The sequence below is a fragment of the Halobacteriovorax sp. RZ-2 genome (genome assembly GCF_043196685.1).
Taxonomy (GTDB): domain Bacteria; phylum Bdellovibrionota; class Bacteriovoracia; order Bacteriovoracales; family Bacteriovoracaceae; genus Halobacteriovorax_A.
This window is the reverse complement of the sequence record NZ_JBEBMR010000003.1, coordinates 230,686-346,028: the sequence shown is the minus strand read 5'-3', so window position 1 is coordinate 346,028 and position 115,343 is coordinate 230,686. Positions and strand designations below refer to the sequence as shown.

Here is a 115,343-nt window from a genome sequence, read left to right as displayed (position 1 = left end):
TCATGACATGCAATAAGGGCAAAAGCATCTTTTGTAAGCTTGTTTTTGCGAACAAACTCCCCGTGAAAACTAAAGCGCACAGATTCAGAGTGTCTCTTATAACCAACTGATGCATTTAGGGTTTTGGATTCCCAATTAATATCGACTTGGCGATTCTTCCCCTGTGGTAAATGCTGGTCGTAGATATTTAGGACACTCTCGATGACCTCACGAAACTCTCCCTCTGAAGTGATCACACTAGAGGCAAGTAAATTAGTTGAAATTAGTGAAGTAAGTGCAAGTAGGATTGTTTTCATTTTATTTATATAGCAGATAATCTGAACGCAATGAGTAATGTTGAAATCTATATATAGTGGTGTACAGATTTTGTTGATCTTAAATAGTGCCTAAAATCCCCTATTTTGCCCCTTATATTGACTCAAATTTAACAATATTCGCTATTCCTAAGTCATATTCTTTCCCCTATAATGTGTCTAATTACTTAAAAATGCGAGGAAATATGTCAGTAAACGGCGTACCATTTATTACTTTAAATCGCTTTGAAGACGGGTTTCGTGAAGAATTCCTTTCAGGCGTTGAAACTTTATTTGATAACACACAATTTATCGGTGGACCTCAAGTTAACAAGCTTGAAGAGAAGCTAGCAGCTAAGACTGGAGCTAAGTATTCAGTTGGTTGTGCCAATGGAACAGATGCGATCCAAATTGCTCTAAGAGCAAGTGGAGTTGAAAAGAACGATGTTGTTCTTGTTCCAGATATGACGTTTTGGGCGACTTTTGAGGCCGTTGTAAACGTAGGTGCAAACCCTGCAACAGTAGACGTTAGTCGCGAAACTCTTCACTGGGATAAGGAAACTTTCAAGGAAGCAGTTGAGAAATTTAAGCCAAAGGCCGCTATTCTTGTTCACCTATACGGTTGGGCATGTCCAGATACGATGGAAATCAGACAAATTGCTGAAGAAAATGGCGTAATGCTAATTGAAGACGGTGCTCAGTGCTATGGGACGACAATCAATGGAGAGTCGATTCTAGGAACTGCTAAGATCTCAACGACAAGCTTCTACCCTGCAAAGGTTCTTGGGGCCTCTGGAGATGCTGGAGCAATCTTTTCAAACGATGAAACTCTAATTAATACTTGTCGCACGCTTATTAACCATGGGCGTACAAGTCACTATAGCCACGGCCTAATTGGTTGGAACTCAAGAATTGGTGCTTATGAAGCATTATTTCTAAACCTATCGCTTGAGCATATCGATGCTAGACTTGACTCTCGTCGTAAGGCAGTTAAGTACTACCAAGAAAATCTTCAGGGCCTACCTCTTAAGATGCAATCAGTTCCTTCTCACGTGGGTGAAAACGGTTACTGTAGTGTTGCCCTTATCGAGCCTGAGCTTAGAGATGGACTTACAGCTGCTCTTAAAGAAGCAAATGTAGGATTTGGGACAATTTATCCAGGTGCCATGAGCAAGCAAGAAGGTGCTCCTGCACACAGTGTTGGATCAATTGATCACGGTAATGCCGATTATATTAGTAAAGCAGTTTTAAACCTGCCATGTTTCGCCTATATCACGGAAGAAGAATGCGAGTACGTTTGCCAAGTTGTAAAAAATTATTTTTCAAAATAATCATACTAGGGGCCGTTATTGCGGCCCCTGCTTTTTCTAATGGGAGAACCGAAAGGATCAACGAATTAGAAAGGCAAAGAAGTAAGAGGCCAGCACCTACCAATCAAGTAGGTCTTGGAACAAGTTTCTCTTCTTCACTCTATAAAGTTGGAGATAAATTCGACATTCCTGTCGTTCCTTCAATTAATTACAATTATAAGAGATTTTCATTTCGCGGAATCGCCGCAAGCTTTCGTTTATTTCCCCTGACAAGCCTAACCCTAACTCCAGACTTCAACAAAGTCGAGGCCGAGGCCGGAACATATAACGATGGACTAAAAGAGCGTGATCGTTCTCTTGATCTAGGTCTAACATTCATTCTGCCATCTAAGTGGTTTATGACAAGATTTAGCTATACTCACGATATCAGTGGGCGCTCAGAGGCCAGCAAGTACTACGTATCAGTCTCTAAGGCATTTCCAATTGAGCCTTGGAAAGGTGAAAAGATTGTCCTTATTCCAGGTGTCACATACTCTCTGTACAGTGACAATTGGAGCCGTTACTATTTTGGTGTCTCGAGTGCTGAAGCACGCGCAGATCGCCCTGAATATACTCCAGGGGCCTCTCATCAGCTAAGTGCTAGGCTTATCCTAAATTACCCTATTGGCAAGAAATACGTGCTTAATAGCTTCTATTCGTACACGAAGTATTCTTCTGCGGTAGAAGATAGCCCCTTAACGAAAAGAGGCTATCGTGAAAGTATTTTTCTCGGTCTAAATTATATTCTTGGAGAGTCTACTCGCTAGATACTTAAATCTAGTCAAGAAACTCAAAGGCCTTCTGTGCAAAGAGTGCATCAGGTAGGATATAAAGCGTCCAGTCTGTGATATCACCATTAATAATCTTAAGGTTATTCTTCTTATAACGATTATTATATAAGCGGTAATATGGCCCAATAAAGCGCTCATCAAGTTCAGCTAAAACCCTGTGTGCATTATCTGCATAAGAGCTAACGCTACTTGGATGCTTAAGATCACTTATTCTCGTTAAGGCGTCTCTTAAGACCTTTGCAGCAGTTGCAATTTGCATAAGCTCGGCACCTGTTGTTGAGTAATTATCTGCATGAGTGTCCTCGTCATTTAAGACTGAAAGTGCATTGTAGCTATTAATAACCTTCATAAGACGATGCTTTAGTGAAAGCTTTGTGATGTCACTATTATAAAAGAGACGATCATATGCCATTAAGAAATCAGCTGGCGTCTTAAGCTTTCCATCTTTCACAGATTGAGAGATCTCATTTGCCTCTTTCATGATCAGGTAAAGCTCATGCTTATCAACTGTTGATGGATTAAAGACCATCTTAAAGTCAAAGTTTATTGTCTCACTTGGGTAATCGATCCCAATACCAATCTTGCGTCCTTTAAAGTCTTGATCTTGCACAAGAAGAAGATCCCATACAGGGCCTGCAAGGCGTGGGTTTAGTTGTAGTAAGATATCTTTTTTCGTCGTAAAGACTTTTAGATAATTATTAAGAGCGAAACCTGCAAGAGTTGCATTTCCATTTCTTTCATCTGTAGGGTTTAGCATTGGACCTGCAATCTTTAGAACAAGCTTTTTAAGGTTTGAGCCTACGATACCATTCTTTAGATTCACATCCCCTATCATGGCATTTAAAATTGATCCAAATAGTCCAGCATTCTTGGCCGTGCGACCAATTGATTCAAGCTCAATCTTAAGGAGTGTATTTCCTAAAAAGATCTCATCTTCATTCTTTTCAAGAAGATCCTTCTTATAATCCTTTAAGGCCACAGCATGAAGCTTGATTCTGGCACTAATTGATGAGCGGTTATTTTCAATAACAAAATTCTTGTCTTCGTTGCCAAAGATATTATTAAAGACTCTTGCACCAAACCAGCGCTTCTTCTTTTCAACTTGATTAAGGGCGATTGATAAGTATAGCTGATTATCTCCCTGTGATCTTACCGTTAGATCCTCAAGGATATTTACGCTTCCTTCTTCAAGGCCAGAAAGTTGCGCCTTTGCATCCTTCACCTGTGGCGCAATAGAGGCCGTAAGAATTGAGTTAACCATTGATTCAAATTCTCTAAGATTGATCTTAAATGAGTAATCAGTAGGGCCTTCGTTATTTAGGTCACCTGTCGTTCCCACAAAGTTTAGGCTATCTTTCTTTTCTGGACGACTATAGATATGAGATAAGAAATCCTTTGTTCTCACACCGTGTCCAATGGCCAGATCAATATAGGTCTTATCCATTAATTTATCGAAGATCGGCTCAATATTCCAAACTTGAACATTATTTTGAGCATAGAGAATCTTTTCACTTAGAATTGTTGGGTCTAAGTTAATCTGAAGTCTTCCTGTGCGACGATCGATTCCTAAAATATTATTAAAGAACTCCACAAGATTCTCTTCAGTCATCTCTTCAGGAATCGAATTAAATGGACTTTGAAGATCAAGCTTTTTAACAGCAATGATTTGTTCTTCAGTCTTTACTGTCTGAGTACGCTGAAAGTTCACTTTGAAGCTTTCTAACTTTTCAATAAGCTTTCTTTTTACTTCGGCCTCATCAACAACCACTTCGTCTTCTTTAGTCGCAAGTGGATCACTAATCAGGTAAGTCTTTAGGATATTTGCTGTGGCAAGCTTCGTAAACTCTTCAAGAAAGTATCCCTTATCTGTCTTAGGTGTTAGATGGATACGCCCTTGGCCGCTACCAAGAGTTGCATCCTTAATATCAAGCTCTAGAACACCTTTATCTCTCATATACGTATAAAGAGAAATCTCAAATGGAACAGAGTCTCCATAAGTTTTGCTATCTAGGCGAATATCTGGATTATTAAAGTCAATTCCTTCACCTTCAAGTCCCATTTCAAATAATGAATTAAGTTCAAGATTGACACGTCCTCTTAAGATTACGCCAGGTAAATGAGGAGCAAGAACGACATCTAATTCTTTAAATAGTGGCTCCTTATCAATCAGTTTGAAGTCGCGGAAGAAATTAGTAAATTGTGAGACAGCATTTTGTGAGATACGAGAGTTCACAAATGGCATCTCTGGGCCTTTGCGTCCTCCATTTCGAGTTTCCATATCCACAACGTGTCTAAGCTTTAGATCCGCAATAGAAACCCTTAGAAACTCATCTGCTTGCTCAAAGAATTTAATATTAGCAAGCTGTGGCTCATCAATAAAATAGAGATCCTTAAGGCTTAATGCTTTTCTCGCCTTTGAAATAGATGTTTTTAGTATCTCATTAATGATCATTCTTTCGCGATCATTCCAATTATAGATTCCTGTTGCCTCTAAAAATCTTGAATGCATTTTGGAGAGTCTAAGCTCTGTCTCTGCATTAAAACCATATGTCTTATATTCTTGTTCACGGAGTTTTTTAAGCTCATCAGCAGCAACTTTTCCTTCTGCCTTAACGCCTTTAATATAACTTAGCGAAGGGTTACCAATTCCACCTTCAATTAAGAAAGATGCCCCTTGCTTTGTTCCTTTTAATTTCTTTGGCCCAATATACCAAACCTGAAGATTCTCAAGGTCGCGGTAACGAGTCAGGCCGGAGAGTTTCATGAAGTTAAAACGCAGGCGTACTCGGTTATCTTTTAAAACGATTTCTTCGTTATCAAATAAATCTTTAATGACTTTAGAAAGATCTTCATCAGAATAATCTGTTGGAGCCTTATCGTCGGCCATAAAGTAATTTAGCAGGCTTCGGTTTCTTAAAAGTGCCGCCGTCACATTTGTTACAATATGCATACCATTTGTATAATCAACATCATCTAAGACAAATTTTTCAATACTGAGCTCAACATATTGGCCACGTACATATGGAGGAAATCCTAGAACGAGTGAGATTGAATGTTCATTTAAGAGCTTATCACCGGCCTTGTCTTCCATTGATAAGAGCATTGAGTCTGGAATAATCACAGTGGCATCAAGGTGAAATGTGCGATTAATTGGATCGAGATCGATCGTCGTAATTTCTTTAAAGCTTCCTTTTCCATCACCAACAAGCAGATCTTGTAAATCATAGCGCAGAAACTTAAGAGGCCACTTAAGTGAAACCAGTGCTTCTTCATTTCCCCATTCTTCATCGGCGCGGGAACTGATCGGTCCACTGTGCATTGGCCTGGCCAGCACTTGTGTCGAAAAAATAGTCACTGTCAAAAGAATTGCTAGTAGAAATTTAGATTTAAACACCTTATACCTCTCTCAATGATTTCTTAGGGGTATATGATGCAACTAGAATGCCAACTTTATTAATTTAGGTCATTGAGAAAATAAGCTGGAACTTCACGTATTGGCATACCACCAGCAAAGCCGCCCTTACTCATGCATTGAGGGTCCTGTGAGTCTTGTGAGCAGCGATTATAGCGTATACAATTATTTTCATTATCTCTTGTAAGAGACCAGCCTGAACCGAATGTGTGAACTCCAATAACAGCATTTTGCTCAACACTATAAATGGCAGAGCCTGAGTTTCCACCAAAGACATCGAGATTATACTCTAAGGTTTGGCCGTTATCGTATTCAACTTGCCCTTGATCGACTAATTTTAAAGGAGCACCAAGAGGACTGCCAGCAGTTAAAAGCTTTTCCCCTTCTTGGAAATGATTTGAAAGCTTTAAGGGATTCACATCCTCTACGGCCTCTTTTAATTTAATAATAGCGACATCCGCTTCTTCTTCCACATCAAAGAGAATATGAGTTACCTTTTCACACTCATAAACCTTCTTGTAATTCGAGTTTCCATTTGTGTAGTCAAAAACGAAAACAAAGTTTTCGCAAAAATTATACTGATCACCTTCGTTTAGAAAAACACAGTGGCCAGCGGTCATCATCTTATCTTTAGAAATTAGAAAGGAGCTACATTCTCCAATTGAGTTTTGTTTGGCAAATCTTTCATAGGCACATAAGTTTGAGCGCTCTTGAATGCTCTCAAAGCGTCCCAAGTTATCTTTATGAATTATGGCCGCTGTGGCATCTGAGACTATACTCTTACTTACTTCACGGCGATTATCTTCACCGTAAATCATCTTATTTGACGTTATGGTAACAAGATCGCGATCTTGATTATGACAAGATAAGAATATGGTTAAAAAGCATAAGCTTAGGATTAATCTCATATCGCTCAATATAGATTCCTTTGCCTTAATTATGGTTAATTTTGTAAACTCGTAATGGGCCGTAAAGTAATTGGCCATTTATGTCATTTTGTGGAAAAATTTTAAATAAGTTTTATTACTCAATTATCATAGGGAATTATATGGATATTTCTGTATTTCTTGCGCAAACTGTAGATATCCTCTGGGGCCTACCATTAGTGATGTTGCTTGTTGGTGGTGGTTTATATCTTGTGGCCATCTCTCGCTTTAAAATGCTTGCCGGCTTCATGCATGCGCTAAAGCTTATTGCAGGAAAGTATCACCACGCTCATGATGATGAGAGTAAAGGACAGATTTCACACTTTAAGGCCCTGACAAATGCCCTGGCCTCTACGGTAGGTATGGGAAATGTTGCAGGTGTTGCTGTGGCCATTTCTCAAGGTGGACCTGGAGCGATCTTTTGGATGTGGGTTGGTGCACTTATTGGGATGAATACGAAATTCTTTGAGTGTACCCTATCAGTTATGTATCGAAAAAATGACCACCACGGTGAAATCCAAGGTGGACCGATGTATACTATTATAGAGGCCCTTCCAAAGTATATGCACTTTTTGGCCTACTTCTTTGCCCTGGCCGGCCTAATTGGTACCCTTGGTATTTTTAACACCAATCAAATGGCAACCTTCATTGAAAGCAATTACAGTATCCCAACTTATATAACTGGGATTGCAGCTGCACTCTTGATCATCTACATCCTTATGGGTGGTGTTCGAAGAATTGGAGGGGCGACTTCTAAAATTGTTCCCGCGATGTGCTTGCTCTATGTTGGTTGTGCTGTTGCCATTATTTTCATGAATCTTTCAAGTGTTATGGATGTATTCTATCTCATATTTAATGAGGCCATCAATGGACGAGCTGCCGCTGGAGGAGTTTCAGGACTGGCCGTTGTACACATCTTTAAGACAGGTATTAAAAGAGCAACTTACTCAAATGAGGCCGGTGTAGGTTCAGCACCTTTGGCCCACGGAAATGCTAAAACAAGCGAGCCAGTGGCCGAAGGACTCGTGGCAATGATTGGCCCATTTATCGATACCATTATCGTTTGTACGATGACTTCAATCGTAATCTTAAGCTCACTTACTCCACAAGAATTGCAAGAATCAAATGGCGTTCTTATCACTCAAATGGCCTTTGTGAAGAATTTTGGTGTCATGGGATCTCACTTACTAGGTTTATCAATTATCCTCTTTGCCCTTTCGACTATTATCGGATGCTCAAATTATTGTGAGAAGTGTTGGGATTTCCTCTTTGGTGGAGTGCCTCTCTTAGGTGCAAGATTAACCTTCGCAATCTTTTACGCTTCAACAGTACTTCTAGGTGCAATCTCTGCTCCAGATGATATGGTCAATGCGATGGATATTGGCTTTGCCCTTATGGCCATTCCAAATATGATTGCCACAATTTGGTTGGCACCAAAGGTTAAGCATAAGATGGATGATTATTTTGCCAAGTATATTGGAAAGAAAGCTTAATTACCTTCTAAGAGTGTGTTGTTCGCCGTAAACCTCAGCACACTCTCCAGTGGCCTCAATACTTCGAATTGTTCGACTCCACTTGTTTTCAAATGGAATATCACGGCAGTCATTATGACTAACAGTTCTTCGCATAATGGCCCTGATTGTTCCCTTACAATTATCCGCTTCGATAAAGAAGCCAGTGGAAAAGAATGTATCGATTTCTTCAATGACATTGATATTAACTATTTTCTTGATACGCTTTTCAAGAAAATCATTCACCTCTTCTAAGCAAAGATTATCATTCTTAAGTGGAATTCTTTCTTTATCAAAACCTAGTTCAACGATTTCTTGCCCTTGTGGGTCCTCAGGCATCTTCTTAGAAATTTCATACTTATCCTGTGTTGAAAGATCGTGATAGCCTCTAATATGGTTCCAGCCATAGCCCCAAGCGTAGCCTGTGTGAAATGATGGATTACCACCAATATAGACTGCAACCTGCATGGCCTTACCAAAAATACTCGAGAATACATCTGAAACACATTGCTTGAGCTCTTCGTCGGCCTTTATTTTTTCCATTAGAGTTCCACCCATCCAGTAACTAACATCATGCTCGACACAGCAGTGTTGCCACAGTTTAGGAGCATTAAATGTTCCCTGAGGTGAAATTGATGAGCAACCATCTGTTTGAAATGGCCTTAGGTAATTATCAACGTTTCTCTTTGACAACACTCCATTATCAAAATCAAGCAGGCCATAATCCTGAGCATAGGAATAATTCACACTGAATATTGAGAATAGAATAAGTAGTAATAAGAAACGCATAGGCCAAATATAACAAAACCTAGCGTTCTTCTTGAAGATTCTAACATTTCTACATAGGTGTAAAAAAATGAGTCACTAGTTACGATAGAGGCTATGAGGCTTGGGCTTTCGCTTCTCTTGTTGTTTTTCTGAAGCCGACGCAGGTTCACGATCGAGCTTATCGCGCTCTACAATCATATAAGTAATCATGGCCACCCATAAGATGATGGCCACGACTGATAGGATAGTATTTCTGATCTTAAAAAAGTTCTTATAAACCATAACACCACCTACTTCATTGAGATCACTTTTGGTTCAACTGCCTCTATGCCTGGAACCTTCCATTTTAAATCGAGGATCTCTTTTGATGGAATATATAATCTCATAATGACATAGAAATTCCCTTTTGGAGTTGCCAGCCAATTGGCCTTCTGCTTTTCATCCATAGGCATACGATTTGAAAGATATAAGTCAAACGAGCCATCAGATTTCTTAGTTAGATTACTGCTATTATTTAATGAATAACGTTCGAGATCATTCTTAATGAGCATTTTGCTAACGCTATCATATACTGTGACAGACCAGAATGCTCCAACCTTAGGTTCACTCTTAAAGCGAATTCGATACATTTTAGAGCCAGCAAGCTTATTACCCTTTATATCGACCTCTGCCAGCGGATATAAGGCCTCCTTCTCGCCTTGCCCTCCTAGGTATGGATGGGAAACCATCGAGCGTAACGCATAATCATCCCCAAAATTATCGAGACCAAAGACATAGCTCCAACCATTGGCAAATTTCGTATTAGCAGGGTTTCTGATTTGTGCGGCCGCGACTTGAGGGCCATCATTTAACACTTGCACTAGGACATCTTGAACGGCCTGTGACAGCATCTCTTTCTTAAAACCGTCCTTAGTAAGGCCAATCTTTTTAAATTGTCCAAATAGGGCCTTCTCTTTATCACTAACAGGATTTACCTTTATATACTCTCCAAGCTCTTGAAAGAATCTTAGTGGATCACTATCACTTCCAATACGCTTTTCCAGCGGATAAATACGCACTCGCTTTTTATTTCCCAAGTATTCATCTAGTTCAGTAAGCTTATAATTATCTTGAATCTTATGAACCTCTGCAAGTTCCTTATCCATATCATCTGACTTCAAAATCTGTGTGCGTCCCCAAAGCCAAACTTTAGATGTTGGTGACTCAATGATTGTGAGCCCTGAAAGGCCTTTGTTGTTCTTGTACATCTCACTGGTATTTGGCGCTACAATTAAGTACTTCTGTGCATTCGTCCCGGTTGTTCTCGTCCCTACATACTTTATTAAGTTATGCCACATATCGAAGACATCAATCACATAGTAGCGGTCCTTGATTGCTGGAACAGAAAGAACCATTGGCGACTGATTTAAGTCTAGGACAGCACTTGAATAAAGTGTGTCTTGATTGGCCGTTGGCATATCTGTATCATTTGGCCCAGGCAAGCGTCTCGAGTGGCCGAATTCGTTTAATGGAGCACGGTAACTTGTCTCTGACTGCTTCTGAGTGACGTCTGTATAAGTGCGCGCGATATTTTCCATTCTCACAAGTGTTGAACCCCAAAGATAAGCATTTAAACCAAGTGAATAGGCCTCTTTTAAAAGTGGGTCATCTTTAACCGGAACAGAAGCAATTGATCTCTCGCCACCACCACGTTCCTTTCCGTAGTAGATTTTATCGATGGCCGCTTGAGAAAGATGCGTTCGATAACTTTCAGGAGTATTTGTTTGTACAAGATAAGTAACAGTCGATATCCAAGAGATAGCAAGGACTACCCCTAAGGCAGGAAAAAGATACTTTTGATAACTTGATTTGCTCATCGCTATTTCCTCGTTTTATTGTGTGCTTAGTCACAATATAGCGCAAGGAAGATAGCGATGAACTTAATAATCGTGAATTAAAGTTAAAAACTTAAAGTGTAAGACGCCTTCCATAACCAGCTCCAGGATACTCTCTCTTATTGGCACCTGGTTGTGCATAACCATTAATTAAAACTCTTCGAGGTGAATCTGTTTTATTAAGTGATGATGAGTGAAATGTATATGGCCCAAAGAAGGCAACATCTCCGGCCTTAAGTTTAAGATCAATAGCTGGAAGTTTTTCAAGAAGTTCATCAATAATACTTGGGTTTTCTTTGTAATTAAGATGACCTTGAAGATGTGATTTTGGGATGAACTTAAGAGGCCCATTAAGAGAATTCATATCATCAATGGCCATAACAGTTTGAACATAGCTTCCACGCCCATCGACATCCTCCCACATCTCCGTACCATAACGACGATGTTCACTATCTTGATGCCACTTGAATTCGACAATTTGTCCAGGTAGCTTAAAGTGTGCCTGATTAATAAGCTGAACCATTTCGTTTGATTCTAAAATCCTACTCACAACACTTAAGATTTTCTTGTCAGCACCAATATCAAGAAGATGTTCATCATAGCCACCACACCAAACGATACGGTTTAGTGCAGTCTTGTCAAAAACGAATTGTGCTAACTTTAGCATCTGCGTTTCATCAATCGTTTGAGATGCCTCGTATAGATTATCAAAAGAGCGCTTGATGCGTTTTATCTCAGAGTAATCAAAAAGGCCTTCGACAATGCAAAAGCCATTTTCATAAAAATCTTTAACTAATTTATTATAATCTAATTCCATAAAACTATTATAGCACGATATTAAGCATTCTTCTTAATGGCTCTGCTGCTCCCCAAAGAAGTTGGTCACCACTTGTAAAGATATTTAGGTACTCATCCCCCATGTGCATCTTACGAACTCGGCCAACCGTCGTTTTAAGCGTTCCTGAAACATAGCGTGGATTAAGCTTTTCACGAGTGGCCTCAGGTGTGTTTTCAACAAACTCAGTATACTCAGAAAAGTTCTTAATCATATCCTCAATTGTTTTTAGATCAACAGACTTATTGAGTTTAACTGTTAGAGCTTGAGAATGTGATCTCAATGCACCAACTCTTACACATGTTCCATCAATAGCAATTGGGTTCTCTGATCGTCCAAGAATTTTATTTGTTTCGCTAAATGCTTTCCATTCTTCGCGTGTCTGGCCATCTTCGACAGCACTGTCAATCCAAGGGATTAAGTTAAGTGCTAGAGGCACACCAAAGCAATCACTATCAAGTTCATTGCTTTTTAAGAGATTTGAGATATTTTGATCGAGTTGTAGAATTGGCCCATCCATTAGAGGCTTGGCCATATTTCCAATGACTTCCATTTGAGTTAGAAGCTCTTTCATGTGGCGAGCGCCACCACCTGAAGCTGCTTGATAAGACATTGCACTCATCCATTCAACAAGGCCTTCCTGGAAGAGACTTCCAATTCCCATAAGCATTAAACTAACGGTACAGTTTCCGCCTACGAAGTTTTTAATTCCATCGTTAAGGGCCTTATCAATTATATCGCGGTTTACAGGATCAAGAATGATGAGAGAGTCATCATCCATTCTCTTTGCCGAAGCGGCATCAATCCAAAAGCCTGGCCAATTTACCTTTTCTAGCTCTGGGCGTACTTGCTTTGTATAATCACCACCTTGGCAAGAGATGATAATATCCATATCTGCAAGCTCAGAGATATTATTTGCATCCTTAAGAGTATGGGTCGCATTGTAAAGAAGTGGCCCAGCTTGTCCTGCTTGAGAAGTTGAAAAGAAATAAGGATCAATCTTGGCAAAGTCTCCTTCGCTCTCCATTCGTTCTAAAAGAACTGAACCTACCATTCCACGCCAACCAATAATTCCTACTTTTTTCATATGTATCTCCACAGGCTACGGCCTTTTTTATTTAATTATGGCCAAAATTATAAATGTATAGACATCAATGTGTCTATCCACTACAATTAATTTCAATTGAAGAGGCGCAGTGTTCAGAGCGTGTTGATAAGGGTGCACAACTATTTTAGTCCGTTATCAGTCAACACAATGGGAATATTGCCGAAATAAGGCCAGAGTGTGCAGCTCGTCTTATTGGTCACTAAGGGAGAAGCCTTAGGACTGTCATATAGTAAATTTTAATTAACGAAATTAGGATTTAGTTATGTGGAGAGCTTCAAATGCAAATGTTAGCTTATTTCTTTTAGCTAGATGTTTTTTGCATTTCTTTATTCTCCTACATACAATTATCTTAATTTTAAAACTTTAAACGTTTTTACTTTGGAGACTTATGTCAACTCAAACAAATGAAGTTATTGTTGCGAAATTTGGTGGATCATCCATGGCAAATCTAGAGGCCATGACTCGTAGTGCACAGATTAGTGTCAATAAGGGCGCCAACATGGTCGTCGTTTCGGCCGTCTACGGTGTTACGAACCTGCTTGTGGAGATCTCAAAGAAAGCACCTGCTGGTGACGAGGCCCGAGTTAATGAGTTGATTCACGAAATTGAAAATAAGCATCGTGATATCCTCCAAGAAATGCAAGCTTCAGAAGACCTAAGAGATGACGTTACCCAACTTCTTTCAGAAGTGAATATGATCGCCAAGGGAATGCTTCTTCTAAGAGAATGCTCAGATCGTGCTTATGACTCACTTGTTAGTCTTGGTGAGCGACTTTCTTCCCTTGTCTTCAGCGAAGTTCTCGCTCGTATTAATGAACAGTCAGCTTCAAATAAGAAAGTTGAATTATTTGATATTCGCCAAGTCCTTGTAACGGATGATAGCTTTACAAAGGCCTCTCCTGATATTGAGGCGACAAGGGCCCGTGCAGACCAGTTATTGGTAAACGCAAAATATGGCGATATTGTCTATGTTTCACAGGGTTTCATTGGCGCAACTAGTGAAGGTCTAACAACAACATTAGGACGTGGTGGTTCTGATTATTCAGCGGCCCTCGTTGCAGAGGCCATGGGTGCTGACACTCTTCAAATTTGGACAGATGTTGCAGGTATTGCAACAACAGATCCACGAATTGTTAAAGAAGCAAAACTTTTAAACGAAATAACATTTTCTGAAGCGGCCGAGCTGGCAACTTTTGGTGCAAAAATACTTCATCCAACGACCTTAACTCCGGCCTTACGTGCTGGGATTAAGGTCTTTGTTGGATCGAGCTATGAACCTAATGAACCAGGTACATGGATTAAAGCTCAGACTCAGTCTGCGCCGTTAATTCGTGCCATGGCCTTAAGGCGTGAGCAAAGCCTGGTCACATTATCAACGCCAAAAATGCTTCAAGCACATGGCTTCTTATTTGAAATTTTTAAGATCTTTAACGAGTTTAAAGTCAGTATTGATTCAATCACAACTTCAGAAATTTCAGTTGCACTTACTTTAGATGATAGTGCTTTATTAAATAAGAAGATTATTGATCGTTTATCCCAGCTTTGTAGCGTAAAAGTAGAAAAGGACTTAACATTAGTAAGTCTTATTGGAAATGAAATCAATCACACACCAAATATTGCAGCACGAATTTTTAACGCAATTGATGGAATTAATGTTCGTATGATTTGCTTAGGTGCCAGTAAGCATAATTTTTGTTTCTTAGTAGGTAAGAATGATGCTGACGGAACAATTCAAAGATTACACAAGGAATTCATTTAATGAAAATTGCACTTTTAGGAAAAGGAAAAACTGGCTCAAAAGTTATTGAACTATGTAAATCGCCAGAATATTCGCATATTGAATTAGAAGTTTTTGACTCAAAAAATCCTTTAAAGAATGAAGATCTTAATAGATTTGATATGGTCCTCTCTTTTTTGAATGGTGATGTATTTTTAGAGCACTATTTCAAATTATTAAGCGAGTCAGGAATCTGCGTAGTAACTGGTTCTACTGGTTTTGCATGGACTACTGAGTTAGTTAGCAAGATAAAAGCTCCTTGGATTAAGGCCACAAACTTTAGCCTAGGCATGAATTTAGCAAAAGAGATGATTCGTATTGCGGCCAAGGCACAAGCTCTCTTTCCTGCTAGTGATCTCAAGTATGAAATCCATGAAGTTCATCATACAAAGAAATTAGATGCTCCTAGTGGTACTGCCCTTTCATGGCAAGAATGGTTAGAAAAAGACTCAACTATTACCAGTGAAAGAACTGGAGATATTATTGGAATTCACGAATTAAAGATTGATACTCCAAATGAATATATTACAATTAAACACGAAGCTAAGGATCGTAAAATTTTTGCAGCAGGAGCTCTTTGGGCCTGTGAACACGTAAAAAATCTTAGTCCAGGACTACACGACTTTAGTGACATTGCACTACAAGTAATTAGAAAGAGTTAAAAAGATAACGAAATTAAGGAGCTATTTTAATGGCAAATCATGACTATATTAATTCAACACCTCTGTGGACAGCGGTCATCACTCCCCTAAACTCAGATCTTACAATTGATCTTGACTCGTTAGAGTCGATTTTAAGGGAACAAGAAGCTGCAGGAAATGGGATCCTAATTCTTGGATCAACTGGAGAGGCCTTAAACCTAAACCTTGAAGAAAGAAAGAATATCTTAAACTTCGTTATTGATCTTGATCTTAAGGTGCCATTAATGTGCGGTGTTGGTGGTATTAACCTTACTGAAACATGTGAGTGGGTTTCGTACTTAGATGGACTAAGTATTGACGCCTATCTTATGGTGACTCCTCTTTATGCTAAACCTGGAGCAGAAGGCCAGTATGAGTGGTTTAAAACCCTCATGGACGTCTCAAATAAACCAGTAATGCTCTACAATGTTCCTTCTCGCGCAGGGATTGAATTATCATTTGAGGCCGTTAAACGCCTAAATAAACACAAGCAATTTTGGGCCATTAAAGAAGCGAGTGGAAGCCCAGAGAAATTTGCAAAGTATATTGAAGCAGCTGGTGAGCTAGGGCGAGTTTATAGTGGTGATGATGGAATGTTACCTGAATTTGCACCTCTAGGGGCCAAAGGACTCGTTTCTGTCGCTTCAAATCCATGGCCTGCCCAAACACATGCATACACGGTTGCTTGCTTAGGCGGCGAACTAAGTGAAGAAGAAACTAAAATGTGGGTCGAATCAAGCAACGCTATGTTTGTTGCTTCAAATCCAGTACCTGCTAAATGGTTAATGAAAGAAAATGGACAAATCAAAGACGCAAGTCTTCGCCCACCACTTTCAATCAAAGATATGAAATTAGAAACTAATGTTTTAAACGCAAATAAAAATATTCAAAGTTGGAGAAAGTAATAATGACTGTAGACGAAATTTTAGCAGGACTTGAAAGTGGAACTTTAAGATCAGCATCTAAAGTTGATGGCAAATGGGTTGCTAACACTGAAGTAAAACAAATGATCCTTGAGGTTTTTAAGGCCGGAAAAAATGTTGAGCAATCAGAATTTGGTTGGCCAGGATTTGTCGACAAACACAATATCCCTGCTCAAAAATTTAGCGAAGATCGCGGTGTTCGCATGGTTCCAGGTGGATCAAGTGTTCGTCGTGGTGCCTATGTTTCAAGTGGTGTGATTATTATGCCTCCTGCTTATATCAATATTGGTGCATACGTTGATGAAGGGACAATGGTCGACTCTCACGCACTTGTGGGCTCATGTGCACAGATTGGTAAGAATGTTCACCTAAGTGCCGGTGTACAAATTGGTGGTGTTTTAGAACCTATTGGACTTGCTCCAGTAATCATTGAAGATGACGCTTTTATTGGTGCTGGTGCCGTTATCGTTGAAGGAATCCAAGTTCTTAAACGCGCTGTTATTGCTCCAGGAGTAATTCTTTCTAAAGGCGTTCCAGTATATGACTGTGTTAATGAAAGAAGATTAGAACCGGGAGAGCCTATTCCAGAAGGTGCTATCGTTGTTCCAGGAACTCGTCCTGTTAATGAGAAGCTTTCATGGGCAAGGGATATGGGACTATCAATGAATTGTGCCATGATTGTAAAGTACCGTGATGAAAAATCAGATGCCTCACTTGAGCTAGAAGCATTTTTAAGATAAGGCAAAATTTTAATGGAAAAAGTTTTAACGAAGTTAACAAAGAGATTGGATTCATCATTTTACTTTTATGATTTAGATGCCCTAGAAGAGCATCTTCGCTATATCACAAATAATAAGGATGAAAGCATTAAGCTTTACTATGCTTGTAAGGCAAACCCTTTGTCTTCGATTTTAAAACTTATTAGAAACCTTGGAATCGGCGTCGACGTTGCTTCCAAGGGAGAGCTTACCCAAGTTGTGGCCAGTGGTGTGAAGTCATGTGACATCATTTCAACTGGCCCAAGTAAGTCACGTGGCTATATTCGTACGTTACTAGAGCATGAAATTAATTGTGTGGTTGTGGAAAGTATCTATCAACTAAAGTGGTTAAACGAACAGGCCAAAGAGCTTGGGATTAAGGCACGTGCACTTTTAAGGGTACAACTAGAGTGGGATTCACAAGAAAAGTCTGTCCTTGGTGGCGATGAAGTTACGGCCTTTGGCCTAGATGAGGCCACATGGTCGACGATTAATCTTTCAGAGTATGAAAATATTGAGGCCATCGGCTTTCATGTATTTCAGTGGGGAAATATTCTTGATCCTAAAAGACTTGAAGAAGTCTGGGATAAGACCTGTGAGCGCATTAATACGCTAGCAGAGACGATGAATATCACACCAGAAGTCATTGACCTTGGCGGAGGCCTTGGTATTCCCTACCAAAATCAAGATGAAAGAATCGACTTTAAAGAAATCAATGCGGCCCTTATGCGCTTAAAGGCCAAGCATGGTTTAAAGAAGATTTGGATGGAGCTAGGACGTTTTGCAGTTGGAGAATGCGGGCTCTACTTAAGTCAAGTTATTGATCGTAAGAATGTGCGAGGACAAGAAATCCTTGTTCTTGACGGCGGTATCAATCATATTGCTCGTCCGGCACTTACTGATCAGGCCTTTCCTTGTCGTGTTTTAAACCAAGAAAAGAAATCAACACAGATGAGAGAATTTCATGTTCATGGGCCTTTATGTACATCACTAGATAAGCTAGGTATTTTTGAACTTCCTAAAGATTGTGATTATGGAGACTGGTTAGTCTTCACTCAATGTGGCGCTTATGGCTTTACAGAAAGTATGCCATTTTTCTTATGTCATAACCTGCCAGCTGAAGTCGTCTCATACAAAGGAGACGTTATGATTCCTCGAACGATTAAAACAAGTGCTGATTGGGTGGAGTAATTCCACTCTTAGAGTGTGTTTAGAATTGGAATATTCTCTAGCTGAATATTTGGCGGTGACATTTGTCTTAGTTGCGCAGGAGTAAGTCTTGGAACTCCACGGCCAGGACCTGTTGAGTCTTCTGAAGCACAATTATCACCATCACACTTACCTACAACGTACTCGGCCTTACCGTCACTTAATCCAGAAATACTAATTCCAGAGTCTGAAAAGCTACCAGTCTCAACTAATTTAAATTCACCATCAGCAACCTTACACTCAACAGAGACAATGTAATCATAATCATATGAAGATAGCTCATACTCTTTTGCACTTTCAAGAGATGAGTTAAGAGTGCTTACCTTTTCTTTACGGTTTCCATCTTCATCTTCTTCAAAGTATGTCTTTTTAATCTTACAGGCCTTTACCTTTTCTTTTACGAAAGTGACAGTAATGGCCGGTTTTGAACCATTGAAGTCAATGGCCAGATCAGCTTCTGTTTCATCACCCGGCACATCAGTATTTCCAGGATCAGGATTTACTGTCGGTAGAGGCTCAACAACATCAGGATCATGGACGACAACTTCTTCAGTTCCAATTTCATCCACAACAGTATTAACCACTTCAGTTATAGCAGCTGAGGCATTTGATGTGTGAACCACAGCTTGTGTAGCACCAGGATTTCTTAAGATGGCAGGTGTTGTCGATCCAGTCTCATTCGAAGTAAGACGAGGTCCACTTAACTTAGGAGCATTTACCTGATTTGTAATATTAGTATACTCACCTTCAATTGTAATTCCATCATTAACAGCTGTCTTAGTATCACTAGCTGTCTTTGCATCACTTGCTTTCTTATTAGCGGCCTTAATAAGCTCTACCTTATCATCAGTTCTGGCAATTGTATGGGCCAGTTGTCTGGCCTTATCAACAATACGTTGTCCTGTTGCCTTTATAAGACTTCCTGGATTTGATGGAACAGGAAGATTAGCTTGAGTAGGAGCAGGTAGTCCAACGGCCTTCTCACCAGCAATTGCACCTTGTGGTGTCCCATGCGGTGCACGAGCTGGTCTCGTAATAAGAGCATTTGAATTAGTTGATGCAATTTGCGGTGTCGTAGGCTTACCTGAACTTACGGCCTGTCTTAGGACTTCACGACGAGCAGTTGAGGCAGCACTTGAGCCACTAATTAATTTATCAACGATAGAAGGATCTCTTGAGGTAACAAGATCAAGAATCCCCTGTGCTCTTTGCTCACCACCTTTAGCAACATCCTTACGATAGGCCAATGCAAGTAAGTCCATATCACTTAAGCGCTCTCCGCGAGTAATCTTACTTTCAATATTTTGGTAAGTCGTGGCCTTTTGAAGGTCACTTAAACCAGAAAAATCATAGATTCTATCCTTAACATCATCAAGACTACGAACAGCTCCATTCATTTGCGGAAGCTGAGTTTCTTTAAAAACAAAGTGTCTCTCTGCTCTCATGGCCTGGCCTTGAGCAGTCTTAGCATCAGAAAGAATTTTAATATTATCAATATCAATACCAAACTTAAGGACAACACCTTTATCAGTTACTGTTCCTAGTCCTGAATCAATGATGGCCTGATAATTATCAGAACCTTTATTGATAATTAGGCCACTTCCATCCTCAAGTAGTTTTCCTTCTTTTAATGTTTCCATACGCTTTCCTAAACGCGTATAGAAAACAACATTTGGGTTAGCGGCTTCATCAAATCCATTAATATAGCTTCTCACCTCTGGAATAACCTTATCAGATAAGAATCTTGCATTAGTTAATTTACCACCAGATTGGTTTTCCAGTCTTCTTAGCATCGCTGGAACTTGTGACTGATCATCAACAACAGCAACGGCCTTACTCGTCGTCGTTGGTGCCGGAAGTCCAAGAACCTTAGGTGGAGGTAGTGCTATAACAGATTGAGGCTTTGGTGCGTTCAGCGATGTTCTAGTATTTAAGATTCCAATTGGTGAAGGAGATGCATTTGTCGTTGTTGTCGCGACCTGTGTACCTTTAGCTGTTTTAGCGACAGCTGCACCAGTCGTCGAACCTGCACTTCGGCCAGCTCTTGTTGCGCTCAGGGCCTCAGCACCATATCTTGCAACAGCTACACTATCGGTTGCAACACTAACAAGTGATAAACCAACGGCAATCTGACCACTAAGTTTTTGAGACTCAGCAGCTGCAATGGCCTCAATATTTTCTTCAGTTGAAGAAAGTCCAAGTGAGTGCTTCGAATCAGTTGTATCAAGCTGCTTATTAGCATCATTAATTTCTCTTACACCTACGGCGGCCTCACCAACAATTAATGCTGAACTTGCTGAAGCAAGTGCAATTCCCACCGGGCTTCCGATTCCTGTCATAACAAGGGCACCAGATAAGGCCATACCTGCTCCGGCCATCGTAACATTTGCAAGCTTCCATGTTTCATCGTTTGAATATATATCGCGCATTTGGCTACATAAGAATGATGCCTGCATATCCTGAAGCCCAGGAATAACTCGATTATTTTTAAAAGCTTGTGCAATAAGATATGGCCTATATTTAAGAAGATCTTTTAGGTCATCATCCATATCGTCAATATCTTTTGAAGAAGAAGGAATCTTGTCTTCTAGATCTTCTAAATCCTCAAGCATATTCTCACTTACTGTCTTTTCAAGATCTTCAAAATCACTTGTCGAAATTGCACTTGCTGGCTTACTTGTCCCAAATAAAGAAGTTTTCTCCGCACAGTCTTTTGCAAAGTCATTTGATGGTGCATGAAATTTTGAACGGAATTCATTTGTTGCGTAATACTTTCTAAAATCAGGATTCTCATTCGAAAAATTCATCATATTAGAAATATAGCTATTCTGTTCACTTGCTATAAAATCTTTATAATCTTTAGAGCGTCTTACAACCGTGCAATATGGAATCTCACCCATATAGTAGTTACCGGCCTGTGAAGATGTCACACATGGAAATTTATTTCTAATTTTATCACATTGATTATTAATGCCATCAAGGAGTTCGTTAACCTTAGTTCTTAACTCTCCTTTATTTGTCTTTTTAATCTTACCTTCAGCAATTGCCTTCTTAAATTCTTCCTTTGCACTATTAAGAATACCTAAGAATGGTTCTTGACCAAAGTCTTGCGTCTCTTTAAGAATGTCATCGATTGCGCGATCAAGATTGGCCTCACTCACACCGTTAGACTTTAGCTTATGAAGAATATAATTCTTCATTGAAAGCTCGCTACCGATTTTTAGCCCATCATCTAAAAGAGACTTAATTGATGAATGTCTCTTAATACGATCAAAATCCTTTGAAAGAGTGTCAAGTTCAGAACTACTTACACTTTGAACAACTTGGTCATTACTACAAGCTACTTGAACAAGAGTGTCACCGATATTACGTGAACTCATAAAGAATGTTCCAAGCATATTATCTTCAGCTTCTGCACGGTAGTCTTTTTCACAACGTGAAAGAATTCCGACACCCTTTGAAAGCCCTAGACTTACACCTTTTTCAACACCTTCTTGATTTTCCTTTGCCTTAGCTACTGAATCCTTAATCTTAGCAATTCTTTCTTTTTGTGCGATACATGCTGCATCGGCAACATTATGACGACAAAACTCTTCTACTTCAGAAGCTAATTTATCAAAGGCCTGCATCTTCTTATCATCTGATAAGAGATCCTTAACAATTTGCGGTGTCGTGTATTCACTTGCTGAGTTCTTACATGCACTCGTTCCAAAATTAGAGCTATTACTTCCCTTTTGGCGTGCATTCACACATGCACCTCGTCCATCTTGACCAGGGCCAAATAGTAAAGGATTACATCTCACTTTAAGGATTCGATTACCAAAGAAACTTTTTTCACATGAGATCTTTCTTGGGATCTGACACTTTCCACTAACTAAAGTTGACTTATGTCCAGCAAGAAAGCAGTCACTTGAGGCCGCATAGGCTTCTTCAATTAAGAATTGAAAAGTATAACGGTTCTTATACTTACGAGCATTTTCAATATTTTCGTGAAAGTCGACAATTGAATTATGATAGTACTGTAGAGTAAGAAGATTCTTATACTCAGGTTTAGCTAAATCAAGAGTATAAACTCTTTGACTCGATTTCGCATTCACAGTTGTCGATAGAACTACTGCTAGAACAAGAAAAGCTGAATATAAAAGTCGACTTATTTTTACCATCGCTACCTTATCGTCTGGCCACCTAGAATTACTTAATTATTATTTAAATTTTGATTAATTCAAACAACTTACGGGTTTTAATGTATAATTAGGAGGTTATCTGTCAAAATTCGAATATTTAGTGACTTATAAAAGAGGCACTGTGGAGTTGATCATGTCTAATTGGAACCTAGAAAAGAAAATTATCAATATCGATGAAACAAATCACGGCAAGTACCAGCTTAATATCTATGACTTAGTTCCTGATAAAATTGATGAGAATGCTCCGACAATCTATATCCAAGCAAATGTTCACGGCGCTGAACTGCAAGGAAATATGGCCATTTTTAAACTTCTAAATTTATTAGAAGATGAACATATAAACGCAAGAATTAGAATGATTCCAAATGCAAACCCATATGCAACCTCTGTCAAAATGGGAACCTATACTTACGGGCGCTTTAACCCTATTACCGGAGACAATTGGAATCGCATGTACCTAAACTTCTTTGATCAAAAAGAAGGACAAGGCCTAATTAGTGAAGAAGAAATTAAGGCGTGTGAAGATAAAAAAGCTTACAAAGAACTATTAAAAGCAAAGATTACTGAATATAGAAACTTTCACAAGGCCTATGGTATTGATGAAAATAAGAATCTCTTTATAACCCTGCAAGAGCTAGCAAGTGATGCCGATATTGTCTTAGACCTTCATACTGCTGGTGTTGGCTGTCGCTATATCTATGGCCCAGATTTCTTAGAAGAGAAAATGGCACAGCTAAACTTTCCATTCCACTTAGTCATTCCACCAGAGTTTGGTGGGGCAATGGATGAAGCAAGTTTCTATCCGTGGGTAAAGTTTCATGAAGTTCATAAAAGTGAGAATTCTTTTGAGGCCTACACTCTTGAATTAGGAAGTGAAGAAGTCATCGACTCAAAGGCCGGCCAAATAGATGCCATCAATATCTTTAATTACCTTGTTAAAAGAGGTGTCATCGATGCAGACGAGATCAACACAAAGAAGAACACACAGTATTTTTGTGAATTGAAAAACTATAAGGGATTCTTTTCTCCAAGTGCAGGCTTTATTGAGTACCACAAGGCCCCTGGAGAGAAATTTAAAAAAGGTGAAAAGATCATGAGTGTTTATCATTTCGATAAACTTGAAAGCCTAGAGCAAGTGATCTCCCCTATCATAGCACCTTGTGATGGAATTGTGATTAATCATGCCCCAAGTTCAAATGTGAAAAGGGGCATGAATGTATTAGAAGCTTTTACGCAATTTACGTCAAAGTAATCTTATAGGCCTGACTGAAGCGCACGAATACGCTTATCAAGGCTTGGGTGAGAACTAAAAAGTTCAGCAAAAGATGGCCCACTAGAGATCTTAAATGCTGTGAGATTAGGATCTGAGTTATCAACCATTTTTGTACTTTGTTGTAATTTTTGAAGGGCCGCAATCATCTTGTCACGCCCTGCAAGTTTCGCACTTCCAGCGTCTGCTCGATATTCACGAAAGCGTGAAAACCACATTGTAATAGGCATAGCAAGTAGACCAAAAATAATATCTAAGACAAACACAAGTGCCATATGAGCAAAAGGCCCAAGTCCTGGTCCTTCCTCATCATCAGAACGTAGTGCATTTGAAATAACCATCGCTCCAATACGAGATAGGATCATAACAAAAGCGTTAACGACACCTTGAACGAGTGCCATCGTTACCATATCACCATTAGCAATGTGAGCGACTTCGTGACCGATTACACCCTCGGCCTCATCACGACTCATCGTATGAAGTAGTCCCGCTGAGACAGCAACCATCGAGTTATTTCGACTAGGCCCAGTAGCAAAGGCATTGACTTCATTTGAGTTATAAATATAAACATCAGGGTTTTTGATTCCACTAGCACGAGCATATTGGTGAACCGATTGAGCAACCCATCCATAATTTGGATCGTTTGGAGAAATCTCTGTCATACGATAGGCCATTTTCGCCATAAATTTAGATAAGGCCAAAGAAATAAATGATCCACCAAGTCCCCAAACAGCACAGATGATGATAAGGGAATTATAATTCATTCCCGCTTCCGTCATATAGCCACGGATTCCAAGTAGATTAAGCACAATACCGATCGTTGCAACAACCAAGATATTTGTAAGTAAAAATAAACCAATTCTTAGCATTTTAGATTAACTCCTAAAAAATAATATTCCCAATATGATAGAGATTAATTCTAAATTTGGTCAATAAGATGAATTATTGTTTACAAAAAATTAACAATTCTTCTCAGGATTTAAGAAAGTTTAAAGAATTTTAATAAATAACCGAGTATTTAATAAGAAACTGTTAACGATTTTCATTTAAAAAGAGCAAAATGATCAACAATAAGCACATTACAAAGAAAGAGATTTTATGGAATGCGATCATTTTTGCAGCAGTTATCTTTACGGCCATTGAGGCCCCTTTCTCTTTTATTTTTCAAACGAAGATTCAAGGATGGCAACTAATTTGCGACTTTATTGTCTCTTCACTCTTTGTTAGTGACCTCTTTCTAAGAATCCGAAAAAAGAGAGCACAAAATATGAGCTTTACTTCAAAGGCCCATAAGAATAAGTGGTATGCCTTAATTGGTATCGACCTCATTGCATCTGTACCGTACGACATTCTAAGTTATGCGCTAGGATTCCATGCCTTCACATACTTTAGATTATTTCGTCTTGTAAGAATTGCTCGTCTCTTTGAAATGGTTTCAAATCTTGCCTTTGTGCCTAAGATGATTAAGTTCACAGCTGTTCTGACCCTCTTTATGGTTGCCGTTCACTGGATTAGTCTTTGCTGGATTATGATCACACCTATTGATCAATCACTGATTCAAGATCGTGCCACTCACTATATTACGGCCATGTACTGGACAGTAACTACACTTACGACAATTGGTTATGGTGATATTACCCCGACAACAAATGAAGGCCGCCTCTTTACGATGGTCATCATGATCTTAGGGGTTGGTGTTTACGGTTTCGTTATTGGTACAGTTAACAAGATGGTACAAGATGGCGAGCGCTATAAGCAGCAAAATAGAGAGAAGATGCATGATCTCGTAAGCTTTATGAAGCACTATAATGTTCCAGAGCGTCTGCAGCAGAATGTTTATAGTTACTATAATCACCTCGTGACAAAGAGGCTTACAGAAAATGATAATAAGATCATTAATGAACTGCCTCAGGCCCTGCAGGGAGAGCTGACAGTTTATATGAATATTAAGCTCATCAGAAACCTTCCAATCTTTAAGACGCTTACATCAAGTTGTCTAAAAGAAGTAGCTGGTGCCCTTGAGCAAAAATATTACGGGCCAGGACAAACCATTATTAATATTGGTGAAACAGGTCATGAAATGTATCTTATTGGTCACGGTAGTGTTGAAGTTATCCTCAGTGATGGAAATGTTGTAGCAACCCTTCATGAAGGACAATTCTTCGGTGAAAATGCCCTTCTACACGATACTAAGCGAAACGCAAATGTCCGCGCCCTTGGTTATTGTGAACTTTATAAGCTTGATAAAGAGCAATTCGATGAGATCTCATCGCGACATAATGACCTTCTGGTAAGTATCACAAGTCTTACAACTCGTCGCTCCACAGATCGCTCAGAGCGTCACAGCCCAAGCGTGAAACGAGTTCAGCAAAAGCTTAAGGAACAGGAAAAAAACGAGCCAGAAGCGGCATAAACTCGGCCCTAGAACGCTTGTTGCCTTTTAATCACCCTCATTCTTTGTTAACATATCCTAATATTTTGGAGGAAACACAATGATGTTAGATAGTACAATTGCAAAGGAAGTTATCGACTACGCACTTCTTCGCGGCGCTGACTTTGCAGAAATTTTTGTCGATCGCCAAACGTTTGAATCAATCAGCATTAAAAGTTCTAATGTTGAAAATATTGAAAACGGAATTAACTTCGGAATTGGTATCCGTCTTTTTTATGGAACAAAAGTTCTCTATGGTTATACAAACTCAACAAAGAAAGAAGAATTACTCGATATTGTTTCTTCTTTGAGTGCAAAAGACCTAAGAGATCCGATTGTAACTGCAACGAATTTTAATTATGAAAAGCCGCTACAAAATCACTTTGTGCAAACAGGGCTAAAGAATAATATCTCTCTCGATCAGAAAATCCCTCTACTTCTAGAAATTGATCGCCTAACTCGTGGGACAACAGATAAGATCACACAAGTTCCAATTGGCACAAGTCAACGTTTTCAAGAGATTGAGATTTTCAACTCTGAGGGCCTACACGTAACTGATGAAAGAAATTATGTTCGTCTAAGAGCAAGCTGTATTGCGAGTGATGGTACGATTCAAGATAGTGCAGGATATTCTCCAGGAGCGATGCTTGGTTGGGAATTTATTCAAGGCCAAGACCCTAAGTATATCTCTGAAAAGCTTGCAAAAGAAGTTTTAACAAAGCTTAAGGCCAAGCCTTGTCCGGCCGGTAAAATGCCTGTTGTTATTGATAATGGTTTTGGTGGAGTTATCTTCCACGAAGCTTGTGGTCACCTTCTTGAGACAACTTCTGTTGCTAAGAAAGCTTCAGTTTTCTGGGACAAGATGGATCAAATGATTGCTTCAAGCGCTGTTAGTGCCGTTGATGATGGAACAAACCAAAACTACTGGGGTTCAATCAATATCGATGATGAAGGGATGAAGTCGCAAAAAACCCAACTTATTAAAGACGGAAAGCTAACGAGCTTTATGGTTGATAAACTAGGTTCAATGAAGACTGGTTATGAAAGAACAGGTTCTGCCCGTCGTGAATCTTACAAGTACGCCCCGACATCTCGTATGAGAAATACATATATTGAGGCCGGAAAAGATAAATTTGAAGAGATGATCGCTTCAATTGACCACGGTATTTACTGTGCGCAAATGGGTGGTGGTTCAGTAAGTCCAGGAACTGGTGAGTTTAACTTTTCAGTTATCGAAGGCTATGAAATTAAAGATGGAAAGATTGGTGATGCAGTAAAAGGTGCAACTCTAATTGGAACAGGCCCAGAAACACTTAAGCAAATTTCAATGGTTTCAGATAATCTTGATTTTGCGGCCGGTGTCTGTGGTTCAGTATCAGGTGGCGTTAACACAACTGTAGGACAACCTGCCCTAAAAGTAGATGAAATTCTTGTGGGTGGAGGTAAGTAATGAGTAAGACAAAAACACAATTACAAAAAGATTATATTAACCGTACCCTTGATATGGCCAAGGACATGGGAATTGATAATGTTGATGTTATCATTTCTGGTTCTGAATCATTTTCACTTAAGGCCGAACAAGGTGAATTAAGTGAATACAAGAAGTCTAATACTGGTGCACTAGGTGTACGTGTCATTAAGGATCAGAGAGTCGGCCTAAGTTTCACAGAAGACTTAAGTGATGAAGCGATTCGCACGACACTTTACAATGCTTCTCAAAACTCAAAATTTTCTAAGGTTGATGAGTACCAAACGATTCAAGAAGGTATCACTCTTGATGATGCTAACCCTGCGGCAAATATCGAACATGCTCCAGATGCAAATGAAATGATTGAAAAATCACTTTATCTTGAATCTGAAGTTAGACGTCGTGACGAAAACTGCCAAAGTGCTCCTTATAATGGAATTGCTGAAGGTGTTTCAAATTTTGCCATTGGTAACTCAAGAGGCGTTCTTTGTACGCACCAGTCAAAGGCATATACTGCATACACATCTGCTCTTGTTAAAAAAGGCGATAAAAATGCTATGCACTACTTCGCTGATACTAAAAGAGATTTTAGAGAGCTTGATTACGATAAGGTTATTAATACTTCATTAGAAGTTGCCAATAATTTCATCGATGCTTCCCAGATTAAAACTGGTGACTACGATGTAAATTTTGAAATCGATTTATTTGATAATATCCTATCAAGCTTTATGCTTCTCTTTAGTGCACGTGCGGCCATTGATAAGTCAAATCCGTGGCGTGATAAATTAGGAGAAATGGTTGCAGACTCTCGCCTAACATTTAAGGATGATCCTTTCTTTGCTGGCGGCTATAGTGTTTGTCCATTTGACGGCGAAGGTAAGAAAAAGCAGGTTAACACTCTTTTAGAAAATGGTAAGCTTGCACAATTTCTACACAACAGCGCCACGGCAAAAGAGCTAGGGCTTGAAAATAATTTCTGCGCAACTCGTGGAGCAAAATCTGCACTAGGTGCAACGACTTCAAATTTCATTATTGAGGCCGGTACAAATACGCAAGACGAATTCAATTCTCGTCGTTATGTGGAAATTCTAACAGCTCAAGGACTTCATAGTGGGATTAGGCCAATTAGTGGTGAATTCTCACTAGGTGTTAGTGGACGTGTTTGGAATAATGGTGAAATTGAAGGTTATTTTAAAGATGTAACAGTAAGTGGAAACTTCTTTAAAATGCTAAGTGAAATTGAGTTAATTGGAGATAAAATTGAATCTTCAAGTGATCACTCACTCTTTACACCAAAGATTCTCTTTAAAGACCTAATGATTGCTGGTTCATAAGGTGCCATGCACTTTTGGTTTCGCAACTGCTAAATCAAAAGTGCTGCACCTCTTTTTTTTACTCTTATTCCATTTATTAAATGCGTGATAATGTCGAAGCTTCCACATTATTTAGCAAGTGCGAAACCAAAAGTGCATGGCACCCTACTTAAGCATTTTAGGAAAAGCTGTTTGCTGATAGCGCTGAGAGATGAGCTCAAATAAAGTCACTCCATCACGTTCCCATTCCTTATCTTGTTTCTGGAAGAGATTTTGTCTTGCACGCTTATCTTTAATATTTGAAATATAATTCTTAAGTTGACCTGCAGTCATCTTCTGATCCCCAAGCATAACCATGGCACCATCATCCATATCAAATAGTCCATCAGTATCTTCTAGGTTATCAAAAGATATCGCTGGGATTGCACCATCAGCACCTAGGCCATCGCCACCGGCACCACCATTAAGTCCATCACCGCCAACTCCATCACCAATACCATTTCCACCGCGCCCTCTTTTAGAGCTTGCAGAAAGAGCATCAGGGTTAATCTCACCTTGTGAGTGGCCTTCACCAGAAAGACTTCCGTCCCCATTTTGCCCACCATTGGCCATACGATTTCTAATACGAGAAGCGGCCGAGCTTCCAAGAGTTGAGTTTAGGAAAGAGTCCGTAAGTGATGAAAGGTTTGCACTATGCTCAGCGCTTCTGTTATCGGCAATACGTTGAAGGGAAGCAAATTCGCCACTCTTTCCACGTTTTGCAAGAGTATCTTTCATAAGCTGTGTGTCCGTGCGTCTTTTCGCATTACGGTCTAGCTGCTTTCTAATTCCTTTACTTAGACGTGAAATAGCAGAGTTCGTTGAACTTCCCCCTGTTTTTAACTTTCCACTCACTGTTGAATTAAGGGTCTTCTTCCCATTTAAGGCATCTTGGAAATTGGCCCCAGCAGTACTGAAACCACTTAACCAATTTGTAAACTGACCAAAGCCATTACTTAGTTGAACATCTGGTATCCCACGGTGAGTCTGCTTGCGCTCGACATTTGTGGAAGCATTAATCCCATCATTTACAGTGTGATAGAAATTATGCATTTTTAGCGCATAGGCGGCCGTTCCAGATAAGTTTGCTAGAGTTTGCCCCATGAAATTATTAAGCTTAGCAATTAGCATTTCAAAATAAGGGATAAGCCCTGGTGTAATATAGTAGTCTAAGCGACTCACTTTTGGCGCATAGAAGTGGTAACGATAAGCATATTGGGCAAACTCGTCGGCCATTCTTTTTCTATCTTCAGTTTCCTTCTCGTCACCATTATCTTCTGAAACAAGAGTCGATAAGAAGTATCCTCTAGCATGGTCACGGTAAAAATTTGTGATTCGATCATTGAATACATAGTAATTATGAATATCGTGTTTTCCAGCATTAAATGGAATCTTCGTACGAGAAGAGTAATTCGTTGAATATAGACTCGACATATCTGGTAGGAAAGGATCAAGAAGCTTTAGAGCAACACTTCCCTCTTTCTTAGCATATGTATTTCGCGTACAAACACCGGCCGCCAATTCCTTATTACAGACGTCATTATTCTGGGAGTGGAAGCTCATACATTTAATTTTGTATTTTCGCCCAACAGGTACACGAGCAATCTTCCAAGTCGAGCTTGTCCTTGGCCCACAAATATTTTCTGGCCCTCTTTCAGGGTCCAGGTCGACGTCGTAGTCACTACCAAAGAGAATTCCTCCAGTTGTAATATTGACGAGATTTCCAATAAGGCTATTCTTATGAAGTCCAAAGAATTTCATTAACTTCATAATCCAACAAACTGGATACAGACACTTCTTACCAAGTGTGTACCTCTTTCCATTGTATTTAATATAATTCCAATTATATTCCTTAAGCCACTGGACAGTATATTCAAAAAGGGCCGTACCAGCGCTGATATTTTGTAGAGTAGCATCTTCAATGGCCTTAATCTTCATAAGTGCCATATCACGTAGAAAGAGCGTAAAGTCCATACCATGGCCCTTTGCCGTCTCTTTTCTTGCATCAGTAAATTTAACTTTTCCATCTTGAACAAACTCGCCGTAACGAGATGATTTTGTACACTCTCCGCTTCCGATACAGGCAGTAACTTGATCGAGAGTTTGAACAAAGTAGTCTTGTTCACGATCTTTTAATGAATAACCATCATTTTTAACAACTGCATTTCCTAGAGAATTTTCCTCAATTGCAGAATCGCCACCAAGGGCCTCAACACCTTGCTTTTCTTTATCTGTAATTGTCTTCATATAGTCTTTATCTGAAACTTTTTTACAATTACCGCCAGTTTCATCACAGACTTCTTTTTCATTATTAAGAACATAAGTGTCATACTTACCAAGGCCGTTACAATTTGCGATATAATTTGCCTCGACGTCCGGTTGTAGCCAATCTTCAGGACTCATTGGCCCCACTGTATCAACACAACGACACATCATCTCAAGAGACCTCTTCTTTAGAACTGAATAGAGTTTAAATTGTGAGTGCTTATACTTAATGGCCTCAAAGCGTACAACGTCACGAATATTGTAGCGTCCAGCACCTGACTTAGGATCGTGTCCATCAAATCCCTCAAGGAATTTGTCATCGTCTTTCATATAGTAATTTACGATACTATTGCGATCCTTAGGAGTAAGCTTTCCGTTGTAGAAAAGGTGTAGAAAGATCTTCTTTTCGTTTCTTGGAAGGTCTTCTATATAATTAGTAATTTCTTTTAGTGCTTCCTCACCTACAGAGTAATCAAATTCATCCCATAGCGGTCTTCCACGGCCAACAATAGAAGGATCGAAGCGAGAGAAGTTAAAGCCACGCATTGAGTTTGTTTGGACGTTCCAATTATAAGGTTGATTATCTGTCCCAGTATAAGAACCACTTGCCGCTTTATATGTATTATATTGCGACTTGATGTGAAAGAAGTCACCTTCATCCTTTCCACCTGTTGTATAGTCCATTGCATACATCATCATCATAACTTCGAAGTAGTCATTTGATTGTGCCGATAGAAAGTCACCAAATAGGTTTACGCGACAAGACTTCATATCAGAGATATAAACATCTTCAAATAAAGGAGAAGCGTCTTGGTGTCCATTATAAAGAGTATAGTCAGGGTCTGTCGTTTCTTTCCCTGTCATCATTGATATATAATTGGCCTCAACAACACCATCATTAATTGTAATTTTAGCATTATCCACACATTGCTTAACTAATCTCATACGAGTGCTGTGATCAGTGCCTAAGGCAGAACCTTTATTGGCACATGAAGTAATAGCATTTCGATAAGGGGCCGCAAATTTATCAAAAGCATCACTTGAATGCTGTGGGTGTTTTGGGTTGGCCTGCGTTTCTTTCTTAAAATTATCAATTAGTTTTGTGGCCTCATTCATTTTACTACCAACAGCTTGTTGGTGAGTATACTCGGTAGAGATACCTGCATAAACTTCTTCCAGACATGCTTTTCGTGGGTAGCGAGTTGAAGCGTCACGATCATGATCTCTTTCAGGCTTTGAAAGACAAGAGTTAACCTGACTATCTAGACTTGACATATACGTGGCCGTTTTACTTGAGGATACTTGATTATTTGATAAGAGCGCCTCAAGCTTTGACTTAAGAGTTGAGACCTTTGACTGAATTTCAGATGAATCACCTGCGCGTGTAAAAGCATGTGCACTTGGAATGATAAATTCAAGCAGTGATGAAAAAGTTGGAAGAATTGGGGCACAAACACCATTAGAGTTTTTAAAAAGCGACTCACAACACTCTCCACCTTTATCAGGTCTCTGTCCCATACCAAAACAGCTTGAACACTTATAATTTGCACGACAAATTTTTCTTCTTTTATCACAAGAGTTTGAACAACATTCGCTATCCTTTGAACAAGAATCCTTTTCAATACTACAAGTGTTGATATTAGTTAGGCGTCTCATTTTCTTACAAGAGCCAGCTTCACACATATCAGTTTCTGGAGAACATGCTTGATTAGCTTTTTTTGCAACTAAGCATTTCTCATAATAATTCTTATCTTTTGAATATAGTGGCAGTCCACAGATCAGTCCTTTATGGCATTGGTTTGTTGCTGAGTAACAGGCCTGTCCCCTTTTTAAATATTTCTTATCAGAATATAGGAGTTGGGCCATCATTTGTGGCCTAGAGTTAACTGAAGTCTTATTGAGTTTATTTATAATTACTTTTACATACTCATCGCTTGAGGCCTCAAGATTTTTCTTGATATAGGCATCAACGGCCTTGGCATCTACTTTTGATGATTTCCCAACAACCGCTTCAAGATTCTTGGCCTCTGATTTAATGAACGCATCAGTTTCATTTGCAGCATAAGAGTGCATATTGAACAGAGTGGTAAAAGTGATTAATATTATGAGACGAAACATATTTCCCTCTTAATTTTCTTAAGATTAAATTTATATATATTTTATCGGAAGAATGAGTAAATTACTCAAGCAGAATATAAATATTTAATTTTAGGTTGAATAAATGAGAAATCAATCACTTATGTGTGCCAACTTAATGCCACACATAAGTGTAATATTAGATACTTATCGTACTAGTGATTTATTAGGCCTTAGCGATTGCTTCATCGATCATGGCCTTGCGAGTTGCCGCATCTCTCCAGCGCTCCTGAGCATCAGGTGCTAATTTATGAATAGGATCAAAGTAAGTGAATAACTTATCTGGCTTCACATATGGAGCTCGCCAAACAGAGATTCCATTTTCTTGATCATAGTATTCGTAAGAAGCTACGTGGCGCTTACCACCACCGCCAGGAAGGTCACATACAAATGTAGGTGTGTTAAATCCTGCAGTCGTTCCACGAACGGCCTTTTCAAGCTCCTCTCCTTCAGCAAGTGTCGTTCTAAAGTGTTCACAGCCTGGAACCATATCGTGCATATAAACATAGTAAGGTTGAATATTCATATACCCAAGCTTACGAGTTAGAAGAACCATTGTATCGACGTGGTTATTTACACCTTCTTGTAGTACCGCTTGGTTACGAACAAGAATTCCTTCACTGAAAAGACGATCCATGGCCATTTGTGACCATTTCGTAATTTCAAGTGGTGAAGAAAAGTGAGTATGAATCATCATCTGCTTTCCAAAACCTTTGGCAAGATTATTAACTTTAATAAGGGCATCCATCCACGCATCATCTGTAAGAATCTTTTGTGGAAAGATTGCAATCCCTTTTGTCGCGTAACGGATACGACGAATATGAGGGATCTTTAAAAGGTTTTCACCAATATATTGAATCTGCTTAGGGTTAAGCATGAATGCGTCCCCACCAGAGATAACAACATCTTCAACTTTTGGGTGAGCTGCAAGGTAAGCAAAAACATTATCCCAATGCTTTTGATTTGCACCATAAGATTCTTTTTCAACTGTTTCAGTTGAACCACCAATAACACGAGAGCGTGTACAGTAAGCACAGTAAACTGGACAAATTGTTAGTGGAAGAAAAAGAACTTTATCAGGATAGCGGTGAGTAAGCATTGGCACAGGTGAATCAACATCTTCACTAAGAGAGTCGGCCATATGCATAGGGTGATCTTCTAAGAACTGAGAGCCAATTGGTAAGAATTGCTTACGTAGTGGACAGTTAACAGGATCATCCCAATTAATTAGTGCAAAAACATATGGAGTGATTCTGATATTCATTGGAGTAATATGTTGACCTTGTTGTAGGTCTTCAAAGAACTCTTTTGAGATTTTATCACCAAGAACTTTTTTAACTTGGTCAATTTTTCGAATGGAATTCTTCAGTTGCCATAGGTGATCTGAGAACTCACCTCTTGTTACATTTGCCCATGCTGGGATCTGTTTCCAAAAGTCATCATTTCTAAAATTTCTGTGCTCAAGATCTGGTATCTTCATGTGATCTTGAGAGTGATCAGTTGATAGATCAGTCGTCGTCATAAAATAATCCTTGAATGTAATTTTACATATTATATCCCAAAATATTCCTTTTTAGGAAACGCTAAACGTGTCATTATTAAGATATGGAAAAACCTAATTTAGATTATACCTCAGATGTTTTAGATAATGTCACTCGACATATTTCATGCGAGAACGTCAAATCTTTTCTCTTCGCACAAGGATATTACCACGGCAAGGACCGTTTGATGCAAATGGAGATGTTGCGTCTTATCGCTCAAGGACGCCTGTGTGAGTGCATAAAGGACAGTGAAGAGACTTTCGCCATTGATAAATATATGCGTGAGCTGGGAATTAACCACTTTGCAAAAGAAGAAATTCAAAATATCGATGAAGAGACAAATACGTTATTAACACACTACGTAGATGGAATTAATAAGGCCATCGGTGAAGGCCACCCATTTGAATTTAAGATTCTAGGTCACAGGCCTAGCGAGTGGCGTATCAGTGATACGATTCTAACAATTAAGGCCATGAGCTTTCTAGGACTCGCTCAAGGGCAGCAGGACCTAGAAAAGCTAATCATTCAGTTGCTACAGAATGCTCAAAAACTAAATGACAAAGTTGATCAAGACACTCAAGTAGAGCGTATTAAATCACTTGCAAAGGGTGCACTTGATACGATAACAGATAGTGAAATTAATCTTATCAGCAAGGTCAAAGTTTATAATCCTCTAATTCCTGAAAGCTATAAATTTTTAAAGAATATCCCAAAGATTCAGGCCTCAAATAATTGGGTGTCAAATATGAAGGGAGAGGCCATTCACGCCTGCGATCCACACTTAGAGTGTAATCGCCTACCGGCCATTTGGTATGAGATGAAGGCCAATATCAAAAATGTTGGAAATTTCTTTGGTATCTCGATGCCAGGTGTTCCGGGCTTTGTTATGGGTAGAAGTGATGACACAGCTTTCTCATTCACCTATGGTTTCATGGATATGGTGGACCACTTTATTGAAGAAGTCCGTGATAATAAGTATCGCTTTGAGTCGAATCTCTTTGATTTCAAAGTAAGACGAGACCTCATCAAAAGAAAGAAGAAAGAAGATGTCGAACTCTACATTCGAGAAACTCATGCAGGTTTTCTTGAAGTCGATAGTGAAAATAAAAATATCATCGATGGCCACTACCTATCGATGGCATGGTCATGTCGAAAAAGAGGTGGAGCAAAAACTCTAAAGGCCATCATGGACCTTCTGTATGCTAAGAATGTCGATGATCTTTTCGGTTGTGTTTCAAACGTTGCCATCAGCTGTAATTGGCTCCTGTCGGACTCAAGTGGAAATATCGCCTACCACCAATCAGGGGTTCTACCAAAGAGGGCCCACTCAGGCCTATACCCTGTTGAAGGTTTCTTTAAACAAAATATTTGGCAAGGCTATTACGAAGGTCACCAACTCTATCATTTCAAAAATCCTGATATCAAAATTATTGCAACGGCCAATAACCGTATTCAAAATGAGCAGTTCCCAACAGCAATCAATGCACCAATGGCATCATATCGTAAGGATAGGATTGAGGAGCTTTTAATTGGTAACAAAGACCACAGTGTTGAGATGTTTAAAACGATGCAATCAGATACCTTCTCAAGACAAGCTGATCTCTATATAAATGTCTTTCATAGTGTTTTTGAAAAGAATGAAATTGGAAAACGACTTCTAGCGTGGAAGAGAAATTATGATGTCGATAATTGTGATGCCACAATCTTTGAAAATTTCTATCGTACCTTACTAAAGGACTTCTTTAGTGATCACTTACTCGGTGAGCAAGTGACGACATATTGTATGGATGAAACCTCAATCATTGCTGACTTCTACGGTCTATTTGATCGAATCTTTCTAACGAGTGATATTGACCATATCTGGTTTAAAGATAGCAAGGAAAAAGAACAGTATATTGAAGCTGCCCTAAATAAGTGCCTTGCAGATGCCCCAAAGAATATGCGCTGGGGAGATAAGAATCGTTATAAAATGAAGCATATTCTTTTTGATGGTAAACTCCCACTATTTCTAGGTTTTGATATTGATAATGTCGAAATCCCAGGCAATCGCTCGACAATCACTCAAGGAGCAGTCTACGAGGCCCACGGAAGAACAACATCATTTGTCCCTTCGTGGAAGATGGTGACAAATCACTCATCTCCAGATGTCTATACCGTATTACCTGGAGGACTTAGTGACCGCAGGTTTTCAAAGAACTACAAAAGTGATGTAAGTAACTGGATTAATAACCGTTATCGCCACAATGTCATCACTAATGGTAAGTGACTAACCTATTGATACTAGGCCTGTAAGCTTTACAGGCCAGGCCCTCCTGTCCCAATAAATTTGCTATAAAGAGAGGATGAAAACTCTATTTGTATCAATTCTAATTGCCACGTCTTTGCCTTTATCTATCATGGCCAAGGAATATCAAAGCTCAGACTTTCAAAGGTCTGCGGCCTCATTTGATAAACAATTACAAGATGCCCTTATGGATTTTGTTTTCGCAACTAAAGACATATCTTATCAAACAACATTTACTCCACGCTATATTGTTCGTTATCACGAAAGAGTAGAGCTAATAAATGAGTTCGAAAAACTTGATTACCTTCTTCACTCACATGATGAGGCACTGGAGAAGATAACTTATCATATAAGAAAGAAGAATAATGCCAAGGCCCTAGAGTTAATACGAATTCGTACGGCCAAATATAAAGCAATGCTATCTCTCATGAATTATATGATGATGTCTGGGGAGAATTTTATTTCTGTCTTCTCTGATGACTTTGAAGACATTGATTATTATTCAAAACACTTTGAAAAAGACTTTAAAGAAACAAAGCGCCAATTAAACGATTCAAATCGTTCTCATAATCAAGGTGGCCGTGATCATATGGACCCTCCGTATAATCGCTATAACCTGCGCTTTATTAAGGCCCCGACAATTACAGATTTTTATAATCTTGACAGTGAAATTACTAAGCTTGCAGGAAGTGATAAGGCCCTAAAGGCACTTGTGGAAGATATTAAAGATGATATTGATGAATCACGCCAAGAGCTAACGTCTTTCAAAAGCTTATTAAAAGAAACAAGTTGGAATGCTGGCCGCTACAATATTCTCTATAATATCAAAGAATTTATACTAAAAAGTTTTAGCTATGTTGCCCTTCCAATTAAGCATGCTATCAAAGTAGATGAACTCAAGAAGGTATCTGAAAGAGAGTTTGAGCCTGGAGATATTGGTGCGATCCAACGTTATGGAAAGTTATCTAATCTTGTCTTCAAAGGTAATTGGACCCATGGCCTTATGTTTATTGGCAAGTATTCAAAGTTTAATAATTACTTCAAAGATGACGTTGAAACAAACGAAGTCTTTGCAAAACGTTGCGCTGTCGAACTGATGAAGTGTCATGACTATATGTCATATCTAAAAGAAAAATATCCTGAGTCAATGGATGAATACGAAAAGAGTGAAAAAGAGGGTAGGCCTTACGTAACACTTGAAGGGCTAAAGCCAGGTGTTGTCTTTATGGAGCTTGGCCCATCAATGGCATGGGATAATCTTGTTATTCTCCGCCCTAACCTCTCAAAAAAAGACAAGGCACTTGCCCTAGAGCGAACTTTTAAAAGTATTGGTAAAAAGTATGATTACTCATTTAATGGTAACTCATACTCACGATTTGTGTGTACAGAGCTAATCCAATACTCATATGAAACAAATCCAAATGAAGATAAGAGCGGAATCGACTGGGATGTTAATCTTGTTATGGGAAAACCTGCCATGTATGGATTTGATCTTGTCCAAACCTTTATCAACCAAGAAGAAGATCCGCAACGTGAGAAACAATTAAGTCTTGTGGTTTATATGAAAGGACTAAATAAGAAAGAGTTAAATGAGAAAAATAAAAGGCCAGAATTTGGCACGGCCAAAAGAGGATCAATTCAAGAATTAAAAGATACATTATAAAAAAAGAAGGCCGCTAAATTAGCGGCCTTTTTATTGATTACTTTGAGATAACAAAGTTTGAAGGTAGTGGCAGTACAGATCCTTTAATATAGATAGGTCTCTTAGATCCCTTCTCTAAACGAGGAGATTCCATATCAAGTACCTCACTCTTAGCAGCAGCAATTGCATGATCAACAGAAGCTGAAAGAGATAGAATCGCAGCTCTATGGGCACGCTCAGAGTTAACAACACCAGATGTCTTTACCTTTCCAGCTAGGAACGATTTCACATCAACAGTTTCCATGATAATTCTCTTAACTTCAAATGGAGTTAGTTCAGGGTTAATATCAAATACCTTACCAGCAACACCAGCTACATACGGAGCAGCTTGTGAAGTACCAGAAACTTTAATGTACTTATTGCCTGGAGCACTTGAAAGAATCCCTACACCTGGAGCAGCAACGTCAACCATCTTTTCACCGTAGTTAGAGAATGGAGCTAATTGATCATAGTCAATTGTTGCAGCAACTGAGATTTCGTTATTACCTTGGATATTTGTTGGCGATGTTGGAAAAATATCATTATTTAGGCCATCATTACCTGCAGCAAATACGAAAAGAGTATTTGGAGCTGCCTCAAGCATCGATTGAGAGTTCTTAACAAGAGCACTTAGAAAGTACTTTGCATACATATCAACTGTTTCAGGATTTGGTTCTTTCTTCGAAAAAGTTTTCATAACTGTTTCAACAATCATCTTCGCTTGTGGATAACCAGTACCAAATGATCCGTTAGCAACACGTGCTCCATGGTCAGCTACATAGTAAGCAATTTCATTAAACGTCGAAGTTTGCGCCTTTGCTAATTGATCAATCCCCGCCTTAATTAGTTTTTCAACAAAACCACCTAAGAAAGAATTAATGGCAACTTTTTGTCCAGGAAGCTTAACTTCTGTTGGGATAAGTTTAACAGCAAGAATTTTTGCATCGTCAGACTTTTGCGCTGAAATACCAGCAACGTGAGTTCCGTGCATAAAGTTTCCGTAGACAGTCATTCTTTTAATGAAGTCTTGGTCTTGAATAATTTCTCTCATCCAAGTTAATTCTTCTTGTGTAACCGTTCCACGCATCGACTTTTCTTGTAGCTCAAAGAACTTAACCATATCGTCATTTAATGTACCAAGATACTTATAGTCGATAACTTGATTATTGCTTTCAGCAAAGTTCCATCCATAAACATCATCTTGGTAACCATTGCGATCTTCATCACGGTCATTTCCAGGAATCTCTAGTTGATTGATCCATGCTTTAGGAGCAATTTGCTCGTGCATCATATCAGTACCAGAATCAATAATTGCGATTGTTGCAGCACTTGTTGCACTTGATAGAAGTGCTACTGCTAATATATTTGCTAATATTTTCAAAATTTCCTCCAATGAAATATATTTGAATTTAATTTAAGACTATTATCTATTTTAAAATTTAGATTGCATATGTAAAATGAAGTTAGCTTACAACGTCTTACATAGAACGAATAGAAGAAAACACTGACTTACAGCAGAGGAAAACATGCGTCATTTAACAATTTTCGCCACAGATGTCATAAAAGGTCCCCTATTTGAAGATCTTAAAAAAGAAGGCCACCAAGTCACAGTTTGGGATCGCACGCAAAATGGCACAATTTCAGAAGCTGATATTGTAAGTGGCGCAAAAGATTGTGATGTTCTTATCTCGATGCTTAGTAATAAATTGAGTGCAAAAACTTTAACGCAACTTCCGAAGTTAAAATTAATTTCTCAATACGCTGTCGGCTTCAATAATATTGATATTAACTTCTGTCATGAAAATGGCATTAGTGTAACAAACACACCAAATGTTCTAACCAATGCCACAGCAGAGTTGGCCATGGCCCTTATGCTCTGTAGTGCAAGAAAAATTGAAGCAGCAAGACAAAATGTCATCGATAAAAAATGGGAAACTTGGGAGCCAGCAGGCTTCATTGGTAAGTCACTATTTAACATAAAACACGGAGTAATTGGCGCAGGAAGGATTGGAACTCAATTTGCAAAAATGTGTAAAGGTGCCTTTAATCAAGAAATCATCTACACTGGGCCAAATAAAAAAGCAGAAATCGAAGAGACGTGTGAAGCAAAGTACGTCAACTTACAAACGCTTCTCAAAGAAAGCGATATCATTTCAATTCACTGTCCATATAGCGAAGCGACCCATCAACTTATCAATCAAGACGCTTTTAATTTGATGAAAGAAGATATTCTATTAGTTAACACGGCCAGAGGTGAAATCATTGATGAAGAGGCCATGTATCATTTCTTTAAATCGAGTAAACAAGCAAGTGCGGGGCTCGATGTCGTTTGCAATGAGCCCTTAAGTGATAACTCTCCCCTACGTGAACTCGATAATATCTTTATCTTACCGCATATTGGTTCGGCCAATGATGTTGCTCGTTCTGATATGGCCCAGCTCATTTTTGATAATATTCAAAACTATGCAAATGGCAAAGATTTAAGAACAAGTGTTTAAGAATTTTATATAAGGTTTACCTAAATTAAGCTGAAGATTTTTTGATATATTTATACATTATATTCATGAATATAAAGGAGTTATTCATGAAAAAAATATTAATAATCGACGACGATCAAGAAATCAGAGACCTTCTAAGGGCCTTATTAGAAAGCAATTACAATATCGTTGAAGCTAGTAATCAGGATGAGGCCATCGCAACGGCCTGGCAAGAAAAACCAGATCTTATTCTCTTAGATATTCTTTTACAAAATGAATCCGGCTTTGAAATTTGCTCGCAATTAAAAATGAATGATGAGCTTAAAGATACACCAATTGTTTTCATTTCATCAAAGAATAATGTTAATACTAGAGTTACTGGTTACCAACTAGGTGGAATAAATTTTATTAGCAAACCATTTGAACCTTCAGAAGTGAAAAGTATTATTAGCACAACACTTAAATCTGTTAACAATGAGAATGCTCTTGAGGTGATCAATTACCGGGATATTGCATTAAATATCCCATCGCAAGAAGTAAAGATTCGTGGAGAAAGAATTCATTTCACTTCTTCTGAATTTAAAATCATTCATCTTCTTTTGAAGAATGAACAAAGTGTTCTTGCAAGAGAAAAGATACTTAATCATATCGCACCTGATAATCACAAGGTTAACGATCGTATGATAGACACTTATATTAGCTCCATTAGAAAGAAGATTAAGAATTCTAATTTCATTATTAGGAGCGTCTACGGTGAAGGCTATAAAATTCAAGAGGTATCACTGTAAGTCGCATCGACTTACAGGCTCCTCAAATAACATCTTACTTAATTGAAATTAAGTAAAATTTAGACGACTTGTCCCTATGCAAGTACTTAAGTCAACTATACTGTCATTATGAAAAAGCATATCATGGTTATTGACGACTGCTACGAAACTGCCAAGCTCCTTGCCACTAGCCTCGAGAATACATTTAATTCACATGTTCGCTTTCATACAAATCCTTTTAAGGCCATTGAAGATATACAAACAATTAAGCTTAATCGTGGAGAAAAGCTCTATATTATTTGTGACTATATGATGCCACAAATGGATGGTATCGAGCTCTACGACGAGATCTCACTACTTGATAAGGAAATGAGTTTTATACTAATAACAAATGAAAATGATAGCCAAGTTATCGAAGAGGCCGCACGTAAAGGAATCGATCTTTTTATTTTAAAACAACAAGGATTTGATGTCGTTATTAATCAAATTAATAAAATTATTAATGATGAAAATAGACTAGGCCGTGACATCATTGAGGTCTTTGAGGTGAGTGATATTGTCCAGGGGTATCGGGTCATTGAAAAGGATCATAAACACTTAAAGCTTTTAACAAAGGAAGAAATTCCAAAGAATGCCATCATAAAACTAGAAGGGCACTCTTCTCGTGCCCAAATCTATAAAGTCGATAGTTGTAAAATCGTTGAAAATAATATCGAAGTTGAATGCAGCCCCGTTAAGGCCTCATAAGTCTCACTCTATGGCCAATGACAATCGCAATAATTAAGAAAAGGCCTGCAAGCATATTGCCGCCACTTCCATTATTTACATCTTCAATAGTCCCGCAAGCACCACCACTACTTTTACCACTACTATAGCTGTCATTAAGAGCGGCCGTACCACCAACTAAGACAGGATCACTATAGCGAAAATTAGCATTTGCAGTTGTTGAGAAGGCCAGAGATACTGCTTCATAGGCATCAACAGCACCCTTAGCACAAGAGCTGCGATCACAATAGAAACTCACTGCTGTTTTTGTGATGATATCTCTAACTTGATCTGGATAGAGAGAAGGATTTGCTTGAAAGATCATGGCAGCAGTTGCTGAAATAAATCCTGCGGCCATCGATGTTCCATTCATACGAGAAAAGACTGCTGTCCCCTGTGTTGACTGTCCACTATTAACTGTCGATAGAATACTATCTCCAGGTGCGGCGATATCGACAATTCGTCCATAATTTGAATACGATGAACGAGCACGAGTTGTACCAACGGCACCAACTCTTAGAACACCTCGACAATTAGATGGTGTGTAGAATGAGGCATCAGCGTTTGAGTTTCCAGTTGCCACAACAACCACAACACCCTTAGAGCGAGCAAAGTCAATTGACTCTTGCATATAGCGACTACAGCTTCCTCGTGCGCCAAGTGACATATTAACAACACGAGCAGGATTTGGATTTGCAGGAACACCTGAAACACTTCCTCCAGCGGCCCATCTTAGAGCATCTGCAATATCTGAAGTTAGCCCACCACATGCTCCAAGAACTCGCACAGGTACTAGATTAATATTCTTAGCAGCTCCGACAACACCGTAGCTATTATTGGCACGAGCTCCAATAATTCCGGCCACGTGAGTTCCGTGCCAAGTTGAAGGACTTGTACCAGAGTTACAAGCTGTCGAAGGAGAGCCATAATCCCCTTCGTCATTTGGGTTACTGTCACGCCCGCCACCATCTCTTGAATTATCAGGATCAGAGATAAAGTCATAACCCCCAACCACATTTGAATTGAGATCAAAGTGATCTGTAATTCCAGTATCAATGACTGCGACATTAACTCTTGCATCACTTTCAGAAGTTGCATACTCGCGAGCATGATAGAAAGTATTGTCCAGATAATTAGAGAAATGCCACTGACTCGGATAGTAAGTGTCGTTGTACTCTCCACCATTAGCAAAGAGTCTTAAGTCTTCTTCGACGTATTCAACATCGTCGCTAAGAGCGTAAGAAGTAAATTGTGAGCTTGGATTAATTTTTGATTTTTCGACACTGCCGTCTTTGTATTTGATGATGAAGTTGGCCGAAATATTGGCCGCACAGAAGGCGGCCAAAGCAAGTACTAAAAGTCGCATACTCAATCCTTGAGTTCTTTTATCTTGTTTATAAAGATAGGCCCTTGGCATCCTGCCTGAGGCATCTGCCATATAATAAGCACAAACCGTGCCAATTGTTCATGTTAGGATATCAGCTACATCCCACGATTCACCTGTCAAAATGACACACACTAGGGCCAATTTGCGAAGATTTAGGTGTCAGAATTGTGACTTAAATAAAATTTAAATTAGCTTAAATTTAATTGGATTCTATTAAGGTAACTTTCCAGCGACGATTGTCAGGATCAGTTATAAAGAAGAATTGCACACCTTCGTGCACAAGTATTTCAGGGATTTTTTCATTTGAAAGAATATTGAGATTTTCGCCAGAGCTTTCTAGTCGGTAGTTTACGAATTCGACTTTCTTTTGAAGCTCGATCAATTCATCGTAATTATCAACGACAAAATCAAAGACAATATTATTTCCAACTTGCGCAAGTTTTGGACGTTCAACGACAAGGAAACGAAGATCATCATTAAAGACAACTACTGAGTCAGACGCACCTTCAACTTCAAGATCAAAAACCTCACTTAAAAAAGTGGAAGTTAAATGAGCATTTGAGCTAAATAAAACGATATGACCTAATTTCATCTCTTAATTATCGCGGGCCTTTTCGATATCGTCAATGATAGCACCGATTTTTAGGACATATTCCCCATCACATTTATCATCTTGGCAGTGAACAACACGATTGCAGCTTTGCTCAGTATCCCATTCAAAATCATCATGGCCACGAATAAGAAGCCCCACCATCTGATTACTCTCTTTTGAGTAAACTGGGCCACCGCTATTGCCACCAAAGGCATCAAGATTAGTTATATAAAATAGAGGATCAATATCTCTAACAAAACCATTATATGAATACTTTGATAAGAAGCCATTTGGATGCCCGATCATATAAACTTCATCAGAAACCTTTAGCTCTTCTTGCTGAACCTCGACAGGCCTTCTTCCACCCTCAACAGGGCGATCAAGCTCAATAAGGGCATAATCAAAGGTCTTATCACGGCTTTGATGATAAGCTAGGATATTCTTACAATTATAAACTTGAGACTTAACAAAGTACTGAGTCGCTCCATCACTTCCTAAATCAGATCTTGCATCAAAGATAAAACTTTTGCGATCACATGCTAACTGAGCGTTTTGAATACAGTGAGCGGCCGTTAAAACCTGCTTAGGCCCAACTAATACTGCACTACACTTTCCGTATGCCTTTTGACTTAAGAACTTTTCTTCGCCCTCACAAAGTCTAGCTGTCTTCTTAAAATCAACACCAGTGACAGAAAATAAGCGGTCATCTATAACCTCTTCTAAACTCCAGCGATTTACTATAATAGCACTTGAATGTGAATTAACCTTAGCGCCAGGATTGTGAACAAGTGTGCCCGAGGCAACATCCACAATATCAAGCTCTCCATAGATGGCCTTGTCCAAGTTATTGATGAATTCAGACATTTGACCTAAGGTCGGCGAAAAATAAGCAGACACATTAAGTGAGATGAAAAGAGTAGTAAGTGAAAGAAGAAATCTTAATCTGTTCATTTTGGCCCTTGATAAAACAATGTTCATATATATAGGCCAAAATGCTAATAAACACGAGTCTTTAGGTGATTTTTGTAATATTTCCAACCTCATGAACGCGAAAGATCAACTCCTCTACCTTATTAAAATCACGTGCAAACTGATTCAGAAACTTCCAGTGAGGCACTTCACTGGCGGCCAAAAGGGCTTGTTTATCACCATCCATCTCAGGCGACTCTTGTAGAACAAGGTGTCTTAGAAATGACTTCTTCGAAATTCCAATAAGCCACCGCTTAGAAATCTGCGCAATCTTATGCAGACTCTCCAGAAGTTCTAAGTTTTGTTCAGTGGTTTTAGAAAAGCCAAAACATGGATCCAAAAAAATGCGCCCTTGATTAATTCCCGCTTTCTCAAACTTTTTAAGCCCTTGTTCAAAAAAGAGCTTTAAAGATTCAACACCTAATCCAGGATCAAGATACTTCATATGATCTAAAGTCTTATCGCGACTTGGAACGAGCGTATGGCACAGGACATAATCCACTGATGGAAAATCGAGTAAGAGCTTAAGACACTCATCATCAATAACACCTGAAACATCATTCCAAATAATATGTTCAAATTGATGCGCATACTTTTCCAAGAATGCCTTCATCGTTTGAGGTTTATAAGTATCGATAGAGATTGTTCTAAAACTTCTAAGGCGTTCAATGTGTTCTTTGAAGTAATGATCTAGTCTCTGCCATTCTTCATTAAAAGAAATTGGATCATTGAAAGGAGCACTACTTTCTGCGCCAATATCCAATGAATAATTGGCCGTTTTAAATTTTTGTAATTGCTTGTCCTGATAGTCTTGATTGAGATTTAAATGGCCATCAGAGAAAGAATTAGGGGTAGCGTTCACTACCCCTAAAAAAGATATTTTAGTCATTTTTGATTATGCTAATTTTGGGTCATCAATCGGCTTTGAAACGTTGGCCTCACCTGCTGGCTTTTGGGCCGCTGATTGTTGAGTACTTACTTCTTCAACAAGAGGTACACCAATATCTTCACCTGCAATTAATGCTTGAATTTGCTTAGAATCAAGAGTTTCCCAAACAATTAGGCCTTCAGCAATTCTATCAAGAGCATCACGATGATCAGTTAAAATCTTCTTAGCAAGCTTGTAGTTCTCATCAAGGAAGCGAGTGATTTCAGTGTCGATTTCACGAGCTGTTTCCTCAGAGTAGCCAACACCTTCACTTGGAGCAGTTGATCCAAATGGAGAGCTACCTGGCTGATGGAAGTTACGAGGTCCCATTTTAGAACTCATTCCCCATGAACAAACCATGCTTGAAGCAAGCTGAGTTGCACGTTCAATATCGTTTGAAGCACCATTTGAGATTTCGTTAAATACGATCTCTTCAGCAACACGACCACCCATTAGGAAAGCAATGAAGTTTTCTGCTTTTTCAAGAGTTAGGTTGTGCATATCTTCGTTAGGAAGAGTTTGAGTTACACCTAAAGCTCCACCACGAGGCATGATTGATACCTTGTGAATAGGATCTGTCTTTGGAAGATTCATCCCAACAAGAGTGTGACCAGCTTCATGATATGCAGTTACTTTCTTCTCAAGATCTGAAAGTACCATCGACTTTCTCTCAGGCCCCATAAGAACCTTATCTTTAGCTTGTTCGAAGTCGATCATTTGAAGAACTTTCTTACCGTAACGAGCAGCAAATAGCGCAGCTTCGTTAACTAAGTTCGCAAGGTCTGCACCAGTGAAACCAGGAGTTCCCTTTGCAATAACTTCAAGATCAACAGCTGTATCAAGTGGAGTTTTCTTAGTATGAACTTTTAGGATTCCAAGACGTCCACGAACATCTGGAGGTCCAACCGTTACACGTCTATCAAAACGACCTGGTCTTAGAAGGGCCTTATCAAGTACGTCAATTCTGTTTGTTGCCGCAATAAGGATAACACCTTCATTTGATTCAAAACCATCCATTTCAACAAGAAGTTGGTTAAGAGTTTGTTCACGCTCATCGTGTCCACCACCCATACCGTGTCCACGGTGGCGACCAACAGCATCGATCTCATCGATAAAGATAATACAAGGAGCGTTCTTCTTACCTTGTTCAAATAGGTCACGTACACGAGATGCACCAACACCTACGAACATTTCAACGAAGTCTGAACCAGAGATCGAAAAGAAAGGAACACCAGCTTCACCAGCAACAGCTCTTGCAAGAAGAGTCTTACCAGTACCTGGAGGACCTACAAGGATAACACCTTTAGGAATCTTACCACCTAGGTTAGTGTATTTCTTTGGATCTTTAAGAAAGTCGACAACTTCTTCTAGTTCTTCTTTTGCTTCTTCAACACCAGAGACATCTGAGAAAGTTACTTTCTTGTCATGTGGTGAAAGCATACGCGCCTTAGATTTTCCAAAACTCATGGCCTTTCCACCACCAGCTTGCAGTTGGCGAAGGAAGAAGATGACAATGAGGAATAAGAAAATCATCGGTCCCCAGTGCAGCAAGAATGTCGTGATAACATTTTGTTTCTCTTCTGCTTCGTACTCTGGGTAGATTCCGTGCGACTCTAAAATTTTAAAAGTTTCGGCCCCTGTCGTTCCTGTTGCTTCAAACCAAGCACCATTCTCATAGCCGTCCTTAAATTTACCTAAGATCTTGTCCTTCCCCTTAAGTACAACCTTATCAACATGCTTACCTTTAATTGCACTTACGAAGTCCGGGTATGTCACAGGCTTATAAACCTGGCGGCTTTCAGAAGAAATTTTAGCGATGGCCGCAAACATAAGGATTAAGATAATCCATAGGAGGAGTGTTTTGTTTTGTCCTTTCATTAAAATCCTTTTTAATTAATTTTCACATTAACTATTTAATCAAATATTCACTAACTAATTACAATTCTTAATAAAATATAAAGCTACATTGTAACCTTATAGTTATTAAAATGGTATCATTTTCGGTGGTGTCAAGCCTAGTAATTTAAAGCCAAACTAAAACTTTACCCTTTTTACGCCATGAATAATGAACTGGCAGGAGAATTTGCGAAAAGCTCTTGTTTAGATCACCATCCCTATCAGCTATGGGACATTTCTTAAGTGAATGCTTCGCACTTGTGTTATTTGACAAGAATGGAACGCCTTCAGGAATCTGCGAATGTTTTAAACTAAAGCTCATCTGCTGGCCCTTTCTTACGACGGCCAAGTGGTTTTTGAAATTATAGACTCGAAGCCCACCACTAAAACTTAACGGGCCAATACTTGATGACTTTATCAGTGAGCGAAGTTTCTCAAATTGTGAATGTGTTTTACCTTTAGATGAGTCAGACTGAGATAAGATCACCTGCTCTAGTGCCTCATTGATAACACCGTCAAATTTAATGAGTATTCCCCACTCTCGTCTTAACACCTTGAAATTATGTGCATCTAGTTGTTCATCTTTAATCGCCTTTAGACGATTCATGCGATTACAATAGTGTTTAAGGTAGCCTGGAAAGCGCGTAGCAATAGACGCCTTAGTTAAGTCTCTGATGAAATTTCGCTCATAGCGAGTATCTTCGTTTGAACTATCCTCTAGCCATGCGATTTTCGATAGCTTTGCATACTTCAAGATATGATTTTTAGAAAAAGCAAATAGTGGCCTATAAATGATGCCATTACGATATGGCATCCCTAGATCAATATGCTTAGCAGATGATTTAAATTGCTGCATAAGTGACCACTCAAAACAATCATCCAGATGATGGCCAGTAAGTAAGATTTCATTGCCTCTTAGATTCGATAAAAGTAGTTGATACCTCTTTGCGCGTGCAACAGATTCAAAATTCTTTGTCTTTAGGCTTAGGTGTTCAATTTTATAGCTTTGAAACTCTAGGTCATATCTTGCAGCAAAACTCGAGATTAGATTAACTTCCTCGACGATCTCTTTTCTTGTGCCATGATCAATATGTAAAAGTCTTAGCTTCTTGGCCCCGGCCTGAACCAATAAATGGGCCAAAACCATGGAATCAACACCTCCACTACAGGCCACGGCCATGGGTGAATCAAAATCAAGGCCCATTTCAAGATTGAATTTTTTGAAGTGGGACAACATTCTGGTTAAGAGAGAATGTGATTTATTTTGTTTAGGTTTTAGATTCATTGCTATTTTTTTCACAAAATTTAACTTTTTGATAAATTATAATATTGACATACGAGGCGCAAGTTATTAATATCCTAATCAATCGAAATGTGCGAATGTAGCTCAGTTGGTTAGAGCGACGGATTCATATCCCGTAGGTCGGCAGTTCAAATCTGCCCTTTCGCACCATTCTTCTCTTATCTAATCTTTAATTATATAACCCTTCTCTTATACTAAAAATTCTTAGAAGCAAGAATAATTATATAAAATTATATGAACGAATTAAATTGCTGACAAATTCATAATAGCTTCTTTAATTTTATTGGCCCTTCTGGCAGCACCTAAGTCATTATTAGAGTACGTAGCTTTTAACAAATTATTAATAACAACTTCCGTATATGCAGGATGAGAAGGCTGAACTTTCTTTTCTGCAATTTCTACAGATTCAACAATAAGGGACTTTGCGTCTACAAATAGAATTGCTAACATCATTTGCAATGGGTCTTTAATAGGTGCACCCGAGCTAGATAAGGCAGAAATAGAGAAACCAAAAATACTTTCAAGATTGGGCCTTTCAATATAGTCAGATAAAAGACTATCTGCGAGCTCAGGCTCAAACAAGTACAAGTATGTACCGAAAATTGTAGATAGTTGTGTATGATGACTAGCACTTTTTCCAATAGAATTAGAATCTAAAGCATTTTGAATACAAAGATGCCTACTAAAAGTCTTAGCTTCACGCAAACTGATATTTCGCATTTCAAATAATTCGGCTATGAGTCTTCTAGATAATAAACCTTCCTCGAATACCTCTGTCATATCTTCATGTTTTAACATTTCTTGTTCAAACACCAATAAGCCATTATTAGTTAAATATACTTCATGACTAGTGACACTCCTTCTATTTGAAAAGTTTATTTTTAAATTGAAAAATTTGTCCAAATATTCTTGAGAATTTATAGTGCTTCCATAAGTATTCTTAACTATCGCTTGCATCTGCTTTAGATTTGTTGCAAAAACAAAATTGATATTTTCAACATTAAATACATGCTTAACCTTTTCGAGGAATTCTAATGCAAAAGAAGGTTTGCATCTATCAAGTTCGTCTACAATAACTACTATCTGTTTATCAGAAGCGACATCTTTGATTGCCTGTCTTAAGATTTTTAAATTATCATCAAGTTTTTCAAATCGCTCAAATGTATCTTTTATACCAATATCAAGAATTTCATTTGCCCCAGTTTCTACAGCCTCTTTAATTTCAGTAACAACGCTGTCTGCTTCAGCCTTAAGCGCCCAACTTATAGCAGATCGACCAATTGCTTTAGCGAATACTTTTGCAACAGGGACAGCTGAGTTTATAAATCTTTCCTTTGCCGTATTTTCAACAGGAGCCACTGAAGCAACTTTTGCAATTAGAACTGTAAAAGGATCATCTGTGTGATCGTATTCAAAAGCATTTATATACACAGGAGTCAAATTAGGATGACTAGATTTTAAAAAGCTCACGAACTTCACACAAAATTCGGTTTTCCCTGTTCCCCAGCCACCATCCACTAGAATAGGAGAAACATCAATATCACTTTTAATTAAGTTGGCAATTTTAATAGCAGTAGAAATTCTACCAAATTCATCTCTGTCTTCAAACGTAGTAGACATACAAACTCCTTACACTTATTGTAGATTTTAAAAGTGAGAACGAGTCATGTAAAGACTTTACTCTTAGTGACAAAGCTCCTCAAAACGAATAAACACCATTCAAGAACCCCTAGCTTATACTAAGGGTCATCATCAATTCTTTAAAACCTCAAAACCAACTACAACAAAGGGAGTTTTGCATATTTTTTTAACTTTTTAGTACTTATAGCCACCCTTAACCATTTATGATTGAGAAACAAAATAGAAATTCCCATCGAACTTAACTGTTGCTTACAAAGCTTACTTTATTCGAAGAAACTAAATGACATCAACTTCTTTTATAAACTAAGCTATAATTTTTAATACAGAGTATTGTTTTTAATGCTAATTTAAGTACATGAATAAAAACTTAAATATATCATCTAATTTAATATTCAAAATTCCTCTAATTATCAGTATTTTATTTTTTATAAACTCAGTGAATGATACAGTAAGCAGTCTTTCTAATATTAAAAATAGATACTCCAGAGCGGTGGACCTAATGCAGGAAAACCATATCCTCATGAGTTTTCTAGCAAACATATATAACGCTACACAAATTGATAAAGAAACAGTAAAAGAAATCTTTCCGAATACAATAGACACTGAAATCAACACTGCTTCAAAATACTACATCCTTAATAATGAAAAAACTGTAGTGGAAATGAAAGAATATATAAAGGCAGCAAATATTATAATCAATAACAGTGAATCAGGTAACAAAAGCAATTTAAATATAATTTCTAAAGCTAGCGTTAATAAAATCTCAGAAGAAAAAACATCACAATTAAAAAACAAACTTCAAATATATGACGACAAAAACATTTCTATACTACAATTATCACAAAATGCGGATAATATTGAATATGAATTGCCCAAAACAATTCCATTGTCAAATAAGCCCTACCTAAAAGACAATGGTGTCAGGACTTTAATCTACTTCTTAATTTCTCTACTTTCGATATTGTTTAATCACAAATGGAATCAACATTTCTCCAAATCCAATTTCCTTCCAAAGAATCCTGAAGAATACCAAAAAGCTTTCTTACTTATCCTTATAAATTTAGTCATCTCTATCTACGCAATATACTTTCCAGACTCTGAGAACACTATGACTTACTCTGCATATTTTGGTTATGCTGTCGCTCAAGGCTCAGGTTTATTCCACACCTACTACAAAAGTTGAAAGCCTTCATAATAACAACGGTTTAATTTTATACTTGCACTTACAAGTACCTAATTCAGTCAGAATTGGTTAAAGACTTTGCGATATTAAGCCTTATTCAATTCTTACAGTTATTGCGATTGATAAAATGACAGAATAACCTACCAATTAGTAACAACTCAGGACGACTTGCTCATACAAATATACTAGACTGAGACAGAACAATAACTCGAAAAACCAAGGCAATAATCATTTAAGACGTTGCCCTTTCGCACCATTCTTCTCTTATCTAATTCCAAAAAATTAACAACAACTAAGTAAACACTAAAAACCTGTGTTTGTTCAAGTTTTATACACTGTTCAGCTCTTCAACACTAAGTCACTAAACTAAATTTCAATACTTACACCACATTTCAGCAGTTTAAACTTTTTACACCCATGAACTTGTTTCATGATACATGGCATCATTCCTGCATCTATTTTAGTATCAAAACAAATAGGAATGACATGATTAAAGCGAAAAACGTAACTAAACATTTAATTTTACTGGCATTAATAAGCCAGGGCCAAGCTTTCGCACAGAATGATTCGGCAAAAATCTTTACAGAAGGACTTAGTTCTTCTCTAAAAAGTGCTGGATTTAAGAATGTGGGACTAGAGCTTGGTGCTGATTATGGTGCTCTTGATTCTAGAACTGATAAGGGAAGTGTTTATCAGACTAAGATGAATCTTGAGCTAGAAGCTGAAGTAGTAGACAGTGTCGACTTCAACTTTAGTGGTGGTTTTAGCTATCAGTCAGGTAACTCTTCTTCACAAGAAGCTGAGAGAGTAAAAACTTATAAGCCAAAGTTTACTTATGACTATGGTTACTTTGATATTAGGCCACTAAGCTTTGTAAAAATTAGTGCTGGTGCTCTTGATAACTCAACTAAGCGTCAATATATCTCACCATTCATTAACGGTGGAACTTCATTTATTGGTGCCAGAGAAGTTATTACGACGAAAGTTGGAAATTTCTACTTCCGTCTTCAAGCAACACAAGCAAAGCCACAGAATGCAATTTTAAGAGAAACTTTTAATATTGATGATTCAGGTGATCCACAATTCTTCTCTGAATCTGCAGACATCACTTACCTATCAAAAGCTTTAAGAATGGGTGGTGCTGTTGGAACTTATCGTTACAAGAAATTATCAGGTGATCTTGCAAATAAAGACTACTACTGGGGTAACTCGGTTAGCATCGGTACACCAATTGATCAAAGTCTTTACCTTTATGACTTCACAGGAATCTTTGCAAACGCAAGTGCAGAGATCGCTCTAGGAGATAACACTCTTAAGCTTTCTGGATCATATATTAAAAACACTGAAACAGTTATTCCTGATGATAAGAACACTGGTTACTCATACAGAATCGATTTCAAAACAAATATGGGTGACAAGAAGCTAACTCTTAAGGCGCTAGCATTTGAAAATCAAGCAGATACTGCTCCAGCATTTTACCGTGGTGGAATCTTTTCAAATGACTACAAAGGTTATGCAGCAGGATTTCAACTAGAAACTCAAAAAGGCTTTAGTACTGAATTTACATATATTAATCGCACTGTACTTGGAAACCTTGACTCAGCGTACTTAATTGATGGTTACAGTGACGAACAAGTTTACACAATCTCCCTAAGGAAAGAATATGACATTTTGTAAGAACATGAAGAACATCACTCTCCTAAGCATTTCAATGCTTGCACTAACGTCACTTGTTAGTTGTGGAAGTGACACTTCCAACGACGAAAGACAGCAACTTGCAAGACAGCTTAAAGCTTCTGCAAATGAAAGTGCTCTTGTGTCTGTTTCACGTTTCACTGTAGAAGGTGTTACTGAAGATAAGACATCAATGAAGTCTAGAATCGCTTACGGTAAGACTTTTCATGTAAAAGCGTGTCTAAGTTCAAAACTTGGAAAAAGCCTTCAATATCAAACATTTTACGTTTCAGGAGAAAACTTTCAAACTGTAGAGAGAACTGCTGATAACAATAGCTGTATCTTTTGGGATGAGCCAATCACAATGGACTACTCTCTTCCTAATACATACCTTCCAATGGGTGATCGAGTTATTACTCTTGGAACAAGTGCTAATATTTCATATGACTTAAAACTGTCGATGAACCAATACACAAATAGCATTATTCACAGAAATAATTATGTAATGAAAACTTCACTTAACAAGTCTCGTCTAAGTTCAAACGAGATCATCAATGTTAAGAATGTTAAGATCACTCCAAAAGGTTTTGGTCAAGTTGATCCAAGAAACGACAACTTAATTATCGATCAAAAAGTAGTTGTTAACGGTTGTCTTAACCTTAAGGCCAACGGAAGTTCACTTTCAAATGAATTTGTTAAGGCAAGACTTATTAACCTTGAAAAACAAGAAAATGGTGAAGAGCACGCAGTAACTGAAATGTATGACATCACAGATGGACAACTTGATGAGTCTGGATGTGGTGAAATCAAGTTCTACCTTGAGCACGAAAGATACACAAATACTCGTCGTATCCCTTTTAATCTTGAAATTGAAGTACAAAATGAAACACTTCAAAATGCAAAAGTAACACGTGGACTATGTCTATACCCATGGTCAAACAATGGTTGGATCTTTGCAGAAGTTTCAAGAACAGGAAAGTGTGAAAAAGATAATAACAATCAAAGAGCAAGACTATTTGTCGATGAAGTTAACTATAGCTTCCTAGGACACGATAATAATAATGGTTTCCACCTTAACAAGAACCTTGACCTAGTAATTGAGAAGTCATTCATTGTTAAGATGTACCCAAAGGTTAACTACGGAAACTACGTACACCACATGAACCCAATTGAGCCTTTCTACCAAGGAAAGCTTAAGCTTGAAGTTTACTTCCTAGCTCCACTTCAAGGTGATATTGATTTAACAAATGAGAACAAGCACAAGTTTAAGCTAATCTCTGTAGCTTCACGTGAAGTCGATGTTGAAAACAACCTTCTTAAGGCAAGAATTGATATGCCAATCAAGTTTGTGGACATGCCATATATCCACACAAGAACTTATGCGGCAATTAAACTATCACCAATCTTAAGAGAAGGAGATGATCCAAGAACTGCACCTCGTCCAGCATGGGCAGCAGGTACATTCCACGCTTCATCAAAGACATTTCACTCAATCCTACACACGCAACTACAAGTGACGGATGAGTTTGAAGCGAAGGATTACACAAATACAAAAATCTCGAAGAAAATGACTGAGATGGTACAACTAGAAAACTACCTTGAAAAACTATCTAACGATGTTAAAGGTGTAACTAAGAAAGATATCATTGCAGCAAAACTTGCTCCTAGATACAACAAGAGCTCTGAAGCGATCTTCTCTGATGAACTTAAGAAGCACGAGCTTTATGATGAAACAATCAAAGTTGATCACAATGGACTTAATAAGAAACTAATTGAAGAAAATAAGCTAACTGCAACAGAAATTTCTAAGCTTTATGAAGACCAGTACGATGCTGCAACACTTGCAAAACTATGTGGGACTTTCTTTAACCAAGAAAAGACAGGACTAATCTGGAAGACATACTCAGACTACAATATGAGAAAATGTATTGAGTCTCCATGGGAATTCATGATGATTACTCCAGTAAGTCACGTACAAGAGATTCTATCTAAGCCAAGAGTTAGCCACTCTAATACAATTAGAATTTCTAAATCAACAGGAAGCGGAACTTACTTTACTGAAAACAGAAGAGTTGGGTTCTCACACGGTTACAAAACAGGTGTTGGTGCGAAACTAGACTTTAAAATCCCTTTTGGTGAAAGTTCACCAGTAGGTGGTGGAGTTGGTGTATCAGCAGGATATGACTGGTCAACTTCATGGTCACTAGATAAGTCAAATGGTGATAATAATAGAAGTGACAGCGGACAATCAATTGATCTATACGCTGAAGCAATTACACTTAACTTTGAAGCAAGAACACACCAGTGTTTTATGATTGAAGGGACTTCTAAGTTTAAAGCTGAATGGGTAAGCTCACAAATGTATGGATCAGGTAATCACGGACTTGGTGGATCTCTACAATACGTAGCAGAGAACAACCCAATTCGTTACAAAGTTTGTAAGCCAAAGGCCGGAAAAGAAAGGCTAGAAGAAACTTGGTACTTTACTGGTGAAGGTTTCCAATTCAACTCAATCCTAAGAGATAGACTTGGAATGACTGAAAACCAATACACGATGATGTTTAGAGGAAGAAAGACACTTTATAAGTTTACTGACTTCTTATCAAAAGCTTCAAGCTCGATGTTTAACATCAAAGAAAGAAAGACTCAGTCACCAGATGTATATATGCTAGATGTATACAAGAATTATAAAGAAGCATTTGATAGCAATCATGACTTAATTGATGACCAAGCTATTCCAGGTACGGTTGAGAAGTATGATCCTATCAAAAACGGCGGAGACCACAACTTCTCTGAAGATAATTGTGAGCTTCCACCAGATGAATATAATCATGCATCAGTAGATTTTTGCTAGAAATATAAAGGCCGCTTATCTAAGCGGCCTTTTTTATATGAATTATTTTGCTTCAAAGCTATCGTATTTCGAAAAGATATAATCAAGAGTGTCGTCATCAACATCGCGGTAAAGACACACCCCTAATTCCATTAGATAAATTTTTAAGTGCTCACGAGGATCAACATTTGGATACTTCTTTTTTAGAAGTTCAAATAACTCGGCCTCGGCTTCCACGATAATATCAGATAACTCATTGCCGGCACCTTTATTGATCATATAAAGAGCAAGCAGATATGGCATTTGAATGATTTGTTTACGAACAATCTTAATACGCTCGCGAATTCCGACAGAGTTTTCCTGAGAAAGATTGAAGATACGAGAAATCATATACTTCACAGCTTCTTTAAGAATAACGTCCTTCTCCTTACCTAAATAATAATAGATGAGGGAGCGAGTTACGTCGGCCTCTTTGGCCACCTCGGCGATTTTCCAATTCAGGTGTCCCTTAGCAACTTCTAACTTGGTTACTGCGTTTAAAATTCGATAATGTACTTCTTCACTTTTATTGCTTGTCATAAATAAATCTCTCTATACTTGATAATAATACTTAAGTTTTAAAAGGTAAAATCCGATAAAAATTTATTGAGTCATGTTCAATTTTGATTATTTAGTTCTTTAGAATTTTCAGATTTATGGGGGAAAAGTATGAAAAATCAGAAACTTACAGGTATCGCAGGAGCATTTCTCTTCTCGACACTACTAGTTTCCTGTAATCAAAAGTCCTATCGAATGCCCAGCTCTCTAAAGAGCTCTAATTTTGACTCCCTGATGCACGAGATGCATGCCCAAGTCTCAAAAGGCGTTAAATCCCCTGCTGAATGTGCAACAAAGACTAAGCATTACTACAACAAGCTCTTTTCGATAAAATCAACGGATATCGACTTTTCAGAATTTTCCCAATATCAGATGCAGGATTTTGTGAACGCATCTTTCAATATTCGCCTGGACCTCAAAGAGAAACTCAAAGATCTCAATAGCTCAAATGAACTTGATCAAGACGAGAAAGAGTGTCTAAAAGGCGTTAAGGATATCTTTAGGGCCCTTCGTTATCTTGAAGATTACTTTATTGAGTCGTACTACGCATCAAGGCCAAAAGGGAAAGTCCCTCGCCAATTTACGACACTAAACTTTGATGGTGACTCTCCTATTCATTTCATGGTTAACCCAGAATATAGTTTTGCAGGCCCTACCGATCTCAAGTCAGGAGATATTATCCTTTCTCGTGGTAATGCCTATTCAAGTGCTGCCATTGCAAGAATCGGAGATGATGACCATCAATTCTCACACTTAACATTAGTTTACAAAGATAAGAAGACAGGAGAGCTTTTTACGTCAGAGGCCCATATTGAAGTCGGAAATGTCGCCGCTCCATTTCAAGTTCACCTTGATCAGGCAAACTCTCGTACCGTGGTCTTTCGTCACAAAGACGCCAAGCTAGCACACCTTGCGGCCAAAGAGATGCACGAGCGATTCACGAAATTCACAAAGAAGAATGAAGAAAATATCCCTTATGATTTTGCCATGGATTACACAGATGACTCTCAAATCTTTTGCTCTGAAGTTATTTACCATGGTTATAAAGTTGCAAGCTCGCAACTAAGTGGCACTGAAATGGATATTCCAGAATTTAAAACAACATTTAATCCGGCCCTCCTCTCTTTCCTACAAGACTTTGGGCTAAAGGTAACAAAAGAAAATATCTCAAAATTTAAAACTTTTGGACCTGGTGAGATTCAATTTGATTCACGTTTTGATCTAGTGGCCGAATGGAGAAACCCAGATAAGCTAAAAGACACACGTTATAAGGACGCGATTCTATCAAAGATCTTTGAATGGATGGAAAAAGAAAAGTATGAATTTGATCCAAGCTTTGGCACAAAATTAGGAAATGATTTTGCTTGGCTTGCTCGTCGTTCTGTCATCAGTCGCGGGATTATCAAATTTGTAGCAGGTGTAAATCTTGAAGAAAAATTCCCTCTAAATCTAGGTTCAAAGCAAATTGATCTCTTTGTGGTGCTAGACCAAGTTGGAGAAAAACTCTATGAGAGAATCGCTCAGGCAGAAAAAGAGGCCGGTGGAATTCTGTCATTTAATGAAATGTTTTACGAGCTTGAGGCCTACCGCAAAGAAGACGCAGCCAAGTACATAAAATATATTGAAGACAAGAAATATAATCAGAGGCTACAGATGCAAGGCGGACGACGCAATGGTCCACGTAGACGTCGCTCATTAACTAGGCCTGATTTCCATCACTTGTTTCACAATTAAGAATCTAAGCTTTAAGAAAGAGATATTTTAAGCTATATTGGCCGCATATGAAAACGGTCAATATAGCAATTCAAAACGCCCATAACGAGCTATGTGCTCACCCACTTTATACAAATATCAACGATATTGAAGATGTAAAAATTCTGATGAAATGGCATGTCTTTGCTGTGTGGGATTTTATGTCACTTCTAAAAGGCCTACAGCGTGAAGTTACATGTGTAACAACTCCGTGGATGCCTTCTAAGTACGACAAAGAATGCGTACGCTTTATCAATGAAATCGTTCTTGGTGAAGAAAGTGACGAGGACTTAAACGGCGGTCATATTGATCACTTCACAATGTACTTAAATGCCATGAAGGAAGTTGGTGCAGACACTGCTCCAATCGAAAACTTCTTTAAGGATTTTTCTTTTGATGAGCTGCCACAAGAGATCGCAAAATTTACGGCATTTAACTTAAACCTAGTAACAAATGCGCACCCAAGTGCTGTTGCTTCAGCATTCTTCTATGGAAGAGAAAACCTGATCCCTGATCTGTTTCAACCATTTGTTAATGTTTTAGAAGAAAAAAATATCGATGCTCCGTATTTTAAGCACTACCTAGTTCGCCATATTGAACTTGATGGTGACGAACACGGAGACCTTGCAGGAAAGCTACTTTCACAACTTTGTGATTCTAAGGAAAAAGAAGATCAAGCAACTCAAATTGCCCTTGATTCCCTTAAGCTTCGATCACAAATGTGGGATTATGTTCTTGAAGAAATAAGAGCAAATCGTTGCGAGAACTTAGAGCCTATCCACTAAATCTTTAGCAAGAGAAATTCCAGCGCTCCAGCCATTCTTATAGAGTGCGTTTAGAGCGTAGATCCCTTCACTTACCTCGCCACAAAATGGAGTGCGTCTTTTTCCTTTATGACGGATTCCAGTATGAATCATTGGTTTTTCAAGCTTTGAAAATTCTGGAAATAAGTCTTGGAATATTTCTAGCTTTTCATACACCTCTTTAGGAGAATGAAGATGACTAAGTCCCTCTATAGAATTGGCCCCAAAAAGCAGAAGATTATCTTGAGCGCGGTAAATTAAATTATAGTGGCCACGAGAAAGAACAAATGAATCTTCATTTAAATCAATATCCCATGTAAAATAAGTTCCCTTAACAGGCTTACCTTCAGGAAGATTCTTATCTTTGAAGATTAATGATGTATAAGCGCTGGTTGCAAGAATGATCTTTTCAGCTTTAAGCTCAGTAGCACTAGTTTGAACGACACCTTTATTAACTGCAGTTACTCTCGCATTGATTTTATCAACATCAGTCTTAAAAAAATCGAGGAAATTATGTGGATTAATAACGAATGCATCCTTGGCAACCATCCTTTGATTCTTAAATTCAACAAAATCAGTTCCATAACGGGCCTCAAATTGCTTAAATTTTAAAGGGTCTTCTTTAATATTAGGCGGTAGATAATATTGTTTACAGGAATAGACTCCTGGAGGTTGTTCTTTTTCAACAAAGTCATTTAAGAATTCATGAGCATGATAAAGGATGTCCCCAAGCTTTGAGATCCCTTCTTCAAATAGGCCAAAGGAAACAACACTTGTCGTTCGAGTGGAACATGCTGGAAAGCCTTCATCATCGAACACTTGGGCGATCTTAGCATTTGGGTATTTCATCGTTAAAAAATATAAAATGGCGCGGCCTGCAATACCGTCACCAACCACAATATAATCGTAATTCTTTATCATAATAACTTCTTACATCAATATTTTTAAGTTAACCAGTCGAATTTACTCAAGTTTTTAATTGTCATTCCAAATTCAATAACTATACAATTTTAATTCAAATTTAGTTAATGGAGTATGAATTATGTCAGAGACGACAACAGCAGCAAAGAACCCAATGGACGTTATTGATCAAAACGCCGTCCTATTTTGTGTCGACAACACAGATATCACAGCTAAACAAATCATGGCCGTACTGGCTATGTTACTTGTAGAAGACTGTACCGTCCCATTCATCACACGTTACCGTAAAGATAAAACAGGTGGTTTAGATGAAGAACAAATCCGTCTAATCCAAGAAAAATACGACGAATATATTGAGCGTGAAAAACGCCGTGCCTTCATCCTTGAGGCCATCACTAAACAAGAGATGATGACTCCTGAGATTGAAAAGAAAATTAAGGCCGCAACAAATATCAACCAACTTGAAGATATCTACGCGCCATTTAAGTCAAAGAGAAAAACAAAAGCACAGATCGCTAAAGAAGCAGGACTTGAGCCGTTTGCCATCCTTATGAAGACTTCTAAGCTTCCAATGCCTGAGCTTGCAAAAGAGGCCCTTAAGTTCATCAATAAAGAAAAGAAGATTGCAACTTTTGAAGATGTCTTAAAAGGTGCATGCGATATTATTATTGAAGAAATCGCTCACGATACAGAACTTAAAGAAACTCTTCGTAATGACTACTGGGCACAGGCGATGATTAAGTCTTCTCCGAGAAAGGGTTATGAAGAAATCAAAGATTGGCAAAAATATAAAGACTACTTTGAGTACGAGCAAAAAGTAGCAGATCTTCGTGATCCAAAAGCGGCCCACAGATTCCTGGCTATCCGTCGTGCTCAAACTGAAAAGATTCTTAAAGTAGAAATCATCTTTGATGAAGAATACGCAAATAATATGATCCTATCAAAGCACTTTGCTGATACAAGTGTGACAAGCTACAAGGCACTAGTCGACTGTGCTTCAAAAGCATATAAGAATTATATCCATTCTTCACTTGATCTAGAAATCAAAGGTGAGCTTAAAAAGCTTTCTGATGAATCAGCAATTGATGTATTTGGTGTAAACCTTAAAAACCTCCTTCTTCAACCATACCTTGGTTCTAAGACAGTACTTGCTCTTGACCCAGGTGTTGTCACAGGATGTAAAACTGTTGTTGTTGATAACACAGGTAAGTTTGTTGTTGATACTGTTGTTTACCCTCACCCACCAAGAAATCAGGTTCGTGAGTCGGCAACAATCCTTAATGCAATGATTGAACAATTCAATGTTGAATATATCGCAATTGGTAATGGAACTTTTGGACGAGAGACTCTTCAATTTGTTGAAGATAACGTAACAGCAGTTAAAGACGGAAAAGTTAAAGCGACAATGATCTCTGAAGATGGTGCTTCAATCTATTCAGCTTCACCAATTGCTAAGAAAGAATTCCCAGATAAAGACGCAACGGTAAGAGGTGCAATTTCAATTGGACGTCGTTTCCAAGACCCACTTGCAGAACTTGTAAAAATTGATCCTAAATCAATTGGTGTTGGTCAATACCAACACGATGTAAACCAAGTTAGACTTAAGAAGTCACTAGATGGTGTTGTTGAGAGTTGTGTGAACTTTGTAGGTGTTGATATTAACACAGCTTCAGCTCCACTACTTTCATTTATCTCTGGTATCGGGCCAACGGTAGCTGGAAATATTGTTAAGCACAGAGATAAGAACGGATTATTCTCAGATAGAAGCGATATCCTAAAAGTTTCACGTTTCACAGATAAGGTCTTCCAACAAGCTGCTGGTTTCCTTCGTGTCTACAATGGTGCAAACCCACTAGATGCAACATTTATTCACCCAGAAAACTACGATATGCTAGAGAACTGGGCACAATCAAAAGGCTTCACTTTAGAGCAACTAACAACTGACAACGCTGTTGCAAACCAACTTAAGTCAGATAAGTCTCTAATCGCAGAACTTGGAGAATTCACTGTAAACGACATTTATAAGTCACTAACAGCACCTTCTCAAGATCCACGTACAGAATTTAAGACAACGGAATTTAGAAAAGATGCACGTGAAATTAAAGATATCAAAATTGGTGAGCGCTACCCAGGTATCGTAAAAAACATCACTCAATTTGGTGCTTTCGTCGATATTGGAATTAAAGAAAATGGTCTAGTCCACGTATCACAAATGGCAGATCACTTTGTTGATAATGCTCTTGATGTTCTTAAAGTAGGACAAGAGGTTTCAGCTGTTGTTCTTGATGTTGATATGGACAGAAAACGTATTGCACTCTCTCTAAAATCAGATGGTACAGAAGAAGCAAAGACTTATGAGCGCCCTTCAGGAGGGCCTCGTCAAAGCAAACCACGTGGTGGTGGAAAACCAAAGATGCCAAAGCAAAACGATGCACCTTTAAAGAATAACGCATTTGCTGCACTTGCTGGGTTTAAAGTTAAATAGGTGCGGTATTGTCTGACCAAAGGCAGACTATTGGACGCACCTATAGCTCCCAGACACTTCAGTTAAAAAACAATATTCAACAAGCCTGCGTTTATGCAGGCTTTGTTGCCTCAGGAGCGATGGGAAAGTTAGCTAAAGAAACATGCTACTTTTATAAAGGAGCACGGGTACCAATCGAGATTTTAAAGAGTTAGTCTTCAAATAAAGAAATATTAAAAAAGGCCTAATGAGAGGCCCTTTTTTTGCTTTGCTTGTTTTTTAATTATTCACAATCAGGAACTTTTTTCTTAACAGATCGAATTAGGCTTTTTACCCAAGAACCAAATAAAGGCTTCTTAGTAAGTTGAATCGAACTCTTTTGTGAATACTCAGCTTCACCATCTCTTAGAAAAGACTCATGCATAGAAATACTAGTATATGCACCTCTATACTTATGAAGATCTGAAAAGATAGTCATATAATTTACAGTTCCATTAGTTGGTAAATCATCGATACTCTTAACTTCTGTAAATGTATAACCCTTATCTTCAAAAACTTTTAGAACTTTTTCTGTAATGTCGACACGTCCATCTAACTCAGACATAACTAAGTAGTTGTGACAGCTATCGCTTGCAAAAACATTAGAGATTAAAGTTAATACTAGTAATGACTTTATAAAATATTTCATCTTAACTATCCTTATTCAAATTTATTAATCAATTCTTTCTAGGTTTACTCTTAGGCCCATTCCAGTGTTAAGATCGATTGTGATCATATCCTGAATACCCATTTGCTTCCAAAAAACTAGATCAACTTTGTGGTTTTCTTCTTCATAGATCATACAGCTGAAAACAATAGAGCCATTTGAAACACGGTCTTTTTCACAAGTTGTATCAACTTGAAGCTGACCAGCATAATTCATTTTAAGATTATACTTCTCACCTGCTACGATTTCTGTAACTTCAACATTCTCATTACCTACAAGGGCCTGATCCATTTCATTTTGTCCCTTATAAGTTGCAGAATGAGCTGAAATTGCAGTTAGTGATAAAAGTACTAGTAACAATTTTTTCATAAATGTCCTCCATTATTTTTCTTCTTCATAAATCTTTAACTAAACAAATTCAGAATACTTCGTTGTGGAGAAAAATGTGAAAAGTTGAAATATTTATCTCTATGGATAAAAAGTGAACAACGCTAACTACTGGGAATCTCGATTCGTACCCGCGCCCCTTTTAGTGGTGAGGTATAAGAATTAAATCACGAGTGTTGTAACCTAAGGAGTCTAGCTCTCTGATGGCCCTTGCGACGATTTTGGAGGCGTTATCCTTAGAGTATTTGCGCGACATGATCCACAAGTACTTTTCATCAGGGACGCCGATGGCCACCCACTCGTACTTGGGATCAAGAGCAATAACGAGGTAATCAAATTTAAGAGGCCAAAAAAGCTGAATCTTCCAATGGGCATTGGTTTTCGTATCCTCGATCCAGGCCTTTTGCTTTAAGACTTCTTTTTCACCATCAAATGAATCTTTATTGAAAACGAATTTAACATCAATACGCTTTTCTTTTTCATTCCACGAATAAGTCTCAACAGAGTTATGTTGACCATCCTCTAGGAATGTTCCTCTTGCAGCAAGAACGTACCAATCCCCCATAAAGCGATCAATATCAACATAGTCCACAGTTTTATGGTAAGTAGTTGAGCTACAACTTAAGAGCAAGAAAGATAGGATTAAGAAAAGAAACTTCAAAAGGCCTCCTACTATTTAGATCACCACCACTTCTTTGTAACATAGTCTCGTTCATCAAAAGAGACAATTTCTCCTAACTTTGGTGCCATTAACTTAAGAACGCCTTGCTGAGCATATTCATTAAGTTTCAAGATAGGATCATCCCATGTATGAAATGAGAGAGAGAAAGCACCCCAGTGAATTGGGAAGTAGTATTTTGCGTTGATATCAGCATAGGCCTTAGGCCATTCTTCAGGAAGTAAGTGCACTGCAAACCAATCAGGGTTATATTGGCCAGATTCCATATAGGCCACATCAAATGGCCCAAGACGGCTTCCAATTTCTTTGAAATGGATATCATAGCCAGTGTCTCCACTAAAGTAGAGATTATTATTTTGAGTCTTTACAACCCATGATGCCCACAGAGTCGTATTCTCATGGGCCTGATCTCGGCCTGAGAAGTGCTGAGCAGGAGTAGCAGTAAACTTGATGCCTTCAAAATCCACATCTTGCCACCAATCAAGTTCAGTAATACGAGAGTCATCAAATCCCCATCTTTTTAGATGTGAACCTACGCCAAGAGGCGTGATAATTTTGACGTCTTTCTTCTTAGCGAAAAATTTCATCGTCGTCATATCAAGGTGATCATAGTGATCGTGAGAAATAATAATATAATCGATTTCTGGAAGCTCTTCTAAAGAGAGAATCGGAGGTGCAAAGCGCTTTACGAATAAAGGAACAGGTGAAGATGAACCTGAAAAGATTGGGTCAATTAAAACGATCTTTGAATCAACATTTAAAAGGATCGTTGAGTGCCCGAACCAAATCGACTTAACATGATCAGATTTCTCCAGAAACTTTTCCATATCTGGCCTTATTGAAGGAAGCGGCTTTTCTGGATAACGTCCTCCGCCCTTCCCTAAGAATTCAATAAATTTAGAAAGGCCAAAACCATCTTTTTGAATTGGCTGCTCTTTTGTAATATTAGGTCTACGGTTAACAAAGATTTGCTTTGAAGCATCGAAGTTCTCCGACTTTTCAAATGTTCTTAATTCACTCTTATCAGGGTGGGCCCCAAGAGAAGACATAAATACAGAAGCAACTTTACTCATAGCTGTACATCCAGATAAATTTAATAAGAAAGCTAATAGAAGAATATGCTTAAACATTAAGTTCCTACTTTTTTAACAAAACTAATGAAGTTCCCATTATCCTTGAAAAATCTCCAATTAGAGAAAAGAGTGAAGATCACTGTAATAATCACAGGCACTAGAAATGAGAAGACGAACGACGATCCAGTAAAGCGCACTGGAAGTGAACGATCCACAAACATCGCCGGCATAATAACTGGTGAAAACTGTGCTAAAAGTTTAAGAACAATAAAGCTTAGAAGGTTCCCAATCCCAATTGCACAAATCGTGATAATGGCAATATTAAGGCCTCCATACTTTTTGATCTGGTCCATACTCATGCCAAGAATCCAAAAAGAAGCAAAGTCGTTTCTAACTCTTGCGTAGAATATTGAAAGGCCTGAAATAATTGAAAAAGTAACGAGAACAATTGTCGCTAAAAATAAAAAGAGAACCACATTATTTTCTAAAGCAAGCGCGTAAACAAGGTTTTGATTTAACTCTTCCCAAGTTTTAAAGCTGGCACCTTTTGAAGTTAAATACTGCTTAAGTTCCCCGACTTCAGCGGCACCCAGAACACTATAAACCCTAAGTTTGTTATAACGACGAGATTTAGCAATTGAAAATGCACTATAGGCATGGCCCCAAGCATGAAGCTCATCAATATCCGGGTCCATAGAATCAGTGAAGTCTTCAATCATAAGAGACTTAAAGCGTGGCAACTCTCCAAAGAACACATCAGTGTGAGCTGGTGAGATAAATTGAATCTTATCATCAAGACCGGCGTAAATTTTTCTGGCCAAGTATGGTGATAAGAGAATCTCTTCACGCTGGGGCCAATGATCAATGGCCTGAGGTAGAACAGTTGAAGTCTCTTTTGTTAGCCCGTGAAAAATAACAGGGGCCAAATAGCCTTCAAGACGGATAAGGCCTTCAATTTCATATTCAAAAGAATATTTCAAGTTCTTATCATCTAAGTAGGACTGTGTCTTTTCAAAGCTAAGATCTTTAGGCAGATCAATAATGTAGCGGCCAAGGGTCTGTTTTCCTCGTTCAATACGATTCGTTTGCAGCCCCTTAAGGACAGACTGGACACTTAGAAGTGAAAAACTTGATATGATAAGACTCGCCAAGGCCATGATAAGTAGCCTTTGGCGAGTCTTAGCTTTAAATAAGTAATTTAGAAAGAATCTAAAAAAGCTTAGAAACATTTAATCTATAGCTCATAGAAAGTTGAATTTTCATCTGCAAGCTTATTCATAAGCGCACATGGAGTGAAGCGATCCTTACTTACACTCTCTGAAAACTTAAGCATCTCATCTCTAAGGCGAGCGATACCTTGAGTATCTGCATATCTTAGAAGCCCTCCTCTAAATGGAGGAAAACCGATTCCAAAAATAAGCCCTAGATCGACATCTTTTGCTTTTGCAACAATCTTATCTTCAAGAGTTGTCGCCGCTTCATTAATCATTGGCAGGAAGATTCTCATTTGAATCTCTGTTTCACTCATTTTCTTAGATGCTTTTGGAAGCATATTCCATGCTTCTTGGTTAGGGCCAGTTGGCTTACCTTTTTCATCATATAGGTAGAACCCTTTAGCATTTTTCTTACCAAAGAATTCCTTTCCAAGCATTTGCTTTCCAATAGCATTTGAGGCCTGGCGCTCACCTAGACCATCATAGATAATTTTCGATACCTTATCCCCAACGTCAATTCCAACTTCATCAAGAAGTCTAAATGGGCCCATTGGCATACCAAAGTTAAGACAAGCATCATCGATATCTTTAATTGAAACACCTTCTTCAAGTAAGAATCCAGCTTCATTCATATATGGCATAAGAATTCTATTCACAAGAAATCCTGGGCCATCGTTAACAACGACTGGAGTTTTCTTAACTTTAACAACCCAATCATATAGAGATTCGATCGTTTCATCAGAAACACCATCGTGTTTGATGATTTCTACAAGAGGCATCATGTGAACAGGGTTAAAGAAGTGAAGACCTGCAAATCTTGAATTGTCTTCAAGTGCACTTGCCATCTCTTGAATTGAAAGAGACGAAGTATTTGAAGTTAGAATCGTATCTTTGCGAACCTTAGTTTCAGTTTCTGCAAAGACCTTCTTTTTAATATCCATATTTTCAACAACGGCCTCGATCACAAGATCAGAGTGTTCAAATCCACGATAATCTGTTTGAGCACTAATTGATCTCATCTTGCGCTCAAAATCATCTTTAGACATACGCTTTCTTTTAACAGCACCAGCAAAGTTACTTGACGCCTGCTTAAGTCCTAGCTCAAGTCCAACTTGATTAAGATCTTTCATGATTGGAAACATGTCATTCTTGGCCATAAGCCAAGCGATTCCACCACCCATCGTACCTGCACCAAGACAAGCTCCACGGCGTAGTTTTCTTCCAACACCTTTTGCATCATCCATCTTCTTAGAACCTTCCATTAGGAAGAAGATATGACGGAGATTCTTCGATTGTTCACCAATACATAACTCTCCAAAAGCTTGTGCTTCAGAAGTTAAATAAGATGTACGACCTTTCATAACTCCAGCTTCCATCACATCAAGAATCTTAAGAGGTGCTTGATAGAAACCTTTAGTTTTCTTTAAAACAGACTCACGTGCTTTTTGAAAAATAATTTTCTTAGTGAATACGTTATCAGTTGCAGCGTCTTGCATTTTATCCATCATGCTACGCTTATCAACTTTCTTTTTGAAATGCTTTGGCGCTAGATCAACAAGGCGCTCTTTAGCATAAATCTCATCAGCTAAACCTGCTCTCTTAGCTTTCTTAGCATTAAGTGTTTTACCAGATAGAATCATATCTAGAGCTGTTGGAAGTCCTACCGCTTTTGGCAGACGAAATGTCCCACCAAAGCCAGGAATTAAACCAAGCTTAACTTCAGGAAGTCCAAGACCAGTTGCCTTGTCATCACTTACGATTCTTGATTTACATGAAAGGGCAAACTCAAGTCCACCACCAAGACAAACTCCGTGGATACATGCAACAGTTGGCATTTTTAAATCTTCAATACGGTTAAAGATTGTCTGCCCAGCTTCTGCACCTGCTTGTCCATCGGCCGCCGTATGCATCGTATCGAATAACTTAATATCTGCACCGGCCATGAAACATCTATCTTTATGTGAAAAGAAGATTGCTCCATCCAGCTCTTTTTCTTTTGTATGTAGATCTTCAACAATATCTTGAAGTTCTTTAAGTGTTTCTTCATCGAAAACAGTCATCGAAGCTTCGTTATTATAACCAAAGCCGATATATGCTTTCTTATCCTTGATTTCAAAACTGATTCTCTTATATGTCATTGCGATATCCTATATTTTCTAAATTAATTACTTTTGTAAGTTCTCGATAATCATGGCACCACCTTGACCACCACCGATACAAAGTGAAGCAACACCAAATCCTGCTTTTCTCTTCTTAAGTTCATGAGCAAGAGTTACGATTAAGCGTGAACCAGTTGAACCAACAGGGTGTCCAAGTGCAATGGCACCACCATTAACGTTAAGTTTCTCAGCTGGAATTTCACCCCATAATTTATCAATACCAAAGAAGTCAGCAACTTTCTTATCAGTAAATGCCTTCTTAACAGCAATAATTTGTGCAGCAAAGGCCTCGTTAATTTCAATGAGATCCATTTGATCAAGTGTCATATTTGATCTTCTAAATACACCATCCATTGCATGAAGTGGACCCATTCCCATACGCTCTGGCTCAAGTCCATGGAAGTGATAATCAACAACACGTGCTAGTGGCTCTAAGTTATATTTCTTAACGGCTTCTTCTGAACAGAAAAGAATTGCCGAACCACCATCAGTGATTGGACAACTATTACCAACAGTAACTGTTCCTGACTTACGATCAAAGTAAGGCTTCATTTTCGCCAGACCTTCAACTGAAGACTCTTTACGTGGCCCATGATCATTCATAAGCAACTTATCTAATTTTGAACCATAGATTAGAGGAACAATCTCATCAGCAAAACGACCTTCTTCAATGGCCTTAATTGCTTTATGGTGAGATTCATTTGCATAGATATCTTGTTGCTCACGAGTGATACCAAGTTCACGGGCAAGAAGCTCTGCTGTTTGTCCCATATTTAGGCCACAGAAAGGATCTGTTAAACCTTGTTCAATTGCAATAATTGGAGAAAGGTATGCAGGTTTAAAAGTCGAAAGAACTTTTAATTTATCACCAGTTGTCTTTGCTTTCATAAGTGAAGCAAAAAGCTCAGTCATTTGCTTCCCATAAATCAGAGGCATATTTGACATTGATTCAACACCACCAGCAATCACAACATCACTACGTCCACTAGCAACTTTAATGAAAGCTTGTGAAGCTGCCTCAAGTCCAGAAGCACAGTTTCTATGTACTGAATAACCAGAAGTCTTCTTATGCAGGCCGGCCTCTAATGCAATCACTCGCCCAACGTTTGGATACTTTGCAGGAGTTCCTGTGTTTCCAAAAATGACCTCATCAACTTCATCGTCACCGATAGAAGTTCCATCCATAATATGGCGAACAAGGTAAGCACCTAAGTAAGGAGCTTGAATATCTTTAATAATAGTTCCGGCTTTTGCATGAGGAGTTCTCACTGCCTCGACAATGTAGACTGGTTTCATTGATGATTCCTTTCTTCAAATTATTTTACTTGCTTAATATTGTAAGGATAATCAGTGGCAATGAAAAGTAAAAAGGCCCCTGAGCGGAGCCTTTTTATGAGAACATGGGTTTTTTAAACAATTGTTTAGAATAAGTATGAAAGACCAACACCTAAAGTAAATGTGTCAGCATTTTCAATATTCTTTGCTTGGTCAACAAGGGCCTTCTGATTGTTTGAACCATTGTATTGGGCCTCTTCTCCAAGTCTAAAAACATTCTTTTCGTATGATAGGCCAACTTGTGCGCTAAATTCTTTAGCAAAATTAACTTCTGCTCCAAGAGATGCACTACCTGATACATACTTAAGTGACTGCTTAGTCTCGTTAAAAGTATCAACTGGGTTTTGGATTTCAAATGATCCAAAGTGAATTCCAGTTCCAAGACTTAAGTATGGTTTAATCTTAGCTGAACGTGAGAAATAAAATTTACCATATCCACCAAAGTTAAACTCGTTATATGAAATCTCATCATTTTGTGAATACGAGCTTCCATTATTATAACCGTAGTAACCATAACCATAATTATTATAATTGCTAAGTTCATTACCTTGAATCGTAAGATTCATAAATCCTGCGCTAATTCCAATTGAAACTCGCTCAGACATTACAGTTTCAACAGAAGCTTGGAAGTTAATTCCTGCTGTCCATTCCTTCTGTTCACCAGTAATACTCTTATATCCTGTCTCAACAGTTAACTTATTACTAAGTTCTGGCATAACAGGTTCTGCAATAACTGGGGCCACTGCTTGTACTCTAGCAGGTGCGGCCTGCTGATTATTAATTTCATCCATTGCTTTAAGCTGTCCCTCTAGGGCCTTTTGAATCTTGTTTGCAATACGCTTTTCTTCTTGTAGACGCATATCTTCAACATTCTTTCTCATCATCTGCTCGTGCTTCTCTTCTAATTGGCGACGTAGCTTCTGAATCTTGTCAGCTTGAGATGGTTTCTTTTTCTTTTTGTAGAACCCGTCGATATTAATTTCGTCAGTATGAACAACTTGATCTGTTTCACTTAGTAATGGATCGTCTTGTTGTCCATATGAGGCAGCACTAGATAATAGAAGTGCAGCTAATACGGCCGAGTTAATCATTGTTGTTTTCATGATGTTCTCCCTGTCTCTTTTTAAAATAAATAGAGTTCAGTTTCTTATAACACATTGCGAGATATTTCTGTTCAAAAGCGAACGCTGATGAAATAATTTCATGAAAATGAAAAAAACCTATTAATATCAGATAGTTAAGAGTGTCTAGCGCAGACGGAAGGTACGAAATTTATTAGCATCAACCTCATTTGTCCCATCAATACCTATGGTTTTAAGGAAACAAAGGGGATTTATGCTCCCCTGCTGACATGCTTCGGGGTCGGCCTTAAAGCGTGCATCAAGAGTTTTAAAGACAGCAAATAAGATAGAGATCACTGCTACTAGAAGTAACATATACTCAACAGCGGTTTGGCCGCGTTGGGAAAGTAGAATGGATTTCTTATCACTGTAATTCGTCATCATATATATGTTTTAAAGTCGCGGGCCTCTAATAAAGTCTGTGTAATTCCTAAATTATTCTTCTTCAGAGGTCCTTGGTAGTAGACCCCTTTTACAGAATCATATTTTCCACTGTCGGCCATTCTAAACTTAAGGTGAATTCTTGAGCTCGAATTAATCACACTATGATTACGAAGCATACAAGTTTCATTTGTTAGTCGACCTTTAATGAGAGTGTCATTTTCATCAATGATATCGTTGGCCAGTAGAAATTCATGCAACTCCTGCTCACAGAAATCATATTTAAGGCAGTCATCAAATTGTTTAAAGATTTTTATTTGGCAAGTTTCGTCTTTTAAAATCTCTTTTCTAATGAGAGCGATATCTCCACCAAAAGAGTTTTCACTAAAATGATAATAGTCTGCACTAATGAGATTATCACTTAGTTTGTAATCTAATTTTACACAGCGATAAAGGTCAGTGATATTGTGAGAAATATTTAACTTGTCTAAGTTTGAACTAAAGATAGCAATTTTCTGCGGGGCCACAACTCCAGTAAATGAAGAGAGCTGAACTGCCCACGGTCTTTTACTTGCAAAACTAAACTCTTCAGCAATATCTTCAAAGCTATTACCACCAAGACTTTCAATCGTTTTCGTGGCCTGCTCTTCTTTATTTTCTTGCCATTGAAAACGGTAGCGTGGCGACAACATGAGAATAAAAAAGTAGATACTTTCAAGGTCAGAAAAAGTCTGTTCTAGTGTCTTTGTATAGACACAACGAAAGCAGCTCGTAAATTTCTCAAGCTCTTTATTCTCTCTAAGGTGCTTTTTAAAAAGAGCATAAATATCATAGATATAATTTGGAAGATCTGAGCGCAGAGTGCTTACGGTCACCTGATGAAATGTCTTATAACGACACAGAGACTCTCCAAGGCGCTTAATTGAAGAAGTAAAGTCTTGATCGAATTTTTCCTGATCAACGTCTTCGATTCTTAGGCGATTAATAAATTCATTATAAAGCTCAGGGAAATGACGACAAACTTGTGAGAAGTTTAAAAATGGACTTAAGCTAGCACATAACGTTTGCTTGCCATTATATTTTAAATAAAATGGTGAATGAACAAATGAATCCTCATCAAATATATTCGTTTCTAACTCTAGGTCTTCTGCCCATGCCTTAATAAAGGCAAGATCTAGTGGCCCAAAGAATTTGAAATAAGGGTCACTTGCCTTAATTCTCTTATCTTTTAAATAAATAGCACCAAAGCCACTTTTTAAAATTTGAGTGGCCGTTAAGAAACTGGCAATATTATTTCCAATAACAAGGGTATTAATTTTTTTATTCATATGTAGATATCTTAATTTGTTAATAATGCAATTAGCTTACGCTTTGCCATTTCGCTTTCTTCAATCATATCAGAAATCAACTCATTGGCCATCTTATTGCCACTTGAAGTCTGCATGATCTCAAAACCATCTTTCATTTCATTAATGGCCCCAACTTCGACACCTGATTTAACAATCGTGTCATACTCAGTGGAGCGCTTAACATTTGGCCCACAAAATATCTGGGCCCCAGCGACAAAGGGCTCAAGAACTGAATGGATTCCTTTACCATGTCCACCTCCCACAAAGACTTTTGAGAAGTATGGGTAAATCTCACAAAGAATGCCTCTTAGGGTACAGATAATGAGTCCAGGAGAGGCCTTGAAATGATCTAAGAATTCATCAAGCTTACCACCATCAATCGTCTCCTTAGTTAACATGTGAATAGGTAGTTCAGGGCAATGAGTTTTAATAAGTTTAGCAAGATGTTCAACGTTATCTTCCTTTAAAACATGTGGGGCCATAAAGACAAAGAGTTCACCGGCCATCATTTGCTGGCAAAAGCGAGTGTCTTCAAAGAAGTCCATCTCATTAGGCCAGGTCTGGGCCAAGCAAATTCTTTTGTCATAATCGTATAAAGATAAAACCTTATTTAACTCATCATATAAAGAGTGCTTTCTAAAGAAGTGTTGGCGAGCATTGATTTGTAGCATCCTAAGCTCGATCGGGCGCACTAGCCTATCCTCATCAATATCCTTTTTAATGACCTCATAATCCTCTGTTGTCGCACAAATGATTTTTGAAAACATCGAGTAAATATAGCCTTTGACTCTCGGTAAACGAATCTGTTCAAAAGGAGCTTCTTTCATGCGAGAGCTTTTAACTGTTGCAGAAAATAAAATAAACTCTTTCATTTTAGAGCCTAAGTAAAGAAGCTCTGGAAAGAAGTCATAGCGAACCATCATCATCTTATTAGCACTAGACCATGCGATAATATTTTGGCGAGAAAGAAGTGGAAAATAGATCATTAAAGGCAAGCGTAGGTAGCGAATATTTTCACGATTGGCTTGATAGTAGTCCACTACCTTATGTTCAACACTTGGTGAAGTAAAGATTAGCTCAATATTTTTTCCTAAAGAAATTAACTCGTCACTTAAGGGCCTAATCTGCTCAAACTCTCCTTCACTAGAGAAGTGAAAGACACAGTGGGCCTTTTTGCCAAATCTCATAAAGGGCCTACAACCTTCATCACGATAATTTCGTCTTTCAAATGAAATTCGATCGTAAAAAGGCCCTACTTTAAGGAGATAAAGCACAATAAAGACAGGATACAGTGCAACTCTTACAATTGCTTGAATAAGAAAAATCAATAACATAGGTATATTATAATGAGGTTTTTCCTAATATTGAAGCCAAAATAAGGTCCATTTGACACCAAATTAGGTAAATCAACATATTTTTCTGACATGTTCTTACAAACTGAAATATTAAATCCCTAAATTACAATCATTTGTTGCAATTCAATAAAAAAAATTCGATTATCTTTAGTCTATAAAAGAAAGAGGGAGAAAAAATGGGAATTTTAAAGGGAGCATTTATTGCATTCGTGGCAATGAGTACGATGGCCGCAACGTCATCGACTTCAGTATCAGTGCCATCTTCAAGCTCAACAGCTTCAACAACTGCATCATCTACTGACGCAGCAACAACTTCAGAAGCATCGACAGGAACTTCTTGGTACCAGAAATTAAAGGACTCACCTTTTAATATGCAATACCTTGTTGAAGGTTCAAATAACTTTAAAAAATCAATCAATGGTTACAGTTTCTATAACTATTTATACCTTGGTTACAATATCGATAAAACTTTTGCTGTAAAACTAGTTCCTTACTGGAAGACTGACTTCACAAAAGCACAAGAAAACAAAGACGGAAGCCGTACAATTCACCAACAATACGGTGCAACTCAAGCTCGTCTCTATGTTAAGAATATCCTAACTGACGAAAAGCACGGATATGATCTTTATGCACAAACAAGATTTTACTGGTATCCGAAGGCCACTCAGGAAAGTTCAGGATATGATGCAAAAGCTCGTCTATACCTAATTGGTGGAAAGAAAATTACTGATAACTTCAAAATTGGAACATACGCTTTCTACGAAAGCTATATCAGAAATACAGGAACTTCAGGTTTCGTAGAAAATTATTACGCAGCAGTTGCTCCTACTTATTACATCAATGACAAGTGGTATACAGCACTAACAATCGACTACTACAGAACAAAGAGAAAGACAGGTAATAGAGAGAGTGAAACTCTTTCTGTTTCACCAGAAGTTGGATACTCGTTCCCAATCTGTTCACTTTCAGCATCACTAGCTCTTGAGCCAGTAGATTTTAGAGGTGAAGATCCAGACTTCGTTGATGGAACTCTAAAGAATGCCTCTTTAGTTGTCTCAGCATTCTTCCCAGTTTTTTAATTTAATACTCCATTTTAAATACTTACAAAGCCGACCTTATGAGTCGGCTTTGTTTTTTTAAGTCTTTATTAAACTACAGGCAAAAATTTCCGATAAACCACATAGAAAGTGATTAATCTAATCAGGGTTTGAGGAATTATGGCCACAAGTACAAAGAAAAAGATTACTGAATACCTACTGACAAAAGAACAGATTTCAGGGGGTCTCTACGAACCTAATGAAGTCTACTTTATCAAAGATGGTGACAAGGAACTTGGACCGTTTTGGCAAGAAGATCTAAAAGAGTTTATCGAAGACTACTCTCTCTTTAATCAATCTGTATTTGTTAAGAGTATGCTTGAAGAACAGTGGAGTATGATTACTGCACACCCACTCTTTCAAAGAAGAAAACCTGAAATTATCAAAGAATTCCAAATTGATGAGGATGACCAATTTTTCATCCTAAAGAATAATAAAAAAGATGGGCCATATAAGAGCAGTGAAATCATGGCAATGCTCGACTCACTTGAGCTATTATACACAGACTTCATTTCTGTTGATCAAGGGCAAAGTTGGGGAACGATTCATGAATTTGAAGTCTTTGATCGAAGAAGTCGCTCAAATGAAAGCTTACCTGACTCACCTCAAGGTCATATTTTCAAAAATTCAATTCTTGATGCAGACAAGGCCATGGCCCTAGCAAAGAAAGACTCTGATGATCGTGAATTTATTTACGATCTAGCCTATATTGGAAATCAAAAACTAAATCCAAATAAGGCATCGATAGATGACTTTGAACAAAAAGAAAAATCTGATCCTGCGACAATGATGCGTCTAGGAACATTTGCGGCAAGCTTTGTGCTAGTAGTTGCAGTCTTCTTTGTCTTTAGCAAATTATCTGGAACACCAGATACGCCTGTGGCAAAGGCCAAGAAAACAACAAGAGTTCAAACAAAGCGCACACCTGCTGCACAGGCGCAGAAGAAGGCACCAACGAGAACAACAAGAACCGTTACTAAAAAAAGAGAAGTACCTAATGCATTCAAAAAGAAATCAAGACCTAAGCGTCAGATTTCAAAAGGTAATGATCCAATTGGAAAAGCAGACTTTCTGGCCGACAGAAAGATGAAAGATGCCGTGATGGACCCGGCCGATCTTCCACCAGAAGTTATCTTTGACGATGCAAACGAAGCGTTGGAACTAGACCCAGTACGCGAGAGAATCTCAAAAGAAACATTTGATCCTCAAGAGCAGGAATTGAATAATTACGATGAGCTTGATGCGGCACGAGAAATCGTAGATGAATACCTTGATCGCTCACCTGCAGCGGGGTCAATGCCAGACGATGTCGACGGCCAATATGACGACTTTACGCCAGAAGATGCAGTAGAAGGTGAACAATTCTAATAGGTTGCCTCCATAAAAATTAAAAGAATATGTAGTCAATAATTGATTATTTATGTTACTTTTAACCTATGGAACACACTAAAGATATCTCACAACTAACTAATGTTTTTCGCCAAGCGGCCTTCCCTGGATCATTCTTTTTCAGCTTTGAAGGTATTGAAGGCTCAGGAAAATCAACTCAAATAGTAAAAATTAAAGACTACCTAGAGGATAAAGGCTTTAACGTTATCGTTATCCGTGAACCAGGTGGGACAGCATTTGGAGAAAAATTAAGACAAGCTATCTTAACTTCAAATACTGAGCTACACCCGGCCGCCGAAGCTCATCTCTTTGCTAGTGCTCGTGCTCAAAATCTACACGCACTTATTCTAAAAGAGTTAGAAACACCTAATACAGTTGTTATTTGTGACCGTTTTCTTGATAGCTCTATCGCCTACCAAGGTGTTGCCCGAAAACTTGGACCGGAGTATATCTTAAATATCCACTCAAGCTTTCCTTTAAATATTGTTCCTCATAAGACTTTCTACTTAAGAATTGACTTAGAGAAGTCACTTGAGAGACAACGCTTAAGAAATATGCCTAAAGATTATTTTGAATCACGTGACAATAGCTTCCACCAAGATCTTATCGAAGGTTATGACTATTGTGCTCAGATCTTCCCAAAACGAATTGCAACGATTGACGGAAGTGCACAACTTGAAATCGTGACTCAAAAACTAATCGAAGAAATTGAAACGATTATAAATGGATAATAAAGATATTGCATTTAATGCACTATTTGCGCGCTACAAAGAAAGCAAGCTTGCCCACTTCTACACTCTCCAAACTGGAGGTCACAGTGAAGTTTCTAAAAAAGACACTCTACTTGAGAAATGGGCAAATGACTTCATCATCAATATTCTAGCTTATGAAAATGGCTGGGAAATTGATCATGCAAAAGAAGTCCTAGAGCGTGGGCATGAAGATATTCTCTTTGTTTCCACTGACCAAAAAACCTATAAAGTAACAGATGACAGTATCGAAGAATTCTTTAACTTCATCCGCTTTAGGCCATCTAAGCTCAAGTACTCATTCTCAATTTTTAAGCAATCGCAAAAGATTACCCAAATCTTGGCCAATAAGCTTCTAAAGACACTCGAAGAGCCACCAGAGGGCCATATTTTTATCTTCATTAAGTCTAATGATGAGAAAACTCTGCCAACAATAGATTCTCGAACAATCAAGGTCAATATTCTTGGTAAGACAGACTCACAAAACGAAGTAACGCAGGAGCTAAGCTTTAGAGACTATGTCGCTAAAAACTGTGAAGATGAACAATTAGTCGAGATCCTAACTAAAATCGAGCGCAATAATTTACAATTAGATGAATTAAGAGAGCTAATTAAAGAAGGCCCTACCCGTGAGGCCAATATTCACCACCTTATTGCATCACATATCAATCAAAGCAGTAAATATAGCATTGAAGACGCTCAAATTTGCCTTCAGGCCACCAAAGACTCAACTTTCGAGATACCATTTAATGGCTCATCTAAATCACGCCTAGCACGCCTGCTTCAACTTGTGATTTAATGCAATTTGGCTAGACATAAGCTACCAATAATACGACAATTGAAGCTACTCAAAAAAAATTGATGGGACAAAATGACGAACCAAGATCAGCAAGATATATCTGAATCACGTGACAATGATAAGTCAGGTGATAAGAAGAAAGTAAATAAATTCAATAAGCACGATGACAAGCTAGCAAAAGAGCAAGAAGGTAAATTCGAAGAAGGTCAAACTCTGACAATGGTAAGAGTTCGCTTTCCAGGAAATGCAAAAAGCCAGCCTTTCTTACTAGGTAAGAGAAAATTCACATATGGCCAAAAAGTTATCGCCATGAGTGACCGTGGTATGACAGTTGGTTATATCAACTCTTTCCCATATGAAGTCACATTTGATAAGTCGATGCTACCAATTCGCTCAATCTCTAAAGTGGCAACACAGGAAGATATCGACGAACAAAAAAGCTATATGAAAAAAGAGAATGAAGCAGAGATTGTCTGTCTTCGTCTCATCGAAAAATATAATCTTAATATGAATCTTACTCACGTTGAGTTTATTCAATTTGGTAAGAAGGCCGTTTTCTATTTTACAGCACCAGAGCGTGTGGACTTTAGAAACCTTGTCAAGGACCTCGTAGCAGAAATCAAAATGAGAATTGAGCTACGCCAAATCTCAGTACGAGATCGTGCCGCAGCACTTGGTGCAACAGGGGCCTGTGGCCTTCAAACTTGTTGCTCATACTTCCTAACAAATTACGGAAACGTTTCAATTAAGATGGCAAAGAATCAAAACCTTGCCCTTATTCCTTCAAAGATCAACGGTGTCTGCGGACAAGTAAAATGTTGTATCAAGTATGAAGATGATGTTTATACAAATAAAAGAGAATTCCTTCCAGGTGAAGGCTCATATATTAGAACGAAGAATGGTGATATTGGTAAGGTTTTAAAACTACATATTCTACTAGAGCAATTTGAAATGCTTACAGATAGAGGCTATATTCGCCGCTATTATAAGAACCAATTCGAGAAGAGACGTTGTCGTCCACCTAAGGACTGGAGCTTCCCTACTGAATTTAAGTCCATCACAAAAGAAACTTCAACAATCATTGGTATAGAGGAATTAGAAGAAGAGCTACGCCTAAGAAAGCAGGCCTTCCTTCAAAGCCTAAATGATGGTAGTGATCAAGATGAAGATGAGGATGCGCACGAGTTATTTGACGATGAAGACAGCAGCAACGATGACGATGAGGAAATTGAAAAGATCCCATTAGATTCGACAGAAGATGAGTCAGATAATATTCCTAAGCAAAAAGTAGAAAAGAAGCGTCATAATAATAGTCGTCCTAGAAGACGTCCAACGAATAGACGTAATGACAAAAAGCCTGGCCAACAAGACGCTAAACCAGACACAAAGCAGGAAGGCAAGCAAGACGGAAGTCAAGAAAGGAATCAAGACAGGCCTCAAAATAAGAACCGCAACAGAAATAGGAACCGCAACAAACCAAAGAGCGGAAACTACCGAAAGCCTTCAGGTGATGCCAAAGGAAAACCTGAGTCTTCAGGAAATAAAACTAATCAATAATTCTTTTTAAAGAAGTATAACAGCGATGGTGAGGGAATTGATTTTCCCTCACTATTTCTAGCTGAGAAATCCCCTTTAAATATTTGATATTCAACATCTCATCTCTCGCGTCGACGATCACGCGTGCCCTACACTTTGCTATATCAATATCCTCATTTAAGTTAAGTATTTCACGGTAAACACCTAGTTCAACATATGAACGTGCACGCGACTTTAAAGGAGCAAGCGAAAGAATCGGCAAATGATTTAAAATACCCCTAGCAGATACCTTCACAAACTTGGCCATTATGTTAGGAGGATAGAAGGCCGGGGCCATATAGATAAGCTTATTATCTCTTATCTCTAACTCCTCATTTTGAATGGCCCATTCAATTAAAAGTGCAGCAAGAGAGTGGGCAACAACGATACTTCTTGAGTTGTTTTTAAAGATCTTTCTTATTTTCTCTAGATCTTGAGTAAGATTTGGGCGCATTTTCTTATTAAAAGAAAGAGAAAGAAATTTAACATTTGAGTTTGAAAAGATGAAAGATGCCGGGGCCTGATTAAGCCCCGGTATAAAGATAATCGGATCGCGATTATTAGAAGTCACAATTTCCAGGTGTTCTTGGGAATGCAATAACGTCACGGATATTGCTCATACCAGTGATATACATAATTGCTCTTTCAAAACCAAGACCAAAACCAGAGTGAGGTGCTGAACCAAATTTACGAAGTTCTAGATACCACCAGTACCCTTCTTTCTCCATTCCCATTTCGTCCATGCGCTTAATTAGTTTATCAAGGTCTTCTTCACGTTGAGACCCACCAATTAGCTCACCAATACCAGGAACAAGAACATCCATGGCACGTACTGTTTTCCCATCATCATTTTGCTTCATATAGAAGGCCTTACAATTTTTTGGGTAATCAGTTACGATAACAGGTGACTTAAAGTGTACATCTGTTAAATATTTTTCGTGCTCAGTTTGTAGCTCTTCTCCCCAATTAGTTGGGAATTCAAATTTCTGTCCACAAGCTGAAAGAATATCAATTGCTTCAGTGTAAGTGATTTTCTTAAACTCACTATCACGCACGGCCGCGAGAGTATCAAAGTGAGATGCATCAACATCTGTAAAAGGCATCTTATATAAGAACTCTAATTCTTTTTTACAATGAGTGAAAGCATAGTCGATCATATACTTAATATAGTCGGCCGCAAGCTCTGCTACATCTTCAAGATCAGCAAAAGCAACCTCTGGCTCAATCATCCAAAATTCAGCAAGGTGACGTTTTGTATTTGAGTTCTCAGATCTAAAAGTTGGTCCAAATGTATAAACTTTACCAAGTCCAAGAGCATGACACTCACCTTCAAGTTGGCCAGTTACACAAAGAGAAACATCTTTCCCAAAGTAATCTTTAGAAAAATCAACTTCACCTTTATCTGTCTTAGCAGGGTTTTGCTTATCTAGAGTTGAAACATTAAACATTTCCCCAGCACCTTCACCATCAACAGCTGTGATAATTGGTGAATTCAGGTAGAAGAAGCCTTTTTCATTAAAGAAATTATGTGTTGCCATGGCAAGAGCGTGGCGCACACGAAATACTGCTCCAAATAGATTTGTTCTTACTCTAAGGTGAGCAATATCTCTTAAGTGCTCTAGAGATGTTCCCTTCTTTTGTAGAGGGTATGACTCATCAACAGCACCAATAATATCACCTGTTACGGCCTGCATTTCGATTGTCTGTCCCTTACCTTGTGATTCAACAACTTTCCCTGTGATAGAAACACAAGTACCAGTTAGCATCGTTGATAGGGCCTCGTAATTTTCAATACCAGCATCAGCAACAATTTGTAGAAGATCTTGCGAAGATCCATCATTTAAAACAATAAATGAAAACTTCTTAGACTTACGAACAGAGCGAACCCATCCTTTAACAACAACTTCTGTCCCGATGTAATCACTTGCACGATCAAATAATTCTTTTAATTCAATACGCTTTAATTGTGTCATTTAAATACCTTCTTATAAAATATCTTTTAAGATTGATTTGGTTTCTTCTTTTTCTAGTCTTGGCCCGTATTGAGTCACAAGTTTTGCAGAACAAGCACATGCTAGTGTTCCTGCTTGAGAGAAGTCTAGGCCATTTGTGATTCCATAAAGGAATGCACCAGCAAATAAGTCACCGGCACCGTTTGTATCGATGGCCGAAACACTTGGAGCGGATACGTTAACTCTCTCACTTCCATTATAAAGAAAAGCACCTTTTGCACCAGCAGTAATAGCGAATGCATGAGAAATTTCTTTAAGGGCCTCAAAGGCATCTTCAATCGAATCTTTTTCAGTAAATGATTTAGCTTCTTCCTCGTTACAAAAAAGAAGATCTAGTTTCTGTTCACCAATCATTTCCTTGAAACCATCTTTGAAGAATCCAACAATTCCCGGATCTGAAAAAGTTAGCGCAACTTTAACATCATTTTTACGAGCGAAATCTCTTGCTGTTTGGCAAGCAGCAATCCCAGCGGCACCTGTAACAAGATACCCTTCCATATATAGCCACTTACTATCAGCTAGCATTGAAAGATCAAGTTGCTCATCAGAATAAGTTGCTGTCGTTCCTAGAAACGTATTCATTGTTCTCTCTGCATCTTCAGAGATCATAACAAGACACTTTCCAGTTTCACCGTCATAGAGGCCATTTTCAATATTTGATTTTACACCATTTGCTAACAGGTCATTCTTATAGAATTCACCTGTTTCATCTTGTGCAACTTTACAAGAGTAGAAAGTTTTTGCACCCAGTTGAGTAGCACCAATAATAGTGTTTGCAGCAGAACCACCACAAGCACGAGAGTGACCAACATTGCTTCCCTTCAGGGCCGCAAGAAGGTGATCTTGTCTCTCTTTTTCAACAAGAGTCATTAGTCCCTTTTCAATCAGGTGATCTGCTAAGAATTCATCCTTAACTTTAAACTCCATATCGACAAGGGCATTTCCCATTCCATATACATCAAAATTCTTCATACTTAATCCTTTATATTTATGACTCTTTTCTTTTAAAAATTAACTCATTATTTGCTTCATCAAAGTCAGCATATTTGTACCCAGCAGAATCAAATGTCTTTAGGCTTTCAATATCCTTAATCTTATTTTCGATAATAAAGCGTGCCATCATCCCTCTGGCCCTCTTAGCATTGAAAGAGATCACCTTGTATTGGCCATTCTTAAAATCTAAGAAGCGTACGTTAACAAGCTCAGGAACAAGTTTGTCTTTTTTTACACTCTTGAAATATTCTTCAGAAGCAAGGTTGACGAGATATTTTGATTTATTTGCCTTAGCATCAGCATTGATCTTCTCAACAATCTTTTCGCCCCAAAAATTATAAAGATTAGTTAGGCCTTCTCCATTAATTCGCGTCCCCATCTCTAAGCGGTATGCACGTAGTTCATCAAATGGTGAAAGTACCCCATAAAGTCCAGATAAGATCTTAAGGTGTTTTTGAGCATAGTTAAGCTCACTCTTTTTAAGTTCACTTGCATTTAGACCTTGGTATGTATCACCTGCAAAGCTAAAGATTGCAGCACCGAGGTCAGCAGTTTTCTTAAAATTATTAAAGCGATCAACATTTAGGTCCGCAAGGGCCTTAGATAATTTCATCATTTTTGAAAGATCAGCACTTTCAAAATTTGCCATCTTTGTGGCAAGCTGCGTGGCCTCTTTCATAAAAGCAGGTTTCTCAAGATTAACACCTTGAGCAACACTGATTTCTGAGTGATCAAAATTAAGTTTCTTCGCTGGAGAAATAACGATATCCATGAAATTCCTTTAATTTGAGTTTGTGTTACTAAGCGCTTGAAATAATAACAACAACTTTATTAAAAGACTATGATTTCTTAAGATAATTAAGGAAGAAAGTAGCGCTCGTAGCGAGTTGATTTACCTGTGTAGACAACCTTTTGATGCTTACAGTCAGCAGGTATCTTGACCTCACTTGCCTTGATTGGTCTCTTTAAGCAAACTAAAGAAAATTTGGCACATAAAGACCATAAATACTGATCCTGATCCACGTCCTTGCCTACTAAATCCTTAAAGACTTCCATCTCTTTTCGACTTAGTGCACTCTTGGCCTTTGACTTTGTTATTTCATACATTGGGTCATAGAAGCAACGTTCAAAACCAACAGGAGTCTCTGTAATGGCGGCCTGTCCAAAATTGATCTTCATATGGTTTTTAAAAATAAGTCTAATCTTTTCATTTTCACAATTTAAGGCCTTTTGATAGGCCCAAAGAGCAAGTCCAAAAACATAAGGATTTCTTTCAAAACACTCCAACTGGCAGCCAAAGCTAAGAAGCAAGCAAGCATCCTTACCTGTGCCTAAAGTCGCATCAACAACTTTATTATGTTTAATATCGCCACCCTTAAGCTTCAGGGCACGAAAAAGTGGCTCTTTTGTCACAGCATAGTTTCTCTTCAAATGAGTTTGTAAATCCCCAGACCAATCAAGCTTAAGAGATGACTCTCTGTGTGGATCAAAGAGGCATAGTTCATCATCTTTCCAAGTTAAATAAACACCACTTAGCGATGCGTTCGAGTTATGTAGTTGATACGATAACTCATGACTAGAGAGCTGTTGCAAGTAATTGCGCAGCGCTTGATTCAGAGATTCTAATTGAATATCTTTATCAACTGCGTCTTCTATTACAATATCAATTTTAGTCTTTAGTGAAGTCTCATTCATATTAAAATCAAGTAGATGGCCTGTTCTTTCTATGCTATATATACTTTTCGTAAATACATACTTTAGAATTAATTTATCTAGATATAACACACACGGAGAACAGATGTCACACACACAAGACGTATCAAACTCAACTATTAAGAAACTTGGTTTTGACCCAAGAAATTTAAAAGTAAACTCTGGTGATCTGAATCGTGAACTTGCAAAGAATTATATCAGTGCAAGTGATGAAGAAATTAAACAGATGTTAAACGAACTAGGTCTAACGACACTAGAAGAACTATTCGCTCATATTAAAGACGATGTGAAGTTCTCATCGAAGATTCCTCTAAAAGAAGGACTTAGTTATGACGAACTTGTTACTAATCTTGATGAATTATCAAAGAAGAATAAAATCCCTACAAACTTCTTAGGTGACGGACTTCCTCAATTTAAGATTCACGAGATTGTTCCTTACGTTTGTAATATCAGAGGACTAACAACTGCCTATACACCATATCAACCTGAAAGATCTCAGGGAACATTAAATACTCTTTGGATCTATTCAAGTGCCATTACAGCACTGACAGGTTTTGAAGCAATTAACGCTTCTCTTTACGAAAGATCAACATGTCTCTTTGAAGCTCTTAAAACAGGTGTACGCCTAGCACGTAAGAAAACAAAGGTCTTAGTAAGTGAAGCAATCTATCCACAAGACAGAAGTGTTTTAGAGACAAATGCTGCTCACACTGGGCTTGAAATTCTTTGGGCACCAATTAATAAAGAAAGTGGTTTAACTGATTTTGATAAGGTTAAAGAACTACTTGAAGCCGATAAAGAAATTGCAACATTTGCTTTTGGCCAAGTAAACTCACTTGGACTACTAGAAGATGTTGATGCCTTAACTGACTTATGTCGTGATAACGAAGTATTCTCAATTGCCATCATTGATCCTGTGCTACTTGCTAAAGGTGGTTTAAAGAAGCCAAGTGAATTCGGAAGTGACAAGGCCGGTGCAACGATGATCGTTGGCGAGGGACAACACCTATGTCTAGACGCCAACTACGGTGGCCCAGGACTTGGGATTTTCGGAATTCGTTTTAACGATGCTAATAAGAATCAAATTCGCCAAACTGCTGGACGCTACGTTGGTAATGCAGTTGATATGAACAACCAAGAATGTCTTGCAATGGTTCTATCAACTCGTGAGCAACATATTCGCCGTGAGAAGGCCACAAGTAATATCTGCTCAAACCAATCATTTGTTGCTTCAATTGCAGGTGCTGCACTTTTAGCGCTTGGAGATGAAGGATTGGCCGACAAGCTAGCAACAGCACGCCAAAACACACAATACTTCCTTTCAAATATTTTACACCTAGATGGTGTGGATCTTGCTTTTGATGCTCCATACTTTAATGAAGTTGTTCTTAAGCTAGACAAGAAAGTAAGCGATATTCTTGCTTCAAATGATAAGCTTGTTGCAGGTAAGGACATTAGTGGCCGCCACAACCTAGAAGGAAACCTCTTAAAAGTTTCTTTTGGTGATCAACACACACAAGACGAGCTAGACAATCTAATTGCACTCTTCAATGAAAACTTCGCAGCAAATAGTGAATCAGAATTCTTTATGCCAGAGATCCCTCAAACTTATATAAGAGAGGATGCTCCAGGAATCGCAAATTTCACAACTGATGAAGTCAAAGCATTCTATGACAAGTGTGGAAGTTTAAACGTATCTCCGGATGACGCCATCTACCCTCTTGGTTCATGTACAATGAAATATAACCCATATGTAAATGACTGGGCAGCAGGACTTCCTGGCTTTACAATGGCACACCCTGATTTAGAAGATAAGTACACTCAAGGAACACTTGAACTACTTTATCATATTCAAGAAGATTTCAAGGCCATTACAGGGCTTCCAGGTCTCGTTACACAGGCCGTAGCTGGTGCTCAAGGAGAACTCGTTGGAATCAAAATGTTCCAGGCCTACCATGCAGACAGAGGTAATGCTGATACGAAGAATGTTATTCTTATCCCACGCTCTGCTCACGGAACAAACCCAGCAACAGCTGCAGTCGCAGGATTTGTTCCTGGAAAAGTTGATGGTAAACAAGTCGGAATCATCACTTTAGATGCAGATGAAAGAGGTCAGATTGATCTTGAGCAATTAAAAGAGATCATTAAAACTGACGGTGAGCGTATTGCTGGTATTATGGTAACAAACCCAAATACAGCAGGTATCTTTGAAGAAAACTTTAAGGAAGTAGCAGAGCTTATCCATTCAGTAGACGGCCTTGTTTACATGGATGGTGCTAATATGAATGCTATTGCAGGAATTGTTTCACTTGAAAAACTTGGTGTTGATGCTTGCCACAACAACCTTCATAAGACTTGGACTATTCCACACGGTGGAGGGGGCCCAGGAGATGCAATCGTTGCGGTAAGTAGTAAACTCGTTGACTACATTCCTGGAACACAGGTTGAAAAATTAGCTGACGGAACATATAAGAAAGTTCGCGCACCAAAGTGTATTGGTGACTTTCACCGTCATGATGGAAACGTTGCTCACAAAGTACGTGCCTACACTTATCTAAAGGCCCTTGGCCAAGATGGTGTTGTGGCCATGTCACAAATTGCAGTTCTAAGTGCGCGCTACCTTTTCCAAAAGTTAAAAGATGTTTATCCAATGCTTCCACATGGGGCAGATGAAACACCTCGTATGCACGAGTTTATCATCACATTAAGTGATGATATGTTTTCTCATATTGAAAAGTCAGGAACACTAAAGAACCAAATCATTGCAAAAGTTGGAAAGCTCTTCCTTGATTTTGGTCTCCATGCACCGACTGTTGCATTCCCAGAAGTCTTTGGACTTATGATTGAACCAACAGAGTCTTTTACAAAGAAAGAATTAGATGACTTTACAGATGTACTAGTAGCTATCAAGAACGTACTTTCAGATTCGCCAGAAGTTCTTCAAACCGCTCCACACTTTACAGCAGTAAGCAAAGTTGATGAAGTATGGGCAAATAAGAATCTTAAGTTTTACCGCGACCTCGATAAGCTTTGGGATCTACCAAGTGATGAAATCTCACCTAAGAAGTTACGTCATAAAGACACGCTAGAAGTTGTAAAGATGATTCAAGATAAGCACAAAGAATTAAAGCAATAAGAAAAAAAAAGGCCTGCAATGCAGGCCTTTATATATATTAGGTGTAGCAGAGATTGAAAAACATACGAATAATTCGAGAATAACAACAACACGAAATTTAACACGAATTTGGGGAACAAAGAACAACAACACAACTTTATCGATATGTTTATTCATCAATCCCTGCTACATTAATGAGTGGTTTATACGACGCGATTTCGGATGTTTCAACCTATCATTTTTGCACGTGTAAATATTACAAAAGTAGTTTGTTGACCTAATAAGTCCCATTATTAAAACTTACATTTCAATAGATTCAAGCCTAATCTTACAGTAATTTTTGTTTCAGTTACTGTCTAAAGCGATTGATTTTCTTGCTATAATATTTCGTATTCTCTACATCCTGTAGCTCAACACTTAGAGCAAATAACAACTGATTATAAAGAAAAGAACCTTCATAGCTTGATTCTTGTGCCTTGGCCTGACTTAGGGCCTGTTTAGCTCCATAAATTTGCTTATAAGTAAGAATATAGAGATAGTGATAATAAGCATTGTCTCTATCGAGTTCACTTGCTGATCTAAAGTAATCCAATGCCTTTGGGTAATCACCTAATCTCGTGTAATGCATCCCCAAGGCCGTCAGTACACTTGTGTCCTGAGGGCTTTTAACGAGGGCCTGATTAAGAATATGAGCAGTCTGTGCCTCGTTGCCAATTGAACGATGAAGATCAGCAAGGTTTATATAGGCCGGGATAAAATACGGATACTTTTTAATCGAGGCCTCTAAAAGCTCAGCAGGAGTTTTAGGAAAAAGTCCAAAACGAGAAAGAGTTGCAAGCTTAAGTATATTATCAGGAGCATCACTATGGAGTTCAAGTAAAGTAAGATATGCATCCAAGGTAGGCCTTAACTCTTTACCAATAGAGCTCTTAAAGTCGAGGCCATGAGAAGCGAGTAAATAAATGGCCGAAAAAGAAAGAGACTTTGGGCCACTTTTAACAATCTTAACAATTGAATCTTGGACTTGGGAAATATCTGGAAAATTTAGCAATAACTCAAGAGTGGCCTTCTTGATTAGAAGGGAGTCGCTTGTTAATAGAGTTTCATAGTCATTCTTTTTCATACTAGGAAATTCTCTTAACAAAACGATTGCAGATGCTCTGCGCATTTCAGGCATCTCAACATTATTAATATATGAAAGAAGTTCCTTCTTATTATTAAAATTCCCCTTCTTCATTTCACCAATGATCTCAAGAAGCGTATCTTTAGTTTTAAGCTTCGGGAATTTCGTTTGAAACATTATGTTCATTTTCTCTTTAGAAGTATCACTATGGCAATTAGTACAACTATTAGGAATATTGTACTTAAGAGTGTAGTCAGGTCTAGGAATCACAAATTTATGGTCTGCCCTCATATCAATTCCCATATAGGCCTTCTTAGGCATATGACAATCAACACAACTTGCACTCGCCTCTTTATGCTTATGATGATCATATTTTTCATAACTTAAATCGTGGCATTGCAGACATAGAGAGTTACCTTCTTTCTTCAATTTTCCACTATGAGGATTATGGCAATTGATGCATTTGACACCTTTATGAAACATCTTAGATTGAAGAAAGGAGCCTCCAACAAACGCTTCTTCTCTTTGTTGGCCATCAAGATGGTACTGACTATCGTTAACAATTGTTAAGGAGAATTGATTGAAGAAATCACCCGCAAAGTCAGCATGAGTGGTCATATCTTCTCTTAAACTGTGGCATGTTAGACAAGTTGAACTAGCATCACCTTGAGAGATATAGGTATGCATACCACCGCCTTTTGCCGGAATAATTTCTTGATAACCTTGAGAAGGATTACGCCAAAAGCCTTTATTTGTAAGATGCTCATCCCTATCGTCTTGTGACATCTTTGCCCATTTTAAGTGTGTTGAGGCATCGCCGTGGCATGAGAAGCATGAGATATTTTCGCTCAAATATTTTGTCTTATACGTATCAGACTTGATTTCATAGGCCTTATCAAGGCCAGAAGAATGGCAGCTGGCACAGCGATTATTCCAATTATTAACTCGGTTGTCCCATTTCAAAGAATCCCTCAGATGTGGATTTTGTCGCTCTACTTCACTTAATGTATTAAACCACTTCTTTGCTTCAATATCCCACGCAATTGGTGCAACTTGAAACTTCCCCTGTTTTCCATAATCAATAACATATTGTTGTAGAGGATAATGACCAAATGTATAGAGGACTTTGAAATCAACCCCATCAATTGAAATATAATATTGGCCCTTACTATTTTTAAATCGATACTTTGTCTTATTTGCCTTAAAGCTTTGATTATTAAAGTCACCCTTAACAGACTTCTCGCTTACCTTATTCATGGAATGAAAGTGATCAGAAGACTGCCATAGAGTTGAGATACCTTCGTGACATTTAAAACAAGTAGAAGGATCATTATTCTCTTGTAGCTCTTGATATGAAATTTTGCCTGGATCAAAGTTTGTCACCTCTAACTTATTTGAAAAACAAGAAGAGACTAAAAAAGTTATAAAGACAAAGAAAAATAGATTAATTAAATAATGCACTAGTTGAGCTCACTTATTCTATTATCATACTTAAGGTCGGCCGTAATAAAGGCCTTCTTTAGCGATAATTTTTTGAAGTGCTGCCAATAATCCTCAGAGGTCTTACACTCTGAAAATAGGTCGGTATAGAGTAGTTTGATACCAACAATGGCCTCTTCATTAGATATATTAGACCCATCAATACCATATTTTTCAAAGAATGAAATCAGTGAGAGTTCGTTGGCTTCGTGCGCAAATCGGTATAAGTAGTTAATAAGACCAACAGAATCACGTCTATTAATAATTTTTCTTAATGCGCGACGATTTTCTAAGTCTTGGCGAATTGACTGATAAAAATAAGAAAGCGACTCTCGATTGAGTCGAATCAGATAGAAGATGAATACGGACACAAAAACAATCGTAACAATCGACATTTTAAGCTTATTAGAGAAGTAGAGGCCTGCGAGTTTAATCGTTAACTCTTCAAGCTCACTTGTAACAACTTCCTTACTATCTAAGTCGTAAAAACGAATTTTAGAAGGAATAAGTTTTATATTGCCACCGCGATTAAAGATGACAGTAATCTTCTGTCTTAAGATAGACTTCGCGCTCCCGCGATCAAAACGATCAGACTTTTCAAGTGTGTCATAGTAGAAAGAGATGTCGTCTTGTTTTTCAAAACGAAACTCTGGAATGAGAGCAATACTTGTATCACTGGCCTCAATTTCATATTCATAGACAATTGCATCTTGTCCTGTCGTTTCCTCACTTAGTAAAACTAGACTTTCTTTGACATCACTTGCAACAAAGTCATAATTTTTCTCAACGTCCTCAACTGAAAACCGAGGGCCATCAATCAAGACTTCCCCTTGATTTACACGATTTGTATCTTTATTTCGAATTGTAACACCAAGCTTTACTCCTTCAACTTGTTGCCCTCCAGGGTAGCTAGGAAAGACTTGTATACTTTGCGACTTCTGTAAAAAGTCTCCAGAAGTCTTTAGGAAATATTCACGTGTCGTCTGTTGAGTTGCAATGCCTCTAGAATAACGAATATCTAAAACACTGACATTTACTTCTAAGTTTCTTCTATAATTGATCAAAAGATCAAAGACAACTAATTGCTTAGGTACAATATTCTGATCATCACTTGTAGAAAACTTAAAAGAAATCTCACCAGAACCCAAATAACTCTCAAGTTGATCAGCAGCATAGATGTGACTTTTAAAAGTAAGCAAAAAATAAAAGAAAATGAGGAGTATCGATTTAATCATCACTTACTTCCTTATCATCATGAGACATGATTTCGACTTTTCGTGCAATAAAGTCACGAAGTGGCGAGTGAACCTTATTCATCCATAAATCAACATTTAAAACTTCTTTTGACTCCCCATTACCTTGTTGTTTCGTATCGAGTACCTCGGCACCACGTGAAATTTTAAATTTCTCACGATAGAGTTTCGTTTTCTCATCGCCCTCGGCCCTTTGAGCGGAACTTGTCGCATCAATTTCTGCCACGAGTTTTTTCATGATCTCAGCATTTTCCAAGGCCTTTTTCGCAAAGGGCCCACCACTTTTGATTATTTTTTCATATTCAACTTGTGCAGAAAGATAATATCCCATATGTGCAATAGAGTTAGCATTGGCAAATTTTGAAGCGGGATCACTAAGTTGTGAAAAATAGAGTTGTGCATTTTTAAAATCTTCTGCCAAGTAATATGAAACGGCCTTATTATATTGATCCTCATATTCCATAGCGGCCGTTTTATACTTACCTAATTTAAAGAATAAGTGACCTTGCTGGTCAGCAGTCATAAAGGGATCAAGTAAAATATTTGCTCTTGCACTTGAGGGACTCACACAAACAAAGAGAATATAGCAATGAATAAGTGCAATCCATCCACGTCTAAAGTACATCACAAACGGTATAAGTGCGAAAAAGAGTAAGTAATAACCTAAATCATGCCATGGTAGATCACTATCACGATCCAATGGATAATACTTTTTTAGATAAGCACTAATTCGTGTAATATCACCGTTATCATTTGTGTATTCAACAAATTCTCCATGACTACTTGCCGCTAATTTCTTTAGAAGGGCCGGGTTAAAAGTATTACTATCTAATTCAACTTCTTCTTTTCCGACTCCGTAGACAACAAGATTAACTCCAAATTCATTTAACTTTTTTGATAAAATCGGAATCGAGTGATCATCCACTTGATCTGTAATTAAAATCAAATTTTGTCCCTGGCCATCTCTTGAAAATGACCTCGTCAATCCTTCACTTAGAGTGGAAATATTTAAGAGATCGTTTGGAACTAAGGAAGTATCAAGGGCCGAGATAAAATTTTCCAATATATTAAAGTCCCTTGTGAAAGGAAGAATTTCGTAAGAGCCGCCTCCAGTCACAACAAGAGAAAAGAAAGAGCCTTGATTTAGTTTTAAAAGATCAATCACCTTAAGCTTTGCTCTTTCAATACGAGAAGGGGCCACATCAATTGCATCCATGCTTTGTGATAGGTTAACCACTAAGAGAGTTTTTGATTCATTCTCATCAAAGGAAGTTCTAACTTTTTCAAAAGTTGGCCCACTAGCAGCTATAATAAATAAAGTAGCAAGTGCTAGCGCCCATAGTTGAGGATCTTTTAGAAAGTCTCCCTTCTGCTTAACGACTAGTGTATTTAAGATATGAGTGCTGAAATAGTTATTCAATTCCCCCATCCTCTTACTTCTAAGGTAATAGAGACAAAATAAAATAACAAAAATTAAAAGAAGTAACCACCAAGGTCTAATAAAGTGAAAGTCACTAATATTTGAAAAGAATCTTAGAAAGAATGCCTGTATTTGCACTAATATCTCATTCATTTGCGGCCCTTTGTAAAATCGAGCGACGAGTAAGAATAATAAGAATGGCCATTAAGTAAATAAATAAAATAATAACGATTGGAATATAAAAGAGATCATACTTGGGTTGATACGTTAATGTCGTCATTTCCTGTACTTCAATCGAGTTAATTTCTTTAAAGGCCTGTTCAAGTTCTTTTTCATCTTTAGGTAGGTAAAAGCGTCCACTAGTAAGACGAGCAATCTCTTTTAATGTATTCGTATCAAGACTATTTTCCCCTACCGTTTTGGGATCTCCATAACCTAGAACATAGATCTTAATATTTTCATTGTGAGCAATTTTTGCAGCATCAATTGGGCGAACTTCACTACCTGTGTCGTTACCATCAGTTAGTAAAACAAGAACACGCTCTTTAACTTTAGAGCCACGAAAACGCTTTATTCCAAGGCCAATCGCATCACCGAGATGAGTGCTAAGACCTGCCATACCAACTTTAGATTGATGAACAAGAGAGACCAGAGAATCTTTATCATTTGATAATGGAGCTTGCAGATAGGCCGAATCACCGAATACAATAAGACCGAGATAATCATCCCCTCTCTCATTAATAAATTTAATGATATTCTTTTTGGCCACATCAAGTCTTGTCTGGCCACTTTGTGTATCTTGAAAATTCATTGAGCCGGACAGATCAAGAGCAATATAAAAACTTTTAGATGAAATATTTTTAACAATTTCCTTTCCGCTTATCACAGGCTTTGCAAGAGCAACACAGAACAAAACCCAAGACACAATTAACAGTGAGCTTTGTATGTGCTTTCTTTTTCTGATATTTTGCGTAGCTTGTTTATCATCAATACTTAGAGCAACAAGATTGTAAAAGGATGCCCTCACTGAAGTTTGGCGCATCTGAAATGGTCTTATCAGAAAGTGTACGAAAATTGGAAGCAGTACAATCAAGAAGAATATAGGATAGTCAAAACTAATCACGAACTCTCCCACGTGCTTTTAACGTATGCCCAATATCAGAGAGCATTCTTTTTTTTAAGCTTACTTCTAATTCTTCGTCTAGGGCCTGAGATTGATAGAGATAATTATTTAAACTTTCCTGTTCAGCTTTTGTGTACTCTCCCTTAGCAGAGTTCAGTAGAAAACGATCATCAATTCGATGACCAAAACTTATTTTTGAAATCCTCTTGTAAAGAAGATAAATATCTTGGATCGAGTCCTCTTTGGTTAGGCGCTTATAAACTCTTATATAAGGCCCATATTTTTTCATGTAAATGAGTTTCTGGTAGATGAAATAGAAAACAAGGCCAATAACAATTATAAATATTACTGGCCATCCCCAGGTCTTAGGTAGCATCGCGGTAGGTTTTACGCTTCCTTCGATTTCTTTAATCCCTTTAATTGAGAGGTTTCCAAAGTATTCATGATTAATCGTTTCAGTGGCCTTACTCATGAAAACGCCTCTGTTTTAATTGAGTAAAAATATCCTCATGAGTATTAATCGTAAAAATAGGAAATGATAATTTACGACATAATTCATGAAGCCTATTAATATGGGCCTCCCACTTTTCTCTATATTTTTTTCTTATTTTTTGATCTCTAGAATTCATTAAGATTTCACTCTTACTATTAGAGATCACAAAATTACTAACGGCAGGTAGCTCTTCTTCATTTTGATCAACAATATGACCTATAACCAGCTCATGTTTACTCGCAAGCATTTTTAGCTGAGAATATGCTTCATCGTTGAATTCTAAGAAGTCTGAAATAAAAATGATTAATGAGTTTTGCTTTACTTCATGCCTAAGCCTCTTAAGTGCTCCTTCAACATATGCTACTTTATTAGATAAGGAGTTAATATCAAGTTTCTTATTAGCAACCTCAAGTTCATTTAAAATGGCCATAGACTTTTTTGTCGACTTAGTTGCTTTAATAAATGAATGGCCATCATTAGAAATAATGAATGCGCCAATCGGGTCTTGATTCTCCACCACACTCCAATAAGAAATTGTTGCTAATTCACAAGCAACCACAGACTTCATCTTATAATTAGAGCCAAAGAACATAGTCGAGCTCTGATCGACAACAAGATAAACTGGTCTCTCCTTATCTTCAGTGAATCGTTTAACAATTGGCCTAGCAAGCTTTTGGCTAAGTTTCCAATTCATATTTCTTATATCATCTCCAAGTCGATAATTATCCATCTCTTCAAAGATCAGACCCTGCCCCTTGATTTTAGAAGCAAAGCGACCGACATACTTATTGCGAATTGGTCGATCAATGAAGGCACGAAAATGAACCATCTTAGACTTAAGATCCACTAGGTAATTCTTGGAAATATAAATCGAGTTTTCTTGATTCATTCTTACTTATAAGATAGCAACCGAATCGATTATTTGATCAATTATATTATCGGCCGACACACCGTCAGCAATTGCCTCATAACTAATATATAAACGGTGCCTAAGTACCGGTTTTATAATCGATCTCACATGATCTGGAGTAACAAACTCGCTTCCAGATAGCCAGGCCTTTGCTTTAGCTGCAATATCCAGAGATAGTGATGTCCTAGTACTTAGCCCCATCGTTAGATACTTTTGAGTTTCTGCAGGAAGTTTTTCATGACTTCTTGTTGCATCAACAATATCGACAATATACTGATCAATAGATGCAGATGACTTAATTTTTTGAATTTCATTACGTGCAGAAAAAATTGTCTCTTCATTAGTAATGCTTCTAACTTCTGGTGCATGATACTGCTCCCTAATTAGTTGCATAATCTTCATCTCATTTTCTTTACTTGGGTAATTTAGAATGAGTTTGAATATGAAACGATCCAATTGTGCTTCAGGTAGTGGATATGTACCGTCCTGCTCAATTGGGTTTTGCGTAGCTAAAACCATAAAAAGCTGAGGTAGTTTATGAGTCACACCATTGACTGTAACTTGTCTCTCTTCCATGGCCTCTAATAGCGCAGATTGTACTTTTGAAGGAGCACGGTTAATTTCATCGGCCAAAAGAAGGTTGTTAAACACAGGTCCTTTACTAAATTCAATACGGCCCTTACCGTTCTCATCAGTTAGGTATAGTTCTGAACCCACAACATCAGATGGAAGAAGATCAGGAGTAAATTGAATACGACCTAAATCGGCGCCTATTAGAGCGGCAAGGTGTTTAACAGTTGTGGTTTTACCAGTACCGGGGTTCCCCTCGAGGAGAATATTTCCGTTACAAAGAACAGCAAGAATAATCTTTTCGATAATCTCTTCCTGACCAATAATTCGGTTATTTAATTGAGCTTGGATATTATGAACTTCATTTAAAACAGACATGATCATTCCAAAAATAAATATGGCGAACACTTGGTTCGCCATATGAAGTGAGTTATTTCTTTTTATTTTGCTGAAGAATATTTCTTGTAATATCCTTCATACTCCATGAGTCAGCAGTTTGACTTGCAGGATACTTCTTAAATGTTTCAAGAAATTTCGCTGTTACATCCATGGCCATATAAACATAGGCCGCTTTGTACTGCATCCAATCCCAGTAAGTATTCGAGTTCTGGTCTGCTCTTTCATAAGGATCACGACGTAGGTTAAATACTTTTGAAACACGAAGATCAACAAAAGGCTCTGCCCAAAGTGCCATTGTCTTTGCTCTTTGCTCAGAGAAGACGACTTTCCAATCCCCCATACGAACAGCAACAGGAACCCCTTGATCATCTAAGTAGATAAATTCTTTTCGAGGTGACTTCTTCTCTTTACCTTCAAGGTATCTCGATAAGTCATAACCATCGAGGTGAAGCTTAGCTTTCTTCTTACCAATTCTCTTACCTTTAAGCAGGTCTTTCTTTAAGTTTTTAACACCGGCCCATGTCGCAATTGTTGGCATCCAATCAAGAGTCGATACAATTTCATTTGAAACTTCACCGGCCTTGATTTTTCCAGGAAACATAACAAGAGCAGGAACTCTGTAAGCTCCTTCCCAGTTTGTATTTTTCTCTGATCTAAACTTTGTGATACCAGCATCTGGCCACGTATTGTAGTGGACACCATTGTCAGTTGAGTACATAACAAAAGTATTATCTTTAACTTTATTCTTTTCTAAAGAATCAAGTAAACGGCCAACATACATATCGTGCTGAACAAATACGTCGTTATAGTCACCTTGACCAGAAAGACCTTTTGCTTCAGGACGAGGGTGAGTACGGTAGTGCATTCCTGTAGTGTTTACCCAAACAAAGAATGGCTTCTTTTTCTTAGCTGCATTTGTGATGAATTTAATGGAACGATTAACAATATCCTCATCAACTGTTTCCATTCTCTTCTTAGTAAGTGGACCAGTATCTTTCACTTTTCCATCGGCAAATGAATGAAGAACACCACGTGGCCCAAATTTCTTCTTGAATGCCTTATCTTTTGGATAGTCTGGATCTTCTGGCTCTTCTTCAGCATTTAGGTGATAAAGGTTTCCATAGAATTCATCAAATCCGTGTCTGGTAGGAAGAAATTCGTCACGATCACCTAGGTGATTCTTACCAAATTGCCCCGTCACATATCCTTGAGTCTTTAGTACTTCAGCAATTGTAATATCACGATCCTGCAGACCTGCTTTTGCACCAGGTAGTCCTACTTTTGAAAGACCCGTTCTTAGAGTTGCTTGACCAGTAATAAAAGCAGATCGACCTGCTGTACATGATTGTTCAGCATAGTAGTCAGTGAACATCATCCCTTCTTTAGCAATGCGGTCGATATTTGGAGTCTTATACCCCATAATTCCGTGACTATAGGCCGAGATATTTTCAACACCAATATCATCACCCCAGATAATTAAAAAGTTTGGCTTTTTTGCGGCCTGAGCACTAAATGAAATAGCACCAACACAAACAAGACCAATTAAAGATTTAAAACCTTTCATCAGTTCTCCTTAAATTGTTAATTTTATTAACTGTTCTACAAAGAAATTGTTGATAAAAGTATGCCTAAAACACACAATTAAGTAAATTTAAAAAACAAATAAGATTTGAAGTAAGCTATTCAATTTATTCACACTGTGTTACAGTGTCGCATCATAAATTTATAAGATTAGGATACAGATTAAATGGAAGATTTAAAAAGAGCGACCTTTGCGATTATTTCTCACCCTGATGCAGGTAAAACAACAATGACAGAAAAGCTTTTATGGTTTGGACAAGTTGTGCGCAGCGTAGGTATGGTTAAGAGCAAGCAAGGTAATTACGCGAAATCAGACTGGATGGAGATGGAAAAAGAGCGTGGTATCTCAATTACATCATCAGTTATGTCGTTTCCATATAACGAACGTGCCATGCACCTTCTCGACACTCCAGGTCACAAGGACTTCTCTGAAGATACTTATCGTACACTTACGGCAGTTGAAAGTGTTCTTATGATGATTGACTCGGCCAAAGGTGTTGAGACACAGACAAAGAAACTAATGGAAGTTTGTCGTATGCGTGACACACCTATCGTTTCCTTTTGTAATAAATTTGACCGCGATGCTCTTGATCCATTTGAACTAATTGATGACGTTGAAAAGACATGTTCAATCCAATGTGTCCCAATGACTTGGCCAATTGGCTCAGGTGTCGACTTTAAGGGTGTTTACGATCTTAGAAATAAAACAATCATGAGCTTTAAAGACGCTGAAGATCCATTTAGCCCTAATATCATTGATGCTAGTGACTTAAGTGCAGCTCATATTAAAGAATTTGTCGGCGAGGCCCTTTTAGAAAAACTTGAAGAAGACCTCATGATGATCAGTGAGCTTATGCCAGAGTTTAACGAAGAAGAGTTCCTAGCAGGAATTATGACACCAATGTACTTTGGTTCAGCACTTAATAACTTTGGTGTTAAAGAAGTTCTTGATACTTTCTCAAGATATGCACCAGGGCCTGGAAAACGTGAAGTTATCACTGCGCCAATTGAAAACGGCGAAACTCGTACAGTTGATCCAAGTGAGAAAAAATTTAGCGGCTTTGTTTTTAAAATTCAGGCCAATATGGATAAGAAACACCGTGACCGAGTTGCCTTTATTCGCGTTTGTTCAGGTCGTTTTGAGAGAGGACAAAAAGTTACTCTAGCAAGAACTGGCAAAGAGTTAAAAATTGCAACGCCACTTATCTTTCAAGCACAAGATAGAGAAATCACAGAATACGCAATACCAGGTGATATCATCGGTATTCATGACTCAGGAAAGCTACAAATTGGAGACACTTTCACAGAAGGTGAAATTATGCAATTTACCGGTATTCCAAGCTTTGCTCCAGAGCTTTTCAAACGAGTTCTCCTAAAAGATCCAATGAAAGGAAAGCAACTTGATAAAGGTCTGCAACAACTTTCAGAAGAAGGTTCAGTTCAGCTATTTAGACGTCATAATTCAACTGAAAAAATTCTTGGTGCCGTAGGAGCCCTGCAATTTGAGGTTGTCCAACGCCGTCTTGAAGATGAATACAATGTAAAAGGTGAATACGAAGGCTTCCCATATAATGGTATCAGATGGATTAAGTTCCCTAGCGATAAGATTAAGGATGAATTCATCTCACGCTATAGTGCTAATATTGCCTTTGATATTAAGGACCGTCCGTGCTTTATTTACCGTACGGAATGGGATTTAAAACTTGCTACGGAAAAATTTGAGGATGTTGAGTTCTTCAAGACAAATGATTTCAAGTAGTTAATCTAATCAAACTAAATTGCTTGATAAACAAATAAAAATTAACTATGATGTATTGTCGTTAAGACAACACAGCACAGCACAACAGGATTTTTAGATTGAAGTTTTTATTTGTCGAAGATGAAGTTGAATTAGTAGAGCTCTATCAATATATGTTTGATCGTATAGGTCTCGATTATGAAGTCGCTTATAATGGTGAAGAAGCTCTTGAAAAAGTAAAAAACGGAAAATTTGATTATATTTTTTCGGATATTCGTATGCCTAAGATGAATGGTATCGACTTCTTAAAGAATTTAATTATCGAAGGCCTAGACTTTAAAAAATTTATTTTTGTGACGGCCCACCAAGAAGTCTCTCTTGATGAAGTTAAAGAATTAGGTGCTCATGACATTCTCTATAAGCCAATTCGTCATCAAGTCTTTATGGATTATATTCAAGATTTACAAGCATAAAAAAAGGGCCTCCATCGAGGCCCTTTTTATTTCTATAAAATTTCGTTTAATAATTCTTCACAACTATTTGTTCGGACAAATTCACCTGGTAGTTCACGAGCTGGAACAATCTCTTGCCTCATCTCTTGAGCAGCTAGTGCAGCACGAATACGGTGATCATTGTTCATCGTATTCAGCTCATCCGCAGGCCCAGGAGTCCACTCACGTCCTGTTGAATTAAGAGCATTTTCTGCACTTCTTGCATCAACTGCTTTTCCCCAACCTGGTTGGTTTGGATGAATGGCCATTTTCTCATCAATACTTCTAAAGAACACTTTTTGTGACTCTAGTTGAGAAATTGATAAACCTTCCATTGCAGCAGTACGGAACTGATTGACGTCAAGACCTAAATCATCACATAGCTTTTTCAGATCGTCTTCTGCCATTTGTGGCTTCTTCACATAATCGACATGTGTCGTCTTATCAACTTCACCTGATAGTTCTTCAGTACTATTTAGGGCCTTATCAAGCATTGCTCTTACTAACTGAATCTGCATTGCTGATTCAGCGGCATCACGAGGAGCATTGAACATTCTAAACTCACCCTTTCTGATTTTAGGATCGACTCTAAATGTTCTTCTCCAATCTGTTGTCGGATTAGAAATGTCAAAGTCATCTGTTACAAACTCTTCTGGAATAACATCCTGGAAGTAAGCCGAAACATCAAGTTGGATGTAACGAGTCTTACGTCCAAAGCGAGTGTTAAAGTACCTTTCATTGTATAGAAGCTTCTTAAGCTCTTCTTCAGATCCATTAAAATCTTTTAGTGCCTTTCTAAGTGTCTCACTAACTTCAACAGGCTCAGAAGTGTGAGTACGGTTAATATGCTGGAACATTAATGAAATGATTCCTCTATGCTCGTGGAAGATTGTTAAGAATCTTGCAAGGGCCTTAGGGTTTCCATCAAAGGCAGCAAGGTCAATATTTACGTGACCCCCACCGGCCATTAGAGAAGGTAGAACATTATTCTTTTCAAAGGCCTTATAAACACCAGCAACCTCATCGATTGTTGGAGTGAACTTAGGTGTAATGAGCTCAATTGTTCCCCCACGCGGAGAATCAGCAATGATCTCACCAGAAGGAGTATAAGAGCGTCCAATACCATCCCACTCAACTTGCCACTTACGGCCTTGGTTGTCGCGGATTGCATAGGCAACGTCAAGGCCGTGCCCGTGTCCGTCAACTTCTAACTTAACAGGGGCTTCACCTTCTTCACCACCAATCTCATTATAGAGGTCTTGTGCAACTCGTTTAATGATTGCTTCACGCTCTTCAGACGATAAGTCGATAACAGTTTGTACCCAAGCGCGTTTTCCATCTTCAAGACGATCTTTAGAAGTAATCGACTTAAGCCTTAGTGGAAACTTACCTGAGTATTCAATACCAAGGTCAATTTTGTTAACATCAACCGGATTTGCGACTCTATTAGGAGCATCAACATTGGCCTTAAAGTCCATTGTAAGCTCGTTATAGTCCATCTTTTTAGGACGCATATAAGCTTCAAGATCATCAATTAGTTTTGATGCTGAAACCCATGTACGATTCATCTCACGAATTTCTTGTTTTAATTTGTCTTGAGACATATTCGGGTCAAGAAGAGCAACTTTTTGCGTATAATCTTTAACAAGATTTTTAATGATCTCTCTTTTTGTATCACCAATAAAGGCAACTTCAGGTTCAGTCCATCCCCAGAACATCACACGGTAGTCGGCCTTAATTCCGGCCTTTTGCATATTGTCTAGGGCCTGTTGAACGATATCCTGTTCAATTTCAAAGCGAGATGCAATACTCTCAGGCTCTCTAAATACAGGGCTATTTAAGTTATAGTCAGAAATACTTGCAATGCCACTAAAGTCATTGGCCCCAATACGAGCAGCTAGAGTTGTTTGATAGAATCTAGCTGGTGCAAGGTTTTTCGTACCTGCCCTAAACTCAATACCTAAACCACCAGTATTTTGTACCCATGGCTTCCATTGGTCATCTGGTCTAATTACCCCACGTCCACCGTGGTAGAGATTAGTAAGGTTTGATTCTGTCTGTACATTTTTATAATTTGCAAACTCGATTCCAGAGTTTCCTTTAATACCATTTAAAACAATATAAGATTGAATTGCACGGTAGAACTCAGAAAGCTTTCCTTCATCAAGATCAGGGTGTTTTCTAAAAACAATTCTTTGATGCCCTGGTGCTTGGAATAATTGAACCTTATTCTTGCCAGTTAAAGGATCACGCACGACTTGAGAAAGTGATTCTCTAAACCATGCAACCATCTCTTCAAACTCTCCATAAGTGTCTTGGGCCTTGAAGTTAATCTCCCAACCGCCATTACCACCACCGTGGCCATGGGCATCTGTTAGGAATCTTTCGGCCTTACCAAAGTTAGGCTTCCACTCACGGTAGTCTTGCTTGTTACCAAGAAATTTATGTGGCTTACTATACCAACCACCACCTTCTGGCTTAACAATCTTTGGAAGACCAGGAAGGTTTCCAGTAAAAAACTTACGCCTAACAGTCGGCTTAATGAAAGTCATTGCACGATCTTTCATTTGCTCAAACAGATTATAGAAAACTTTTTCTAAAGTGGCTAAGTCAGCTGCTTTAACATCAGTGGCCTTAAGCTCAGTTAAGTCAATAACCTTAGGGTTACCTTCGGCGTCTACAACATCTCTTGCAAGATCAATTTTCTTGCCTGTTGTGACGTCTTTATAAGTACGATAACCATTGGAATCCTTTGCGTAATTCTCTAAGAAGTCACGAAAGAATTTCTCCTTATTTTCAGCTGAAAGTGTATCGATATTCTTTTTAATGATGGCCGTTGATGGGGACATAACACGAGTAAGAAGAGAAGATGAGGCTTCTTTTTCCGCACCGTAAGTAACCCCTCCAAGCATTCCTGGAAGTGTTTGATCATCAACAAGAAGCGCCTTGGCACTATAAGATGCTCCTGAATACTGAAGATCTGCCCATGCCTCATAGGCCGTTTTAAAATTTCCATCTGAAGATGGATTTCGATAATCGCCATGCTTTAATTGAGAAACCCCAAAGAAAGCTGCAGTCCCAATTGCAACAGTTCCGAGAACTGGCAAATAAAGATCTTTAAATTTTTTATTAGTATCACTCATACGCTATACCTTTATCTTTTATTATTTAAATTAATTATTTGAAAAAACACTTTTTAGCTTTTAGCTCTTCAATACTATTTGCCGTCTCAGGAGTTTTGTCGCTGATTTTGTAAAGTTGCTTATAAAACTCATCTTCTCTTTTAGAGACAGGCTTCTTGGCCGCTTCATTAATTGCCTTAGCAAGTTTTGCAGCTCTTTGAGGAGAAAATTTACCGTCGATAATTTTCCAAAAAGTACCTTTCGCTGTAGGGCCTGCAAAAGTCACATTGCCACCCTTATCAGAGTTGTACTTGGCCACGGCCTCATAGAATTGCTTATATTCTTTCTTAGCACCACGATCATTGAAGCTAAAAAATAGAGCAAGTGTTTTACGATCACCAGAATCGAGGTAGCGAGAAATATCTTTCGCATTCCCCTTTCGGCTCATTTTACTTATATAACGACTAATCGCTGTTGAACTTTTAGGAAGTCGAGAAACTAGTCTTTTCAAACTAGGATCAGCAATAACTGTAATATTTGACTTAAAACCAAGACTAGCTAATTGATCAGACTTACAATAAGTACAATTCAGTAGCTTACTTGAATCTTCTCCATAGACAGAAGCGATATAAGCAAGGTCGTTAACGATATCTTTGAATTCTTGTCCCGTAACAGAGTCATGATTCATTTTTAACGCCGCCTGGATACGGCCAATCTTTGCTGCATCTTCTTTTGTTGCATCTGCTTTGACAGCAGCAAGGCCATCACTTAGGCTTACATGGCCATGTGAAAGAGAAGCAACACTATTGTGAATAGAGTCTTTTAAACTAGTGATAGAGCCACCAGAAACGCCTTCTTTTACAATTTTAGATTTGATAGAGACAGGCTTTAATAATAGCTCGCCAAAAGTAAAGATACTTGCATAAGTACTTCCAGAAATTGCTACAAACGCATAAAGCGCAAGCATACTTCTTCCCATAAATTTCATTAAACTCTCCTCACGAAAAAAATGTGAATCAATTATATATATGTTAAAATTGATAAGCTTTCGTAATATCGTCATACTTAACGGAAAACTTAACCGAATACTTTAATCGGGTACTTGTAAAATATTAAAATTTAAGCATAATCGTTGTGATATCAGTTGCTTAAAATTCATAAAGGATCTCTCATGAGCGCAATTAACGGCCGTATCAAAAAGCTTTATCGACATAAGAAGAAATGGGCCAAGAGAAATAATATCGATTCATTTCGACTCTATGATCGAGATATCCCAGACTTCCCTTTTATCGTTGATATTCACGGGCAATATTGTGTTATCTATAAGCGAAGTATTGATAAGATTGATGCTGACAAGAACCACCTTCCCCTCTTAATTGAGGCAATCAAGGAACACACCCAATTAAATGAAGAGAATATCTTTATTAAGGAAAGAAAGGTTCAAGGACAAGACTTTCAATATGAAAAATCTAAAGGAGAAACTCCACTTGTTTCTCAAGAAGGTGATCTAAAATTCAAGCTTCTTTTAAATAAGTATATCGATACTGGGCTCTTCCTCGACCATAGGCCACTAAGGCAACTTCTTGCAAAAGAAAATTTTTCAGGAAAGAGTGTTTTAAACCTCTTTTGTTATACAGGTAGCCTATCAGTTGCAAGCGCTTATGCAGGGGCCTCGGTTACAAGTGTTGATATGTCTAATACCTACCTCGACTGGGCAAAAGAGAATTTCAAATTAAACGAAATAGATATCAATAAACATTCTTTTATCAGAGAAGATGTTTTGAAGTATTTAAACGATGAAGCACAAAAACAAGAACAGAAATATGATGTCATCATCCTCGATCCTCCTTCTATGTCTAAGTCTAAGAAAATGGATGTAGTCTTTGACGTACAAAAAGATCATGAAATGTTAGTTGAGCAATGTTCAAAACTATTAAATGATGGTGGTGTCCTTTATTTTTCAAATAATTTACGTAGCTTCAAGCTCAGCGAGAGTGTTCAACAAAGCTTTGAAGTCAAGGATATGACGAGATGGAGCATCCCCGAAGACTTTCATGACCAAAAGATACACAAGCTTTATAAAATCCATTTGCACAGCTAGAACGTTATCCATATAATAACTATACATGATTAAAAACTTACTTCTTCTTTGTTCCATAATACTTACAACGCAGACGTTTTCAGCGACTGTCCTCATTGACCCAGGTCACGGTGGAGAGGACTGTGGTGCCAAGGCAAAAGTATGGAGAAAGAAGAAATTAAATATTATTTGCGAAAAAGATGTCGCTTTAAAAATTGCTCTAAAGCTTAAGAAATATATCAATCAAACTAAAAGGCATCGTGCCTACCTAACAAGAACAATTGATAAAACTGTTTCACTACAAAAAAGAGCTGACATGGCCGATATTATCAAGGCCGATATCTTCATCTCGATTCACCTAAATGCGGCCGAAGATAGTAGCTCAAGTGGCTTTGAAACCTACTACTTAAATAATCACCAAGATGCGGCCATTGCAAAGATTGAAGCTGTTGAAAACCGCGACCTTGAAGGCAAGCAGGTCATTATCAATAATATCCTTACAGACCTTGTGGTTGAGCGAGTTGCACCAGAATCGAAGAAGCTTGGGACACAAGTCCATGATCAACTTGGTAAGCTTTTAACAAAGAATTACAAAATGAAAGACCGAGGCCTAAAGCCTGGCCTATTCTATGTTTTGGCCCTTTCAAAAAGACCTTCCATCTTATTAGAGGCCGGATTTTTAACAAATTCTAATGAAGCATCCCTCGTTCTTGATGATTGGTTCCACCATCTCTATGCAAAGTATTCGGCCAAAGGAATTATTAGCTACTTAGATTCGATCTCTGGCCCAAATTTATTCTAAATACCTCAACATTTTCCTCAAGTATTAAAAAGAATATTCCGAAAAGATCAATGAAATGTATCGTTTTATTGTTACTTTATTCATATTCATCACAGCATCCATTCAAGTCTACGCTTCAGACGAGCTGTCGGCCTGTGTGTTAAAGCGTGGCAATATTCAAGCAACAGCACAAACGGCCCAACCGATATGCAGTGCTACCATTCTAGATCGTAACACTATTATCTATGAGCAAAGCTGTACTCGAGTCGCTAACCCGCGAGCGCTACAGCTAACTAGTTACTTCGTTTCTTGTCATAACGATAGTATTAGCTACAAAGTCCCGGCAGCAAGATATAGCCAAAGAGATGCAAAGCATAAGAGTTTAAAACTTGATGTGCCTATTGCCTACTTTCCAACAAAGCATCATACAAATGAAAAGCTATCTAACTGTACAATAAAATCAGCAAATAGAACTGCGCAGATAAGAGCAACTCACCTAGCAAGTGATATTGCAAAGCTTAGTCTTTCTAAAACGGCCAGCGCTGCACCTATTATCTGCAAGAGTGAATCGAATACAAAAGAAGAGCTTCTCGCTGGAGTTGTTTCCAGTGATGGTAAATTTATCCCAATAAGTGAATTACAAGAGAAGTACCAACTTGAATCAGATTTTGTGTCAACACTTGAAGATACAGCTTATAGTGAAGACTCTGCTATAGTGGTTTGTCATAATGCCTCGGAGTGTATTGCTAATCTTATCACACCTGCAATTGAGCTTAATGAGCAATTAAATGAAATTATCTCAAAATTAAATGGATACGAAAGAACATCAATCGCAAAAGAAAGAGAGCAGCTTACTAATGAATTTCGCGAGCTAGAAAAAGAATGTCACCGTAAGTCTCTCCAGGCCAAATTAAGTTATTCAAATATTGAAGAAGCAGACCTTGGCGATAAAACCATGGGTGTCATCGAAAGAGGGGCCATTGGCGTCTTCAATTTCTTTGGCAGCATAAATCCATTTGATAAAGAAGAATTCCTCTATACGACTTTCAAGAATATTGGTGCAATTTCTCAGAACTTAAGTGATGCTAGAATTAAAGAAATCTTTGATGATATCAATAAACAAGATATTGGAAATTTTGATAAGATTAGAAGTCTAGCAAGTGCATATTCAAAAGAAGTCGTAAATCTCTTATTAGACGATATGAAAACATTCAGTAGTGCCCAAGAGAAGCAGGCATTCGTTGACCCCTATCTTAAAGACCTTGATAAGTGTTTAGAAAAAGCAGTTCGTAAGGATCAAGTAATTGAGTGTTCCAATGTTTTCACCAATAATATCGCTCTTTCAATTGGAGAAAAAGAATTAGAGAAACAAATTGGACTTAACTTCACACCAGAAGATGGATTACCGACACTAAAGTCAAAATCAACGAATGCTTATATGAAGTGTGTGAATGAGAACTTCAATAAGTTTGAAAAAGTCATCGATACCACTTCTGTTGTCAAAGGCTGTGTTTATACAGGTATCCTTGAAAGTTATCATCGCACACGTGCTGGACGTGTTAATGATGCGATAAAGGCATATACAGGAAGATCTGAGAATAATGCTATCGTTGGAGATATCTTAAGAAAGTCGAATAACTGTAGCTATGCTCCAATTGTTAACTCAAAAGGACAAACACCTCAAGAGTATTTGGTTCTTGCTAAAATGAGTACCGAGCAATTTACGAAAACTATTGGTGAATGTATTGATAGCTTAAAAGTAAGTGCCACTTATGATGTTGTTGAAATTGCCATCTTAACAAACCCAAAAATATCAGAGAGTTTATCGCAAGATGAGAAGAATCTTTTAATTGAAGAGATTAAGACCAAGCATCTTCCGGCATGTATGAGTGCTAAGAAGACAACTGATGGAAATGAATGCTCTGTCTTTATTACGGCCATGGCAACAGCACAAGCGGCCAAGTCTATACTGGCCATCGAATTTGATAAACAATTTGACTCTCTTGGTATCGATGAAGAAAAAAGAGCTCAGCTTTCACAAAGAATTATAAAAGATTACGAGGTTTGCATCGAACATGCTAAGCGTGAAATTTATCGTGACCTAACAAAAGATGTAAATGAGAATCTTATAAACCAGTGTTTAACAGGGGCCATTACTTCCCTATCTGGCTCGATCTTAAAAGATAGTATTTATAAGGCCACAAGTGATAAAGGTATCGCTGATAGCGTTGTAAACTCTGCAATCTCTTCACAAGAGCTTACACGTGTTCAAAACGGTATGAAGTCATGTCTTGAAAATGATTTAGCTAAGCATACTAAGCTAAGCTCTTATCAAGAAAATATGAATGAAACGATCTCATCTTGTACATTCAAAACCCAAAGAAGTGTAATTGGGCTAATTGCAAAAGAGATGGCCCATGGACAAGTAAAAGATTTTAACTTGCCGGCAACTGAATTGAGCTCTCTTAATCGTTTTATTGAAAATCATATTAATAATAGCGGCCCAGAAAATCTTGATAGTAATGTTGATACACTGACGCCACTTCTAATTAAGCGTGTCGCTCCAGGTGCTATTGATAAAACTTTAGAGGACTTTAAATCTAAATTCACGAAAGAACAATTCGAAGATGCTAAGAATAAGATCAGTACACAACTAAACTCTTGTCTTGATCAAACCCTCAAGGAAAAAGAAAGTAATGATGAAGTCAATGCAACACAGGCAGCAAGTGTCTGTATGTCAGTTACGGTAAAGGATGCATACCGCTCTCTTGCACCAAAAATAATCGAAGAAACGATTGCACCCCTCTTTAATGGCGAGCCAAATAAGGTGAAAGCACTAACAGAGTCATCTTCAAGAAATTTAATGAAGTGTCTTGATTCAGTCGAAGACGATGTGAAGGCACAAGAAAACGCTAAGGATTGCCTAAGTGGTGAGATCGGAAATATTGCCAAGACAATTGCAAGAACACTACTTACTGATCTTAATAAATTTGCAAACCCAAATGAGACGTTAGAAGATCTCACAAAATCTCAAGCTTACCGTGAATTTGAAAGATGTATTGAAAGGCCAAATAAGCCTAGTCTTGAAGAGGCCACTGAGAATATGAATACTTGTGTGACTAAACTTGAAGAGCAGGCCAAGGAAGAAGTGAAGGGCCGCTTTGTTCAAGTCTATGGTGATCAGAACCCAGATCAACTTGGCAAGGTCATGGATATTCTTTTAACAATTCCAGCAAAGTCGCAAGAGACAGGTTTTAAAGAGGAAGATTCTAGTGACGGAATGCCTAATGCCCAACTCATTTCAACACTTGAGTTAGTTGGATCAACACTTAAGTATTCATGTGATAATAATACGGCAATCTGTGATCAAGCAATTCACAATACAACCATTGCCATGCAAAGACATAGTCTTGATAACCCAAGTTCAACGACTGCCCAGAACACACAGGCCCTCATGGAAAGTGAGATGTTAGAAAATCTTATCACTTCCCAATTAGGTATGAACCTAAACCAGGTCTTTAAAAAAGAGCTGGCCACTTATAATGGGCCAGATAATCTTGTGCTAGATAAAATAGATGACATCACTAACAACCGTCTATTAACGGATATTATGAGAACACGTGAGGGACGTGAACTAAAAGAGTATATCCTCAAGAAAGTTGAAGAAGGAGCAATCGATAATATTGCCGAAGATCCAAATCTAAGAAAGTTACTAGCAAATGCATTAACGAAAGATACAAGCGACGGATCATTTGGAGACCAACTCTCCTATGCTCTTGTTCAAACTGAACTTAACCGTATGAAGAAGCGCTCTCGAGGTTTACGAGGTTTCTTTAGAGAGTTTACGATTAATGCGGGAGATCTCTTTAATATCATCGATAAGAAGGATTTTAAGTGGTCTAAAATCACTAGAACAAGAACAGGCGTTCGTGCTCGAGAGTATATGATTAGAGAGATTATTGCTCCTGCAATTGAAGGACGTAATTTAAGTGCAGAAGCGGCATCATCTAAGAAGCATAAGAATCAGCAAGAAGAAAGACTTGATCGATTTAAATCAATGTTAACGGATGCTTTGAAAGAGGCAAACAAGTTATAAAAAAAGGCTTCCAATGGAAGCCTTTTCTATTTTAATTCTTAATTCATTCTTTGTAGTAGGCCATCACCATTTACGTAGAAGATATCCGTTTCATCAATTGATTTTAGAACTGATGAAGCTTTGTAGTTGATATTAACTACTGCTGAAGCTACTGGTGAATCCATGCTTCCTTGGTTGGCAATCGACATAATCTCACTTGAAGCTGAGAAGTTGAATCCCCAAGAAACACTTACGTTACTAGCGCTTACAAAAAGCCCTGTGATATAAGAGCCCTTCCCTTCGAACTTTCCACCGTATTGAAAAACAACAGTGTAAACAAATGAAATAACTTCTGATCCAAATCCATTGCGATAAGCAACTTTAAATGAGCGAACGATAGGTGCTCTCCAGTGAGACATTGAAGAGAATGTTCCATTAACATCATCCATATTTGGAATGATACTAATTGGCTTTGTAAATTTAGTGCTGCTAACTGGCTTTCCTGCATCGACAATTTTCCAAATCTTTTGCCCTAGGGCCAAGATTTTATCAACTGTCATAAAGACTTCACCAAGTCCTGCGCTACTCTTCTCACTAACCAGCTTGTTATAAACTAGATCATAACGAGGATAAACTTCAGTTACTTCACGATCAACAATTTCAAGATACTGCTCTTGATCTCTTGTATCGAGTTTTTCGAACTTTGCTTTATTCAGCGCTCCAGCATCTAGAGAGAATGCATTCGTACTAAATAGTAATGTAGCGATAACTGCCAAACGACTTAAACTTGTAAACGATTTCATGAACCCTCCCTTAAATTTGATGACCTATAAGTAGCTATTTCAAGGCCCTACGTCAATTGCTGAAAGGGATGAATTTTGATTGTAAGATTTTTTCACAAAAACCGTGAAAAATGTTCACAAATAATGTGAATAAAACTTATATTGACTTACGCAAATCTTACGCATAACATATTGATATGGCATTAACAAAAAAACAAAATCAAGTTTACCTCTATATAAAGAATTACTTTCAGGCAGAAGGTTATGCTCCTACTCAGAAAGAGATTAAGGAACACTTCGGACTAAAGTCTTTCGGTTCCGTAAATAAATATATGCACTATCTTCAAGAGGCCGGAAAAATTGAGGTCGACTGGAACGCTCGCCGTGGAATTAAGATTTTAGACGAAGAACAGCTTTCATCACAAGATCTTGATCAGCAGCTGTCAGCAATGACGAACTCAAATGCTCACTTTAGTGAAGTCCCACTTTTAGGAGATGTAGCGGCCGGAAACCCTATTGAGGCCATTGAGAATCCAAGTGAGCACACTCTTGTGCCAAATCACATGGTGTCTCGTCCTGGTAAGTACTTTGCCCTAAACGTACAGGGAGACTCAATGATTAATGATGGTATCCACGAAGGTGATATCCTTGTTTGTCGTGCCCAAGAAAATGCCAATCAAGGACAAACAGTTATTGCCCTTGTTGATAATGAAGCAACTGTTAAAAACTTCTTTAAAAAGAAGAACTCAGTTGAGCTCCATCCAGCAAATGATCGCCTCTCACCTTTTGTCATTACAGAAGCTAATGACTTCCGTATAGCAGGCGTGGTTGTTGGGCTAATGCGCAGTTATGAATAAATCTGGTTTTATTTCTAAGCTTATTAAAGATGCGAGTGGGCCATTTATCTATCAAGATGGCAGATGTGTTCTCACATACGAAGAACTACGCCAAGAGATTTCAAAAGAGTCTAAGAAATCTAACGATCCCTCAAATTTTAAAGTTCTTTCATGGCTGCCAGATGACAATATCTCTTTTCTCGTTAATTACTTTAGTTTAATTGAGAATGGACTAACACCAATTCTAGTTGATCACAGAAGACTTGAGTCCTCTGCATCCGACTATGATCTACAGGGCCTGGCCAAGGCCAAATTTACTGGTATAGAGGGACTCAACTCATGTGCAAGTGTCATCTACACCTCGGGCTCTACAGGTAGACCTAAGGGCGTAAAGCTAAGCCTAGGGTCACTTTTAAATAGTGCAAGAGCAACTGTTAATCACTATCAAATTAATCAACAAGACAACTGGGCCTTATCCCTCCCACTCTTTCATATTGGTGGGATCATGATTGCATGGCGAAGCCTAGTGGCGGGAAGCTCTTTAACAATTGTCGATGCAGGTCAACTCGAAAATGACCTCTTAAATAACTCACAAATCACAATTTGCTCACTCGTTCAACTGCAACTTGCAAGGCTCATGGAATCTGAAAAAATGATCAAAAGAATGAGTCAACTAAAAGGAGTTGTTCTTGGGGGTTCTAAGGTTTCAAGTGCTCTTATCCAAAAGGCCACAAGCTCTGGCATCAATCTCTCAAACTCTTTTGGCGCCAGTGAAAGTTGTGCACAATTTCTAGCAACGCCCTTTACTAGAGATAACAAACTCCTAAGCACATGTGGTAGGCCAATGGATGGTAACGTAAGTATTGTCGATTCAAAGTGTGTCTTAGAAGGTAAGAGTATCGCTATTGGATACTTAAACGGTGATGACTTCAATCAAAAGTACATTACCAATGATCTTATAAAACTTGATGAAGATGGCAATTATACAATCTTGGGCCGAAGTGATTTTGTTTTTCAAAAGGCCGCGGAAAATATAAATCCAGAAATTATTGAAGAGAAATTATCAAGGCATTTCAGCAATGCTTATATCGCCCCAGTTAAGAATGATAAGTATGAAAACCTTATTGCTCTCACCTTCTGCGATGATCACTCTCTTGCACAGGCCCAAAGTATTCTAGAAGATGAACTCATCTCATTTGAAAGGCCTCACTTACTATACAAGGCCCGTGACCTAAAAGAGCTGCAAGTCGGTGTTAAAATCGGTCGAGAAAAAATAAAGTTACTCATGAATATGCTTTTCATGCAATTTAATGAAGATATCTACATAAGTGCCCAGGGTAATCCTCACGGAGATATTATCTTCATTAGTCATGGCTTCATGGGAAATTCTCTTGAATTAGAAGAAGTAACAAAGCACTTGGCCAATGACTACTTACTCATTTATATCGATCTTCCAGGACATGGAAAGAATCAAAAGCTAAGATCTCTTGATCTCTTTAAAGAAAGATTAATCACTTCAATCGTAGAAATTGATAAGAAGACAGATAAAAAGATCCACTTCATTACGTATTCAATGTCTGGCCGCCTTTTCAATGAAATCCTACGTGACAAGGAATTGGCAAATACCAAGGCCATAAAGAATTTTGTTAATGAATCGGGAGCACCAGGTTTTACAGGCAACCAAGAAGAACGACAAAAACGTCTACAACATGATTCAAATTTATTTAAAGATGCACAGGCCGAAACATTCTTTGACAAATGGTATGACCAAGGTGTCTTTAAAAATATCAAGCTCTCACCTCGTGCACCTAAAATGTTAAAGCAAAAAGAATTTGATTTTGTTAAATATGTTGAGAGCTGGTCTCAAGTCTCGCAAATGCTTTCTGTTGCCAATCAAAGAGATCTAAGAGACTTGAACGAATTACCACAAGGAACCTTCTATCATTACCTATGTGGAGAATTAGACAAGAAATACCAAACGTATTGCGATACCTATATTGCATCTGATCACGTCGACTTCCAGAGCTACATCGTAGAGAATGCTTCACACAATATACATTTCATGAATGAAGAAAATTATTTAAATCTTCTTAAAAAAATATTCAAAT

At 38.1% G+C, this 115,343-nt stretch carries 85 protein-coding genes, 1 tRNA gene and 1 riboswitch (2 of these 87 only partly in view); of the genes, 37 read left to right on the top strand and 49 right to left on the bottom strand.

The features are described from left to right. Window positions 1-296: the 5' end (the start) of a hypothetical protein gene (locus tag ABMA78_RS13190; protein WP_392860686.1), read on the bottom strand. It extends 664 nt beyond the left edge of the window; the window shows 296 of its 960 coding nt (coding positions 1-296); the start codon lies at window positions 294-296; its stop codon lies off the left edge, out of view. A 203-nt stretch (window positions 297-499) separates the two neighbouring features. Here ABMA78_RS13190 and ABMA78_RS13185 point away from each other — a divergent pair, with 203 nt between their 5' ends. Next, on the top strand, window positions 500-1,624 hold the full coding sequence (locus ABMA78_RS13185) for a DegT/DnrJ/EryC1/StrS family aminotransferase (RefSeq protein ID WP_392860684.1): 1,125 nt from the start codon (window positions 500-502) through the stop codon (window positions 1,622-1,624). Continuing rightward, a complete protein-coding gene (locus tag ABMA78_RS13180) occupies window positions 1,579-2,409 on the top strand; it encodes a MipA/OmpV family protein (RefSeq protein ID WP_392860682.1) in 831 nt (276 codons plus the stop codon). The genes ABMA78_RS13185 and ABMA78_RS13180 overlap by 46 nt, the downstream gene beginning before the upstream one ends. A gap of 10 nt (window positions 2,410-2,419) precedes the next feature. Here ABMA78_RS13180 and ABMA78_RS13175 read toward each other — a convergent pair whose 3' ends face one another. Both ABMA78_RS13175 and ABMA78_RS13170 read right to left on the bottom strand, forming a co-directional pair. Continuing rightward, the gene (locus tag ABMA78_RS13175) at window positions 2,420-5,827 is read right to left on the bottom strand and encodes a hypothetical protein (RefSeq protein ID WP_392860680.1); all 3,408 of its coding nucleotides are present in this window, start codon (window positions 5,825-5,827) and stop codon (window positions 2,420-2,422) included. Window positions 5,828-5,886: 59 nt separating this feature from the next. Next, on the bottom strand, window positions 5,887-6,753 hold the full coding sequence (locus ABMA78_RS13170) for a trypsin-like serine peptidase (protein WP_392860678.1): 867 nt from the start codon (window positions 6,751-6,753) through the stop codon (window positions 5,887-5,889). 140 nt (window positions 6,754-6,893) lie between these two features. Here ABMA78_RS13170 and ABMA78_RS13165 point away from each other — a divergent pair, with 140 nt between their 5' ends. Then, on the top strand, window positions 6,894-8,264 hold the full coding sequence (locus ABMA78_RS13165; protein ID WP_392860677.1) for an alanine/glycine:cation symporter family protein: 1,371 nt from the start codon (window positions 6,894-6,896) through the stop codon (window positions 8,262-8,264). On the opposite strand, the gene ABMA78_RS13160 is transcribed toward ABMA78_RS13165, so the two are convergent. The 5 genes from ABMA78_RS13160 to asd all read right to left on the bottom strand — a co-directional run bounded on the left by ABMA78_RS13160 (window position 8,265) and on the right by asd (window position 12,846). Next, window positions 8,265-9,071, bottom strand: a complete 807-nt coding sequence (locus tag ABMA78_RS13160; protein ID WP_392860675.1) for a hypothetical protein — start codon at window positions 9,069-9,071, stop codon at window positions 8,265-8,267. 75 nt (window positions 9,072-9,146) lie between these two features. Next, window positions 9,147-9,332, bottom strand: a complete 186-nt coding sequence (locus ABMA78_RS13155) for a hypothetical protein (RefSeq protein WP_392860674.1) — start codon at window positions 9,330-9,332, stop codon at window positions 9,147-9,149. Window positions 9,333-9,340: 8 nt separating this feature from the next. Beyond that, window positions 9,341-10,906, bottom strand: a complete 1,566-nt coding sequence (locus tag ABMA78_RS13150; protein ID WP_392860672.1) for a DUF1254 domain-containing protein — start codon at window positions 10,904-10,906, stop codon at window positions 9,341-9,343. A 91-nt stretch (window positions 10,907-10,997) separates the two neighbouring features. Then, window positions 10,998-11,741 carry a phytanoyl-CoA dioxygenase family protein gene (locus ABMA78_RS13145; RefSeq protein WP_392860671.1) on the bottom strand — a complete coding sequence of 248 codons (744 nt, stop codon included), beginning with the start codon at window positions 11,739-11,741 and terminating at the stop codon, window positions 10,998-11,000. 7 nt (window positions 11,742-11,748) lie between these two features. Next, a complete protein-coding gene (gene asd, locus ABMA78_RS13140) occupies window positions 11,749-12,846 on the bottom strand; it encodes an aspartate-semialdehyde dehydrogenase (RefSeq protein WP_392860670.1) in 1,098 nt (365 codons plus the stop codon). Window positions 12,847-12,937: 91 nt separating this feature from the next. After that, a riboswitch (Lysine riboswitch) is annotated at window positions 12,938-13,150 on the top strand. 105 nt (window positions 13,151-13,255) lie between these two features. Here asd and lysC point away from each other — a divergent pair. From lysC to ABMA78_RS13115, 5 genes are read left to right on the top strand one after another with little or no spacing between them, the layout of a single operon-like run. After that, a complete protein-coding gene (gene lysC, locus ABMA78_RS13135) occupies window positions 13,256-14,626 on the top strand; it encodes a lysine-sensitive aspartokinase 3 (RefSeq protein ID WP_392860668.1) in 1,371 nt (456 codons plus the stop codon). Then, window positions 14,626-15,306 carry a 4-hydroxy-tetrahydrodipicolinate reductase gene (locus ABMA78_RS13130; RefSeq protein WP_392860666.1) on the top strand — a complete coding sequence of 227 codons (681 nt, stop codon included), beginning with the start codon at window positions 14,626-14,628 and terminating at the stop codon, window positions 15,304-15,306. Before lysC ends, ABMA78_RS13130 begins: the two co-directional genes overlap by 1 nt. A gap of 29 nt (window positions 15,307-15,335) precedes the next feature. Then, complete coding sequence (gene dapA / locus ABMA78_RS13125) at window positions 15,336-16,229, top strand: 4-hydroxy-tetrahydrodipicolinate synthase (RefSeq protein ID WP_392860665.1); 894 nt, start codon at window positions 15,336-15,338, stop codon at window positions 16,227-16,229. Window positions 16,230-16,231: 2 nt separating this feature from the next. Further along, the gene (locus ABMA78_RS13120) at window positions 16,232-16,987 is read left to right on the top strand and encodes a 2,3,4,5-tetrahydropyridine-2,6-dicarboxylate N-succinyltransferase (protein ID WP_392860664.1); all 756 of its coding nucleotides are present in this window, start codon (window positions 16,232-16,234) and stop codon (window positions 16,985-16,987) included. Window positions 16,988-16,999: 12 nt separating this feature from the next. Then, a complete protein-coding gene (locus tag ABMA78_RS13115; RefSeq protein ID WP_392860662.1) occupies window positions 17,000-18,196 on the top strand; it encodes a PLP-dependent decarboxylase in 1,197 nt (398 codons plus the stop codon). An 8-nt stretch (window positions 18,197-18,204) separates the two neighbouring features. Here ABMA78_RS13115 and ABMA78_RS13110 read toward each other — a convergent pair whose 3' ends face one another. Then, window positions 18,205-22,377: a hypothetical protein gene (locus ABMA78_RS13110; protein WP_392860661.1), complete on the bottom strand. Its 4,173-nt coding sequence runs from the start codon at window positions 22,375-22,377 to the stop codon at window positions 18,205-18,207. A gap of 154 nt (window positions 22,378-22,531) precedes the next feature. Here ABMA78_RS13110 and ABMA78_RS13105 point away from each other — a divergent pair, with 154 nt between their 5' ends. Then, window positions 22,532-23,650 (top strand): succinylglutamate desuccinylase/aspartoacylase family protein, encoded by a 1,119-nt coding sequence (locus ABMA78_RS13105; RefSeq protein WP_392860660.1) that lies wholly within the window; start codon window positions 22,532-22,534, stop codon window positions 23,648-23,650. Window positions 23,651-23,652: 2 nt separating this feature from the next. On the opposite strand, the gene htpX is transcribed toward ABMA78_RS13105, so the two are convergent. Further along, the gene (htpX, locus tag ABMA78_RS13100) at window positions 23,653-24,537 is read right to left on the bottom strand and encodes a protease HtpX (protein ID WP_392860658.1); all 885 of its coding nucleotides are present in this window, start codon (window positions 24,535-24,537) and stop codon (window positions 23,653-23,655) included. A gap of 191 nt (window positions 24,538-24,728) precedes the next feature. Between htpX and ABMA78_RS13095 the strand changes: the two genes are divergently transcribed. From ABMA78_RS13095 to ABMA78_RS13085, 3 genes are all read left to right on the top strand, one after another. Then, a complete protein-coding gene (locus ABMA78_RS13095) occupies window positions 24,729-26,081 on the top strand; it encodes a cyclic nucleotide-binding domain-containing protein (protein WP_392860657.1) in 1,353 nt (450 codons plus the stop codon). 82 nt (window positions 26,082-26,163) lie between these two features. Continuing rightward, window positions 26,164-27,549: a TldD/PmbA family protein gene (locus ABMA78_RS13090; RefSeq protein ID WP_392861020.1), complete on the top strand. Its 1,386-nt coding sequence runs from the start codon at window positions 26,164-26,166 to the stop codon at window positions 27,547-27,549. Then, a complete protein-coding gene (locus tag ABMA78_RS13085) occupies window positions 27,549-28,901 on the top strand; it encodes a TldD/PmbA family protein (protein ID WP_392860655.1) in 1,353 nt (450 codons plus the stop codon). The genes ABMA78_RS13090 and ABMA78_RS13085 overlap by 1 nt, the downstream gene beginning before the upstream one ends. 144 nt (window positions 28,902-29,045) lie before the next feature. On the opposite strand, the gene ABMA78_RS13080 is transcribed toward ABMA78_RS13085, so the two are convergent. Then, the gene (locus ABMA78_RS13080; protein WP_392860653.1) at window positions 29,046-33,302 is read right to left on the bottom strand and encodes a hypothetical protein; all 4,257 of its coding nucleotides are present in this window, start codon (window positions 33,300-33,302) and stop codon (window positions 29,046-29,048) included. 184 nt (window positions 33,303-33,486) lie between these two features. Beyond that, the gene (locus ABMA78_RS13075) at window positions 33,487-34,842 is read right to left on the bottom strand and encodes a KamA family radical SAM protein (protein ID WP_392860652.1); all 1,356 of its coding nucleotides are present in this window, start codon (window positions 34,840-34,842) and stop codon (window positions 33,487-33,489) included. Window positions 34,843-34,925: 83 nt separating this feature from the next. Here ABMA78_RS13075 and ABMA78_RS13070 point away from each other — a divergent pair, with 83 nt between their 5' ends. Together ABMA78_RS13070 and ABMA78_RS13065 are read left to right on the top strand one after the other, a co-directional pair. Further along, on the top strand, window positions 34,926-37,127 hold the full coding sequence (locus tag ABMA78_RS13070) for a penicillin acylase family protein (RefSeq protein ID WP_392860650.1): 2,202 nt from the start codon (window positions 34,926-34,928) through the stop codon (window positions 37,125-37,127). 76 nt (window positions 37,128-37,203) lie between these two features. Next, a complete protein-coding gene (locus ABMA78_RS13065; RefSeq protein WP_392860648.1) occupies window positions 37,204-38,808 on the top strand; it encodes a hypothetical protein in 1,605 nt (534 codons plus the stop codon). A gap of 37 nt (window positions 38,809-38,845) precedes the next feature. On the opposite strand, the gene ABMA78_RS13060 is transcribed toward ABMA78_RS13065, so the two are convergent. Beyond that, entirely contained in the window at window positions 38,846-40,207 is a 1,362-nt protein-coding gene (locus tag ABMA78_RS13060) for a S8 family serine peptidase (protein WP_392860647.1), read from the bottom strand. A 145-nt stretch (window positions 40,208-40,352) separates the two neighbouring features. On the opposite strand from ABMA78_RS13060, the gene ABMA78_RS13055 reads away from it, so the two are divergent. The 3 genes from ABMA78_RS13055 (at window position 40,353) to ABMA78_RS13045 (ending at window position 42,817) form a co-directional block, all read left to right on the top strand. Beyond that, entirely contained in the window at window positions 40,353-41,324 is a 972-nt protein-coding gene (locus ABMA78_RS13055; protein ID WP_392860646.1) for a 2-hydroxyacid dehydrogenase, read from the top strand. An 86-nt stretch (window positions 41,325-41,410) separates the two neighbouring features. Continuing rightward, entirely contained in the window at window positions 41,411-42,091 is a 681-nt protein-coding gene (locus tag ABMA78_RS13050) for a response regulator transcription factor (RefSeq protein WP_392860644.1), read from the top strand. Window positions 42,092-42,199: 108 nt separating this feature from the next. Beyond that, window positions 42,200-42,817 carry a response regulator gene (locus ABMA78_RS13045; protein WP_392860642.1) on the top strand — a complete coding sequence of 206 codons (618 nt, stop codon included), beginning with the start codon at window positions 42,200-42,202 and terminating at the stop codon, window positions 42,815-42,817. Here ABMA78_RS13045 and ABMA78_RS13040 read toward each other — a convergent pair. The 6 genes from ABMA78_RS13040 to tilS all read right to left on the bottom strand — a co-directional run bounded on the left by ABMA78_RS13040 (window position 42,804) and on the right by tilS (window position 49,811). Next, window positions 42,804-44,201, bottom strand: a complete 1,398-nt coding sequence (locus ABMA78_RS13040; RefSeq protein WP_392860641.1) for a S8 family peptidase — start codon at window positions 44,199-44,201, stop codon at window positions 42,804-42,806. The genes ABMA78_RS13045 and ABMA78_RS13040 overlap by 14 nt on opposite strands. 220 nt (window positions 44,202-44,421) lie before the next feature. Then, window positions 44,422-44,814 (bottom strand): hypothetical protein, encoded by a 393-nt coding sequence (locus tag ABMA78_RS13035; RefSeq protein ID WP_392860639.1) that lies wholly within the window; start codon window positions 44,812-44,814, stop codon window positions 44,422-44,424. Between the two features lie 3 nt (window positions 44,815-44,817). Further along, window positions 44,818-45,765, bottom strand: a complete 948-nt coding sequence (locus ABMA78_RS13030; protein ID WP_392860637.1) for a trypsin-like serine peptidase — start codon at window positions 45,763-45,765, stop codon at window positions 44,818-44,820. 61 nt (window positions 45,766-45,826) lie between these two features. Then, window positions 45,827-46,645: a dihydropteroate synthase gene (locus tag ABMA78_RS13025; RefSeq protein ID WP_392860635.1), complete on the bottom strand. Its 819-nt coding sequence runs from the start codon at window positions 46,643-46,645 to the stop codon at window positions 45,827-45,829. A gap of 33 nt (window positions 46,646-46,678) precedes the next feature. Next, a complete protein-coding gene (gene ftsH / locus ABMA78_RS13020; protein ID WP_392860634.1) occupies window positions 46,679-48,589 on the bottom strand; it encodes an ATP-dependent zinc metalloprotease FtsH in 1,911 nt (636 codons plus the stop codon). Between the two features lie 145 nt (window positions 48,590-48,734). After that, window positions 48,735-49,811: a tRNA lysidine(34) synthetase TilS gene (tilS, locus tag ABMA78_RS13015; protein WP_392860632.1), complete on the bottom strand. Its 1,077-nt coding sequence runs from the start codon at window positions 49,809-49,811 to the stop codon at window positions 48,735-48,737. Between the two features lie 172 nt (window positions 49,812-49,983). Between tilS and ABMA78_RS13010 the strand changes: the two genes are divergently transcribed. Next, a tRNA-Met gene (locus ABMA78_RS13010) sits at window positions 49,984-50,060 on the top strand. A gap of 93 nt (window positions 50,061-50,153) precedes the next feature. Here the strand turns inward: ABMA78_RS13010 and ABMA78_RS13005 are convergent. Beyond that, window positions 50,154-51,530 (bottom strand): P-loop NTPase fold protein, encoded by a 1,377-nt coding sequence (locus ABMA78_RS13005; RefSeq protein ID WP_392860630.1) that lies wholly within the window; start codon window positions 51,528-51,530, stop codon window positions 50,154-50,156. A 457-nt stretch (window positions 51,531-51,987) separates the two neighbouring features. Here ABMA78_RS13005 and ABMA78_RS13000 point away from each other — a divergent pair, with 457 nt between their 5' ends. The 3 genes from ABMA78_RS13000 (at window position 51,988) to ABMA78_RS12990 (ending at window position 57,262) form a co-directional block, all read left to right on the top strand. Then, complete coding sequence (locus ABMA78_RS13000) at window positions 51,988-52,734, top strand: hypothetical protein (RefSeq protein WP_392860629.1); 747 nt, start codon at window positions 51,988-51,990, stop codon at window positions 52,732-52,734. Window positions 52,735-53,220: 486 nt separating this feature from the next. Next, window positions 53,221-54,411 carry a hypothetical protein gene (locus ABMA78_RS12995; RefSeq protein ID WP_392860627.1) on the top strand — a complete coding sequence of 397 codons (1,191 nt, stop codon included), beginning with the start codon at window positions 53,221-53,223 and terminating at the stop codon, window positions 54,409-54,411. After that, complete coding sequence (locus ABMA78_RS12990) at window positions 54,398-57,262, top strand: hypothetical protein (RefSeq protein ID WP_392860626.1); 2,865 nt, start codon at window positions 54,398-54,400, stop codon at window positions 57,260-57,262. Before ABMA78_RS12995 ends, ABMA78_RS12990 begins: the two co-directional genes overlap by 14 nt. A gap of 42 nt (window positions 57,263-57,304) precedes the next feature. Here the strand turns inward: ABMA78_RS12990 and ABMA78_RS12985 are convergent, their stop codons facing one another. Beyond that, window positions 57,305-57,820 carry a TetR/AcrR family transcriptional regulator gene (locus ABMA78_RS12985; protein WP_021266649.1) on the bottom strand — a complete coding sequence of 172 codons (516 nt, stop codon included), beginning with the start codon at window positions 57,818-57,820 and terminating at the stop codon, window positions 57,305-57,307. Window positions 57,821-57,949: 129 nt separating this feature from the next. Here ABMA78_RS12985 and ABMA78_RS12980 point away from each other — a divergent pair, with 129 nt between their 5' ends. Then, complete coding sequence (locus ABMA78_RS12980) at window positions 57,950-59,572, top strand: YiiX/YebB-like N1pC/P60 family cysteine hydrolase (protein WP_392860625.1); 1,623 nt, start codon at window positions 57,950-57,952, stop codon at window positions 59,570-59,572. 47 nt (window positions 59,573-59,619) lie between these two features. Beyond that, on the top strand, window positions 59,620-60,375 hold the full coding sequence (locus ABMA78_RS12975) for a DUF3050 domain-containing protein (protein WP_392860624.1): 756 nt from the start codon (window positions 59,620-59,622) through the stop codon (window positions 60,373-60,375). Here the strand turns inward: ABMA78_RS12975 and ABMA78_RS12970 are convergent. After that, on the bottom strand, window positions 60,358-61,314 hold the full coding sequence (locus ABMA78_RS12970; protein WP_392860623.1) for an FAD-dependent oxidoreductase: 957 nt from the start codon (window positions 61,312-61,314) through the stop codon (window positions 60,358-60,360). The genes ABMA78_RS12975 and ABMA78_RS12970 overlap by 18 nt on opposite strands. Window positions 61,315-61,435: 121 nt before the next feature. On the opposite strand from ABMA78_RS12970, the gene ABMA78_RS12965 reads away from it, so the two are divergent. Beyond that, complete coding sequence (locus tag ABMA78_RS12965) at window positions 61,436-63,799, top strand: Tex family protein (RefSeq protein WP_392860622.1); 2,364 nt, start codon at window positions 61,436-61,438, stop codon at window positions 63,797-63,799. A gap of 262 nt (window positions 63,800-64,061) precedes the next feature. On the opposite strand, the gene ABMA78_RS12960 is transcribed toward ABMA78_RS12965, so the two are convergent. From ABMA78_RS12960 to ABMA78_RS12910, 11 genes are all read right to left on the bottom strand, one after another. Then, a complete protein-coding gene (locus ABMA78_RS12960; RefSeq protein WP_392860621.1) occupies window positions 64,062-64,466 on the bottom strand; it encodes a hypothetical protein in 405 nt (134 codons plus the stop codon). Between the two features lie 24 nt (window positions 64,467-64,490). Further along, complete coding sequence (locus ABMA78_RS12955) at window positions 64,491-64,853, bottom strand: hypothetical protein (protein ID WP_392860620.1); 363 nt, start codon at window positions 64,851-64,853, stop codon at window positions 64,491-64,493. Window positions 64,854-65,013: 160 nt separating this feature from the next. Further along, window positions 65,014-65,532, bottom strand: a complete 519-nt coding sequence (locus ABMA78_RS12950; protein WP_392860619.1) for a lipocalin family protein — start codon at window positions 65,530-65,532, stop codon at window positions 65,014-65,016. Between the two features lie 20 nt (window positions 65,533-65,552). Further along, window positions 65,553-66,680: an MBL fold metallo-hydrolase gene (locus ABMA78_RS12945; RefSeq protein WP_392860618.1), complete on the bottom strand. Its 1,128-nt coding sequence runs from the start codon at window positions 66,678-66,680 to the stop codon at window positions 65,553-65,555. Next, on the bottom strand, window positions 66,680-67,852 hold the full coding sequence (locus ABMA78_RS12940; protein WP_392860616.1) for an ABC transporter permease: 1,173 nt from the start codon (window positions 67,850-67,852) through the stop codon (window positions 66,680-66,682). Before ABMA78_RS12940 ends, ABMA78_RS12945 begins: the two co-directional genes overlap by 1 nt. Window positions 67,853-67,857: 5 nt before the next feature. Next, window positions 67,858-69,975, bottom strand: coding sequence for a 3-hydroxyacyl-CoA dehydrogenase NAD-binding domain-containing protein (locus ABMA78_RS12935; protein ID WP_392860614.1), 2,118 nt, complete (start codon window positions 69,973-69,975; stop codon window positions 67,858-67,860). Window positions 69,976-70,002: 27 nt separating this feature from the next. Beyond that, window positions 70,003-71,292: a thiolase family protein gene (locus ABMA78_RS12930; RefSeq protein WP_392860613.1), complete on the bottom strand. Its 1,290-nt coding sequence runs from the start codon at window positions 71,290-71,292 to the stop codon at window positions 70,003-70,005. A 125-nt stretch (window positions 71,293-71,417) separates the two neighbouring features. Then, window positions 71,418-72,434: a hypothetical protein gene (locus ABMA78_RS12925; RefSeq protein ID WP_392860612.1), complete on the bottom strand. Its 1,017-nt coding sequence runs from the start codon at window positions 72,432-72,434 to the stop codon at window positions 71,418-71,420. A 144-nt stretch (window positions 72,435-72,578) separates the two neighbouring features. Then, entirely contained in the window at window positions 72,579-72,836 is a 258-nt protein-coding gene (locus ABMA78_RS12920) for a hypothetical protein (protein WP_392860610.1), read from the bottom strand. Beyond that, on the bottom strand, window positions 72,833-74,161 hold the full coding sequence (locus tag ABMA78_RS12915; RefSeq protein ID WP_392860609.1) for a hypothetical protein: 1,329 nt from the start codon (window positions 74,159-74,161) through the stop codon (window positions 72,833-72,835). The genes ABMA78_RS12920 and ABMA78_RS12915 overlap by 4 nt, the downstream gene beginning before the upstream one ends. Before the next feature lie 11 nt (window positions 74,162-74,172). Continuing rightward, window positions 74,173-75,516 (bottom strand): hypothetical protein, encoded by a 1,344-nt coding sequence (locus ABMA78_RS12910; RefSeq protein WP_392860607.1) that lies wholly within the window; start codon window positions 75,514-75,516, stop codon window positions 74,173-74,175. Between the two features lie 197 nt (window positions 75,517-75,713). Between ABMA78_RS12910 and ABMA78_RS12905 the strand changes: the two genes are divergently transcribed. The 5 genes from ABMA78_RS12905 (at window position 75,714) to ABMA78_RS12885 (ending at window position 81,128) form a co-directional block, all read left to right on the top strand. Further along, window positions 75,714-76,616, top strand: coding sequence for a hypothetical protein (locus ABMA78_RS12905; RefSeq protein ID WP_392860606.1), 903 nt, complete (start codon window positions 75,714-75,716; stop codon window positions 76,614-76,616). Window positions 76,617-76,754: 138 nt separating this feature from the next. Then, window positions 76,755-78,002, top strand: a complete 1,248-nt coding sequence (locus ABMA78_RS12900; protein ID WP_392860604.1) for a hypothetical protein — start codon at window positions 76,755-76,757, stop codon at window positions 78,000-78,002. 68 nt (window positions 78,003-78,070) lie between these two features. Beyond that, window positions 78,071-78,754, top strand: a complete 684-nt coding sequence (gene tmk / locus ABMA78_RS12895) for a dTMP kinase (RefSeq protein WP_392860603.1) — start codon at window positions 78,071-78,073, stop codon at window positions 78,752-78,754. Then, window positions 78,747-79,571, top strand: coding sequence for a hypothetical protein (locus ABMA78_RS12890; protein WP_392860602.1), 825 nt, complete (start codon window positions 78,747-78,749; stop codon window positions 79,569-79,571). The genes tmk and ABMA78_RS12890 overlap by 8 nt, the downstream gene beginning before the upstream one ends. A 72-nt stretch (window positions 79,572-79,643) precedes the next feature. After that, window positions 79,644-81,128 (top strand): stage 0 sporulation family protein, encoded by a 1,485-nt coding sequence (locus ABMA78_RS12885; protein WP_392860600.1) that lies wholly within the window; start codon window positions 79,644-79,646, stop codon window positions 81,126-81,128. On the opposite strand, the gene ABMA78_RS12880 is transcribed toward ABMA78_RS12885, so the two are convergent. The 5 genes from ABMA78_RS12880 to ABMA78_RS12860 all read right to left on the bottom strand — a co-directional run bounded on the left by ABMA78_RS12880 (window position 81,118) and on the right by ABMA78_RS12860 (window position 85,846). Further along, window positions 81,118-81,753: a hypothetical protein gene (locus ABMA78_RS12880; protein ID WP_392860598.1), complete on the bottom strand. Its 636-nt coding sequence runs from the start codon at window positions 81,751-81,753 to the stop codon at window positions 81,118-81,120. The two genes, ABMA78_RS12885 and ABMA78_RS12880, sit on opposite strands and share 11 nt — an antisense overlap. Further along, a complete protein-coding gene (asnS, locus tag ABMA78_RS12875) occupies window positions 81,707-83,119 on the bottom strand; it encodes an asparagine--tRNA ligase (protein WP_392860597.1) in 1,413 nt (470 codons plus the stop codon). The genes ABMA78_RS12880 and asnS overlap by 47 nt, the downstream gene beginning before the upstream one ends. Window positions 83,120-83,131: 12 nt before the next feature. Next, entirely contained in the window at window positions 83,132-84,130 is a 999-nt protein-coding gene (locus tag ABMA78_RS12870; protein ID WP_392860595.1) for an adenosine kinase, read from the bottom strand. Between the two features lie 16 nt (window positions 84,131-84,146). Beyond that, window positions 84,147-84,923: a peroxide stress protein YaaA gene (yaaA, locus tag ABMA78_RS12865; protein ID WP_392860594.1), complete on the bottom strand. Its 777-nt coding sequence runs from the start codon at window positions 84,921-84,923 to the stop codon at window positions 84,147-84,149. 86 nt (window positions 84,924-85,009) lie between these two features. Further along, window positions 85,010-85,846, bottom strand: coding sequence for a class I SAM-dependent methyltransferase (locus ABMA78_RS12860; RefSeq protein WP_392860592.1), 837 nt, complete (start codon window positions 85,844-85,846; stop codon window positions 85,010-85,012). 103 nt (window positions 85,847-85,949) lie between these two features. Between ABMA78_RS12860 and gcvPB the strand changes: the two genes are divergently transcribed. Further along, a complete protein-coding gene (gene gcvPB, locus ABMA78_RS12855; protein WP_392860590.1) occupies window positions 85,950-89,000 on the top strand; it encodes an aminomethyl-transferring glycine dehydrogenase subunit GcvPB in 3,051 nt (1,016 codons plus the stop codon). A 328-nt stretch (window positions 89,001-89,328) separates the two neighbouring features. Here the strand turns inward: gcvPB and ABMA78_RS12850 are convergent, their stop codons facing one another. From ABMA78_RS12850 to ABMA78_RS12815, 8 genes are all read right to left on the bottom strand, one after another. Next, window positions 89,329-91,485: an ammonia-forming cytochrome c nitrite reductase subunit c552 gene (locus ABMA78_RS12850; protein WP_392860589.1), complete on the bottom strand. Its 2,157-nt coding sequence runs from the start codon at window positions 91,483-91,485 to the stop codon at window positions 89,329-89,331. A gap of 77 nt (window positions 91,486-91,562) precedes the next feature. Beyond that, entirely contained in the window at window positions 91,563-92,816 is a 1,254-nt protein-coding gene (locus ABMA78_RS12845) for a hypothetical protein (RefSeq protein ID WP_392860587.1), read from the bottom strand. After that, entirely contained in the window at window positions 92,809-94,407 is a 1,599-nt protein-coding gene (locus ABMA78_RS12840) for a VWA domain-containing protein (RefSeq protein WP_392860585.1), read from the bottom strand. Before ABMA78_RS12840 ends, ABMA78_RS12845 begins: the two co-directional genes overlap by 8 nt. After that, window positions 94,400-95,377: a VWA domain-containing protein gene (locus tag ABMA78_RS12835; protein WP_392860583.1), complete on the bottom strand. Its 978-nt coding sequence runs from the start codon at window positions 95,375-95,377 to the stop codon at window positions 94,400-94,402. Before ABMA78_RS12835 ends, ABMA78_RS12840 begins: the two co-directional genes overlap by 8 nt. Next, entirely contained in the window at window positions 95,370-95,849 is a 480-nt protein-coding gene (locus tag ABMA78_RS12830) for a hypothetical protein (protein ID WP_392860582.1), read from the bottom strand. Before ABMA78_RS12830 ends, ABMA78_RS12835 begins: the two co-directional genes overlap by 8 nt. Next, entirely contained in the window at window positions 95,842-96,759 is a 918-nt protein-coding gene (locus tag ABMA78_RS12825; protein ID WP_392860580.1) for a DUF58 domain-containing protein, read from the bottom strand. Before ABMA78_RS12825 ends, ABMA78_RS12830 begins: the two co-directional genes overlap by 8 nt. Window positions 96,760-96,765: 6 nt before the next feature. After that, the gene (locus ABMA78_RS12820) at window positions 96,766-97,728 is read right to left on the bottom strand and encodes an AAA family ATPase (RefSeq protein ID WP_392860578.1); all 963 of its coding nucleotides are present in this window, start codon (window positions 97,726-97,728) and stop codon (window positions 96,766-96,768) included. 52 nt (window positions 97,729-97,780) lie between these two features. Further along, the gene (locus tag ABMA78_RS12815) at window positions 97,781-99,313 is read right to left on the bottom strand and encodes an arylsulfatase (protein WP_392860576.1); all 1,533 of its coding nucleotides are present in this window, start codon (window positions 99,311-99,313) and stop codon (window positions 97,781-97,783) included. Between the two features lie 183 nt (window positions 99,314-99,496). Between ABMA78_RS12815 and ABMA78_RS12810 the strand changes: the two genes are divergently transcribed. Both ABMA78_RS12810 and ABMA78_RS12805 read left to right on the top strand, forming a co-directional pair. Next, window positions 99,497-101,089 (top strand): peptide chain release factor 3, encoded by a 1,593-nt coding sequence (locus ABMA78_RS12810; protein WP_392860574.1) that lies wholly within the window; start codon window positions 99,497-99,499, stop codon window positions 101,087-101,089. Between the two features lie 98 nt (window positions 101,090-101,187). Then, a complete protein-coding gene (locus tag ABMA78_RS12805; protein WP_392860572.1) occupies window positions 101,188-101,541 on the top strand; it encodes a response regulator in 354 nt (117 codons plus the stop codon). Between the two features lie 32 nt (window positions 101,542-101,573). Here ABMA78_RS12805 and ABMA78_RS12800 read toward each other — a convergent pair whose 3' ends face one another. Beyond that, window positions 101,574-104,702 carry a hypothetical protein gene (locus ABMA78_RS12800; RefSeq protein WP_392860570.1) on the bottom strand — a complete coding sequence of 1,043 codons (3,129 nt, stop codon included), beginning with the start codon at window positions 104,700-104,702 and terminating at the stop codon, window positions 101,574-101,576. 34 nt (window positions 104,703-104,736) lie between these two features. After that, window positions 104,737-105,669: a hypothetical protein gene (locus ABMA78_RS12795; RefSeq protein ID WP_392860569.1), complete on the bottom strand. Its 933-nt coding sequence runs from the start codon at window positions 105,667-105,669 to the stop codon at window positions 104,737-104,739. Window positions 105,670-105,852: 183 nt separating this feature from the next. Between ABMA78_RS12795 and ABMA78_RS12790 the strand changes: the two genes are divergently transcribed. The 3 genes from ABMA78_RS12790 to ABMA78_RS12780 are packed head-to-tail and all read left to right on the top strand — an operon-like array spanning window position 105,853 to window position 111,638. After that, the gene (locus tag ABMA78_RS12790; RefSeq protein ID WP_392860567.1) at window positions 105,853-106,782 is read left to right on the top strand and encodes a class I SAM-dependent methyltransferase; all 930 of its coding nucleotides are present in this window, start codon (window positions 105,853-105,855) and stop codon (window positions 106,780-106,782) included. A gap of 25 nt (window positions 106,783-106,807) precedes the next feature. Then, complete coding sequence (locus ABMA78_RS12785; protein ID WP_392860565.1) at window positions 106,808-107,563, top strand: N-acetylmuramoyl-L-alanine amidase; 756 nt, start codon at window positions 106,808-106,810, stop codon at window positions 107,561-107,563. A gap of 55 nt (window positions 107,564-107,618) precedes the next feature. Beyond that, window positions 107,619-111,638, top strand: coding sequence for a hypothetical protein (locus ABMA78_RS12780; RefSeq protein WP_392860563.1), 4,020 nt, complete (start codon window positions 107,619-107,621; stop codon window positions 111,636-111,638). 38 nt (window positions 111,639-111,676) lie between these two features. Here the strand turns inward: ABMA78_RS12780 and ABMA78_RS12775 are convergent, their stop codons facing one another. Further along, the gene (locus ABMA78_RS12775; RefSeq protein ID WP_392860561.1) at window positions 111,677-112,420 is read right to left on the bottom strand and encodes a hypothetical protein; all 744 of its coding nucleotides are present in this window, start codon (window positions 112,418-112,420) and stop codon (window positions 111,677-111,679) included. A 176-nt stretch (window positions 112,421-112,596) separates the two neighbouring features. On the opposite strand from ABMA78_RS12775, the gene lexA reads away from it, so the two are divergent. Continuing rightward, the gene (gene lexA, locus ABMA78_RS12770) at window positions 112,597-113,256 is read left to right on the top strand and encodes a transcriptional repressor LexA (RefSeq protein WP_392860559.1); all 660 of its coding nucleotides are present in this window, start codon (window positions 112,597-112,599) and stop codon (window positions 113,254-113,256) included. After that, window positions 113,249-115,343, top strand: the 5' portion of a protein-coding gene (locus ABMA78_RS12765) for an AMP-binding protein (protein WP_392860558.1). It continues 5 nt past the right edge of the window; 2,095 of the gene's 2,100 nt are visible here — the first part of the coding sequence; its start codon is at window positions 113,249-113,251; its stop codon lies beyond the right edge, outside the window. Before lexA ends, ABMA78_RS12765 begins: the two co-directional genes overlap by 8 nt.

What these genes read in the sequence shown, in the direction of transcription:
- ABMA78_RS12905 (WP_392860606.1), top strand. Translation starts at nt 75,714, where the DNA reads ATGGGAATTTTAAAGGGAGCATTTATTGCATTCGTGGCAATGAGTACG.
- ABMA78_RS13170 (WP_392860678.1), bottom strand. Translation starts at nt 6,753, where the DNA reads ATGAGATTAATCCTAAGCTTATGCTTTTTAACCATATTCTTATCTTGT.
- ABMA78_RS13065 (WP_392860648.1), top strand. Translation starts at nt 37,204, where the DNA reads ATGAAAACTCTATTTGTATCAATTCTAATTGCCACGTCTTTGCCTTTA.
- ABMA78_RS12995 (WP_392860627.1), top strand. Translation starts at nt 53,221, where the DNA reads ATGATTAAAGCGAAAAACGTAACTAAACATTTAATTTTACTGGCATTA.
- ABMA78_RS12930 (WP_392860613.1), bottom strand. Translation starts at nt 71,292, where the DNA reads ATGAAACCAGTCTACATTGTCGAGGCAGTGAGAACTCCTCATGCAAAA.
- ABMA78_RS13090 (WP_392861020.1), top strand. Translation starts at nt 26,164, where the DNA reads ATGTTAGATAGTACAATTGCAAAGGAAGTTATCGACTACGCACTTCTT.
- dapA (WP_392860665.1), top strand. Translation starts at nt 15,336, where the DNA reads ATGGCAAATCATGACTATATTAATTCAACACCTCTGTGGACAGCGGTC.
- ABMA78_RS13070 (WP_392860650.1), top strand. Translation starts at nt 34,926, where the DNA reads ATGGAAAAACCTAATTTAGATTATACCTCAGATGTTTTAGATAATGTC.
- ftsH (WP_392860634.1), bottom strand. Translation starts at nt 48,589, where the DNA reads ATGAAAGGACAAAACAAAACACTCCTCCTATGGATTATCTTAATCCTT.
- ABMA78_RS13185 (WP_392860684.1), top strand. Translation starts at nt 500, where the DNA reads ATGTCAGTAAACGGCGTACCATTTATTACTTTAAATCGCTTTGAAGAC.
- ABMA78_RS13150 (WP_392860672.1), bottom strand. Translation starts at nt 10,906, where the DNA reads ATGAGCAAATCAAGTTATCAAAAGTATCTTTTTCCTGCCTTAGGGGTA.
- ABMA78_RS13055 (WP_392860646.1), top strand. Translation starts at nt 40,353, where the DNA reads ATGCGTCATTTAACAATTTTCGCCACAGATGTCATAAAAGGTCCCCTA.
- lexA (WP_392860559.1), top strand. Translation starts at nt 112,597, where the DNA reads ATGGCATTAACAAAAAAACAAAATCAAGTTTACCTCTATATAAAGAAT.
- ABMA78_RS12910 (WP_392860607.1), bottom strand. Translation starts at nt 75,516, where the DNA reads ATGTTATTGATTTTTCTTATTCAAGCAATTGTAAGAGTTGCACTGTAT.
- ABMA78_RS13085 (WP_392860655.1), top strand. Translation starts at nt 27,549, where the DNA reads ATGAGTAAGACAAAAACACAATTACAAAAAGATTATATTAACCGTACC.
- ABMA78_RS12970 (WP_392860623.1), bottom strand. Translation starts at nt 61,314, where the DNA reads ATGATAAAGAATTACGATTATATTGTGGTTGGTGACGGTATTGCAGGC.
- ABMA78_RS12920 (WP_392860610.1), bottom strand. Translation starts at nt 72,836, where the DNA reads ATGATGACGAATTACAGTGATAAGAAATCCATTCTACTTTCCCAACGC.
- htpX (WP_392860658.1), bottom strand. Translation starts at nt 24,537, where the DNA reads ATGCTAAGAATTGGTTTATTTTTACTTACAAATATCTTGGTTGTTGCA.
- ABMA78_RS13035 (WP_392860639.1), bottom strand. Translation starts at nt 44,814, where the DNA reads ATGAAATTAGGTCATATCGTTTTATTTAGCTCAAATGCTCATTTAACT.
- ABMA78_RS13105 (WP_392860660.1), top strand. Translation starts at nt 22,532, where the DNA reads ATGTCTAATTGGAACCTAGAAAAGAAAATTATCAATATCGATGAAACA.
- ABMA78_RS13130 (WP_392860666.1), top strand. Translation starts at nt 14,626, where the DNA reads ATGAAAATTGCACTTTTAGGAAAAGGAAAAACTGGCTCAAAAGTTATT.
- ABMA78_RS12915 (WP_392860609.1), bottom strand. Translation starts at nt 74,161, where the DNA reads ATGAATAAAAAAATTAATACCCTTGTTATTGGAAATAATATTGCCAGT.
- ABMA78_RS12985 (WP_021266649.1), bottom strand. Translation starts at nt 57,820, where the DNA reads ATGACAAGCAATAAAAGTGAAGAAGTACATTATCGAATTTTAAACGCA.
- ABMA78_RS12890 (WP_392860602.1), top strand. Translation starts at nt 78,747, where the DNA reads ATGGATAATAAAGATATTGCATTTAATGCACTATTTGCGCGCTACAAA.
- ABMA78_RS12780 (WP_392860563.1), top strand. Translation starts at nt 107,619, where the DNA reads ATGTATCGTTTTATTGTTACTTTATTCATATTCATCACAGCATCCATT.
- ABMA78_RS12945 (WP_392860618.1), bottom strand. Translation starts at nt 66,680, where the DNA reads ATGTTTAAGCATATTCTTCTATTAGCTTTCTTATTAAATTTATCTGGA.
- ABMA78_RS13145 (WP_392860671.1), bottom strand. Translation starts at nt 11,741, where the DNA reads ATGGAATTAGATTATAATAAATTAGTTAAAGATTTTTATGAAAATGGC.
- ABMA78_RS12955 (WP_392860620.1), bottom strand. Translation starts at nt 64,853, where the DNA reads ATGAAAAAATTGTTACTAGTACTTTTATCACTAACTGCAATTTCAGCT.
- ABMA78_RS13115 (WP_392860662.1), top strand. Translation starts at nt 17,000, where the DNA reads ATGGAAAAAGTTTTAACGAAGTTAACAAAGAGATTGGATTCATCATTT.
- ABMA78_RS12925 (WP_392860612.1), bottom strand. Translation starts at nt 72,434, where the DNA reads ATGAAAACAACAATGATTAACTCGGCCGTATTAGCTGCACTTCTATTA.
- ABMA78_RS12860 (WP_392860592.1), bottom strand. Translation starts at nt 85,846, where the DNA reads ATGAATGAGACTTCACTAAAGACTAAAATTGATATTGTAATAGAAGAC.
- ABMA78_RS12820 (WP_392860578.1), bottom strand. Translation starts at nt 97,728, where the DNA reads ATGTCTGTTTTAAATGAAGTTCATAATATCCAAGCTCAATTAAATAAC.
- ABMA78_RS12900 (WP_392860604.1), top strand. Translation starts at nt 76,755, where the DNA reads ATGGCCACAAGTACAAAGAAAAAGATTACTGAATACCTACTGACAAAA.
- ABMA78_RS12800 (WP_392860570.1), bottom strand. Translation starts at nt 104,702, where the DNA reads ATGAGTGATACTAATAAAAAATTTAAAGATCTTTATTTGCCAGTTCTC.
- ABMA78_RS12960 (WP_392860621.1), bottom strand. Translation starts at nt 64,466, where the DNA reads ATGAAATATTTTATAAAGTCATTACTAGTATTAACTTTAATCTCTAAT.
- ABMA78_RS13120 (WP_392860664.1), top strand. Translation starts at nt 16,232, where the DNA reads ATGACTGTAGACGAAATTTTAGCAGGACTTGAAAGTGGAACTTTAAGA.
- ABMA78_RS13075 (WP_392860652.1), bottom strand. Translation starts at nt 34,842, where the DNA reads ATGACGACGACTGATCTATCAACTGATCACTCTCAAGATCACATGAAG.
- ABMA78_RS12990 (WP_392860626.1), top strand. Translation starts at nt 54,398, where the DNA reads ATGACATTTTGTAAGAACATGAAGAACATCACTCTCCTAAGCATTTCA.
- ABMA78_RS13180 (WP_392860682.1), top strand. Translation starts at nt 1,579, where the DNA reads ATGCGAGTACGTTTGCCAAGTTGTAAAAAATTATTTTTCAAAATAATC.
- asd (WP_392860670.1), bottom strand. Translation starts at nt 12,846, where the DNA reads ATGAAAAAAGTAGGAATTATTGGTTGGCGTGGAATGGTAGGTTCAGTT.
- ABMA78_RS12940 (WP_392860616.1), bottom strand. Translation starts at nt 67,852, where the DNA reads ATGTTTCTAAGCTTTTTTAGATTCTTTCTAAATTACTTATTTAAAGCT.
- ABMA78_RS13165 (WP_392860677.1), top strand. Translation starts at nt 6,894, where the DNA reads ATGGATATTTCTGTATTTCTTGCGCAAACTGTAGATATCCTCTGGGGC.
- ABMA78_RS12790 (WP_392860567.1), top strand. Translation starts at nt 105,853, where the DNA reads ATGAGCGCAATTAACGGCCGTATCAAAAAGCTTTATCGACATAAGAAG.
- ABMA78_RS12810 (WP_392860574.1), top strand. Translation starts at nt 99,497, where the DNA reads ATGGAAGATTTAAAAAGAGCGACCTTTGCGATTATTTCTCACCCTGAT.
- ABMA78_RS12825 (WP_392860580.1), bottom strand. Translation starts at nt 96,759, where the DNA reads ATGAATCAAGAAAACTCGATTTATATTTCCAAGAATTACCTAGTGGAT.
- ABMA78_RS12845 (WP_392860587.1), bottom strand. Translation starts at nt 92,816, where the DNA reads ATGATTAAATCGATACTCCTCATTTTCTTTTATTTTTTGCTTACTTTT.
- ABMA78_RS13045 (WP_392860642.1), top strand. Translation starts at nt 42,200, where the DNA reads ATGAAAAAGCATATCATGGTTATTGACGACTGCTACGAAACTGCCAAG.
- ABMA78_RS13160 (WP_392860675.1), bottom strand. Translation starts at nt 9,071, where the DNA reads ATGCGTTTCTTATTACTACTTATTCTATTCTCAATATTCAGTGTGAAT.
- ABMA78_RS12830 (WP_392860582.1), bottom strand. Translation starts at nt 95,849, where the DNA reads ATGAGTAAGGCCACTGAAACGATTAATCATGAATACTTTGGAAACCTC.
- ABMA78_RS13080 (WP_392860653.1), bottom strand. Translation starts at nt 33,302, where the DNA reads ATGTTTCGTCTCATAATATTAATCACTTTTACCACTCTGTTCAATATG.
- ABMA78_RS12975 (WP_392860624.1), top strand. Translation starts at nt 59,620, where the DNA reads ATGAAAACGGTCAATATAGCAATTCAAAACGCCCATAACGAGCTATGT.
- tmk (WP_392860603.1), top strand. Translation starts at nt 78,071, where the DNA reads ATGGAACACACTAAAGATATCTCACAACTAACTAATGTTTTTCGCCAA.
- ABMA78_RS13040 (WP_392860641.1), bottom strand. Translation starts at nt 44,201, where the DNA reads ATGCGACTTTTAGTACTTGCTTTGGCCGCCTTCTGTGCGGCCAATATT.
- ABMA78_RS13030 (WP_392860637.1), bottom strand. Translation starts at nt 45,765, where the DNA reads ATGAACAGATTAAGATTTCTTCTTTCACTTACTACTCTTTTCATCTCA.
- ABMA78_RS12980 (WP_392860625.1), top strand. Translation starts at nt 57,950, where the DNA reads ATGAAAAATCAGAAACTTACAGGTATCGCAGGAGCATTTCTCTTCTCG.
- ABMA78_RS12885 (WP_392860600.1), top strand. Translation starts at nt 79,644, where the DNA reads ATGACGAACCAAGATCAGCAAGATATATCTGAATCACGTGACAATGAT.
- gcvPB (WP_392860590.1), top strand. Translation starts at nt 85,950, where the DNA reads ATGTCACACACACAAGACGTATCAAACTCAACTATTAAGAAACTTGGT.
- ABMA78_RS12785 (WP_392860565.1), top strand. Translation starts at nt 106,808, where the DNA reads ATGATTAAAAACTTACTTCTTCTTTGTTCCATAATACTTACAACGCAG.
- ABMA78_RS13005 (WP_392860630.1), bottom strand. Translation starts at nt 51,530, where the DNA reads ATGTCTACTACGTTTGAAGACAGAGATGAATTTGGTAGAATTTCTACT.
- lysC (WP_392860668.1), top strand. Translation starts at nt 13,256, where the DNA reads ATGTCAACTCAAACAAATGAAGTTATTGTTGCGAAATTTGGTGGATCA.
- ABMA78_RS12935 (WP_392860614.1), bottom strand. Translation starts at nt 69,975, where the DNA reads ATGACATATAAGAGAATCAGTTTTGAAATCAAGGATAAGAAAGCATAT.
- ABMA78_RS12775 (WP_392860561.1), bottom strand. Translation starts at nt 112,420, where the DNA reads ATGAAATCGTTTACAAGTTTAAGTCGTTTGGCAGTTATCGCTACATTA.
- tilS (WP_392860632.1), bottom strand. Translation starts at nt 49,811, where the DNA reads ATGGGCCTTGATTTTGATTCACCCATGGCCGTGGCCTGTAGTGGAGGT.
- ABMA78_RS12815 (WP_392860576.1), bottom strand. Translation starts at nt 99,313, where the DNA reads ATGAAAGGTTTTAAATCTTTAATTGGTCTTGTTTGTGTTGGTGCTATT.
- ABMA78_RS12795 (WP_392860569.1), bottom strand. Translation starts at nt 105,669, where the DNA reads ATGAAATTTATGGGAAGAAGTATGCTTGCGCTTTATGCGTTTGTAGCA.
- yaaA (WP_392860594.1), bottom strand. Translation starts at nt 84,923, where the DNA reads ATGGATATCGTTATTTCTCCAGCGAAGAAACTTAATTTTGATCACTCA.
- ABMA78_RS13155 (WP_392860674.1), bottom strand. Translation starts at nt 9,332, where the DNA reads ATGGTTTATAAGAACTTTTTTAAGATCAGAAATACTATCCTATCAGTC.
- ABMA78_RS13095 (WP_392860657.1), top strand. Translation starts at nt 24,729, where the DNA reads ATGATCAACAATAAGCACATTACAAAGAAAGAGATTTTATGGAATGCG.
- ABMA78_RS12840 (WP_392860585.1), bottom strand. Translation starts at nt 94,407, where the DNA reads ATGAATGAGATATTAGTGCAAATACAGGCATTCTTTCTAAGATTCTTT.
- ABMA78_RS12965 (WP_392860622.1), top strand. Translation starts at nt 61,436, where the DNA reads ATGTCAGAGACGACAACAGCAGCAAAGAACCCAATGGACGTTATTGAT.
- asnS (WP_392860597.1), bottom strand. Translation starts at nt 83,119, where the DNA reads ATGACACAATTAAAGCGTATTGAATTAAAAGAATTATTTGATCGTGCA.
- ABMA78_RS13110 (WP_392860661.1), bottom strand. Translation starts at nt 22,377, where the DNA reads ATGGTAAAAATAAGTCGACTTTTATATTCAGCTTTTCTTGTTCTAGCA.
- ABMA78_RS13050 (WP_392860644.1), top strand. Translation starts at nt 41,411, where the DNA reads ATGAAAAAAATATTAATAATCGACGACGATCAAGAAATCAGAGACCTT.
- ABMA78_RS12870 (WP_392860595.1), bottom strand. Translation starts at nt 84,130, where the DNA reads ATGAAGAATTTTGATGTATATGGAATGGGAAATGCCCTTGTCGATATG.